At 30.2% G+C, this 115,343-nt stretch carries 126 protein-coding genes, 1 tRNA gene and 3 pseudogenes (2 of these 130 running past the window's edge); 28 read left to right on the plus strand and 102 right to left on the minus strand.

All coding sequences use genetic code 11. The features are described 5' to 3' along the window. Positions 1-3,091 carry the 5' portion of a S8 family serine peptidase gene (locus ACZ5VL_RS02900; protein ID WP_464199733.1) on the minus strand. Its footprint begins 218 nt before the window's first position, so 3,091 of the gene's 3,309 nt are visible here — the first part of the coding sequence; it begins with the start codon at positions 3,089-3,091; its stop codon lies off the left edge, out of view. 184 nt (positions 3,092-3,275) lie between these two features. Here ACZ5VL_RS02900 and ACZ5VL_RS02905 point away from each other — a divergent pair, with 184 nt between their 5' ends. The 3 genes from ACZ5VL_RS02905 to ACZ5VL_RS02915 all read left to right on the plus strand — a co-directional run bounded on the left by ACZ5VL_RS02905 (position 3,276) and on the right by ACZ5VL_RS02915 (position 6,089). Then, positions 3,276-3,665: a hypothetical protein gene (locus ACZ5VL_RS02905; RefSeq protein WP_464199735.1), complete on the plus strand. Its 390-nt coding sequence runs from the start codon at positions 3,276-3,278 to the stop codon at positions 3,663-3,665. A 181-nt stretch (positions 3,666-3,846) separates the two neighbouring features. Continuing rightward, complete coding sequence (locus tag ACZ5VL_RS02910) at positions 3,847-4,575, plus strand: ATP-binding cassette domain-containing protein (protein ID WP_464199737.1); 729 nt, start codon at positions 3,847-3,849, stop codon at positions 4,573-4,575. Then, on the plus strand, positions 4,572-6,089 hold the full coding sequence (locus ACZ5VL_RS02915) for an ABC transporter permease/substrate-binding protein (RefSeq protein WP_464199738.1): 1,518 nt from the start codon (positions 4,572-4,574) through the stop codon (positions 6,087-6,089). Before ACZ5VL_RS02910 ends, ACZ5VL_RS02915 begins: the two co-directional genes overlap by 4 nt. Positions 6,090-6,685: 596 nt before the next feature. On the opposite strand, the gene ACZ5VL_RS02920 is transcribed toward ACZ5VL_RS02915, so the two are convergent. The 11 genes from ACZ5VL_RS02920 to ACZ5VL_RS02970 are packed head-to-tail and all read right to left on the minus strand — an operon-like array spanning position 6,686 to position 17,584. Next, positions 6,686-7,168 (minus strand): flavodoxin family protein, encoded by a 483-nt coding sequence (locus ACZ5VL_RS02920; protein ID WP_464199740.1) that lies wholly within the window; start codon positions 7,166-7,168, stop codon positions 6,686-6,688. Further along, positions 7,165-8,391 (minus strand): radical SAM protein, encoded by a 1,227-nt coding sequence (locus tag ACZ5VL_RS02925; protein ID WP_464199741.1) that lies wholly within the window; start codon positions 8,389-8,391, stop codon positions 7,165-7,167. Before ACZ5VL_RS02925 ends, ACZ5VL_RS02920 begins: the two co-directional genes overlap by 4 nt. A gap of 8 nt (positions 8,392-8,399) precedes the next feature. After that, entirely contained in the window at positions 8,400-9,194 is a 795-nt protein-coding gene (locus tag ACZ5VL_RS02930) for an ABC transporter substrate-binding protein (protein WP_464199742.1), read from the minus strand. A gap of 6 nt (positions 9,195-9,200) precedes the next feature. Next, positions 9,201-9,968 carry an ABC transporter ATP-binding protein gene (locus ACZ5VL_RS02935; protein ID WP_464199744.1) on the minus strand — a complete coding sequence of 256 codons (768 nt, stop codon included), beginning with the start codon at positions 9,966-9,968 and terminating at the stop codon, positions 9,201-9,203. Between the two features lie 3 nt (positions 9,969-9,971). After that, on the minus strand, positions 9,972-10,934 hold the full coding sequence (locus ACZ5VL_RS02940; protein WP_464199746.1) for a FecCD family ABC transporter permease: 963 nt from the start codon (positions 10,932-10,934) through the stop codon (positions 9,972-9,974). Further along, on the minus strand, positions 10,931-12,475 hold the full coding sequence (locus ACZ5VL_RS02945) for an ATP-binding cassette domain-containing protein (RefSeq protein ID WP_464199748.1): 1,545 nt from the start codon (positions 12,473-12,475) through the stop codon (positions 10,931-10,933). The genes ACZ5VL_RS02940 and ACZ5VL_RS02945 overlap by 4 nt, the downstream gene beginning before the upstream one ends. Further along, a complete protein-coding gene (locus ACZ5VL_RS02950; protein ID WP_464199750.1) occupies positions 12,472-13,311 on the minus strand; it encodes an energy transducer TonB family protein in 840 nt (279 codons plus the stop codon). Before ACZ5VL_RS02950 ends, ACZ5VL_RS02945 begins: the two co-directional genes overlap by 4 nt. Further along, entirely contained in the window at positions 13,298-13,708 is a 411-nt protein-coding gene (locus ACZ5VL_RS02955) for an ExbD/TolR family protein (protein WP_464199752.1), read from the minus strand. The genes ACZ5VL_RS02950 and ACZ5VL_RS02955 overlap by 14 nt, the downstream gene beginning before the upstream one ends. Beyond that, positions 13,702-14,457 carry a MotA/TolQ/ExbB proton channel family protein gene (locus ACZ5VL_RS02960; RefSeq protein WP_464199754.1) on the minus strand — a complete coding sequence of 252 codons (756 nt, stop codon included), beginning with the start codon at positions 14,455-14,457 and terminating at the stop codon, positions 13,702-13,704. Before ACZ5VL_RS02960 ends, ACZ5VL_RS02955 begins: the two co-directional genes overlap by 7 nt. Positions 14,458-14,465: 8 nt before the next feature. Beyond that, complete coding sequence (locus ACZ5VL_RS02965) at positions 14,466-16,760, minus strand: TonB-dependent receptor domain-containing protein (protein ID WP_464199756.1); 2,295 nt, start codon at positions 16,758-16,760, stop codon at positions 14,466-14,468. Then, positions 16,754-17,584: a ChaN family lipoprotein gene (locus tag ACZ5VL_RS02970; RefSeq protein ID WP_464199758.1), complete on the minus strand. Its 831-nt coding sequence runs from the start codon at positions 17,582-17,584 to the stop codon at positions 16,754-16,756. Before ACZ5VL_RS02970 ends, ACZ5VL_RS02965 begins: the two co-directional genes overlap by 7 nt. 183 nt (positions 17,585-17,767) lie before the next feature. On the opposite strand from ACZ5VL_RS02970, the gene ACZ5VL_RS02975 reads away from it, so the two are divergent. The 9 genes from ACZ5VL_RS02975 to ACZ5VL_RS03015 all read left to right on the plus strand — a co-directional run bounded on the left by ACZ5VL_RS02975 (position 17,768) and on the right by ACZ5VL_RS03015 (position 27,510). Continuing rightward, positions 17,768-18,499: a HugZ family heme oxygenase gene (locus ACZ5VL_RS02975; protein ID WP_464199760.1), complete on the plus strand. Its 732-nt coding sequence runs from the start codon at positions 17,768-17,770 to the stop codon at positions 18,497-18,499. A 956-nt stretch (positions 18,500-19,455) separates the two neighbouring features. Next, positions 19,456-21,555, plus strand: a complete 2,100-nt coding sequence (locus tag ACZ5VL_RS02980) for an FTR1 family iron permease (RefSeq protein ID WP_464200240.1) — start codon at positions 19,456-19,458, stop codon at positions 21,553-21,555. Beyond that, positions 21,552-22,070, plus strand: coding sequence for an iron transporter (locus tag ACZ5VL_RS02985; RefSeq protein WP_464199762.1), 519 nt, complete (start codon positions 21,552-21,554; stop codon positions 22,068-22,070). Before ACZ5VL_RS02980 ends, ACZ5VL_RS02985 begins: the two co-directional genes overlap by 4 nt. A gap of 37 nt (positions 22,071-22,107) precedes the next feature. After that, positions 22,108-23,529: a Fe-S-containing protein gene (locus tag ACZ5VL_RS02990; RefSeq protein WP_464199764.1), complete on the plus strand. Its 1,422-nt coding sequence runs from the start codon at positions 22,108-22,110 to the stop codon at positions 23,527-23,529. After that, positions 23,526-24,794 (plus strand): ABC transporter permease, encoded by a 1,269-nt coding sequence (locus ACZ5VL_RS02995; protein ID WP_464199766.1) that lies wholly within the window; start codon positions 23,526-23,528, stop codon positions 24,792-24,794. The genes ACZ5VL_RS02990 and ACZ5VL_RS02995 overlap by 4 nt, the downstream gene beginning before the upstream one ends. Then, positions 24,781-25,914: an ABC transporter permease gene (locus ACZ5VL_RS03000; RefSeq protein ID WP_464199767.1), complete on the plus strand. Its 1,134-nt coding sequence runs from the start codon at positions 24,781-24,783 to the stop codon at positions 25,912-25,914. The genes ACZ5VL_RS02995 and ACZ5VL_RS03000 overlap by 14 nt, the downstream gene beginning before the upstream one ends. Continuing rightward, the gene (locus tag ACZ5VL_RS03005; protein ID WP_464199768.1) at positions 25,915-26,577 is read left to right on the plus strand and encodes an ABC transporter ATP-binding protein; all 663 of its coding nucleotides are present in this window, start codon (positions 25,915-25,917) and stop codon (positions 26,575-26,577) included. It begins immediately after the preceding gene. Continuing rightward, a complete protein-coding gene (locus ACZ5VL_RS03010; protein ID WP_464199770.1) occupies positions 26,564-27,055 on the plus strand; it encodes a TlpA family protein disulfide reductase in 492 nt (163 codons plus the stop codon). Before ACZ5VL_RS03005 ends, ACZ5VL_RS03010 begins: the two co-directional genes overlap by 14 nt. A gap of 212 nt (positions 27,056-27,267) precedes the next feature. After that, positions 27,268-27,510 carry a TlpA family protein disulfide reductase gene (locus ACZ5VL_RS03015; protein WP_464199772.1) on the plus strand — a complete coding sequence of 81 codons (243 nt, stop codon included), beginning with the start codon at positions 27,268-27,270 and terminating at the stop codon, positions 27,508-27,510. A 99-nt stretch (positions 27,511-27,609) separates the two neighbouring features. Here ACZ5VL_RS03015 and ACZ5VL_RS03020 read toward each other — a convergent pair whose 3' ends face one another. The 25 genes and pseudogenes from ACZ5VL_RS03020 to selA form a co-directional block, all read right to left on the minus strand. Then, positions 27,610-27,993, minus strand: coding sequence for a thioredoxin domain-containing protein (locus tag ACZ5VL_RS03020; protein ID WP_464199774.1), 384 nt, complete (start codon positions 27,991-27,993; stop codon positions 27,610-27,612). Between the two features lie 140 nt (positions 27,994-28,133). Then, complete coding sequence (locus ACZ5VL_RS03025; RefSeq protein ID WP_464199776.1) at positions 28,134-29,066, minus strand: tetratricopeptide repeat protein; 933 nt, start codon at positions 29,064-29,066, stop codon at positions 28,134-28,136. Between the two features lie 3 nt (positions 29,067-29,069). Then, complete coding sequence (locus tag ACZ5VL_RS03030) at positions 29,070-29,591, minus strand: OmpA family protein (RefSeq protein ID WP_464199778.1); 522 nt, start codon at positions 29,589-29,591, stop codon at positions 29,070-29,072. 55 nt (positions 29,592-29,646) lie between these two features. Beyond that, a complete protein-coding gene (gene tolB / locus ACZ5VL_RS03035; protein ID WP_464199780.1) occupies positions 29,647-30,918 on the minus strand; it encodes a Tol-Pal system protein TolB in 1,272 nt (423 codons plus the stop codon). 2 nt (positions 30,919-30,920) lie between these two features. Beyond that, on the minus strand, positions 30,921-31,832 hold the full coding sequence (locus ACZ5VL_RS03040) for a TonB C-terminal domain-containing protein (protein WP_464199782.1): 912 nt from the start codon (positions 31,830-31,832) through the stop codon (positions 30,921-30,923). Continuing rightward, positions 31,825-32,220: a biopolymer transporter ExbD gene (locus ACZ5VL_RS03045; protein WP_464199784.1), complete on the minus strand. Its 396-nt coding sequence runs from the start codon at positions 32,218-32,220 to the stop codon at positions 31,825-31,827. Before ACZ5VL_RS03045 ends, ACZ5VL_RS03040 begins: the two co-directional genes overlap by 8 nt. Further along, positions 32,220-32,792 (minus strand): MotA/TolQ/ExbB proton channel family protein, encoded by a 573-nt coding sequence (locus ACZ5VL_RS03050; RefSeq protein ID WP_464199786.1) that lies wholly within the window; start codon positions 32,790-32,792, stop codon positions 32,220-32,222. Before ACZ5VL_RS03050 ends, ACZ5VL_RS03045 begins: the two co-directional genes overlap by 1 nt. Beyond that, positions 32,792-33,181: an ATP synthase F1 subunit epsilon gene (atpC, locus tag ACZ5VL_RS03055; protein ID WP_464199788.1), complete on the minus strand. Its 390-nt coding sequence runs from the start codon at positions 33,179-33,181 to the stop codon at positions 32,792-32,794. The genes ACZ5VL_RS03050 and atpC overlap by 1 nt, the downstream gene beginning before the upstream one ends. 14 nt (positions 33,182-33,195) lie before the next feature. Then, positions 33,196-34,596 carry a F0F1 ATP synthase subunit beta gene (gene atpD, locus ACZ5VL_RS03060; RefSeq protein WP_464199790.1) on the minus strand — a complete coding sequence of 467 codons (1,401 nt, stop codon included), beginning with the start codon at positions 34,594-34,596 and terminating at the stop codon, positions 33,196-33,198. Positions 34,597-34,615: 19 nt separating this feature from the next. Further along, complete coding sequence (gene atpG / locus ACZ5VL_RS03065; RefSeq protein ID WP_464199792.1) at positions 34,616-35,509, minus strand: ATP synthase F1 subunit gamma; 894 nt, start codon at positions 35,507-35,509, stop codon at positions 34,616-34,618. An 8-nt stretch (positions 35,510-35,517) separates the two neighbouring features. Next, positions 35,518-37,035: a F0F1 ATP synthase subunit alpha gene (atpA, locus tag ACZ5VL_RS03070; RefSeq protein WP_464199793.1), complete on the minus strand. Its 1,518-nt coding sequence runs from the start codon at positions 37,033-37,035 to the stop codon at positions 35,518-35,520. A 13-nt stretch (positions 37,036-37,048) separates the two neighbouring features. Further along, a complete protein-coding gene (locus ACZ5VL_RS03075) occupies positions 37,049-37,579 on the minus strand; it encodes a F0F1 ATP synthase subunit delta (protein ID WP_464199795.1) in 531 nt (176 codons plus the stop codon). Then, positions 37,579-38,094, minus strand: coding sequence for a F0F1 ATP synthase subunit B (locus ACZ5VL_RS03080; RefSeq protein WP_464199797.1), 516 nt, complete (start codon positions 38,092-38,094; stop codon positions 37,579-37,581). Before ACZ5VL_RS03080 ends, ACZ5VL_RS03075 begins: the two co-directional genes overlap by 1 nt. 11 nt (positions 38,095-38,105) lie before the next feature. After that, positions 38,106-38,528, minus strand: a complete 423-nt coding sequence (locus ACZ5VL_RS03085; protein WP_464199799.1) for a F0F1 ATP synthase subunit B family protein — start codon at positions 38,526-38,528, stop codon at positions 38,106-38,108. A 53-nt stretch (positions 38,529-38,581) separates the two neighbouring features. Next, positions 38,582-39,445: a ParB/RepB/Spo0J family partition protein gene (locus tag ACZ5VL_RS03090; RefSeq protein ID WP_464199800.1), complete on the minus strand. Its 864-nt coding sequence runs from the start codon at positions 39,443-39,445 to the stop codon at positions 38,582-38,584. 1 nt (position 39,446) lies between these two features. After that, entirely contained in the window at positions 39,447-40,217 is a 771-nt protein-coding gene (locus tag ACZ5VL_RS03095) for a ParA family protein (RefSeq protein ID WP_464199802.1), read from the minus strand. After that, on the minus strand, positions 40,214-40,870 hold the full coding sequence (locus tag ACZ5VL_RS03100) for a biotin--[acetyl-CoA-carboxylase] ligase (protein WP_464199803.1): 657 nt from the start codon (positions 40,868-40,870) through the stop codon (positions 40,214-40,216). Before ACZ5VL_RS03100 ends, ACZ5VL_RS03095 begins: the two co-directional genes overlap by 4 nt. Further along, on the minus strand, positions 40,833-41,744 hold the full coding sequence (locus tag ACZ5VL_RS03105; RefSeq protein WP_464199804.1) for a methionyl-tRNA formyltransferase: 912 nt from the start codon (positions 41,742-41,744) through the stop codon (positions 40,833-40,835). Before ACZ5VL_RS03105 ends, ACZ5VL_RS03100 begins: the two co-directional genes overlap by 38 nt. 133 nt (positions 41,745-41,877) lie before the next feature. Then, a pseudogene (locus ACZ5VL_RS03110) lies at positions 41,878-42,279 on the minus strand (methyl-accepting chemotaxis protein); the annotation flags it as partial. Positions 42,280-43,095: 816 nt separating this feature from the next. Beyond that, a pseudogene (locus ACZ5VL_RS03115) lies at positions 43,096-43,869 on the minus strand (PDC sensor domain-containing protein); the annotation flags it as partial. 186 nt (positions 43,870-44,055) lie between these two features. After that, a complete protein-coding gene (gene fdh3B / locus ACZ5VL_RS03120) occupies positions 44,056-44,628 on the minus strand; it encodes a formate dehydrogenase FDH3 subunit beta (protein WP_464199806.1) in 573 nt (190 codons plus the stop codon). A gap of 14 nt (positions 44,629-44,642) precedes the next feature. Continuing rightward, positions 44,643-47,564 carry a formate dehydrogenase subunit alpha gene (locus tag ACZ5VL_RS03125; RefSeq protein WP_464199808.1) on the minus strand — a complete coding sequence of 974 codons (2,922 nt, stop codon included), beginning with the start codon at positions 47,562-47,564 and terminating at the stop codon, positions 44,643-44,645. A gap of 9 nt (positions 47,565-47,573) precedes the next feature. Continuing rightward, positions 47,574-47,765, minus strand: a complete 192-nt coding sequence (locus ACZ5VL_RS03130) for a Tat pathway signal protein (RefSeq protein WP_464199810.1) — start codon at positions 47,763-47,765, stop codon at positions 47,574-47,576. A gap of 111 nt (positions 47,766-47,876) precedes the next feature. Further along, positions 47,877-49,697, minus strand: coding sequence for a selenocysteine-specific translation elongation factor (gene selB, locus ACZ5VL_RS03135; RefSeq protein ID WP_464199812.1), 1,821 nt, complete (start codon positions 49,695-49,697; stop codon positions 47,877-47,879). Next, on the minus strand, positions 49,690-51,027 hold the full coding sequence (gene selA, locus ACZ5VL_RS03140) for an L-seryl-tRNA(Sec) selenium transferase (RefSeq protein WP_464199814.1): 1,338 nt from the start codon (positions 51,025-51,027) through the stop codon (positions 49,690-49,692). Before selA ends, selB begins: the two co-directional genes overlap by 8 nt. A 119-nt stretch (positions 51,028-51,146) precedes the next feature. Here selA and ACZ5VL_RS03145 point away from each other — a divergent pair, with 119 nt between their 5' ends. Together ACZ5VL_RS03145 and ACZ5VL_RS03150 are read left to right on the plus strand one after the other, a co-directional pair. Further along, positions 51,147-52,814: a 4Fe-4S binding protein gene (locus tag ACZ5VL_RS03145; RefSeq protein ID WP_464199816.1), complete on the plus strand. Its 1,668-nt coding sequence runs from the start codon at positions 51,147-51,149 to the stop codon at positions 52,812-52,814. Beyond that, on the plus strand, positions 52,811-53,491 hold the full coding sequence (locus ACZ5VL_RS03150; protein ID WP_464199818.1) for a TorD/DmsD family molecular chaperone: 681 nt from the start codon (positions 52,811-52,813) through the stop codon (positions 53,489-53,491). The genes ACZ5VL_RS03145 and ACZ5VL_RS03150 overlap by 4 nt, the downstream gene beginning before the upstream one ends. Before the next feature lies 1 nt (position 53,492). On the opposite strand, the gene ACZ5VL_RS03155 is transcribed toward ACZ5VL_RS03150, so the two are convergent. The 37 genes and pseudogenes from ACZ5VL_RS03155 to rpsJ all read right to left on the minus strand — a co-directional run bounded on the left by ACZ5VL_RS03155 (position 53,493) and on the right by rpsJ (position 79,984). After that, positions 53,493-55,871 (minus strand): DUF7494 domain-containing protein, encoded by a 2,379-nt coding sequence (locus ACZ5VL_RS03155; RefSeq protein WP_464199820.1) that lies wholly within the window; start codon positions 55,869-55,871, stop codon positions 53,493-53,495. 26 nt (positions 55,872-55,897) lie between these two features. Then, positions 55,898-57,370 (minus strand): NADH-quinone oxidoreductase subunit NuoN, encoded by a 1,473-nt coding sequence (nuoN, locus tag ACZ5VL_RS03160; protein ID WP_464199822.1) that lies wholly within the window; start codon positions 57,368-57,370, stop codon positions 55,898-55,900. Beyond that, positions 57,357-58,895 carry a complex I subunit 4 family protein gene (locus tag ACZ5VL_RS03165; RefSeq protein ID WP_464199824.1) on the minus strand — a complete coding sequence of 513 codons (1,539 nt, stop codon included), beginning with the start codon at positions 58,893-58,895 and terminating at the stop codon, positions 57,357-57,359. The genes nuoN and ACZ5VL_RS03165 overlap by 14 nt, the downstream gene beginning before the upstream one ends. 9 nt (positions 58,896-58,904) lie before the next feature. Continuing rightward, entirely contained in the window at positions 58,905-60,734 is a 1,830-nt protein-coding gene (nuoL, locus tag ACZ5VL_RS03170; RefSeq protein ID WP_464199826.1) for an NADH-quinone oxidoreductase subunit L, read from the minus strand. Between the two features lie 2 nt (positions 60,735-60,736). Next, entirely contained in the window at positions 60,737-61,039 is a 303-nt protein-coding gene (gene nuoK, locus ACZ5VL_RS03175; RefSeq protein ID WP_464199828.1) for an NADH-quinone oxidoreductase subunit NuoK, read from the minus strand. Next, positions 61,036-61,569: an NADH-quinone oxidoreductase subunit J gene (locus ACZ5VL_RS03180; protein ID WP_464200242.1), complete on the minus strand. Its 534-nt coding sequence runs from the start codon at positions 61,567-61,569 to the stop codon at positions 61,036-61,038. Before ACZ5VL_RS03180 ends, nuoK begins: the two co-directional genes overlap by 4 nt. A gap of 8 nt (positions 61,570-61,577) precedes the next feature. Continuing rightward, entirely contained in the window at positions 61,578-62,147 is a 570-nt protein-coding gene (nuoI, locus tag ACZ5VL_RS03185; protein ID WP_464199830.1) for an NADH-quinone oxidoreductase subunit NuoI, read from the minus strand. A gap of 8 nt (positions 62,148-62,155) precedes the next feature. Then, positions 62,156-63,151 (minus strand): NADH-quinone oxidoreductase subunit NuoH, encoded by a 996-nt coding sequence (gene nuoH, locus ACZ5VL_RS03190; RefSeq protein WP_464199832.1) that lies wholly within the window; start codon positions 63,149-63,151, stop codon positions 62,156-62,158. Continuing rightward, the gene (locus ACZ5VL_RS03195) at positions 63,144-65,498 is read right to left on the minus strand and encodes an NADH-quinone oxidoreductase subunit G (protein ID WP_464200244.1); all 2,355 of its coding nucleotides are present in this window, start codon (positions 65,496-65,498) and stop codon (positions 63,144-63,146) included. The genes nuoH and ACZ5VL_RS03195 overlap by 8 nt, the downstream gene beginning before the upstream one ends. Before the next feature lie 4 nt (positions 65,499-65,502). Beyond that, positions 65,503-66,204, minus strand: coding sequence for a hypothetical protein (locus ACZ5VL_RS03200; protein ID WP_464199834.1), 702 nt, complete (start codon positions 66,202-66,204; stop codon positions 65,503-65,505). Position 66,205: 1 nt separating this feature from the next. Beyond that, positions 66,206-66,430: an NADH-ubiquinone oxidoreductase subunit E family protein gene (locus ACZ5VL_RS03205; RefSeq protein WP_464199835.1), complete on the minus strand. Its 225-nt coding sequence runs from the start codon at positions 66,428-66,430 to the stop codon at positions 66,206-66,208. Beyond that, entirely contained in the window at positions 66,427-67,653 is a 1,227-nt protein-coding gene (gene nuoD / locus ACZ5VL_RS03210) for an NADH dehydrogenase (quinone) subunit D (RefSeq protein WP_464199836.1), read from the minus strand. Before nuoD ends, ACZ5VL_RS03205 begins: the two co-directional genes overlap by 4 nt. Before the next feature lie 2 nt (positions 67,654-67,655). Beyond that, positions 67,656-68,444 (minus strand): NADH-quinone oxidoreductase subunit C, encoded by a 789-nt coding sequence (locus tag ACZ5VL_RS03215; protein WP_464199838.1) that lies wholly within the window; start codon positions 68,442-68,444, stop codon positions 67,656-67,658. Further along, entirely contained in the window at positions 68,444-68,953 is a 510-nt protein-coding gene (locus tag ACZ5VL_RS03220; RefSeq protein WP_464199840.1) for a NuoB/complex I 20 kDa subunit family protein, read from the minus strand. The genes ACZ5VL_RS03215 and ACZ5VL_RS03220 overlap by 1 nt, the downstream gene beginning before the upstream one ends. Continuing rightward, positions 68,935-69,324, minus strand: coding sequence for an NAD(P)H-quinone oxidoreductase subunit 3 (locus ACZ5VL_RS03225; protein ID WP_464199842.1), 390 nt, complete (start codon positions 69,322-69,324; stop codon positions 68,935-68,937). Before ACZ5VL_RS03225 ends, ACZ5VL_RS03220 begins: the two co-directional genes overlap by 19 nt. A 168-nt stretch (positions 69,325-69,492) precedes the next feature. Continuing rightward, on the minus strand, positions 69,493-70,251 hold the full coding sequence (map, locus tag ACZ5VL_RS03230; RefSeq protein WP_464199844.1) for a type I methionyl aminopeptidase: 759 nt from the start codon (positions 70,249-70,251) through the stop codon (positions 69,493-69,495). Beyond that, positions 70,251-71,516: a preprotein translocase subunit SecY gene (gene secY, locus ACZ5VL_RS03235; RefSeq protein WP_464199846.1), complete on the minus strand. Its 1,266-nt coding sequence runs from the start codon at positions 71,514-71,516 to the stop codon at positions 70,251-70,253. Before secY ends, map begins: the two co-directional genes overlap by 1 nt. Beyond that, positions 71,516-71,917, minus strand: a complete 402-nt coding sequence (gene rplO / locus ACZ5VL_RS03240) for a 50S ribosomal protein L15 (RefSeq protein WP_464199848.1) — start codon at positions 71,915-71,917, stop codon at positions 71,516-71,518. The genes secY and rplO overlap by 1 nt, the downstream gene beginning before the upstream one ends. Before the next feature lie 11 nt (positions 71,918-71,928). Further along, entirely contained in the window at positions 71,929-72,372 is a 444-nt protein-coding gene (gene rpsE / locus ACZ5VL_RS03245) for a 30S ribosomal protein S5 (RefSeq protein ID WP_464199850.1), read from the minus strand. Positions 72,373-72,383: 11 nt separating this feature from the next. After that, complete coding sequence (gene rplR, locus ACZ5VL_RS03250; protein WP_464199852.1) at positions 72,384-72,740, minus strand: 50S ribosomal protein L18; 357 nt, start codon at positions 72,738-72,740, stop codon at positions 72,384-72,386. A 9-nt stretch (positions 72,741-72,749) separates the two neighbouring features. Then, positions 72,750-73,286, minus strand: a complete 537-nt coding sequence (gene rplF, locus ACZ5VL_RS03255; RefSeq protein WP_464199854.1) for a 50S ribosomal protein L6 — start codon at positions 73,284-73,286, stop codon at positions 72,750-72,752. A 99-nt stretch (positions 73,287-73,385) separates the two neighbouring features. Continuing rightward, positions 73,386-73,781, minus strand: a complete 396-nt coding sequence (gene rpsH / locus ACZ5VL_RS03260) for a 30S ribosomal protein S8 (RefSeq protein ID WP_464199856.1) — start codon at positions 73,779-73,781, stop codon at positions 73,386-73,388. 9 nt (positions 73,782-73,790) lie between these two features. Beyond that, positions 73,791-73,976, minus strand: coding sequence for a type Z 30S ribosomal protein S14 (locus tag ACZ5VL_RS03265; protein WP_464199858.1), 186 nt, complete (start codon positions 73,974-73,976; stop codon positions 73,791-73,793). Between the two features lies 1 nt (position 73,977). Continuing rightward, positions 73,978-74,523, minus strand: a complete 546-nt coding sequence (gene rplE / locus ACZ5VL_RS03270) for a 50S ribosomal protein L5 (protein ID WP_464199860.1) — start codon at positions 74,521-74,523, stop codon at positions 73,978-73,980. 5 nt (positions 74,524-74,528) lie between these two features. Continuing rightward, positions 74,529-74,762 (minus strand): 50S ribosomal protein L24, encoded by a 234-nt coding sequence (gene rplX / locus ACZ5VL_RS03275; protein WP_464200246.1) that lies wholly within the window; start codon positions 74,760-74,762, stop codon positions 74,529-74,531. Further along, positions 74,759-75,127 (minus strand): 50S ribosomal protein L14, encoded by a 369-nt coding sequence (gene rplN, locus ACZ5VL_RS03280; RefSeq protein WP_464199861.1) that lies wholly within the window; start codon positions 75,125-75,127, stop codon positions 74,759-74,761. The genes rplX and rplN overlap by 4 nt, the downstream gene beginning before the upstream one ends. Further along, the gene (gene rpsQ / locus ACZ5VL_RS03285; RefSeq protein ID WP_464199863.1) at positions 75,127-75,378 is read right to left on the minus strand and encodes a 30S ribosomal protein S17; all 252 of its coding nucleotides are present in this window, start codon (positions 75,376-75,378) and stop codon (positions 75,127-75,129) included. Before rpsQ ends, rplN begins: the two co-directional genes overlap by 1 nt. A 10-nt stretch (positions 75,379-75,388) precedes the next feature. Then, positions 75,389-75,574 (minus strand): 50S ribosomal protein L29, encoded by a 186-nt coding sequence (gene rpmC, locus ACZ5VL_RS03290; RefSeq protein ID WP_464199865.1) that lies wholly within the window; start codon positions 75,572-75,574, stop codon positions 75,389-75,391. Further along, positions 75,561-75,986, minus strand: coding sequence for a 50S ribosomal protein L16 (rplP, locus tag ACZ5VL_RS03295; protein ID WP_464199867.1), 426 nt, complete (start codon positions 75,984-75,986; stop codon positions 75,561-75,563). Before rplP ends, rpmC begins: the two co-directional genes overlap by 14 nt. Before the next feature lie 2 nt (positions 75,987-75,988). After that, positions 75,989-76,687 carry a 30S ribosomal protein S3 gene (gene rpsC / locus ACZ5VL_RS03300; RefSeq protein WP_464199869.1) on the minus strand — a complete coding sequence of 233 codons (699 nt, stop codon included), beginning with the start codon at positions 76,685-76,687 and terminating at the stop codon, positions 75,989-75,991. 4 nt (positions 76,688-76,691) lie between these two features. Beyond that, a pseudogene (gene rplV, locus ACZ5VL_RS03305) lies at positions 76,692-77,021 on the minus strand (50S ribosomal protein L22); the annotation flags it as partial. A gap of 9 nt (positions 77,022-77,030) precedes the next feature. Beyond that, complete coding sequence (rpsS, locus tag ACZ5VL_RS03310) at positions 77,031-77,312, minus strand: 30S ribosomal protein S19 (protein WP_464199871.1); 282 nt, start codon at positions 77,310-77,312, stop codon at positions 77,031-77,033. A 1-nt stretch (position 77,313) separates the two neighbouring features. Then, positions 77,314-78,144, minus strand: a complete 831-nt coding sequence (gene rplB / locus ACZ5VL_RS03315) for a 50S ribosomal protein L2 (protein ID WP_464199873.1) — start codon at positions 78,142-78,144, stop codon at positions 77,314-77,316. Positions 78,145-78,146: 2 nt separating this feature from the next. Beyond that, positions 78,147-78,428, minus strand: a complete 282-nt coding sequence (locus ACZ5VL_RS03320; protein ID WP_089183234.1) for a 50S ribosomal protein L23 — start codon at positions 78,426-78,428, stop codon at positions 78,147-78,149. Position 78,429: 1 nt separating this feature from the next. Continuing rightward, positions 78,430-79,080 (minus strand): 50S ribosomal protein L4, encoded by a 651-nt coding sequence (gene rplD / locus ACZ5VL_RS03325; protein ID WP_464199877.1) that lies wholly within the window; start codon positions 79,078-79,080, stop codon positions 78,430-78,432. Beyond that, complete coding sequence (gene rplC, locus ACZ5VL_RS03330) at positions 79,077-79,655, minus strand: 50S ribosomal protein L3 (protein WP_464199879.1); 579 nt, start codon at positions 79,653-79,655, stop codon at positions 79,077-79,079. Before rplC ends, rplD begins: the two co-directional genes overlap by 4 nt. A 17-nt stretch (positions 79,656-79,672) precedes the next feature. Then, a complete protein-coding gene (gene rpsJ / locus ACZ5VL_RS03335; protein ID WP_033917195.1) occupies positions 79,673-79,984 on the minus strand; it encodes a 30S ribosomal protein S10 in 312 nt (103 codons plus the stop codon). A 294-nt stretch (positions 79,985-80,278) separates the two neighbouring features. On the opposite strand from rpsJ, the gene ACZ5VL_RS03340 reads away from it, so the two are divergent. From ACZ5VL_RS03340 to ACZ5VL_RS03380, 9 genes are all read left to right on the plus strand, one after another. Further along, on the plus strand, positions 80,279-80,545 hold the full coding sequence (locus ACZ5VL_RS03340) for a NifU family protein (RefSeq protein ID WP_464199883.1): 267 nt from the start codon (positions 80,279-80,281) through the stop codon (positions 80,543-80,545). Next, positions 80,535-81,083, plus strand: coding sequence for a histidine kinase (locus tag ACZ5VL_RS03345; RefSeq protein ID WP_464199885.1), 549 nt, complete (start codon positions 80,535-80,537; stop codon positions 81,081-81,083). The genes ACZ5VL_RS03340 and ACZ5VL_RS03345 overlap by 11 nt, the downstream gene beginning before the upstream one ends. Then, positions 81,067-82,350 carry a UDP-N-acetylmuramoyl-L-alanyl-D-glutamate--2,6-diaminopimelate ligase gene (locus ACZ5VL_RS03350; protein WP_464199887.1) on the plus strand — a complete coding sequence of 428 codons (1,284 nt, stop codon included), beginning with the start codon at positions 81,067-81,069 and terminating at the stop codon, positions 82,348-82,350. The genes ACZ5VL_RS03345 and ACZ5VL_RS03350 overlap by 17 nt, the downstream gene beginning before the upstream one ends. Positions 82,351-82,368: 18 nt before the next feature. Then, positions 82,369-82,701: an aspartate 1-decarboxylase gene (gene panD, locus ACZ5VL_RS03355; RefSeq protein ID WP_464200248.1), complete on the plus strand. Its 333-nt coding sequence runs from the start codon at positions 82,369-82,371 to the stop codon at positions 82,699-82,701. Between the two features lie 3 nt (positions 82,702-82,704). Further along, on the plus strand, positions 82,705-83,016 hold the full coding sequence (locus ACZ5VL_RS03360; protein ID WP_464199889.1) for a YbaB/EbfC family nucleoid-associated protein: 312 nt from the start codon (positions 82,705-82,707) through the stop codon (positions 83,014-83,016). Then, positions 83,017-84,144 (plus strand): DUF7488 domain-containing protein, encoded by a 1,128-nt coding sequence (locus ACZ5VL_RS03365; RefSeq protein WP_464199891.1) that lies wholly within the window; start codon positions 83,017-83,019, stop codon positions 84,142-84,144. Continuing rightward, positions 84,141-84,986: a polyprenyl synthetase family protein gene (locus ACZ5VL_RS03370; RefSeq protein WP_464199893.1), complete on the plus strand. Its 846-nt coding sequence runs from the start codon at positions 84,141-84,143 to the stop codon at positions 84,984-84,986. The genes ACZ5VL_RS03365 and ACZ5VL_RS03370 overlap by 4 nt, the downstream gene beginning before the upstream one ends. Positions 84,987-84,989: 3 nt before the next feature. Next, positions 84,990-86,903: a transketolase gene (gene tkt / locus ACZ5VL_RS03375; protein ID WP_464199895.1), complete on the plus strand. Its 1,914-nt coding sequence runs from the start codon at positions 84,990-84,992 to the stop codon at positions 86,901-86,903. A 51-nt stretch (positions 86,904-86,954) separates the two neighbouring features. Then, positions 86,955-87,042: transfer RNA gene (locus tag ACZ5VL_RS03380), tRNA-Ser, on the plus strand. 3 nt (positions 87,043-87,045) lie between these two features. Here the strand turns inward: ACZ5VL_RS03380 and ACZ5VL_RS03385 are convergent. From ACZ5VL_RS03385 to ACZ5VL_RS03475, 19 genes are all read right to left on the minus strand, one after another. After that, positions 87,046-89,145 carry an MMPL family transporter gene (locus ACZ5VL_RS03385; protein ID WP_464199896.1) on the minus strand — a complete coding sequence of 700 codons (2,100 nt, stop codon included), beginning with the start codon at positions 89,143-89,145 and terminating at the stop codon, positions 87,046-87,048. Continuing rightward, positions 89,138-89,635 carry a LolA family protein gene (locus tag ACZ5VL_RS03390; RefSeq protein ID WP_464199897.1) on the minus strand — a complete coding sequence of 166 codons (498 nt, stop codon included), beginning with the start codon at positions 89,633-89,635 and terminating at the stop codon, positions 89,138-89,140. The genes ACZ5VL_RS03385 and ACZ5VL_RS03390 overlap by 8 nt, the downstream gene beginning before the upstream one ends. Then, complete coding sequence (locus ACZ5VL_RS03395) at positions 89,632-90,039, minus strand: acyl-CoA thioesterase (RefSeq protein ID WP_464199899.1); 408 nt, start codon at positions 90,037-90,039, stop codon at positions 89,632-89,634. Before ACZ5VL_RS03395 ends, ACZ5VL_RS03390 begins: the two co-directional genes overlap by 4 nt. After that, entirely contained in the window at positions 90,029-90,907 is an 879-nt protein-coding gene (locus ACZ5VL_RS03400) for a hypothetical protein (RefSeq protein ID WP_464199901.1), read from the minus strand. Before ACZ5VL_RS03400 ends, ACZ5VL_RS03395 begins: the two co-directional genes overlap by 11 nt. After that, a complete protein-coding gene (locus tag ACZ5VL_RS03405; protein ID WP_464199903.1) occupies positions 90,904-91,584 on the minus strand; it encodes a glycosyltransferase family 2 protein in 681 nt (226 codons plus the stop codon). Before ACZ5VL_RS03405 ends, ACZ5VL_RS03400 begins: the two co-directional genes overlap by 4 nt. Beyond that, complete coding sequence (locus ACZ5VL_RS03410; protein ID WP_464199905.1) at positions 91,577-93,085, minus strand: ApeI family dehydratase; 1,509 nt, start codon at positions 93,083-93,085, stop codon at positions 91,577-91,579. The genes ACZ5VL_RS03405 and ACZ5VL_RS03410 overlap by 8 nt, the downstream gene beginning before the upstream one ends. Further along, complete coding sequence (locus tag ACZ5VL_RS03415) at positions 93,082-93,588, minus strand: COG4648 family protein (RefSeq protein WP_464199907.1); 507 nt, start codon at positions 93,586-93,588, stop codon at positions 93,082-93,084. Before ACZ5VL_RS03415 ends, ACZ5VL_RS03410 begins: the two co-directional genes overlap by 4 nt. Beyond that, a complete protein-coding gene (locus ACZ5VL_RS03420; protein ID WP_464199909.1) occupies positions 93,581-93,823 on the minus strand; it encodes an acyl carrier protein in 243 nt (80 codons plus the stop codon). Before ACZ5VL_RS03420 ends, ACZ5VL_RS03415 begins: the two co-directional genes overlap by 8 nt. Before the next feature lie 3 nt (positions 93,824-93,826). Further along, positions 93,827-94,075: a phosphopantetheine-binding protein gene (locus ACZ5VL_RS03425; protein WP_464199911.1), complete on the minus strand. Its 249-nt coding sequence runs from the start codon at positions 94,073-94,075 to the stop codon at positions 93,827-93,829. Next, entirely contained in the window at positions 94,068-94,658 is a 591-nt protein-coding gene (locus ACZ5VL_RS03430) for a lysophospholipid acyltransferase family protein (protein WP_464199913.1), read from the minus strand. The genes ACZ5VL_RS03425 and ACZ5VL_RS03430 overlap by 8 nt, the downstream gene beginning before the upstream one ends. A 141-nt stretch (positions 94,659-94,799) precedes the next feature. Then, positions 94,800-95,372, minus strand: a complete 573-nt coding sequence (locus ACZ5VL_RS03435) for a beta-ketoacyl synthase chain length factor (protein WP_464199914.1) — start codon at positions 95,370-95,372, stop codon at positions 94,800-94,802. A 2-nt stretch (positions 95,373-95,374) separates the two neighbouring features. Next, positions 95,375-95,794, minus strand: coding sequence for an excinuclease ABC subunit A (locus ACZ5VL_RS03440; RefSeq protein WP_464199916.1), 420 nt, complete (start codon positions 95,792-95,794; stop codon positions 95,375-95,377). Between the two features lie 3 nt (positions 95,795-95,797). Next, a complete protein-coding gene (locus ACZ5VL_RS03445; protein WP_464199918.1) occupies positions 95,798-97,018 on the minus strand; it encodes a beta-ketoacyl-ACP synthase in 1,221 nt (406 codons plus the stop codon). Continuing rightward, positions 97,015-97,707: a 3-oxoacyl-ACP reductase FabG gene (gene fabG, locus ACZ5VL_RS03450; RefSeq protein WP_464199920.1), complete on the minus strand. Its 693-nt coding sequence runs from the start codon at positions 97,705-97,707 to the stop codon at positions 97,015-97,017. The genes ACZ5VL_RS03445 and fabG overlap by 4 nt, the downstream gene beginning before the upstream one ends. Next, positions 97,700-98,134: a hotdog family protein gene (locus ACZ5VL_RS03455; protein ID WP_464199922.1), complete on the minus strand. Its 435-nt coding sequence runs from the start codon at positions 98,132-98,134 to the stop codon at positions 97,700-97,702. The genes fabG and ACZ5VL_RS03455 overlap by 8 nt, the downstream gene beginning before the upstream one ends. Next, positions 98,131-99,261: a beta-ketoacyl synthase N-terminal-like domain-containing protein gene (locus tag ACZ5VL_RS03460; protein ID WP_464199924.1), complete on the minus strand. Its 1,131-nt coding sequence runs from the start codon at positions 99,259-99,261 to the stop codon at positions 98,131-98,133. Before ACZ5VL_RS03460 ends, ACZ5VL_RS03455 begins: the two co-directional genes overlap by 4 nt. Further along, positions 99,258-99,602 (minus strand): hypothetical protein, encoded by a 345-nt coding sequence (locus tag ACZ5VL_RS03465; RefSeq protein WP_464199926.1) that lies wholly within the window; start codon positions 99,600-99,602, stop codon positions 99,258-99,260. Before ACZ5VL_RS03465 ends, ACZ5VL_RS03460 begins: the two co-directional genes overlap by 4 nt. After that, positions 99,586-100,791 carry an NAD(P)/FAD-dependent oxidoreductase gene (locus ACZ5VL_RS03470; protein WP_464199928.1) on the minus strand — a complete coding sequence of 402 codons (1,206 nt, stop codon included), beginning with the start codon at positions 100,789-100,791 and terminating at the stop codon, positions 99,586-99,588. The genes ACZ5VL_RS03465 and ACZ5VL_RS03470 overlap by 17 nt, the downstream gene beginning before the upstream one ends. A 75-nt stretch (positions 100,792-100,866) precedes the next feature. After that, entirely contained in the window at positions 100,867-101,373 is a 507-nt protein-coding gene (locus ACZ5VL_RS03475; RefSeq protein ID WP_464199930.1) for a 4'-phosphopantetheinyl transferase family protein, read from the minus strand. Between the two features lie 91 nt (positions 101,374-101,464). Between ACZ5VL_RS03475 and ACZ5VL_RS03480 the strand changes: the two genes are divergently transcribed. After that, entirely contained in the window at positions 101,465-102,703 is a 1,239-nt protein-coding gene (locus tag ACZ5VL_RS03480) for an MFS transporter (RefSeq protein ID WP_464199932.1), read from the plus strand. Here the strand turns inward: ACZ5VL_RS03480 and ACZ5VL_RS03485 are convergent. From ACZ5VL_RS03485 to pyrG, 8 genes are all read right to left on the minus strand, one after another. Then, positions 102,680-103,132 carry a nucleotidyltransferase family protein gene (locus ACZ5VL_RS03485; RefSeq protein WP_464199934.1) on the minus strand — a complete coding sequence of 151 codons (453 nt, stop codon included), beginning with the start codon at positions 103,130-103,132 and terminating at the stop codon, positions 102,680-102,682. The genes ACZ5VL_RS03480 and ACZ5VL_RS03485 overlap by 24 nt on opposite strands. A gap of 2 nt (positions 103,133-103,134) precedes the next feature. After that, complete coding sequence (locus ACZ5VL_RS03490) at positions 103,135-103,716, minus strand: NAD(P)H-dependent oxidoreductase (RefSeq protein ID WP_464199936.1); 582 nt, start codon at positions 103,714-103,716, stop codon at positions 103,135-103,137. Positions 103,717-103,780: 64 nt separating this feature from the next. Beyond that, complete coding sequence (pstB, locus tag ACZ5VL_RS03495; protein WP_464199937.1) at positions 103,781-104,566, minus strand: phosphate ABC transporter ATP-binding protein PstB; 786 nt, start codon at positions 104,564-104,566, stop codon at positions 103,781-103,783. 3 nt (positions 104,567-104,569) lie between these two features. Further along, positions 104,570-105,427 (minus strand): phosphate ABC transporter permease PstA, encoded by an 858-nt coding sequence (gene pstA, locus ACZ5VL_RS03500; protein WP_464199939.1) that lies wholly within the window; start codon positions 105,425-105,427, stop codon positions 104,570-104,572. After that, entirely contained in the window at positions 105,424-106,305 is an 882-nt protein-coding gene (gene pstC / locus ACZ5VL_RS03505) for a phosphate ABC transporter permease subunit PstC (protein WP_464199941.1), read from the minus strand. The genes pstA and pstC overlap by 4 nt, the downstream gene beginning before the upstream one ends. Positions 106,306-106,386: 81 nt before the next feature. Further along, positions 106,387-107,409, minus strand: coding sequence for a phosphate ABC transporter substrate-binding protein PstS (gene pstS / locus ACZ5VL_RS03510; protein ID WP_464199943.1), 1,023 nt, complete (start codon positions 107,407-107,409; stop codon positions 106,387-106,389). Positions 107,410-107,591: 182 nt separating this feature from the next. Beyond that, a complete protein-coding gene (gene recJ / locus ACZ5VL_RS03515; protein ID WP_464199945.1) occupies positions 107,592-109,163 on the minus strand; it encodes a single-stranded-DNA-specific exonuclease RecJ in 1,572 nt (523 codons plus the stop codon). Next, positions 109,153-110,796: a glutamine hydrolyzing CTP synthase gene (pyrG, locus tag ACZ5VL_RS03520; protein ID WP_464199947.1), complete on the minus strand. Its 1,644-nt coding sequence runs from the start codon at positions 110,794-110,796 to the stop codon at positions 109,153-109,155. The genes recJ and pyrG overlap by 11 nt, the downstream gene beginning before the upstream one ends. 125 nt (positions 110,797-110,921) lie before the next feature. Here pyrG and hisF point away from each other — a divergent pair, with 125 nt between their 5' ends. The 4 genes from hisF to ACZ5VL_RS03540 all read left to right on the plus strand — a co-directional run bounded on the left by hisF (position 110,922) and on the right by ACZ5VL_RS03540 (position 114,610). Continuing rightward, on the plus strand, positions 110,922-111,683 hold the full coding sequence (gene hisF / locus ACZ5VL_RS03525) for an imidazole glycerol phosphate synthase subunit HisF (RefSeq protein WP_464199949.1): 762 nt from the start codon (positions 110,922-110,924) through the stop codon (positions 111,681-111,683). Then, positions 111,680-112,222: a purine-nucleoside phosphorylase gene (locus tag ACZ5VL_RS03530; RefSeq protein ID WP_464199951.1), complete on the plus strand. Its 543-nt coding sequence runs from the start codon at positions 111,680-111,682 to the stop codon at positions 112,220-112,222. The genes hisF and ACZ5VL_RS03530 overlap by 4 nt, the downstream gene beginning before the upstream one ends. Beyond that, positions 112,219-113,286, plus strand: coding sequence for a dual-specificity RNA methyltransferase RlmN (gene rlmN, locus ACZ5VL_RS03535; protein ID WP_464199953.1), 1,068 nt, complete (start codon positions 112,219-112,221; stop codon positions 113,284-113,286). The genes ACZ5VL_RS03530 and rlmN overlap by 4 nt, the downstream gene beginning before the upstream one ends. Positions 113,287-113,599: 313 nt before the next feature. After that, positions 113,600-114,610, plus strand: coding sequence for a hypothetical protein (locus tag ACZ5VL_RS03540; RefSeq protein WP_464199955.1), 1,011 nt, complete (start codon positions 113,600-113,602; stop codon positions 114,608-114,610). A 409-nt stretch (positions 114,611-115,019) separates the two neighbouring features. On the opposite strand, the gene ACZ5VL_RS03545 is transcribed toward ACZ5VL_RS03540, so the two are convergent. Further along, positions 115,020-115,343 carry the final stretch of an RluA family pseudouridine synthase gene (locus ACZ5VL_RS03545; RefSeq protein ID WP_464199957.1) on the minus strand. Its footprint extends 576 nt past the window's final position, so only the last 324 of its 900 coding nucleotides appear in the window; the start codon falls outside the window, past its right edge; it ends in the stop codon at positions 115,020-115,022.

Raw genomic sequence — 115,343 nt, forward strand, 5'->3', positions numbered from 1 at the left:
TATTGTATGCCAAATCCAGTTTTGCCTTTGTGTCTATACCATCTAATTTAAACATCATACTTGGCTTTACGCCTATTGTAGCATAAGTAAGATCTCTATTTTCATTATCTATAGATATCAAATCACTTTTAGCGCTATCGGCACTTGCATGTATATAACCACCACCAACATATGGTTCTATAACAAAATTATCATATTTAATGCCTGTATATCCAGCTTCTATAAATACATTTGTTATTGCCTCATCAGCGTTTGTATAGTTATTTTGCAATGACTTAGAAAACACGTTTTGTTCTCTATCACTCTTAGTATAAAAAGCACCAGCGTTTACTTTAAACAAATCAAAGTTGCTTTCACCATAAACACCCACATGATAATCATCACTTTTAGCCTCTTTGATACCATTTGACTTATGATTTGTTTTACCCAAACCAACGAATGCGCCAACTTTTGAGTTATCTCCTATCAAAAAATCAAGTCCAACTAATTGACTATATCCATTTGAAGATAGTTTAGAACTACTGCTTGTTTTATCATTAATCCTATTTAAATACGATGATAGCCATAGATTAACACCAGTATCAACTTCTGCTATTATCGCATCTGGTCTATTCATAACATTATTTTTTAGCAAAAATGAATTTATAACTGAGTTATTTTTAGCCTTAAAAGCTTTATCTTGCGATAATTCTTCAAAATATCTATTTGCATCATTTCTCTTTAGCATCAACATTGAATTATGCAACTGACTATTTTTAGAATCATCTATTAAATTTGCAATGATATTTTCATTGTTTGTTCGAGCAATGTTGCTCATAGCTTGTCTTTTTATTCCAAGTTGTATATTTTGGTTATCAGCTAAAATTTTTGATACATCAAAAAATGCAAGATCATTTATAACACTAGCATTTTCTGGAGTTACGAAATTACCGCTTGCACTATATATTTTGCTTTGATTTATACCAAGGTTTTGGAAATCTACTAAATTTCTTTTTGATACACCAAGTAAAGAACCTTGATCAAAAGTTAAATTTATATTGCTAACCCCATCATTTACTATAAATTCTCCACCATTTTTGATGCGTGCAGTAACTGTTTTTGGCTCACTTGTCAATCTTTTATACGCTAAAGCATTTATTAAATTTGTTGATGGATCTTTTACTGGAGCCAAAACATCTATTTCTCTTAAGATTTCTAATCTGCCTTGATTTTCAACGCTAACATTAGTATTAGTTAAAGACTGATTTAAAGCAGAAATTTGACCACCATATATTATAGTATCGCCACTAAAACTGTTGTTTCCAGTTAAAGTAAGTGTTCCGCTTCCTCTTTTAACTAAAGAGCCAGCGTAACCATCTTGCGCTCTTAGATCTCTAGCTTTTTGTCTTGCTGTTTGAAATGTAATTTCAGCTTTTTCTTGCGCACTTAAACTTGCTTTTGCATCAAGTTCTGCTTTTCTAACTTGCCAAATAGCTGCTTCATTCGTATCTTCTTGTTGTCTAAATTTGATAGCTTTATCAGAAATGTCATTTTGCCAAATATCATCTTGATTCATTGTAACATCAAATTTGCCTAAAAACTGTCCAGGACCAAACATAGCTGCACCAAGATCTAATATACCCCAACCCCATACTTCACTAGGTACACCTAAACCTTGAGATCCCCATCTTGCTAAAGGCTGACCAAAAGAAGAATCTGGCCTTGAAGATGTTTGCCTAGCAGTTGTTAGCATGACATCTCTACCTTGAGATGTACTCATATATGGATATCTCCCAAATATTACACCCAAAGCCCCAGATACATGCGGAGCTGCCATTGAAGTTCCGTTATAATATGCATATCCAGCTTCCCCACTAGCTAAATCAACTATGGAAGAGTAAATATTTCTAGCAGGTGATGCGATCGTCCACCATTTCGAATGTCCGGCCTCATTAAATATCTGAACATCAGATGTGTTTACCAGGCTTCCTTTCACATTATACGGATATCCATCGCCTCCTGTTTGACCAGTTACATTAATCCAGTATTTTTCAGCATCTGGACGAAAATAAGGTAACATTGCACGAGTAAATGATTCTGCCATATAGCTTCTATTTCCAGCTGTAAAAACTTGAATAATTTGATGATTAACTGCTACTTCATATGCCGCATCTATAAAACTTTTTTCACCACTAGTTACAAATTGATAATAAGCTTTTTTAGCCTCATCCAAATTTTTAAGATACATGTGATCTTTTGGATTATTTGTTTCTGTGATTTTTGTTACATCTCGCATTACTATGTTATATTCTGGCACTGATAAATTACCGCTTGTAGTTTTGTATCCAATAGCTCCTTCAAAAGCAGAATTAACTTTTCTATTTGACCCCCAACTATTATTGATAACCTTTACACCACTATTTGCTAGATTAGTATACCCTTGCAAAAAATAGTTATAGTCTTGGTTTGGACCATAAGTCATTCCATCTGTTCCACCTGTATTTGCTGCGTATAAATTAGACCCAAATGCAACACCATGCATTTCACTGCCGTTTCTTGAAGCGGCCATACTTCCAGCAACATGTGTGCCGTGTGAATCATTTATAAATTGTCTCCAAGCACCATCTATATCAAATTTATCACCTTTTTTAAACTCGCCTTTATTTGTTTCGTCATAATCTAGTATATATATTTGATTTCCGTTACTATCTTTAGCAAGCGTACCATCTTCATTTATTTTAGGTTCTAAAATATTTTTTAAAGGTGAATTGCCATATATGGTATCAGGATATCTCATACCATTTTTACTATATTCCCCAATAGATTTCACAACATTAAATCTACCGTCTTGAAATTCTGGATGTGTTACTAGTATTCCTGAATCCATAACACCTATTTTCACGTTACTACCATTAAATCCAAGCGCGTAAGCTGTAGAAGCATTCATTGATTTAAGAGCCCAGTCTTTATTATATTCACTTGTCTCCCAACTACCTGTGTTACCGTAAATTCCAGTTTCATCGTAAGCAAAAATGCTAGATGATACACACATGCAAACTACAGCTGATAATATAAATTTACCACTTAGCTTGCCACTAGAATCATACTTCATACTTTCTCCTTCTTAAAAAAAATTTAAATTATTTTATTATAATAGAACTTAAAGTATTTTAAAAGAATATTACAAAAAAGTATTTGTATGAAAATATAAATATTGCTAAAAGTTAAGTAAAATTTAATAATACTTTAACCTTATAAAATATAAAATATATTATTTTAAATTAAAAGGAGAAGAAATGTTTAAGATATTTTGGGCCATGGTTGTACTTTGTGCGTATGCTTTTGCGGGTTGTGATAGTGATGTGATACAAAAAACACTAAAAAAATTACAAAAAGAACTTCCTATGAAAATTGATGCATATACAACTGCGTACAACATAACTTGCAAAAACAGTTATCTTATATATGATTTCAAAGTAACAGACACTGAAGATATCAAATTTAACGAACTAACTAAAGAGCAAAAAGATACAGTTTTAAATGCTATGGGCTCACAAATCAAAAATATGTGTCCAAACCTAAAAGGAGGCTTTGCTGGTCAAATATCAGGCATACAATACAACTATTTTCTTGAAAACAAAAAGCCTTTTGGCGAGGTTAAACTAGACGTTAGCGAATGTAAATAAACATAAAAAATAAATTAATAATATAGTGGGTTTTTAGCCCACTATATTTCGTATACTTTCTACAAAATATCAGTAGCTATTAAAAATTATAATATCTTGACACGTTATTTATATACAGCTAAACTTAAACATATAAAAACTCAAAAAGGCTTATCATCAAACAATTACAAAATGGCAAACTATGATAAAATTTCAAAACATTAGCAAATATTATGGCAAAACTGCTGTTTTACATGACATTACTTTTTGCGTTAATCAAGGTGAGTTTTTTGTCATAGTTGGTTTATCAGGATCAGGAAAAACAACTTTACTAAAAATGATAAACAACCTAGTAAGTGCAGATAGCGGAAAGATAACCATAAACTCAAAAGACATCAATGAGTGGGATCTTAGAGATCTACGTTTAGAAACTGGATATGTACTTCAACAAGACGCACTATTTCCAAATCTTAGCATATATGAAAACATAGCACTAATACCAAAAATGAAAAAATGGGATCAAGAAAAAATAAGAGGCGAAATTCATAGACTAATGCCAATTGTAGGTCTAGATCCAAATTTACATCTAAACAAATATCCTGAGCAGCTCTCAGGTGGCGAGCGCCAAAGGGTTGGTATTTTACGAGCCATCATTACAAAACCAAAAGTTTTATTGATGGACGAGCCATTTTCTGCACTAGATCCACTTATAAAAAGAGATTTGCAAATTCTCATAAAAAAGCTTCACACAAATCTTGGTATAACTATATTTTTTGTAACACACGATATGAGAGAATCAGTTTTACTAGCTGATAGAATAGTAGTTCTGCAAAGCGGAAAATTACTTCAAGTTGATACTCCAAAAAATATAATCTCGCATCCTAAAGATAACTTTGTAAAAAAACTCTTTGAAAGCGCGGATTTGATATGAGCAATATTTTTAATACATTTGAAAATCGCTTTTTTCAGTGGCTAATAGCTCTACTTGAACACATCCAAATCTCTGCCATAGCCATACTTATAGCAATTTTTATAGCCATACCTTTAGCTATAATTGTAAAAAAACAAACCAAGATAAAAGAGATATTTTTACACTCAACTGCTATTTTTCAAACCATACCATCACTTGCCCTGCTTGGTCTTTTCATACCATTTTTAGGAATTGGCAAAGTTCCAGCTGTTGTGGCTTTAGTTATTTATGCCATTTTTCCTATCTTTCAAAATACAATAACAGGTTTTGAACAAATAGAACCTAGTTTAGAAGAAGCCGGCGAAGCTTTTGGTATGAGCGAGAAAGAAAAACTATTAACATACCAAATACCCCTAGCTATGCCAGTTATAATATCTGGCATAAGAACAACCACAGTTATGGTTATAGGTACTGCTACACTAGCGGCTTTGATAGGTGCTGGTGGACTTGGATCATTTATCTTGCTTGGTATAGATAGAAATAACTCATCTTTGATACTAATAGGTGCAATTAGCTCAGGACTCCTTGCTATAGCTTTCAATGTGTTTTTAAAACTTGTTTCTAAATTACATCTTAAAAAAATGTTTTTAGTTTTTATATCTACATATTTCCTTGTAGCCTTGAGCTTTTTTGATATGCCTTTTTCCAAATCAAGTCAAAACAAACTAATTGTAGCAGGAAAACTAGGCTCTGAGCCAGAAATTCTTATGAATATGTACAAACTTCTCATAGAAGATAACAGCGATATAAAAGTCGAGATAAAACCAAATTTTGGTAAAACTGCCTTTCTTTATGAGGCATTAAAAAGTGGTGAAATAGATATTTATCCAGAATTTAGCGGTACAATAGTATCAGCCCTTTTAAAACAAAAAATTGAAGTAAATAATGATGCTAAACAAGTTTATACTATAGCAAAAGATGAAATTTACAAACAAGATAAGCTTATCTTACTAGAACCAATGTTATTCCAAAACACATATGCAATCGCTCTTAAAGAAAACTTTGCAAAAAAATACAACATAGAAAATATAAGTGATTTAAAAAATATCCAAAACTTTATAAAAGCTGGTTTTACATTAGAATTTGCAGATAGAAAAGATGGTGCAAAGGGTTTAAAAGAAATTTATGATCTAAATTTGCAAGTTTTAACAATGGAGCCATCATTAAGGTATACAGCTATATCAAAAGATGAAGTACAAATCATCGATGCCTATTCTACAGATAGCGAGATAAAAGAGTATAAGCTTAAAATCCTAAAAGATGATAAAAAATTGTTTCCTCCATATCAAGGCGCACCTTTGATGAGAGAAGAAACACTAAATAAATACCCAGAGTTAAAAGATATCCTAAACAAGCTCTCAGGCAAGATCAGCGAAGATGAAATGTCAAACATGAACTACGAAGTAAAAGTAAATAAAAAGTCAGCTAAAAGTGTAGCAAAAGAGTATTTACAAAAACAAAATTTAATAAAATAGCATTAGCACAAATTTACTTTACTCACACTAAATATATTAGTATAATTTTTTGAAATTTCGCAAAAAGATTTTTAGATTCTAAATAATTTGAAATGAAATTTCTAAAATTATAATTACTAAAAAACATGATTAGTACTCTTATTATCAGGCTTTTTATAATAGATATTATTTTTATGACTCACTACCATAAAAACATAAACTAAAACCAAGTTTTGCTGAATTTTTGGAGATCATACTTCATTAATGGCAATTATTAAACTTTGATGAAATTTATGGAATTTTACGAATATATATCTATATTTGGCCTGATAAGTTTGTTTGTATAAAAGATAACACGTGACTAACACTCAAATAATATTAATAAATACAAATAACGTAGAATAATAAAATTATACTACTATTTAATAATCACACAAGCTATATCAGCGAAGTTGTTGAAAACAAAAGAACAAAATTATTATAAATGACAAGATAGTAAAAGCTCATCATCGCAACTGTCTATAAAATCAATAGATTTAAATAAATTCAAAAGTATTGTATAAACGACTATTTATCTTGGCAGCTAAATTAACATATAAATACTATTTTATATTATATTAAAATTCCATAAAGGCTAAAACTGCTTGCTTTATATCGTTTTCATCTGGATGCGAACTCGCTTTTTGCCATTTTTCTTCTTTTTGTGGAGTTATCATTTGTGGTGCATTTTTTCGCATAGTTTCTATTAAATTTTTATCTATTGCGCCTTGACACCAAAATTCGCACACAACCTCACAACCATTTTGCTCAAAAAACATTTTTTCATTTTCAAAACACTCCTTTGCATGATCGCTTGTAGGATCTGCGCCAAGCGTCATAAAAAGTCCTATTTTCCTATTTTTTATAAGATTTGCTATCATTCTAGCATTATTTGTCATTCCACCTTTATCAACATAAAATCCAAAAATGATTTTTCCCACTCCATCTAAATTTTTGACATTTTCAACTGACAAAATTTCATAATTTAAGCTACTCGCAATAGCTTGGGCAATTTTTTTTGTATTTCCTGTTTTTGATGAATATATAACTAAATTTTTCATTTTTCACCTTTTTTTAAAAAATACTCTTTTGAGATATTTATAACATTCAAGGCAATTGTATTTCCCCAAAATATTCCGCTTTTATTAAAAATAATCTCATCTTTTGTTATTTCTACATATCCTAAATTTTCACATTTTTTAAAAAAATCCATTTCTTTTTTAAAAAACTCTTCGTCTAGAAATTTGCTAATATCGCTTAAATTTATTTTTGGATATTGAAAAAGTTTTGCAAAATTACTAAATTCGATAGAATTTTGACTATTTTTAAAAATCATATTTTTTCCACTATCAGTCATTATGGAATATTTCCCAATCCTTCCAGCTGCACCGTTTCCAATAGGCAATATATCCACACCTTGGTTTGATAGCTTTATATAGAGGTATCTATCACGATTTTTACGGTTTAACTTAGTGTATTCTAATATCTCATAATTTTCATCAAGCATTTCATCTATGAATGCATCATGTAAAGCAAGATCATATGACAAGTCATAATAATCGCTATTAAATTTTTTAAAAAACTTGCTTCCTTTGTGAAACTGTAACGAGTAAAAGCTTACACTGTCTATTTTTAGTTCTTTTAAAATTTTAGCATCATTTTTAACTTCATAGATAGTCTGATTTGGGTAATTATAGATTATATCAGCACAAACTAATCCATCAAAATTTTCTCTAATATTTTCTAATTTTTTTATAGCAGATTCACAGCTTCCTTTTCGATTTAAAATTTTTCTGCCATTATCACTAAAAGTCTGCACACCAAAACTATAGCGATTCACACCAAGACTTTTCATAAGATTTAGCTTCGAGATACTAAGATTATGTAATGTACTCTCACTACTAAACTCAACATCTTTTGCAATTCTAAAATTCTCATTTATGGCCTTAAAAAGCTGCTCTATTTGAACATTTTTTAATATAGTTGGAGTTCCACCTCCAAAATATATGCTTTTAAAGATTTTATTTTGTATGTACTCAAATTTGGAGTAATATTTAATACTTTGAATTAAAAAATTTGTATAAGCTTGAATTTCATCATTAATTTTTACACGATTTAGATTGCAAAACGAGCAAATATTGTCACAAAAAGGGATATGAAAATACAAAACCCCATTTTCATCATTTGGTTTTTGATTTAAATACTTCTCAAATTGATCACTTAAAACCATTTGTGGTTCAGTTAATCTTGGTATATGATGACCTTTTTGGCGAGTTTTAAACATAATTTTTCCTATTTTATTAACTGTTTATAAAGATTTTCTATCTCAAATACGATACGAGGTGTTCCTCGAAGCAATGATGCTGAATTTACTGGTATAATTTTATTATTTTTATAAGCAGTTGTATGTTTTAAAAGAGGATTTTGTTTTATTAAATTATCAACATTCTTACCTACAAAAAGTATATAATCAGGATTTTGTTCTACTAAAAACTCACCAGAAACTATTGGTGTTTTTCCTTCTAAATTTCTAGCTAAATTCTTAATTTTCATCAAATTAAAAATATCATCAACCATACTATCTTTACCAAAAGAGATTAAATTTGCACCAGTATAAAAAAATATTGCTTTTTTACCCTTTGTTTTCTCAAAATTTAGCCTTTCAAGCTTCTGCTTTAACTCATTTATCAACTTTTCACCATCGCTTTTTTTATCAATTAGCTCAGAAATGGTTCTAATATTTTCATAAATATCATCTAGCCTCTTTGCCTCAATTTCTGTATATTTTATATTAAACCTTTTTAGATCATCAATGATTTCAGTTGAATGAAAACTTGTAATAACATGCTCTGGTTCAAGCTCAATTATTTTTTCTAAATTTGGTTTCACATAATTACCCACACTAGGAAGTTTAGCAACATCTTCTTTAGGCCAAATATCGCTACTTGCAGTTGTTGCAATGGCTGAAATTTTATCCCCAGCATTTAACATATAAAAAATCTCAACACAAGATGGATTTAAGACTATAAAACCCTTAGCAAAACAAAAACTAACAAACACAAATAAAACTAAAATTTTCTTCACCATTCCTCCTTAATTTGCTACTACAACTGCGCGATTTTCATGATTTAAAATCTCGCAATCAAGGGAGTAGATATCTTTTAAAATCTCTTTTGTAAAAAGTTTTCTTGGAGTGCCACTATAAGCAATTTCTCCATCTTTTAGCATAAAAACATTATCGCAAATAAATGAAGCTAAATTTAGATCATGTATGACAATCAAAGCTATCATTTTTAGATCTCTTATAAGTTCTTTACAAATTTTAAGCATAGCGATACTGAAATTTAAATCAAGTGCAGAAGTTGGCTCATCAAGTAGTAAAATTTTGGGCTCAGACACCAATGCTCTAGCTAAAATTACTTTTTGAAATTCTCCACCACTAAGCGAAAAGATAGATCTATGTTTAAATTTCAAAATTCCAAGTTTTTGTAAAATTTCATCCACTGCTTTAAAATCAGCTTTTTCGTAGCCACTAAAGCTATTTTTTAAATGCGGATATCTTCCCATTAATACTATATCTTTTACACTTAATGGCATAGAAATCGCGCTTTTTTGTGGCACAAAACCGATGATTTTAGCAAGTTCTTTGCGTGAATAATCGTTGATTTTTTTATCTTCTAAAAGTATTTCACCTTTATTTGGTTCATAAATTTTGAGTATATTTTTTAGAAGTGTACTTTTCCCGCAACCATTTGGCCCTAAAATTCCTATAAAATCGCCACTTTCAGCACTAAAATTTATGTCTTTTAAAATTTCTGCATTGCCATATGAAAATGATAAATTTCTAACTTCAAGTTTCATTTTTTACCTTTTTAAAGCTAAAAATAAAAAAAATGGCGCACCAAAAAATGCTGTTATGACACCTATTGGAATTTCTGTTGGCATTAAAATTGTCTTACCAGCACCATCACAAATCATCAAAAAAAGTCCTCCAATAATGCCACTAAATGGGATTAAAATGGCGTTATTTGAAGTTTTAAATAAAATCCTTAAAGTATGCGGAATTATAAGCCCAACAAATCCTATCATTCCAGCAAAAGCAACGCTAAAACTTACAGCAAGTGCAGAAACTATCAAAAGTCTTTTTTTGATACTCTCGACATCTATACCAAGTGCTTTTGCCTCTTCATCGCCACTTAGCATTACATTTAACTCGAATCTTTTAGTGTAAAAATACAAAAATGTCAAAATCAAAGGAGGCATTATCATTGCAATTTTGCTCCACGATGCTGAACCCAAATACCCCATCATCCAAGCAACTATCTTAAAGCTATCCTCACCAATAAGATATGTAGCAAATGAAGTAAATGCCCCTAAAAAGGATGAAAATGATATGCCAATGATTAATAAAGTGGCTAAATTTCCAGCTTTTTTGTAAAGATTAAATATCACAAACGATAAAATTGCCGAACAAATAAAGGCAAAAACAGCATAATAAATATCTGGCAAATTTAAAAAATATGCTACAACTGCACCAAATGTTGCTGCTGAGGCTATACCGATGATGTAGGGATCTGCTAAGGGATTTAAAAAAACACTTTGTGTTACAACACCACTACTTGCTAAAAGCATTCCTATCAAAAATGCCATAATTACACGTGGAATACGAATTTCAAGCAAAATTATCTTTTTGCTATTGCTAATTTCTCCACTAAATAGTCCAAAAATATCATTTAAAGTAATCTCAGCACTTCCCAGACAAAGCAAAAAAAGTCCAACTATCAAACTTAAAATACAAAGTAGTAAAAATGAGTTTTTTTGGCTCATTTTTTTCCTTTTTCTAAAATTCCATTTTTCATTACATAAATTTTATCTGCTACACTAAAATATCTATCATCGTGGCTTATAGCAAAAACTCCTATATTGTGACTTTTTAGTAGAGACAAAATATTAGTATAAAAGTATTTTCTAAACTCAGGATCAAGTTCAGCTGTAAATTCATCAAGCATAATAAAATCCCTATTTTGAAGTAAAATTTGTAACAAAGCAGCTCTTTTTTTCTGACCAGATGAGAGATTTGTATTTTGAATTTTTTGATCTTTTATTTCTAGGTCTAACTTTAAGACATCACACCAAAAATTTAGTTGGTTTTCATCTGAATTTAAAATTTGTCTAAAAAGATAAAAATCACTAAAAATTACACTTATAGTGTTTTGAAAATTTTGCAAATCTTCATCTTTTAGAATTTTATCATCAATAAAAATCTCTCCACTTTTAGGTTTTAAAAGTCCGCATAAGAGTAAAAAAAGCGTAGATTTTCCAGAACCATTTTCGCCAACTAAAAATGTAATTTCACTTTTTTTTATCTCTAAATTTATATTTTTTAAAATTTCATTATTTTTATAACTAAAATTTATATTTTTTAGAGTGATTTTTTGCCATTTTAATGCACTATTTTGGTTATTGTACTTTATATTTTCAAATTTGATAAGCTCTAAATCTTTTATTTTTTTTAATGAGATAAAAGCAAGCAAAATTGATGGTATAGAAGATATACTTATTATCAAAGGAGTTCTTAAAAACATAATTGCTATAGAAAATGTAACCGCTGTTTTAAAGTCTGAAAAACCCAATGCACTACTAAGATACATTAAAATTCCGATTGCAAAAAATAGTGCAACATTTAGAAAATTGCCGCTGATTGCACCAAAAATTTCAGCCTTTATATTTTCATTTTTTTGTAAATTCGCACTTCCTAAAAATTTCTCTTTAAAGCTTTCTGATCTTTTTGTATCTATACGAAGTTCTTTAAAACCATAAAGCAACTCCTCGTAATTCAAGTAAAGTTCATCATCGTATTGACGAGAATTTATATAATATATTCTCGTACGATTTATAAAATAATATAACACAAAAGCTAAAAAAATCATCCACAATATAGTAAAAATAGCAAGTTCAAAACTAAGATATAAAAAATAAAAAAATGATAAAAATAAGAATAAAAAGCCTAAAATTGCATCGCTTAAACGCATAAAACCATTTGAAATATTATTTATATCCTTTGAAAGAGATGCTAGAATTTTGGCCTTTTTGTCATTAAAAATTATTTTAGTATTCAAAATCCTAACAACAAACTTAACCCTAAGTTCATAAATCATCTCATTATTTATTCGAGATACCACTAGTTTTAAAGTGTATGAAAAGACAAAAAATAAAAGCAAAAGCGTAAATAAAACAACTAAAATTTTAAAATTTGTACCACTTTGGATTAAAACATACTCATTTATAAAGGCTAAAATACCTACATTACACATACTATATATAAGGGATAAAACAAAAATATAGCTAATTTTATAACCGTATTTCATCTATTTTCCATGTATTTTTTTATATCGTATTCAATAGGAATACTAAATGCAATTTCACTACTTGCAATTTCTTTTGGTGGTTTTGGAAGAGGAGAAGCAACTTTAAACAATTTAAGCGCTTCGTCATTTAATCTAAAAAATTTACAACCTTGTTTAATAGATGATGAAAGGACATTTCCATCTTGATCTATCATTACTCTAACTACAATTCTACCCTCTTCTTTATTTGTCAAAGATGAACTTGGATATTTTTTAAATTTATTTAAATGCGCCATAACTTTACCTTGCCAACTTATGGTTTTTGATCTCCCATCCCCTTTGCTAGGCGATGAAACCTTGCTACCATTTTGTGATATGGGCGCACTTGCAAAATTATCTTTTTGCACCGAATTTGTTTCACCACTTACTTGTGAGATTGGCTTATTTTGATTATTTTCTTTTTTGATTTCTGGTTCTTTTTTTTGGTGTTTTACTCGCTTTTCTTCCTCTTTTTGTGAAATTTCTACTTCACTTTTTATGTTTTCTATGGCTTTTATTTCTTTAACCTTCTTTTCTATCTTCTTTTCTGTTTTCTTTTCTATCTTATTTTCTATTTTTTTTTCTGTCTTCTCATAGTTTTTCTCGGCTTTTACAGAGTCAATAGCTACTTCTTTGAGTTCTCCAAGCGGTAAATTTGAAACCAGCATAACAGACTCAAAATCCCCCATATCACCACCATAAGCACCAAAACTACTAATTTCTTTTGGTTTATAAATTACATAAAAAAATATCGCAAAATGCAATAAACAAGATAAAACAAAAGCTGTAAAAATTGTATTGTTATCATTTTTTACCATTTTTTACCTCTGCAGAAAGTGCGATTTTAGCATACCCTAGCTCTTTTATTTTACTCATTACTTGTATCAAAATGTCATAGCTCACACTTTTATCTACATAAAGATATATTACTTCATCAAAATTTCCTGCAGTTTTTTTTGCTAAAATTGAGCTTAAATTTATTTCGTTTACTACCTCATCATCAATGCTTAAATTTCCATTACTCTCAATGCTTAAAATTACGGATTTAACCTCATCTTTTATCGCATTTTCACTCACTTTTGGAAGTTCTATTTTAACAGAACTTGTCATGAGAGGAGTTACAACCATAAAAATGATAAGTAAAACAAGCATAATATCAATAAATGGCGTAACATTTATATCACTTAATTCCTGCTCTTGTGTTTTTTTTAACATTCTTTTTTCTTATTTAAAGTTCTATCTGCAATAACAAAAATCATTGTTGCAACTTCGTCTAGATTTTCGCTAAATTTTGTTATTTTACGAAGCGTGTAGTTGTAAAATAAAACCGCTGGAATAGCGGCCCCTAAGCCAAAAGCTGTTGCAAAAAGCGCTTCTGCTATGCCAGGTGCTACAACATCAAGACCAGTGTTATTTGAGTTTGCTATACCAATAAAACTATTCATAATTCCCCAAACTGTGCCAAAAAGTCCTATAAATGGAGCAGTTGAACCAACACTGGCCAAAAGTGAAAGAAAATTTTTAGATCTTGAAACAAACCCATTAAGCTTCATTTCAAGTCTTATTTTTATTCGGTTTTGCAAATTTAAACTATTTTGAGATTTTAAAATTTCATCTTCAACTTCATTTTTAAAAATACTTGCAAATGAGCCATATTTAAAATTTAATAAATCACTTAAATATTCTGCATTTATAATCTGTTTTTTATCTTTTTTAATACCTCTATTGTATAAGTAAATTTGCAAAATCTTACCTATAAAAATACTCCAAGATATGATTGAAGCAAAAATCAAAATATAAATCACATATTTGACGGTTATATCGGCATTTTCATATAATGAAAATAAAGAAAAATTAATCTTAGAAGAATTTAAAATTTGAGTTTGATTTATATCAATACTTACATTTGTTTCCGCAAAAATGCTAGTTTGAACAAAAAACAAAAATAAACGCAACTTTTTCATTAAAATCCTTAATATTTATAATTAAAGCTTACTATAAAAGTTCGCCCGCGAGATGAGTTGTTAAATAGAAAAATATCATCGCCATTTGCATTAAGTTGATGCTGATTTTCTGTACTATTAAATGCATTTAGTGCATCCATGTAGTTTTTATCAAATACATTTTGCACTTCAAATTTAAAAGTTAAGTTATCTTTTGGCTTGTAAGTTGCATAAGCATCGTAAATTGTTGGAATTTTTGGTAATTCTTCTGTAATAAACTCAGGAAAATAATCATTTGGATTATCTGGATCAACTCTTCCATCATCTGGTCGTATACGCCTTGCTTTTCCTGTATATTTTGCTATTCCTCCAATAGTTAATTTTTCTGCAAAAAGTCTTGTTCCAAGCTCGACAGTTGCATAATCTTTTGGAAGCTCTGTAATCTCTGAATATCCAAAAAATTGAGCACCAGCACCACTAGTTTCATTTATAGATTGGTTATCTTTTTGTCTGCTATAGCTTGTTTTAGCGAAAAATACCCCAGCATCATAACTTAACTCAACCTCAATTCCCTTAAAATCGGTTTCCTTTTCATGATTTAAATAAAGTGTAAATTGATCTGTCGTATAAAAGCTTTTATTATAAATAAAATCTTCTATCTTTGTTCTATAGTAAAGTGCTTTTAGTCCAAATACATCACTATCTGAAATAAATCCATGTTTATAAGAGTTAAAACCAACTTGCCAAGTTTTTGCTGTTTCTGGGCGTAAAAATGGATTTATACTGTTTCCACTATTTTCAGGAAAAAACATCTCTTGTACGTTTGGAGATCTTGTGTTTTTAGAATATGTAACAAATGGCATAAACAGATCATGTAATTTAGCTGAGCCAGTAAAGGAATAGTTAAACTCAGTTCCACTCTTATCTATATCAGAAGCTTCTTTTGGAAAACAAAAAGTGCTTATATCGCATTTTGGCTTATGACCTTGTATATTCCATCTTTGCAGATTAAAATTTGCATCAAGTGCAAAAATATCGTATTCAAACATATTATTTAGATAAAAAGTAGTTAACTTTTGCTCACCTCTTGGTTGAAATGGTACAGAATCCATTCCACCAGTTGAGTCTTTTTTCAATGAATTTGTATATTCATTATCCATAAAATTTATACCAAATTTTGAATGTGCGTCTATTTTTTCATCACTATAAATTTTAATTGTATTTCCAGCATCCAAGGTTAAAGCTCTATTTTTAGATTTTAAATTTCCATTTTTACCCAAAACAGAACTACCCCTACCAAATATTTCTGCATTATCGCGATATTTTTGTTCGCCATTATTTAATGCAGCCAAAAGTTCTAAATTTACAAAGTCATTTTCTGGATTAAAATTATGGTTAATCTGATAAGTATCATGCCTAATATCTCTACCAGCAAGAAAATTATCATATCTACGATATGTAAAAACGGATTTATTGTATATATCTGGATTTAATTCAAATTTAAAAAGATAGTTCTTTGGTTTTTGGGTTAACTCTTTTGGATTAAATGGATCTGTATCTAAATATCTTGAATTCGAATTGCTTTCAGGAAAAGAAGGATCAAAGTCTGGGTTTTCAATTTTTTGATCTCCCATGGTTTTACCACCACCTACTTTGTAGTTTTGATTTATTTTTTTACCACTATAACCAAAAAGTACTCCTACGCTACCACCATTTTCAAATTCATCTTTTCCTGCTACACTACCCATATAGCTTGGTCCAATACCATTACTTCCATAAGAATACTTTCCTAAAAAACCAAAATTCTCTCCTTTTTTAATTACATCTTCAACACCTATGGTTTTAAAATTTGCACTTCCCATAATTCCAGCGCCACTTCCATTAAATGTTCCTTTTTGAACATCGACAGAAGTTAAAAAATTTTGGTCTATCATAGCACCAAAAGCCGAAGTTCCTACATTTCCATTTCCAGTATGAAATTTTCCGTTATCAGCCGAAGTTCCAAAAAATGTCTGCTCAACACCATCAATAGAAGTATTTACTCTTCCAAGTCCAGTAAGACCACGCAAATTTACCTGTAAACTCCCTTGGGTTTGATCTGTATTCGTATAGCTTCCTGGCATACTTCTTACTATAGAATCTATACTTTGTGTGCTATCTTTTATATCTGTTTTTGAGCTTACAGCTCCAGCTTTTACAAACTGTTTTTCATCCTGTTTTATCTCATTTGCGGAAACTTCAAGAGTATCAAATTCAATCTCCTTAGCACCTAAAACACAAAACATTAAAGAAATGTAAAGTGAACTTTTACCTACATTTACCATTTTACTCCTTTATTAAATTCTATAAAATAATCATTTTCATATTTCATTTCATTATCAAATTTTTCATTTTCATATCCAAAAAATATAACTACAAATCTTTTATTTGTATCAAAATCATCAATGTGCAATGGCACACCAAAGCTTTTATCTGCATGAAAACGTCCCGCAATTAAGATACTTAAGTTTTTGCTTTTTACAAGCTTATCGGCCATTCTGCGATCTTTAAATTGCTGTATTTCAACCATTTTTTTAACCGTTTCATCATCTACCTTATGTGCTAATAATATTTTGTTTTTTATTTTTTCTTTTACATTATTTGTAGTAGACTTTATGCCATTTAATGGCATTGCACCCATATATATTTGGTTTATCTCATCTTTGCTTAAATTGCCGGCTAGTAAATTTGCATTTGAATAAAATAGATTTTTTACCAAATATCCATAATGACTAAATTTCCAAGATTTATCCCATTTTAGAACATTTTCTACATTTTCAGGTAAAGTAGACTCTTTTAACATTTTTGCATCATCCCATACCTTTTGTATATCGCTTGCCCCCATTTCTAAAACGACATCTACTTTTCTATATCGCATTAAATCTTTTATAATTTTATTTTCCAAAAACACATGATAAGGCATATAGTGACCTTCGCCAAGCAAAACTATATCACTTTGCAAAATGGAAGATATAAAACTCTGATAATTTATAACTTTACCGCTATTGCTATCATAAATTTTAAAACTTTCAAAATCTTGCGGAATTTGTTCAACCTTCGTAGCACAACCACTAAAAATTAAAAATAAAAATAGAATATAAAAACGCATAAAAACCTTAAACAATACTTTAACAATAATTAAATTATTTCTTTAAAAAATATAAATGAAATAGAATATTATTAAAATTTATCTTAAAATAATATAAATTTTAATAATCAATATCATTATACTTTTTTAAGTAGATTTATGTTATAAATTAAGTTTTAATTAACTTAAATATTAAGGAGAAAAATGGACACATTAAACCATCTAAATAACCACCATGGTGATGTAGTGGAAAAATTAGCATCTCATTTTGGAAAAATTAAAGAAACTAAAGGTGCAAAAGCTGTAAATATAGATGAATCTGGAATAGACATAAAAACCACTAGTGAGACCATTAGAGTACCATTTTTAAGAAAAGTTGATAAAGACAATGAAGGTTATCGTCTAGCTATACAAGAGCTTCTTGCAAGTCTAAATTTTGATGATGATTTTAGTCGCTTAAATACTGAAATTAATAATTTTATAAATAGTTTTAAAAGTGTTTTTATATCCAGTTTAAATAAAGATGCATGCTGTGTTGCCTCATATGCACCTTTTGTGCGAATTAAAGATGAAATTTTTATTATGGTTTCGGAAATGGCTGAGCACTTTATAAGCATAAAAACAAATCCTACTCAAGTTTCTTTAATGTTTTTACAAGATGAGAATGAGGCGAGAACAATTTTTGCAAGAAAACGCATTAGCTTTAAAGCAAATGCAACTTTTATTAATGAAAGAAGAGATGAAATTTTTTCTTTGTTTGGACAAAAATTTCAAGAAGAAAGTGCGCTTGGATTAATTGAGCGTTTTAAAGATTTTCATATAATCAAATTTAATCTTGGAAAAGGACGATTTGTAAAAGGTTTTGGCGCGGCATATGATACGCAAGGACTAAAAGTTACAAAAATGCCTCATGTAAAAAATCCCCATAAAATGTAAAAATTTATGCTCATAATAAATTAATAAAATTTTTATCTTGATTTACAAAACTATAAATCTTAATACATTAAATATAGCTAAACTTAAATGATATTTAATGCTTTTTAGATAGGATCTTGCTAATAATTTTATGATAAAGAGGATTAAAAAAGAAGAAAATAAAATACTTGGACTTTCATCACTGGATGAAAATGCTTAAGTCTCATGATTTCATCATTTTTGTATTTTTTACTCCTTATATTCAAAACTATTTTTTCCTTCACACCTTGATCCATTTGATAGCATTATAATGTCATTTTGGTGATAAATACGGCAAAAATGTTTATGTTATCAGTTATAGCGCAATTTTATTCTTGGCATTATTCTTCACAATGCCAAGAATTTTAATATGTAAAGAATCACTATGGATTTGTTTTCATGAGTGAACATACTAAAAGAGAGTCTATTTGTTAACCACTCGTGTTTTGAATTTTTAAACCACATATTTTTATTAAAACTTTTTTCATCAAATATAAATTTACAGGAATTTCGTTTTTTATAATATAGCCTATACTATTACGCCAATCCTCACAACATTTGCAAATGAGAAATTTCCTATGCTTTTGACATATTATATGAATATATTTATAATTGCAACTATTATTTTTTATAAATAAATAGAGTTAAGAAGTTTAAAAATAATTAATCAAATTTAATAAAAATATTAAAAAAGTTTATAAATTCTCTAATATAAAAGATATTAAATTATCAAAATAATTCTTAAAAAACTCTAGACAATATTTATATAATCGATATTTTATCTACTAGACGTGCTTTAAAAATATTCTTATAAATAGCTAATTGTATTTTAAGAATTATTACCTTATACTACACCTTTAAAATTATATATGATAAATATTATCATAATAATTATATAATTACACAAGGATTAAAAGTTGCGATTTTTATTTTTAATTATGTCTGTTTTCATGACAATTTCTCTAGCAAGGGTAGATGATTATTACGCAGAAGCTCAAGCAATAAAAGACATTATAAATCAAAGCATACATGAATATGAAAGCGGAGATAATTTAAAAGCAAAAAAATTAGCCGAAGATGCATATTTTCAACATTTTGAAAATATAGAAGGTTCTATTGGCAGAAATGTTGGCAAACGCGTTATCTCAATGGAAAGAAAATTTACAACACTTAGAAAATATTATAAAGATAAAGAAGACATCAAAAAAATCAAAGCTTTGGTAAGTGGACTGTATTTTGATTTAGATGAAGTAATACCAATAGTTCAAAATGGCTTTAGGCTCAAAGCAGAACCAAGTGATATAAACTACGATAAAAAAGCAGCTGAAGAATCCTCAATAAAAGAAAATGCAAAAAGAGAAGCTGCAGCTGATGATATATTTGCTAGATTACTTCAAGACGAAGATAATATTTCATCTTCAAATACTACAATAACCGCACAAAATCAAAATGATGCAAACCAAAATACAAATATAGTTTCAAAAGAGAATCAAGATATACAAACAGTACCTTCAAATGATGAAATAGTTGCTCAATTACAAAATGCTTCTTCCATAGATCCAAAACTTCAAATGCTTTTTGATAACTTCTCTTTAAAACTAGATGAAGCAGCTATGAGTTTTACACAAAACAATATCCAGGAAGCAAAAAATCTCATAAATTCTGCTCTCTTCGATGATTACAGAAACTCAAAATTGGAAATATTAATCAATAAAAATACAAAAGCTGGAATGGATCAAAAAATTCAACAATCCTTGCGCCAAATTTTAATGAAATTAGATGATGAAAACTTGACAGAAAAAGCTATTAGAGAGAGTTTTGAAAATGTAAAAGAAACACTATTTGATGCCATGTTATTAATACCTCAAAATTTAATATCTCAAATAAAAGTGGATGGATTTAGCCAAGAAGATATTAAAACAAAAGATTACACAAAAGTTGTTAGCGAAATTAAATCTTCTATAGATCTAATTTTATCAAAATATGAAACAAATAGCGCCCAAACAAGTATCAATGATCTTCAATCTGTTTATCTAGATATCTTTGAAGCAAGTGGAATGGAAAATAAAATTGGGGCTGTAGATAGCAATTTAAAACTAAATATTGAGAGCAAATTTACTAACGGTGTTGCTCTTATAAAAAGCCATGCACCAAAAGAAGAGTTAAAAAAATGCTTTGATGAATTAATAGAGTTAATAAACTCATCTCTTGATAAAATAGGCAATTCTTCACCAATATTTTTATTTTTAGCAGCATTTGGAATCTTGTTAAGAGAAGGTTTAGAAGCACTAATAATAGTTGTAGCTATAGTTTCATACTTGATACAAAGCGGTAACTCAAATAGGCTAAATATAGCATATTCTGCCATATTTACAGGAATTTTTCTAAGCTTTGTCACTGCTTTTGTAATTTATTATATGTTTAGAGAATATGCTGGTCAGTTTAGGGAGCTACTAGAAGGAATTACATTTTTAATAGCAGTAATGCTACTTTTATATGTAGGTTTTTGGCTACTACATAAAGCCGAAAGCAAAAAATGGAGTCAAAAATTACAAACTATGGCAAGCGATGCAATTAGCAAAAACTCTGCTAGAGCTTTATGGATAACTCTGTTTTTAGCTGTATATAGAGAAGGTGCAGAGACAGTTTTATTTTATCAAGCCCTACTTTTTGATGCAAATACAAATAGTGATTTTGCCTCTATTTTTGGTGGATTGATAGTCGCTAGCATAGTATTAATAGTATTATATTTCCTATTAAAAGCTGGGGCTATAAAAATACCTATTAAACTTTTTTTCAAACTAACATCTTATATAATTTTTTATATGTGCGTTGTATTTACAGGAAAAGGTATTGCCGAATTAATAGAAGGCAAAATCATAATACCTACATTTTTACCTATAAAATTTGAGCCAATTACTTGGCTTGGATTTTATCCATATTATGAGACATTAACGCCTCAAATCATAGTTCTAATTATATTAATAGTTGGTGTATTTATTACAAAAAAATTAAATCATAAAGGAGAAATAAAATGAAAAAAACATTGTTAAGCCTAGCTACTATGTTGATCATTAGTTCAGCTTATGCTGGTGAAGTTCCAATAGGTGATCCTATTGAAAAAAATGGCATGGAGATTGCAGCTGTTTATTTACAGCCAATAGAAATGGAACCAAGAGGTATTGATTTAGCCGCTAGCTTAGCTGATATACACCTAGAAGCCGATATACATGCTCTTAAAAATAATCCAAATGGTTTCCCAGAAGGGTTTTGGATGCCTTATTTGACAATAGCTTATAAACTAACAAATACAGATAATGGCAAAGTTAAAAAAGGTACTTTAATGCCTATGGTTGCCGATGATGGTCCACACTATGGTTCAAACATTAAAATGGATGGAGGTATCGGAAACTATGAACTAATTTTTGCTATTGAAAACCCAGAAAAACAAGGATTTGGTCGCCATGTTGATAAAGAAACTGGAGTTGGAAAATGGTTTGAGCCTTTTAGTGTTAAATATACATTTAAATACACAGGAAAGCCAGAAAAATAAATTTAGAGGGAAAATCCCTCTAAATAAAGGTTAATCAATGAGCATATATTTTATTCAGCTTCTTAACTCTTTTTTACCATTAGTAATTTTCTTAATGTTCTTTTATTTAAAAAATAATCCTTTTACTTTTTTTATAACTATTTTTACAGCTATCTGCTTTGGATATTTTGGATACTTTATATCAAGTGGTTATACAGGTGGGCTTAAAAACTTATATTTAACAGTAAATATTTTGCTTTTAATAATATTTTTATCTTCTATTTTTATATTTATTTTTGAAAATAAATTTTTAAATTTCATAAAATTAATAGTGATATTTTTAGTATCTTTTTGTTTTTGTGTAAAGTACTTTTATACAAGCAATGGTTTTCCCATATTCCCACAAACGCTTTTAGATAGTATTGGCATTAAAAACTTTGCTTTTATAATAAGTGGGATTTTTATCTTTATTTTACTTTTTTTTATCATAAGATTTACAAAAGATATTGTTAAAAACAAAGCTTTTTTTAGTATATCATTTGCGTTATTTTTGATTGCAAATAGTATTTATTTTTTAGCAGAAATTTTACTTATTTTTATGCAACGAGGTGTTGTTGATACTAGTAAATCCATACTTTCATTTGTAGCAAAATCGCTTCATTATGGCAACTTTTTTGTGTATTTTTATATAATATTTTTTATAATTTATGCTCTTTTATTGCTTTTTAGAAAGAAAAAACAGATTAAAAAAGAGAAAATTTTAGACATATCGTATAGAAAAAATATTGCCCATAATTCATTTATAAGTTCAAATTTTATTGGTATTTTAATCATATCCATATTTTGCCTCTCTATATTTTTGTACTATGATTTGTATGCCTCAAAACCACTTGAAATAGATGAGCCAACCATAATTGAGCCAAATGAAAACGATGAGTTTGTATTTGATACAGATATATTAAAAGACAATAAGCTTCACAGATATGCATACATAACAGATGATGGAAAAGTTATAAGATTTTTCTTAATAAATCGTTATGAGGATAAAAGCTCGCCTGTGGCTGTTTTTGATAGTTGTATGATTTGTGGAGATAAAGGATATGTAAAAAAAGCTGGTGAACTTATTTGCGTATCTTGTGGTGTAAGAATATTTTTACCATCTGTTGGAAAGATGGGTGGTTGCAACCCAATACCTTTTCCTTATATAGTAAATGAAAAAAAATTAATTATAAAACTTCATGATATAACAGGCGGTGCAAATTATTTTAGTGAAGTTAGAGAAAAGATAGTAAAAGACCCGGTTAGCAAAAATGATATTATCAACTTGGAATCAAAATATTATTATATATATGGCGATAGAACTTATTATTTTGAAAATGAAAATAATATGGATAAATTTAAACAAGATCCTCAAAAATTTATAAAACAATTTAGAAAAATAAACTATAGAATAGATGGTTATCAAGGGTCATTATTATGATAATAAAAATTTTAAAAGCTTCTATAAAAGGCAATAAATCTCATAAATTCCTTGCGTTTTTAACTATATTTTTAACATCTCTTCTAATTGCATCAATACTAAATATAACGCTAGGCATTGGTAATGAAATTTCAAAAGAACTAAGAAGTTATGGATCAAATATTTTAGTTTTACCACAAGGAAATTCTCTCAGTATAGATGTTGGCAATAAAAGATTTGAGCCACTAAAAAATGAGAACTACTTAGATGAATCCTCTCTTCATACTATAAAAGAGATCTTTTGGAGAAATAATATAGTAGGATTCGCACCTTTTTTAGATACCAATGTAAATTTAAATGGTAAAAAAACGATGCTAGTTGGAACATATTTTGATAAAAATGTCATTGTTAAAGATGAAGAAGATTTTACAACTGGTGTAAAAGCTATATTTACTTTTTGGAAAGTTGATGGCAGATATCCTAAAGAAGATAGTATGGATGAAATTTTAATTGGTAGAGAACTAGCTAATAAAAACAAAATTTCTTTAAATGATACTTTAGATTTAAATGCAAATAAAGTAAAAGTAGTTGGGATTTTAGATTTTGATACCAATTATGCAAATAAGATCATAACATCTTTAAAATTTGCTCAACATTTAACAAATTTAGATGGCAAAGTTCAAAAAGTACTTGTTTCTGCGATAACCGTTCCAGAAAATGACCTAGCAATGAGGGCTAGAAAAAATGTAGATGAACTTGATCAATTAGAATATGATTCTTGGTATTGCACAGCATATGTTAGCTCAATTGCTTTTCAAATAAGTGAGGATTTCAAAGGATCTAATGCAAAAGCACAAACTCAAATTAGCGATGCAGAAAGTGCAATAGTTGCTAAAATTCAATCTTTGATGGGTGTTGTAAGCATTATTTCATTTATAGTTGCAAGTATTTCTATAGCTTCATTAATGACATCTGATATTTATAGAAGAACAAAAGAAATTGGGCTTTTAAAAGCTCTTGGAGCAACCTCTTTTCAAATCTATCTAATATTTGCATTAGACAATATTTTACTATCTATTTTTTCATCACTAATTGGTATCTTTGCTGGTTTTGGAATTTCACAAATCATTGCTTATCAAATTTTTTCACACTACATAGAATTTTCAATTATAGTAATGCCAATAACAATGTTTTTTGCTATTTTTATATCATTAATAGGATCTCTATTCCCAATGAAAAACATAGTAAATCTTCTACCTGCGGAGGTTTTATATGGTAAAAAATAATAAATTTTTTATAAAATCTGTTTTTAAAAGCTTACACTTTGCATATCAAAGAGTTTTTGTGATATTTCTAGCTATTTTTATAGGAGCGTGTGTAAGTGCTGGATTTTTAGGGATTTATTTTGATATAGATACAAAAATGAGCAGTGAGCTAAAAGCATATGGCGCAAATTTTATCATAATACCCAATACAGATGAGAATTTTATACACCAAGAAGAATATGAAAATTTATTAAAAAAATTTAATAAACAAGATTTAATTGCATCTACACCTTTCTTATATGGATTTTATAATCTTGGCGTAAAAAATGGAATCGTTGCTGGCGTTGATTTCAACGGACTAAAAAAATGCAAACCTTTTTTAGAAATAAGACAAGGTAGTATGAGCTTATCTGATTTTACCAAAGATAGTGCGTTCTTAGGAATAAATTTGGCAAAAAGTTTAGAGGTAAAAATAGGCGACAGTATAACCATAACAAACCCTAAAAACTTAGAATCTCAAAATGTCATAGTAAAGGGTATATTTTATGGCGGTGACGAGAGCGATGAGCTTATGTATATTGATATCAAAAAATCACAAGCTTTAATAGAAAAAAATATAATAAATTATGCAAATGCGGTTGTAAAAGGAGATTTTAAAAAAATATCTAAAATAAGTCATGATTTAAGTGATGAAAATATAAGCGCAAAACCAATTGCCCAAATTTCATTATCAGAAGGAGCTATTTTAAACAAGATAAAGTCTTTAATGGCATTAATTAGCATAATTGTTTTGATAATAAGTTCAACAAGCGTAAATACAACACTAAGCTCTATAATATTATCTAGAAAAAAAGAGATTGCATTGCATGAAGCTCTAGGAGCAAAAAAAACCGATATTGTATATATTTTTGGATCTGAAATTCTACTTTTAAGTGTGTTTGCCTCTGTTTTAGGTGCACTTTGTGGATACTTTTTATCTCAAATTTTAGGATACTTGATATTTAAAACTGGTATTGATTTTAGAGTAATGTCCGTTGTTTTAGCTATTGTTATTTCTATGATTTGTTCAGTACTAGCAGCATATTATCCATTAAAACAAGCGCTAAAAATTAAAATTATTGATAACTTAAGGGGAGAATAAGTGGAAAATACAATTTATATAAAAAATATAACCAAACAATTTGGCGATGTTTATGCACTAAATAATATAAGTTTTGATGTAAAAAAAGGTGAATGGTTAAGCATAATGGGACCAAGTGGAAGCGGTAAAACAACGCTTATAAATATACTCTCTCTTATGGATGAGCCAACCTTGGGAACTTATGAACTTCTTAATCAAGATGTAACAAAAATTTCACCAAAAGATAAGATAAAGATACGTCGCGAAACTATAGGTTTAGTATTTCAACAATTTCACTTAATACCATATCTAACGGCACTAGAAAATGTTATGTTAGCTCAATATTATCACTCATCAACAAATGAAGAAGATGCTAAAGCAATGTTAGATATTGTTGGTTTAAGCCATAGATTTACACATCTTCCAAATGAACTAAGTGGCGGTGAGCAACAAAGAGTTTGTATAGCAAGAGCACTTATAAATGATCCAAATATCTTGCTAGCAGATGAGCCTACTGGGAATTTAGATGAAAAAAATGAGGAAATAGTTCTAAATATCTTTAAAAAAATTCAAAAAGATGGAAAAACAATAGTTCTTATTACACATAATCCTACTCTTGGTAAACAAGCAGATAGGATGATAACACTATCACATGGAAAATTAATTAGTAATGAAAATCATTAAACTACTTTTTGCTATTTTTATAATCATTTTTGTTTTTGGATGTGATGATAAAATGAGTGCTAAAATAGGTAAAACTGCGCCAGAAATTTCAGCTATAAATTTAAATAATGAGAAAATTAAAATAAATGATAATAATTATAAAGATATGACAAAAGTTTTAGTTTTTTGGCAATATGGTTGTGCTGGATGTTTACAATATATTCCAAAATTCGATAAAATGATGCAAAACAATAAAAACCTTTTGGTGTTAGCAATCAATACTTTTAATGATGACAAAACTGTAAGAAAATATTATAAAGAAAGTAAGCTAGAAAATGTACAAATTTTAGAAGATGAACTTCAAATTACATTTAAAAGATATGATATAAAAAGTATACCAACAATAATTGTCATTGATAGAAATGGTATTTTTAGAGAAAAAATCAAAGGAGATGCTCCATGTGAATATATATTAGAAAAATTATCGCATTATCTTTAGTTTTTATATTCTTTGGCTGTGAAAATCAAAATGATATCAAAGCAATTAATCCAAAGCAAGTAATAACTTTTAGCTATAATCAGCAAGCAAAAGAGCTTAAACATATAGATGGTAAACCTTTTGGGCTTATATTTTTTTCAAAAACTTGCGGTGCCTGCACTGAACAAGTTAAAATTTTAAACAGTATTGAAAATATAAACTTTAACTTTTATGTGGTTGCTTCTGAACTTCAAAATAAAACACAGGCTGACGAGTTTATAAAAGAAAAAGATATTCGTTATCCTGTCATTTTTGGCAGTGATGAGATTCAGTTTTTATCAAATGTAGTTGGCGGTATAATAGGAGTACCTGCAACTTATTTTTATGATGAAAATGGCAAACTAGATAAAAAATTTTTAGGAATTACTCCAAAAAATCAAATTCTTGAAGAGATAAAAAATCTAAAAAGATACTAAAATGGAAAGGTTATAATGCTTCTCCATTGTATCTTTTTATTTGAAAGCTTTATTAAATCAATACTAAGTGCTCCATATTCGATACCATTGTCCATTCCTTTATCTAAGCTCTATCCCAACACCCCATCTCTCTTCTTTATCATGATAAGCTTTACATATATTAAATTTAGCTTTTTTGAAATTTGATTTATCATCAAGCAAATCAGTATTAGATGCTTGCTCTTTAACAATCATAGCTGCTAAAATTTCGCTAGCATATTTACCAAATTTACATTTTGTAGCTAGATGATATGGAACAAATTTCATTTCTGGAATTTTTTGCATAACAGGGTTGGTTACACTTTTATCATATTTATAGCAAAATGGACAATCATAACTAAAAACTTTTATAACTGTACTTTCTGTATTTTCAATAGGTTTTTCAAGTTTAACATAATCTCTCCCCTCTACAACCGCTGCACTTATACTGATAGCTGTTAGCATTGCTAAAACACTAAAGATTTTGTAAAAGTTTTTAAAAACATATATTCTACTTGTGTAAAATTATGTGTTAATGATAGCAATTTAATCTATCAATACACTAACACAAGACTTAATATAAAATTAATTTTATATTTTAATTATTAGCGGTTTGGTGAGACTTTAGCTTCTTCTGAATTTGGATATGAGCTTTTTAAAAATTTATAAAACTTATTCGCACTTGTTTTATCTCCTATTTTATCAAAGCTAATTGCAGTATGATATAAAAGTTTTGGAGTATAACTTGCTTTATCATATATAGATATACTTTTTTGGTATTGCTCTATAGCAGATGCATATGATTTATTAAAATACTCTATTTCACCAAGCATGAAAGTAGCCTCTGCTGGCCTATGATTTATACTTACAAGATGAGAGTATCTCTCTTTTGCCCCCGCATAATCTTTGCTTTTATACATATCAGATGCTTCTTTTAATATCTCGGAAGGTGATTTTTTAGTAAAATCGGAACTTGATTTTTGAGCAGTGGTATCTACTTTAGTTTCTGGTTCTTTTTTTTTTGGAGTTTCTTTTGTATCTTTTGAGACATCTTTTAAATTCATTTTTGCAAGATCGCTTTTTGATACATAATTTGAATTAATTGAATCTATAAGTGCGCTTAACTCAGCTAAAATCTTTTTTATTTCATTATTATTTTTTTCTTGTATGGCCCTACTTTGCTCAACATACTTTTTTAAATCGCTCTCACTAGCTCCAGTAGAATTACCTGCACCACCAGCTTCCAACATAGATAGTCTTTGTTCTATTCTACCCAGTTGGGCACTATTACCCTCTAGTATACTTTGAAGACCTTCTATGCGCTCTAAGGCGTTATTTACTTTTGCTTCTGTACTACCAAAGTTTTGATTTAATTTTTCTACTTTCTTTTTATTGTTTAATAAAACTTGTTCATTTTGTGTAAGACCATAAGGACTAGAGCTATCTAAATTTCCGGCATCAAACACCGAAACTTCTGTGGAAAATAATGAAGAGGTAGCTATAAACATAGCTACCAAAAAAAGATTTTTATTAATCATAAATTATGGAAGAAGTGTAAAATCTGCGCGTCTGTTTTGAGCATCGCAAGATTTTGATTTTTCTGTACAAACTGGATTACTTTTACCATTACTTACGATAGATATTCTATCTGCATTTACACCACGGCTAGAAAGCGCATCTTTTACAGCTTTTGCTCTTTTTAATCCTAGCGCATAGTTATACTCATCAGTTCCCCATTCATCGCAGTTTCCTTCTAATTTTATAGATATACTGCTAGCCTCTGAAGATGAAAGAAGGTTTGAATTTGTTGCGACAACTGGTTGCATATCGCTTTTGATATTAAATTTATCAAAATCAAAATATACTGATTTGATTTGTGAATTAAGTTGAGCCATAAGAGCATTTAATCTATCTGATTCACTCATTGTGTCTCTACTACCAGAACTATAGTCGTTGCTTACGCCTTGTGAGCTAGCGCTTGTGTCAACCTCTGGAGTCTTTTGACTACAACCACTGAATAAAATTGCAGCTGTTGCAACTGAAATTAAAAATACTTTTTTCATATTTCTTCCCTTTTTTGATTTGATTTATCGTATTATAACATAAATTTTAAAAATTTTACCAATCTACTGACTGAATTTTACCAATTTTTAACGGAAATTGAAAACTTTTGTTTTCGTTTACTCTAATTATACCTACAGCACTTTGACCACCCATATCTTTTATATATATTATACTTCCGCCATCATTTGAAAATCTAGGGAAGTTATTTTTACCGCCAGATGTGAGTTGTCTAACATAGTTTGTTTGGGTTGATATTAAATAGATGTTGAAATCTCTGGTTCCAAACTGTCCTACATTATCCTCTCTACTTGAATATACTATATAATTTTGATATGTGCTAACTGAATTATTATTTCTCCCTTGATAAACCATTTGTTCTACAGTTTTATCGTTAATACCTTGTGAATATATATTTGGATATCCCAATCTATCACTTACAAAAACTATCCTTGAGTCATTATCAACAAAGTTTCCATTAACATCTATACCTTTATAATCAGTTAGTTGTTTTAAATTTTTACTATTTAAGTCATATATATAAATATCTGGTTGATCATGTGGCGCCATCGTTAAAAGAAGTTTTGAGCCATCTTTGCTCACATCTGATGCCACAAGCATACCATCACCATCTATGATTTTTGTGCTTCTACCACTAGCCATGTCATATTTATATATAGATAAATTTGATTTATTGTATTTTGTATAATAAAAGGCACTTTGTTCATTATTAGCCCATTTTGGAAAAACATTCAGTCCATCTCTTAGAATTGTCTTTTGATAAGTAAGAGTATAATCAGCAACTATAATTTCACTTTTCATAGGAGAAATTTCTCTTGCAAAAATAATAGAATTTGCCATCCATTTTACAGGAGACATATTAAGATTATCTATCAAATCCATAACACTTTTATGTGCTAAATATGGAAATTTTTCACCATTTGATATGTTGTAAATTTTTTCATATCTAACTTGAGCTTTTTTAGGATCTAGTATTTTAACTTTTAATTTTAAATTAGAGCTTTTTGAACCTTCAAGTGCATATCTATATATAATTTGGGCACCCTTTTCGCTCATTACATTACTAACTGGGTCACCTTCATAACTTGTGGATATGTATTCGTCTAGAACTTCAAAAGTAGCACCAACTTTTAAATCACCTACCACAAGTTTAAAAAATTTTTGTTTTAAAGCCTCGTCGCTTACCATTGTTGTAGCATCTTGAACAACTATTTTTGGTAATACAACACCTTGATTAACTATTGACATAGTAGCATCTACTGCGAATATGTTAACCACCATAATCATTAATAAGAAAATTTTTTTCATGTCTACTCCGTTGTCGTTTTGTCTTCTAAAACTATTTTTATTACATTATCTTTGCCAGCAGGCGCTGGAGGAAATGTAACATTCACCATATCTGCTAAGAACTTTTTAACCTTTTGATTAAATTCATTATCAGGAGATAATCCTACTATATTATAACTGAATTTACCATATTTATCGATTTGTATTTCTACTTTAGCTGTATTATCTGTCTCTGCTCGGTATGCTCTCCAGTGTTGCTCTAATATCCTTGTAATGGCACCATAAAAAGGATCATATTTCCCTGTACTTTGTGCTTTAGGAGATTTTGCAACTTGATCAATTTCTAAGCCTTTTACAAGATCACTAGCAGATTTTTTAGTAGTTGTAGTTTCGTTGTCACTTTTTTTTCTACTTTGAATTTTTTGTTGCACAGCAATCTCTTCTTTTTTAGCTTCCTTTTTTTCTACTTTTTTTTCTACTTTTTCTTTAGTATATTTTATTTTAGATGTATCAACTGTTTTAAAAAGATCTTGAACACTTGGCTCTTCTTTAGGTTTAGGTGGGGGAGGAAGTTTTTCTTTAACTTCTTTAACTTCTTTAACTTCTTTAACTTCAGTAGGTTCTTTTGCTGGTTTAGGTTCTTTCATAGTAGTTTGCTCTTTTACAACCTCAGCTATTTTATTGGCTTCAACTGGTTTTTCTTCAACTGGTTTTTCTTCTTTGGGTTTAGGCGCTTTTGGAGTATTTGACTCTATTGGCGTATCTATAACAACTACATCCATAAAAGCATCTAGCGTGTCTGTATATTTTACAGCTTCTTCTTTATATTGAGTTACTTTAAAAAAAAGTACCACTAAAATAGCAAAATATATACAAAAAGAAAAGAAAAAAGACCCAAAAACTGGATATTTTACTGTATTATCGTTTCTAACCATTTGTTTGCAAAGCTACCTTTGTAAAACCAGCATTTTTAACACTTTTTAATACAAACATAACATCATCATATAATAAATTTTTATCTGCTTTAATATAAACAGGAGATTCTTTATTATATTTTGCAGATAAAAGCATTATATTATCAGGAAGTTCCGCAATACTCATACTATTTTGATCTATGTAAACCTTTTTATTTGCATCAATCCTAACTACCAAATCCTTAGATTTACTTTGATTTTGTGTACTTTTAGAGCCATCTGGCAAAGTAATTTGCTCTTCATAAACTAAAGTTGGCGCCGTTACCATAAGTATTGCTAGTAAAACTAGCATTATATCAACAAGTGGAGTGATATTTAATTCTGGTGAATCATTTTCTATTGATGTCATTAATCCTCTTTAGAACTGCTTACAATGATATCTGCTTCATTGTGTATAATATGCATTAGCTCATAAGATTTTCTCTTAAGTAAAAGATGAAAAGTATAAGCAGGAATTGCAACAAAAATACCGCATCCAGTCGCAATCAATGCCTCACTTATAGCTGGTGCTATTACACTTATTGAACCGCCGCTTTGGCCAAGTTTAGAAAATGTTTCTAATATCGAAACTACCGTTCCAAAAAGACCTATAAATGGAGATGTAGAGGCTATGATGCTAAGCCAAGTAAGTCCACTAGATGAGTTTTTTTGTGCTTTACTAATACAAATATTTAATTTCTCTTTTGTTATTTTACCAGATGTACATTTTTTTAAAATGGAATTTACAGGCACAATTTTTGTACCCATTATAAGAGATTCTAATGCATTTTGCTCATCGTTAATCCATTGTTTAAGACCAATCATTCTAGATATAAGTATAGTAAAACTAATTATAAAATATATAGACAGCCATGATAAAACAAAAATCGTTATAAAACTACTTCTTAAAAAGTAGTCAAAAAATATATCTAATCCACTCACTAATTTTTTCTCGCTACATGATCTATTTTTGACATAGTTGCAGCCATTGCAACACTATCACTGCTCATACTTTTTATAAGCTCTTTTGCATTTTCTAAAGATTTAGAAAGCTCACCATCGTTTTTACCAGAAATATACACAGCACCATCTGCCAATATACCAACATGATTTTCATCTATTTTAGCATATCCCCAATTAATAGCAACAACTTCATGAAAGCCACTTACATCTTCTATATCTATAGCGCCCGCTTTAAGAAGAGTTATTAAAGAGGCGTGTCTAGGTAGTACACCTAGTTCACCTTCCGCTCCTGGCATAACAACTGACTTTACATTATTCGAAAATATCATACCATCAGGAGTTACAATCTCTAATTTTAATGTATCCATAAAACTACCTAACCTTAAGCTTGTTTAATTTTTTCAGCCTTAGCTACCACTTCGTCTATATTTCCCACCATATAGAAAGCATTTTCAGGTAAATCATCGTATTTTCCTTCTAATATACCTTTAAAGCCTTCGATCGTCTCTTGTAATGTAATATATTTTCCAGGACTACCTGTAAAAACTTCAGCGACGAAGAATGGTTGAGATAGATATTTTTCTATTTTTCTAGCTCTATCAACTACAAGTTTATCTTCTTCGCTTAACTCATCCATACCAAGAATTGCTATTATATCTTGTAAATCTTTATATTTTTGCAATACTTGTTGAACGCCACGAGCAATATTATAATGTTCAGCACCTACAATTTGCGGATCTAGCATTCTTGATGTTGAATCAAGTGGATCAACTGCAGGGTAAATACCTTTTTCAGCTATGCTCCTGTTTAAAACTGTTGTTGCATCTAGGTGAGCAAAAACTGTAGCAGGAGCTGGGTCAGTTAAGTCATCCGCCGGAACATATACAGCTTGAACAGATGTAATAGAACCTTTTTTAGTTGATGTAATTCTTTCTTGAAGTTTTCCCATCTCACTTGCTAAGGTTGGTTGATAACCAACAGCTGATGGAATACGCCCAAGTAGTGCTGACATCTCAGAACCTGATTGTGAAAATCTAAAGATATTATCAATAAACATCAAAACATCTAATCCCATTTCATCACGGAAATACTCAGCCATTGTAAGACCTGTTAGAGCTATACGGTTTCTTGCCCCCGGTGGTTCATTCATTTGACCATAGCATAAGGCAACTTTATCCAAAACGCCAGATTCTTTCATCTCATTATAAAGGTCATTACCTTCTCTTGTTCTCTCACCAACACCTGCAAATATTGAATAACCGCTATGTTTAAAGGCGACATTGTGAATAAGTTCCATAATGATAACTGTTTTACCCACACCAGCACCACCAAATAATCCAACTTTACCACCCTTTGCATAAGGAGCAAGAAGATCGACTACCTTTATACCAGTTTCAAAAATTTCACTTTTTGTGCTTTGTTCTTCAAATGATGGCGGATCTCTATGAATAGCCCATTTTTTATCAAAATCACTAGATTCACCTTCATCTATTAAATCGCCTGTAACATTAAACATTCTTCCTAGAACTTTTTCTCCTACTGGAACTGTTATAGGGGTGCCAAGCGCTGTAACTTCTAAACCTCTTTGCAAACCGTCACTCATATCCATCGCAATAGTTCTTGCTCTGTTATCACCAAGGTGACCAGCTACTTCAAGAATAAGTCTCATTTTTTTGCCATCTAACTCGTAATTAACTTCTATAGCTTCGTTAATTTTCGGCAGGTAATCATTAAAATCGACATCTACAACAGGCCCCATAACCTGACTGATTATTCCTTTCATATAATTCATTCTCCTTTATTTATTTCATTGATTCAACGCCACTGATAATCTCAGTAAGCTCTGTAGTAATAGAACTTTGTCTAGCTTTGTTATATTCTAAATTTAGTTCAAAAACTCTTTGTTTTGCATTACTTGTCGCACTATCCATAGCTTGCATTCTAGCGCTGTGTTCAGCTGCTAGACTATCTATTAGTGAAAAATACATACTGTATTCAAAATACTTTTTGAAAAGTTCTGTCATAAGAGCATTTTTATCTTCTGCCTCTATTTCAAGCATAGAAGTTGTTTTATTTACCATATTATCAGTTGGTGTAATAGGCTTTATTGGAACAATATCGTTTATTCTAATTTGTTGAGCAATCATGCTCTTATAACCATTATGAACTAAAATAACTTTATCTGTTAAGCCTTTTTCAAAATCACTAATAGCGTCATTAATAATTTCAGTGGCTTTCTCATAATTAGGAGAAGAGCTTACTCCAACATAAGTTTCTAAAAGATCTACACCTTGAAATTTAAAATATTCTATACCTTTTTTTCCAACAGCCCTAAGTCTTACTTTTACTTGTTTAGCTTTATACTCATTTATAAGCTCTTTTACAGCTTTGATGGTATTCATATTGAAACCACCACAAAGTCCTTTATCAGATGTTACAAAAATAATATCTACTTTTGATACATCTTTATTCACATTAAAAAATTTATCTTCGCTAAGCACTATCGCATTCTGCTTTAACTCATACGATATCTCACTTAATATTTCATTTATTTTAATAGCGTAATTACTAGATTTTTTAGCTGCTTCTTTGGCTTTTTTGAGTTTAACATTAGAAACAAGTTTCATAGCTTTAGTTGTTTTTTCAGTATTTTTAACACTAACTATCTTGTTTTTAATCTCTTTTAAATTTGACATTTCTTACCTTATTCAACTACAAAAGTCGCCTTAAAATCATTTAATGCTTTTATAAGCAATTCCTCTATCTCTTTGTCTAGTGCTTTTTTATTTAAAATTTGCTCAAAAAGTTCAGGACATTTTGCTTCTATATATGGGTAAAGTTCATTTTCAAATTTTGATATAGCAGATACTGGAATATCATCCAAATACCCATGACTTCCAGCATATATTATAACAACTTGTTTTTCAACACCAAGTGGAGCATAAGGAGGTTGTTTTAGTATCTCAACCATTCTTTGTCCTCTTTCAAGTTGTTTTCTACTGCTTTCATCTAAGTCGCTAGCAAATTGAGCGAAAGCTTGAAGTTCACGGTATTGTGCAAGATCAAGTCTTAGAGTTCCTGAAACTTTTTTGATAGCTTTAATTTGCGCAGAACCGCCAACCCTTGAAACTGATAAACCAACATTTATAGCCGGTCTTACACCAGAGTTAAAAAGGCTTGTCTCAAGATAAATTTGACCATCTGTTATAGAAATAACGTTGGTTGGAATGTATGCTGAAACATCTCCTGCTTGTGTTTCTATGATAGGAAGTGCTGTTAATGAACCAGCTCCTAATTTATCGCTTAACTTGCTTGCTCTTTCAAGTAATCTTGAATGAATATAAAAAACATCTCCAGGATAAGCCTCTCTTCCTGGTGGTCTTCTTAAAATAAGTGACATTTCACGGTATGCAACAGCGTGTTTACTTAAATCATCATAGATAATAAGCGCATGTCTTGAGTTATCTCTAAAATACTCACCCATTGTACATCCTGCATAAGGAGCAATGTATTGAAGTGCAGCAGCTTCACTTGCGCTCGCACTTACTACTATTGTATAATCCATAGCGCCATATTCTTCAAGCTTTTTTACTACTTGAGCTACTGTTGATTGTTTTTGTCCAATTGCTACATAAATGCAAATAACATCTCCACCTTTTTGGTTTATAATAGTATCTGTTGCAACTGTAGTTTTACCTGTTTGTCTATCACCTATGATAAGCTCTCTTTGCCCCCTACCAATTGGAACAAGTGCATCAACGGCTTTAAGACCTGTTTGAAGTGGTTCATGAACTGATTTCCTTGCCATGATACCTTTTGCTTTTTCTTCAACAAATCTACTCTCAGTTGCTTCAATTGGGCCTTTGCCATCTATTGGCTCACCAAGAGCATTTACAACTCTTCCTATCAAAGCATCACCAACTGGAACTCTTAAAAGTTTTCCTAATCTTTTTACGCTTTGTCCTTCTTTTATACCAGCAGAACTACCTAAAACAACTATACCAACACTGTTTTCTTCTAGGTTTAAAGCAAGTCCTCTTGCTCCATTTTCAAACTCAACCATCTCATTTGCCATAACATTTTTTATGCCATAAACAGATGCAACACCGTCAGCTATAGATACTACTTTACCGGTTTCTTCAATATTCACACTAAAATCAAAATTTTCAATTCTTTCTTTGATTATAGAGCTAATTTCTTCAACTTTAACTTTTTCACTCACTATTTTACTCCTTTTATATTGCTTTTAGTATATGTTCGCTCATCATATTTTTGAGCCTATCGATAGAAAAATTAACTTCTGCACCAAGATCTGGTATGCTAATTTTAATACCATTAAAATCATTTGTGTAAAAATCAAATACAACTTTTGCATCAAATTTCTTTGAAAATCTCTCTTCTAATGATTTTTTTTGTGCATCTAGAAGTTGAAATTTTGTATAAACAACGCCTTTATATGTTTTTTTGGAAATAGCATTGGCATGATTGAGCTCTTGTGTAATACTAGGTATCATTGCCAATCTTTTATTTTCGGATAATAAATTTATGAAATTCACAAATTTTTTGTTTGGCTTATCAACCAAAGATAGTATAAAATCCGCTTTTTGCGAACTACTTAACATTGGTGAAGTTACTATGTTATTAAATTTATCTAGCAAGAAAGCAGAATTTATATCATTTAAAGCAGATATAACATTGTCTAGCTCTTCACTTTTAAATTCACTTAAAATAGCTTTTACATACTTTTTTGATACTTGATCACTCATTATCCAACCTTTTTAAGAACTAAATCAACCAAATCACTTTGGTCTAGTTTTAGATTTTTATCTTCAAACATCTCATCTAAAACTTTAGCAATAGCTTCTTTTGTCATTTTGCGTTTTTCAAATTCTTTTTGGCTGTCATAATTCTTGATCAAATTTGCAATATCTTGAGACAAGTCTTTCTCAACATCTCTTCTTAAATTTTCAGCTTCTTTATGAGCTGTATTTATCATATCTTTTGCGAGTACATTAGCATCATCTACTTTTTTTATAGCAGCTTCTTTTTTATTTCTCGAATCTCTTAATTTTTCTGAAATTGTCTCTAATCTTTTTGCAATACCATTTGTTCTATTTTGAAAAGCTTTTTTTAAAGGATTGGCAAGAAAATAGAATAAAATACCAGCAAATAATATAAAGTTTATGGCTCTTGGCACTATATCATAATCTTTTGGTCCATCATGGGTAGCACTAAAAATAAATACAGGCACACACAACAAAAACAGTATTGTTTTTTTCAAATCTATCCTCCTTAAATTTTTGCAAATTTATTATTCAAGCTATCTTTAAATTCAGGAAGCTTGGATAATAAACTATCTTTAAATTCATCTTTTTGCTTATTTAATTCTGCTATAAAATTATTATAATCTTCTTCTAAATTTGATTTCTTAGCACTTAGTTCCTTAAATGCTTTATCTTTAGCATCGTTTAGAACATCTTGTTTTATTTTATTTGCCTCTATTTTAGCAATACTAATTATCTCATTTGATTTAACAAGATATGAATTTATATCTTCATCATTTTTATTTGCATTTATCTCATCTTGTCTTATGGAAATTTCTCTCTTATCCATAAAAGCTATGACAGGCCTATACAAAATTTTATTTAATATAGCTATTAATAATATAAATAAAATAGCCGTAAATACCATTAAACGAATGTCAAATTCTAACACAAAATCCCCTTTTTAAGAAATTTATAAATTGCAAAATGGTAATTTTACCATATTTACTGTATTTTTTCAATTAAACTTTTTATATTTTCAACACTATTAAATTTTAGTGTTATATTTCTACCCTTAAAAGAACTATTTATACCAATTTTTTTAAGAATATTTTTTAAAATATCGAGTTCATCTAAATATTCGGATTCTTTAGATGTAGTAGAGTTATTTTTTTTTGTTTTTTTGTTTTTTATATTTTTTACTAAATTTTCAGTATCTCTTACGCTGAGCTTTTGACCTATTATAGTATCCAAAACTGCCATTTCATCATTCTTATCAAGACCAGCCATTATCTTAGCATGACCTTGAGAAATCTCGCCCAAACTTAAAAAATGTTTTGTTTTTTCATCTAATGTTAAAAGTCTAAGAGTATTTGTTATTTGAGCACGAGATTTTTTAATTATATCAGAAAGTGCATCTTGGGTTATTCTATACTCATCTATCAACTCTTTGTAGGAATTTGCAAGCTCTATTGGATTTAAATCTTCTCTTTGAATGTTTTCTATCAAAGCAAGTTCTCTTAAATTTTGAGATTTCATATCAGCAACTATGGCTTTTATGTTTTGACTACCTAAAAGTTTTGTAGCTCTAAATCTCCTCTCGCCAGCAATTATTACATAATTTTCGCCATCTTGCTTAACAACAATTGGTTGCAATAATCCATGTTTTTTTATGGATTCAGCAAGTTCTTCAAGTGCAGTTTTATCAAATTTTTTTCTTGGCTGAAATGGGTTTGGTAGTATTTTATCAATTTGCAACTCCAAAACCATATCTTTTTTTGAACCACTTTCAAGCTCTCTTACATATGCCTCTTCAACATCCCCTAGTATGGCTTCTAATCCTCTTCCTAAACTTAGTCTTTTTGCCATTTTAACTCATTATAGAATATGCTAAACTTTGATAAGCTTGCGAACCAGGAGACTTAATATCATAAAGTATCACGGGCTTTCCAAAACTCGGACTTTCAGCCAACTTAACATTTCTAGGAATTACAACCAAACTATCATTATCGTCTTTAAAAAGTTTATTGTTAAAATGTTGCTTTAAATTCGCAATAGTTTCTTTTGCAAGATTGTTTTGTGTACTAAACATAGTTGGCAAAAATCCCTTTATACTTAGTTTTGAATTTATAGTTTTTTTAATAATTTTTACAGTATTTAATATAAGAGCAAGTCCTTCAAGTGCATAAAACTCACATTGTATTGGTATTATAACACTATCACTGGCACTAAGTGCATTTATTGTTATACTGCCAAGCGCTGGCGGGCAATCTATAATAATATAATCATAATCATCTAAAACTTCAGCTATTTTATTTTTTAATATTAATTTGTTATCTTTTTCATTTATTTCTTGTTCTATACCTACTAAGCCAATATTTGATGGTGCTAAAAAAAGAGCAGGGATATCAGTTTTTAAGATAATTTGCGAAAGTTTTTTTCTTCCTGTTAAAACATGATAAATGTTATACTCGTAATCGCTTCTACTAAAACCCATTCCTGTGGTTGCATTTGCTTGCGGATCTACATCTATAAGAAGAACCTTTTTTTCTGCAACAGCTAAAGATGCCGCTAAATTTACAGCCGTTGTAGTTTTCCCAACGCCACCTTTTTGATTTGCAATAGCTATAACTTCACTCATCTTAATGAATACATCCTTTTTTTATTTATCAAGATTGAACCATCCTCGCACAAAATAGTATCTTTTAAACTTACTATCTCATTATTTTCATTGTGGGATGTGAATTCTCTTGACTTCTCGAATTCTATCAAAAACTTACTAAAAATTTGCTTCCATGAAATTCTTTTTTTTAATTTCTCCATGAATGCATAAACTATGGTATCTCTGCTTATATTTATATCCAAAATCGTTGCATTTTCTGGACAATTTATTAAATTTAATCCTATGCCACAAATAAAAAAATTATCTATTTTTGATGTTATTGTGCCGCCAATTTTTTTATCATTTAGATAAAAATCATTAGGCCATTTTACCCAAATTTTTGACCCAAACTCACTTAAAATTTCTTTTAATATACAAGAAAAATATATAGATATAGAAACATCTTTTACATCCTCTGGTAAATCTTTTTTACCAACACAAAATGACATATATAAATTTCCAATCTCACTGACCCACTCATTTTCCCTACTTCCAACGCCACCAGTTTGAGAATTTGCAACTATGCAAAATGGCTCTTTTACAATGCCATATCTTACTCTTTGGCATAATTCTTTTTGAGTAGAGTTAATCTCATCAACAAATTCTATCACCAACTTTAAGCCTTTTGCCATTTATATAATCTTTTGCTAACACTGGCTTTTTGGTTGGCTCCTGAAGAGATAAAATTTCTAACTCTCCGCCATTAAAAGCCAAACTAAACCCTTCTTTAGTTAACTCAGTTATAACTCCAAGCTTTTGATTTTGAGAATTTGAGAATTTTTTTATATCTATAAGTTTTATGCCGTTTTTAAAATAAATTCCAGGCCAACCAAAATAGGCTTTAAATTTAGACACCACTTCATCTGCGCTTTCATCAAAACTGATTAAGCCATCGCTTTTTTGAATTTTTACACAATGATTTGAAAGAGCATCAAATTGCCTTAAAGGCATTATATTTTCAAAGTTTTTTAATACCTTTACACATAATTTTGCTGCCATTTGTGAAAGCTCATCAAAAAGTACACTGGAATTTTGTCCATTATTTTTTAATATGCTAAAGCCAAGCATATCACCATTATCAAGACCTTCATCCATTTTCATAGCAGTTACGCCAAATACATTGTCATTATTTAAAACCATGGACTGTATAGGGCTTGCACCACGATACTTAGGAAGTATAGAACCATGTAAATTTATACAAGGTGCTATATCTAAAACACTTTTTGGCAAGATTTTACCATAAGCAGCGACAATAATAAAATCTGGCTTTAAGCTTTTTAAATGATTCACAACACTTTCATCTCTTAACGTTTTGGGTTGTAAAATTTGAGTATCAGGATAGTTTTGTAAAACAAATTTTTTAGTATCAGGAGGAGCTAAAACAAGCTTTCTACCAACAGCTTTATCCTCAGCACAAACCAAAGCTTTTATACAAAAATCATTTAAAAAAAGTTCTTTTAAAATAGTGGTAGCAAAATCAGGAGTCCCTATAAAAACTATATTCATACTATCTCTTTTTATAAATTTAATTATATGATAATAGCTTACTTTTACTTTACATCTAGTAAATTTAAAATATAAGAAGTGTAAATTTAATTATTGCGAGAAAGCAACCTAGCCTCTCGCAATAAATTTAATGTTAGAATTTACTCTTTCTAACATCATTAACCATATCTTTAGACATAGTATCTAGTTCTTTTGTTATAGCGTTTGTATTATTAGCAATACTTACATTTTCTTTTGTTAAAGCATCAACATCTGCAACAGAGTTATTTATCATAGATATTGCTTCAGTTTGTTCTCTTATGCTTTCACTCATCTCATTAATGCTTTGAGTTAATACATTTACATTAGCTTCTATTTCAGTAAGTGACTTACCTGTTTTTTCAGCTAGTTTTCTAACTTCATCTGCAACAACTGCAAAGCCACGTCCTGCTTCTCCAGCTCTAGCTGCTTCTATTGCAGCATTAAGTGCTAGTAGGTTTGTTTGTTCTGATATATCTTTTATTATAGTAATAACATTTTTAATCTCTTCAGATTGAGCTATAACTTCTGTTGTTTTTTGATTGATTGAGTTCATAGAACTACTCATCTCTTCAACTGCAGCCGCACTTTCTTCTAGAGCATTTGCTTGTTTGTTGGCTGAAGTGGTTATTTGATCTACTGCTTTAGATAAAGAATCTGCTTTTTGTTGTAAATTTTCTGCTTTTTCTAAATTTGATTTTAACATGTTTGATACAACATCACCAAGAGAGTTAATACCTTGAGCTATAGTTCCTTTATCTTCTATTCTAGAAGTAAAATTACTTCCTTTGTATTCATCTAAAAGTTTAAATATACGATTGCTATCATCTGCAATCCTACTACTTAAAACTTCTTGGAGCTCTTTAAATGTTCCTTTTAGTTTATTTAAAGATGGATTTGAAGTATTTGCATCCATAGTAGCTAGGAAATCACCTTGTTTTATCTCATCTACAAATTTATTAGACTTAGCTATAAACTCATTTTCTTCTTGTAAATTTATTTTTGTTTTTTCTATATTTTCATTGATGGCTTTTGCCATATTTCCAAATTCGTCTTTAGAAGATATTTTTATATTCTCAGCACTGCTTTTTTCGTGATTAATAAATTTAAAGAAATCGTTAAGTCCGTTTTGGATGATTGAGATTGGTTTTAAGAAAAATGTTACAACAAATGTTAATATTAAAATTATAATAATTGTAAAAACAGTAGATGTCAAGCTTTGTGAAACAAATATATTAGATAACGCATCATCATAATCGCTTACAGAATTTGCAGAACATACAAGCCAATTTGTAGCCTCATATTTACTACAAGCCGCAACTCTATGTACTCCATTTAATTCATATTCAAATGGATCTGTTCCGCTTTTTTCAAACCCATCTTTAAAATTTTTTACTATAGATACAACTTCTGGTTTATCTGACATAATCATATCTTTATTTGGATGATATATCATTTGATTTGTATTTGAATCAATAACAGTAACTAAACTTGTTGAAGAATCCTTAATAGTACTTAATTTTGAGTTCATTGTATTTAAAAATATATCGCCACCAAATACTCCAACTAGTTTACCATTTATTATGATAGGTATAGACATAGATATGCAAGGAAGGCCCGTAGAACTTAAATATGGTGGAGAAAAAGTTAATTTACCATTTTTTACAGCATCTTTATACCATCCTCTTGCCCTAGCATCATAGTCAGTACTTACAGGATCTTTATAGACAAACTCTGGCTTTTTACCAGCTTCAAAAATAACATCATGAATTGACCCATCGCTTTCAAACCCAAGATAAAATTCATTTAATCCAGCCGTTAATGCAGCTGTCATTAGCTTTTCTTTAAGAGCCTGTCTATCATTCAAAAGCCATGGATTTTCTAGTAAATAGTTATGAAATACAACAACGGAATCCACTTTTTCGCTCATAAAATTTTCAACTAAAGCTGTTGTTATAGCATTAGATACTGATTTTTGATCTTCAGCAAGATTAATTGTCATCTTTTTGGTTGAATTATAATTTACAACAGATAAAGCAACAAATGTAACTACAAGTAATACAAGAACTATTATAGCTATCTTGCTAGCAACTTTTCTAAATATCATGTCTATTACTCCCTGGTACTAAAATAAATTTTAAACTATTGATGCTATCATTAAAAGATAACATATTGGCAACAATTACTTAATATAAGGATTATAAGAGATTTAATATTAAACAATAATTAAATATAATAAATTTTTAAGAATATTTTATAGTCTTAGAAATTTTTCTAAGACTATAATTTTTAATTATAAAGAAAAGTTTGGAGCAACATTTGGTTGTTTTGTCATGATACGTTTTCTATACATATTTGAAACTTCAGTCGCATCTCCAACAAGTAAAGCATTTGTAGAACAAATTGCTGCACACATTGGTACTTTACCCTCTGCTATACGGTTTTGACCATACAGCTCTCTTTCTTCTAGTGAGTTCGTCTCTTCTGGACCACCTGCACACATTGTACATTTATCCATCTCGCCTTTTATACCAAAGGCACCATCTCTTGGGAATTGTGGTGCACCAAATGGACACGCATACAAGCAATATCCGCATCCTATACAAGTTTTTTTATCATGCAATACAACTCCGTCTTCTCTTATATAAAAACAGTTTACAGGACAAACTTGGGCACAAGGTGCGTCAGTACAGTGCTGGCACGCTATAGTGCTTGCAAACTCTTTACCAGGTACACCCTCATTTATTATAAGAACTTTACGCCTATTGATACCAACTGGAACTTCATGAGCTGAAGAGCAAGCAACTTGGCAACCATAACAAGCTATACATCTTTGAACATCTACATAAAATTTCATTCTTGCCATAACTTACTCCTTTCTTATGCTTTTTCTAGTCTACAAAGACCGGCGTTAAACTCTGAAATTTGGGTATTTATATCAAATCCATAGTTTGTGATAGTATTTGAGCTCTCACCTATTATATAAGGTTTAGTTCCCTCTGGATAACGATCACTTAAATCAACACCTTGCATAATACCAGCAAAGTTATAAGGTAAACAAATTCTATCTGGAGTAACAGAATGTGAATATATACATTTTACCTTTATCTTTGTTCCTTGTGGAGCATGTATCCACATCATAGAACCATCTGTGATACCATATTTTGCCGCTAAATCTGGATTAACATGAGCAAACATTTCAGGTGTAATAGCCGCTAGATATTTACTTGTTCTTTCTATCATACCAGCGCCACTTAAGTTTACAACCCTAAGTGAGCTTATAATAGTTGGGAAATCTTTTGACCAATCTTTTTCTTGTTGTTCACTTATGAATTTAGTAGAAACACGAAAGTTTCTTTTTTGATCTTCAAAAGTAGGGTATTTTTTAACTAAATCCCAATCTGGTGAGTGGATAGGCTCTCTGTGTTTTGGTATCTGATCTGCAAATTCCCAAACTTTAACCCTTGCTCTTGCGTTTCCACATGGACAAACTCCAGCCTCACGACATTTCTTAGCTATGATTCCACTATAATCCATGCTCCAATTTGAACCCATTTTGGATTTTTCATCTGCACTTAGGGTGATGCCTAGAACTTTTTCGATATTTTCTTTAGTAATTTGAGCATGACCGCCTTTTACTTTTGAACCAGGTAAAGTAATGCTCTCATCAGCAAGTTGGCTAACACCATTATGTTCTAAGCCAAATCTATTTCTAAAGCCCATACCACCTTCAATATAAGGTTTTGTTATATCATAAAGTATTGGTGTTCCTGGATGTTTTTCATCCCAACATGGCCATGGAAGACCATAATATTCACCCTCAACCGGACCCCTACCTTTTAAAGTAGCTGGATCAAAAAATTGCCAATTTTCTTGATGTTTTTTAAGTCTTGCTGCAGTTCTGCCGTTATTACCTATACTTTGAGTATTTCTAGCTATCTCATCTGTTGCATCTTCTGGCCATTTAAAATTATCTTTAACTTGTTTTATTTCGCCATCAACAATGCCCATTTTCATGCCTTTTACATACTCATCGTAAAAGCCAAATTTTTTAGCAAACATAAACATTATTTCTTGATCTTCTTTACTTTCATAAAGTGGTTTTATAACTTGTGTTCTCCATTGTGCTGAGCGGTTTGTAGCACTTACATAACCCTCACTCTCAAATTGAGTACAAGCAGGCAACACATAAATCCCATCTTTTCTATCACTAAGTATAGCAACTTCATTTAAAAAAGGTTCTGCAACTACAAGCATATCAAGTTTATCTATAGCTTCTTTTATCTTAACTTGATGAGCCATGGATGTTATACCTGTTCCTTGAACCCAAAGAACTCTTAAATTTCCACTTGAAAATGTCTCTTCTTCTTTTAGGACACCTTGCCACCATTTTGAAAGAGACCAGCCTTTTTCATTACGCCAATTTCTATCTTCAGGATTTTTCTCATCATGATAAAAATACTCTTTAAAGTTAGTTCCTGAAACTTTTTCACCAAGTTTATCTCTTTTTTCTTTTGTTGAAACCGCAAAGCGTTTTACAAAATCATCAAAATTTACTCCCCAGCCTTTACAATGATGTTCAAAAGCAGAATCACTAAGACCATAGTAACCAGATAAACTATCGGCAAGACAGTTCATATCTGTTGCACCTTGAACATTATCATGTCCTCTTAAGATATTAGTTCCACCACCTGCTTTACCCATATTTCCTAAAACTAGTTGCAATATAGCTAATATTCTAGTATTTGAGCTACCAACAGAGTGTTGAGTGATACCTAATGCCCAGCATAAAGTAGAAGGTTTAGATGTAGCAAAAAGTTTTGTAAATGTCTGTAGTTCTTCAACACTGCATCCAGTAACTCTTGCAGTTTCTTCTGGTGTCCAGTGCTGCGCTTCTGCTCTAATCTCATCAACTGCATAACTTTGTTTTGCAATAACTTCTTTATCTTCCCAACCATTTTTGAAAATTAAATGAAGCATGCCATAAATGAAAGCTATGTCAGTTCCTGGTCTAATTCTTATAAACATATCAGCTTTTGCGGCAGTTCTTGTAAATATTGGATCTACTACAACAATTTTTGCATTGTTTCTATCTCTTGCTCTTAAAGCTTGTTTCATAGCACCAACTGGGTTTGCAACAGCTGAGTTCGCACCAATAAATAATATAACTTTTGAGTTAATCATATCAGCAACATGATTTGTCATCGCGCCATAACCCCAAGTATTCGCCACACCGGCGACTGTTGCGCTATGTCAAATTCTAGCTACGTGATCTATATTATTTGTACCCCAAAAAGCTGCAAATTTCCTAAAATAAAATGCCTGTTCATTTGAGAATTTAGCCGAACCTAAAAATTCAACGCTATCTGGCCCGTCTTCTTCACGAATTTTAAGCATTTTATCGCCAATCTCATTAACAGCACTCTCCCACGAAATTCTCTCCCATTTTCCATTTACTTTTTTTAATGGGTATTTAAGCCTCATTTTTGACTTTGTTAAATCAATTTGATCAATTCCTTTACAACAATGACTTCCTTGTGAAATGGGATGATCAACTGCCATATCTTGACGAATCCAAACATTTGATCCCTCATCAACCTCAGCCTCAATTCCGCAACCAACAGAACAAATCGAACATATTGTTCTTTTCATCACAGAACCAGGAAAAGGATTTTTAATCTCTTCTTTAGTAGCGCTTCTTAATGTTTCGTTGGAACCAAACGCACCGCTTGCACCAACTCCAGCACCAAGGGCAGCTAACTTTATAAAAGAACGCCTTCCTATATGTGTTGTTTTACTCATAAAATATCCTTAGTAAGCTACTTTATAATATTTTTCCCAAGCTTCACTTTGCCAGTAAAGCACCTCTTTGTGTTTGCCTTTTGAGCTTTTTATTTTTGAAACAGGCACAGCATTTGCAGCAGTTGCACTAGCTACTACAACTCCAGCACCAACGCTAGCTTTAGCAGCTTTTTTCAAAAATTCTCTACGAGTTTCTTTCATAAACCCTCCTTAAATTTGTCAAACATAATGACATCATTTATAAATATGCAATTCTAGCATATTTATAAATGATATAGCTTTCTTTCATATATTAATTTATAATTTTAAGTTTTATTTAAATTTTCTATTTATACCGTCTTTTATTATATCGTCAAATTTATCCATATATTCTAAATATGCAATGGCATATTTTCTACTTAAGTTTAACTTATTTTTTATAGAAATAACATTTATAAAACCATCAATTTTTATCATTTCTCGCATTAAATTTAAAATATTGCTTAAGGAAATTTGAGTTATAAAAAGATTGTGGGCAAGTCTTATGATTTTCTTGCTTGCGGTTAGTTTTTTCATAGCATTATCGCCATTTACTCTATCTATCTCAAGTTCATCATAGATATTATAAGGAGCAGATGGGGTGAAATTTTCAGATAATAAAATCTCATAAATTCTATCGTCTAAACTTTGCACAATTTCGTCTAAATTTGCGTTTTTAGCTATGAAAAATGAGCCATTTTTTGAGATTTTGCCATTTTCAAAAAGTCTATCTAGCACAAAAAGACACAAGCTTTCGCTTGCCCATGAAATTTTATTTGAGATACTAAATGCAGATATAATTGCATTCTTATTTTTTGCAAAGATATTTAAGATTATTGTAGAAATCTCTCCAAATACAGATTTATCATATACATTTAACTCTTTTTTATCTATAAAAGAATCTTGTAAGTTTAAAGCTATATCTAGTGCCTCTTCGTGAGTTAATGCGAAACGTTGATATGATGATATAAGTCCAAAACCATGTTTATGAAATACCTTAAGCAAAGTAAATGCGCTTAAAAAATCTCTTTCGTAAAGAGCTTTTAAGATAGGCATTTTTTGCTGTTTTTTCATGGGTTCGCTTATTGAATTTAATACTTTTCCACCACCTATAACACGATTATTTGATATAAGAACAAAACTTTCTTGAAATTTAAGACATACTGGTTTATCAAATTTAAATGTTACAAACTGACTTTCGCTCATCTGTCCACAAATTGTTGCTTTTGCGCTTAACTGTTTGGTGCCTACACAAAATATAACGCGCTCATTTTGGGCTACTTCACCATTTGTCATAGCACAATCAACATCGCTAAAAGTCCTAAAAAATCCTTTTTTGCTTAACATTTGCCCTTTTGCGATACCTTTTGTATCAGGAGCACTTAAATTTAATGCAACTCTATTTGGAGCACTTGCACTATCTACATCGCTATCATGAATTTGAACGCTTCTTACGGTGTATTCTTTTTTGGTATCGTAGTTATAAATTTTCTCACCTTTTTTTATCTCGCCACCTATTAAACTACCAGTAACTACTTGTCCTATACCCTTTAGGCTAAAGGATCTATCTATATAGTAATGGAAAACAAGATCCTTAAAATGCTCTTTTGGTTTTATCATAAAAAGATAATCTCTAAGATCTTTTATGGTGTTTTTATCTTTTATGGTTGTTGTAAAAATCTCTAAAATTTGTAAATTTGAAAAGCTTTTTATATACGCTTTTATCTCTTCTTGCCTAGTAGTTATGACATCTGGCGAAACTAAATCACATTTTGTTATTACAATTATCAAGGATTTCACATCTAAAATGCTTAAAATTTGAATATGTTCTTTGGTTTGAGGCATTATGCCATCATCTGCTGCAACTACAACCATAGCAGCATCTAGCGCATAAGCACCACTTATCATTGTTTTTATAAGTCCTTCATGCCCAGGAACATCAATAAAAGCTATATTTGTTTTATTATTTTTTAGATTTGAAAAACTAAGATCTATCGTGATCCCACGCTTTTTTTCTTCTTCTAATCTGTCGCCCTCAAAGCCATTTAACTCTTTTATAAGCGCAGTTTTACCATGATCTATATGGCCTGCTGTGCCTATTATTATACTATTCATCGCCAAAAACCTCTTTTATAACATCTATAAGCTCGTTTATATCGCTATCTAAAACGCTTCTTATATCAAGCATAAATTTGCCATCTTCTATCCTGCCTATTACATTTTTTTCTCTAAATTTACACTCTAAATTTATAGCATTTCCGCCAAACGATATAGCTATGCTTGGTATTTTTTTGTTTGGCATAGTTCCACCACCCATATAAGTGATAGTTTTTTCTACTTTAAGTAAGTTTGTATTAACTTTAGAGATAATGTATTGGGCTTTTTTTATAAGTTCATCTTCACTTTTATATAGCAAATTTAGGGTTGGAATTTGCTCATAAGAGCGGTTTAAATAAGCAAGCATGCTTAAATTTAGTATGCTAAGCGTCATTTTATCAACCCTTAACATCCTTAAAAGCTGATTTTTCTTTAACTCTTGTATATATTTTTTCTTACCTAAAATAATTCCACACTGCGCACTTCCAAAAATTTTATCACCACTAAAGCTAACTATATCCGCGCTATTTGCAATTTTTTGCAAATCTGGCTCATCTTTACCAAGATTATAGGGAAGTTCTCCAAGATATCCACTTCCTAAGTCATAATAACTTGGAATTTCATTTTCTTTCCCAAGAGAAGAAATTTCATCTATTGATGTGCTTTTTGTAAAGCCAACTATATCAAAATTTGATCTATGAACTTTTAGTATTAAACCCGTATTTTCATTTATCACCTCTTTATAGTCACTAAGCTTAGTTCTATTTGTAGTGCCAATTTCTTTTAAAATCGCTCCAGAATTTGACATAACCTCAGGCACCCTAAAACTTCCACCTATTTCTACAAGCTCACCCCTACTAATTATAACTTCTTTATTTTTTGCAAGTGTGTTTAATACCAAAAATACAGCACTTGCATTATTGTTTACAACCAAAGCATCTTCACATCCAAATAAAATAGAGGCTAAATTTGATATAAAAGTATATCTTTCACCTCTTTTCCCGCTTTGCAAATCATATTCGAGGTTACTTGCATGGCAGATTGTATCTTTTGCAATCTCAAACATCTCTTCAGATATTACACTTCTGCCCAAATTTGTATGTATTATAACTCCAGTTGCGTTTATAACTTTTTGTAGCTTTTGTCTGTTAAATAAAATGTATTTTTGCGATATATTTTCAATTATATCATCATACGAAAGCTCCAAACTTTTACCATTTTGAAGATCTTGTCTGATTTGTTCTATCTCAAGTTTTGCAAGAAAAGTTAAAACTAGCCTTGAATGGTTTTTAAACTTATTGTCATTTATAATCTTATCAATCTGAGGAATATCTCTGTAAGTCATCATCTCTCCTTAGCCTTTATTTATATTTAGCTAATTTAGTCATTATATCAAAATTCCTGTTATAAACTTTTAAGTTTAATTTTATTACTTTATAATAAAATAGTTTATAAAATCTCAAAGGAATGCAAGTGATAGAATTTGGATACTATGATGAAAAGGGAGAAATACCAGTTCTTAAAGACGATATTAAACTTATATCAAATCAAGATGAAGAGATATTTGTCTCAAATAAAAATCTAAAAAATACCAAGGTTTATGCTCCAGAAATTAACTTTTATATAAACAATACTTTAGATGATACCCTAAATAAAGCCGAGAATATAAGCTTACTTTATGAAGCAAGAGCTACCTGTTTTGATTTAGCAAAAGATGTAATGCACTCAAAAGAAATAGGAAATAATATCGTTATAATAACTAATAGCGATAAAAATGATTTAAAAGAAGTTCTAACAAAAGATGGTTTTAAGGTTGTAATTTTATCACATGATGAGGTTAAGTTTCTTTATGGACAAATAGGAGAAATTTATATAGATGTATTAACAAATAATGATGAATTTGAAATAACTTGCGATATCTTGCTTATAGAAAATGCAAAAGATTATATGCTAAAACAAAGTGGATGCTATGAAATTTTTGGCTTAAAAAGCGATCAAATTTTAGAGATTGTAAATGCGGTTTCACCAATTATGGAGTATAGAAACTTTATAACTTATGATGAAAAAATCTGTCAATATCATGGTAGAAGACATGAAATTTGTGGCAAATGCGCAGATGTTTGCCCAACTGTAGCTATACTAAAAGAAGATGAAACAAAACATCTTATATTTTCACATATTGATTGTATTGGTTGTGGAAAATGTGTTGGCATTTGCCCAACCTCAGCGCTTGATTTTAGTATAATGCCAAGAACTACTTTTAATGAAATTAGCAAATTTTACAAAAATAAAATCGCTCTTATCATAAATAAAAACACAAATTTTAATATGCAAATACCTCTAAAACCAAATGTTGTACCATTTTATGTAGACAATATAGAGTTTTTAGATCATGTACATTTTATGACACTCCTTAGCGAAACTGGCTCAAGTTTAGTGATTTACAATGATAGCTTTAGTGAACTAACGATGGATAATATTAGCTTGATAAATCAAATTTATGGATTAAAATTTAAAACAAAAGGTATATTTACTGCTACAAACGAGAAAGAATTAAAAATAGCTCTAAATAACGCAAATTTTATACATGGTAGTTACTTTTCTTATCCGTATTTAGAAGGCAATAAAAGAGCAGATTTTGCCAAAAGAGCTAAGTTTTTAATAGATCAAGAGGACTTGGGCATTGTAAAAACTACACAAAAATTAAGATATGCAAAAATAAGAATAAATGAAGATACTTGTACACTCTGTTTAAGTTGTGTAGGGGCATGTAATGTTGATGCTTTGATTGCTGACACGAAAGATAATTCTATTAAATTTAATCCATCTCTTTGTACAGCTTGTGGATACTGCACGATGAGCTGTGCAGAAAAAGATACTATTTTCATAGATAGAGGTGAAATAGATTTAAATCCAAGCTTTTATAACTACACAACGCTTGCCAAAGATGAGCTATTTAAATGTATAGAGTGCGGTAAGGAATTTGCAACAACAAAATCGGTTCAAAAAGTGGCAAACATGATGACTCCTCTTTTTAAAGGCGATGAGTTTAAAATTAAGATGCTTTATTGTTGTGCTGATTGTAAAGCAAAACTTACGGTAATGAAACAATTTGAAGAAAGTAGGAAAATATGAAAGATGTTTTAAAAGCTAGATCGTATTACTATGAATTTGCCTCATCTGCACTGACTTTTTATGAAGATGAAACTAAATTTACAAATATGAAAGAACAGATAAAAGAGCTTGCAAAATTTCCAATAACTGATGAAAACAAAGCAGATTTTGAATCTATGAATGAATTTACTTTTAAGCAATTTAAAGATGAGCAAAATGCTCTATTTTTTAATCTTTCATATTCAAATACACCAACAACAGCTAGTTTTTATGACGAAGGCAGAGATAATGGTAAAGCCAGGCTAGATGTAATAAATATCATCAAAAAAAGTAAGTACCGAAGAGACGAAAAAACATGCAAAGAAGGTGAGGATTTTATAGGTTTTATATTTGGTCTGATGGCTACATTTCTACAAGATGAAGCAAATAACGGCATCCAAAATGATTTGAGCGCAGAACTGTTTAAAACATCTATAAATAACTTTATAGATGAATTTTTAGATATGATTACTAGCTCAAAATATGCTGTTTTTTATAAATCCTATGCAAATATAATGAGAAACTTTATAACATTAGAAAGATCTCTTTTAGATGTTGTAGCACCTATAAAAACTAGATCCGAAGCAAAAATAGCTATAGATAAAAAGTCCTACATAGCAGAGCTTAGAGATAGCGGCGAGGATTTGACGGATTATTAATCTACTTATTTAAACTCTTTAGAAGATTATTTTGCATAATGCAAAGATCTTTCCAAGAGTTGTTAAATGTACTACCCACACACTCATCAACATATTTTCTAGCCTCATCATAATTTTGCATTTTGATTAAAATCTCAGCTGTTTGATAAAGAGCTCTTAATCTATCGGCTGGCTCAAGCCTCATATTAAGTATATCTTTCACAGCATTTAAAGCTGCTTCATAGTCAGCTATTTTATTTAGCGAATTTATATACGTGAAATTTACACTAGGACTAAACAAAGTTATATTAAGATTTTTTTGCATATCTATAGCTTTTTTAGAATACATTAAAGCTATACTATCACTACTATTTTTTGTGGCATATTTTGCTATCTTATCATACATCTCAACAAGCTTTATATCATCTTTTTTAAATTCTTCCAATGCTTTTATTGTTGATACTGCCTCATCAAAACGGTTTAATTCCAAAAGCGATAAAAATCTATAGTAATAACTTGGAGTTGGATTACTATACTCTAAACTAGATGCAATTGCTATAGCATCATTGCTTGCATTTATTGCCTCAGAATATCTACCAAGCTTATACAAAGAGTAACTGACTCTTATAAGCCACTCTACTTTGTCTTCTAAATTTTTTGTATTAATATGAGCATTTGCAAACTCATAAGCTTTGTCATATCTTGCCATTTGCATAGTGCAATCAAAAAGCCTAAATTGATTGTTTATAGCAGAAGTAATTTCATAATTTTCACTAAGATATATGGCATCTTTGCAACTATTATTTACTAGATGTATATTTGCCAACATTAAAGCAGAATTATTTAACAAATTTGTTAAATTTGCATCGTTTGCATCTAAAACTTTTTGTTTGTATGATAAAATTTCATCATATTTTTTATCTGCATAAAGTAATTTCAATTGCTCATATAATGCCTTTTTTCCGATGTCATTGTTGCCATATCTTTCTATTAAAATTTTATAATAACTATTTAGCTTAGTTGTATTTGTTTCGTTTATTTCAAAAAATAATTCATCTAAAGCTTCCTCAACTTCTTTTGAATAAGCACCTTCCTTAAATTCTTTTTGATAGCGCGTTAAATACTCATTTGCTTTATTTATCTCACCTAATCTCATTAAAGAGATACCCAAATTTTTAAGCACAATTTCGTAGTAATCGTCGTTTCGTTTTGAGTTTGAGATATAAAGTTCATATAAAATCGCGGATATATCATATATTTTCTTTTCAAAAAATGCCAAAGCAACTGATGCCAAAGTATTTTTATCTTTTAAGAGATAGTCTTTGTTTGCATTAATTATCTTTAAAATATATTCTTTTGCATCATTAAATTTTGCTCTTTCTATACTTATATCCGTAAGTTTAAATGCTGCTTCGCTTGCTATTTGTATATCATCTGAACTATATAAAACACTCTCTAGCATTTTTATAGCATCATTACTTTTTCCATCTTTATAGAGCGCTCCAGCATAATCAATTATTGCTAATTTTGTCCATTTTGAATTAGGATGTTCTTTTGTTAAAATATCTAAATTATAACTAGCATCACTAGGCATATCTTGAGCCAAATATGTTCTTAACATCATGCGCAAAACTTCAGGATAGTTATCATCAGATGGAAAATTTCTTACCCAATTTTTACTCATTTTTATGATGTCTGCTGGAGTAAAATTATCGTATATTTTTTGAGATGATAAAATTTTATCTAATGATCTTATTTTATAGAGCTCAAATTCGCTTATAAATATAGAATTTGGATGTATTTTTACGGTATTTAATGTCTCATCAAAAACTCTATCATATAGTCCCATATCATAAAGTTTTTTTATGTTTAGATATATTTCTATATCGTCACCATTTGCATACTGAATAGGCATTTTATTTATGTCTAGTGCACCAATTGATGGATAAAGCATATCCGGATAAGTTACAGGAAAATTTATGCTATCATTTGATTTTTTATACATTTTTACAGTTTGATCAATGATGATAGAGTAATGCGTCGATAAACCAGCGTCTTTTTTCTTTATCTCATCACTTCCAAAAAGATTTTGATTGACATTTATAAGTTTTGAATTTCGTTTAGGATTTATAGTAAGTTCGTAACCATTTTTTGTTTTATTAAATTTAATGTCCACTAATGAAGTTAATTTATCTTCTATTTTTAAGTTTTCTTCGGTATTAATAACGCATGTATAGTTTTTTTTATCCAATTCTAGAAAATTAGTCTGACAAGAAAAGGGTGTATCATTTTGAATGTGCAAAACACCATAAGCACTACCCTGCTCTTCTCCTACATTTAAAATAACACTAAATGAAAATGCATAAACTGCCGTTAAAAATAGTAATATTATATGTTTCATTTGATAATTATAGCAAAATTTTTAAGCTAAAACCCACTTGAGATAAGCAAAGATTTTATGCATTCGCTCAATGGATTAATTAGCACGGATGATAAAATCACACAAAGAATTAAAGTTCCAAGTATAACTTTGAGTGAATTTGATAGGTTTTTTAGACATAAACTATCTTTAGATACATCTTGCATAAACATAACAACTATAAGTTTTAAATAATAATAAATAGCTATAGCACTATTTACAGCCATTATAAAAGCTAGATAAAACCGCTCTTCATGTACTACTACACTTATAAGATAAATCTTACCCCAAAATACACTAAATGGAGGAATTCCAGCAAGTGTGAGCATAAATATAGTCATTAAAATAGCAAAAATCGGCCTAGTTTTTATAGCACCTTTAAATTTTTCATAAGGATGATCAAACCTATAGTGATAAGTTTTACTACTTGAACTTGTAACAAAAAGCATTCCAAATGCCCCCAAATTTGCTAGTAAAAACATTATCCAGTATACAAAAAGTCCAACATTTGCCTCATTTGTTCCTACCAAGATAGCACACAATACAAAACCACAATGAGATACAGAACTGTAAGCCAACATTCGTTTTACATCTTTTTGTACTAGTGCCATAACATTTCCAAGACTCATACTAAGTACAGCTACAAGCCACAGAGTGCTATTTATAAACTCTATATAATTAAGTGGCTCAAAAAATCTTATCATTATAACAAAAGCTACTATCTTTGGAACAATTGATATATAGCCAGCTAAAGGCGAACTTGAAGCTTCATAAACATCAACTATCCATGTATGAAACGGTATCAAAGATAGTTTAAATGCCATAGATACAAATAAAAATGCACTTGCGCCTAAAAGTAAAATACTATGCTGCAAATTCTGATCTAATATAAATTTTACAATCTTATCTATTTCTAGATATCCTGTTAAAAGATACAGTAAACTTGCCCCCATCACATAAAATCCAGTAGATAAAGCCCCCATACTAAAATATTTTATAGCAGCTTCTATGGAGTTTGTTTTATTTCTAAGTGCAACTAGCGTATACAAAGCAAGTGAAGAAGTCTCTAGTCCTACTAAAATTAAAATAATGTTGTTTGTACTAACCATAAAACTAAAACCAGCTACAACAAATAAAAATAGTCCAAAATATTCTTTTATTTCGTGATCTTTGAATTTCTCTTTACAAAGATGAAAAGTTATAAAAATCAAACTCGATATAAGTATGATAAGTTGTGATAAAACCGTTATACCATCAATATATATAACCCCAAAAAATCCTTTTTGATTTAACTCAAAACTAGTTAAAATTACTATATCTATAAGAATTGCCAAAATACAAATAGAAACATAAAATGCCTTTGATAAGTTTTTTGCAAACATGCTTAAAAAAATTAAGCTAATTGCAAAAATAACTATAATTCCAGGGACACTAATAGATGCTATGTTCAGAGATTGTAAGCTTATATCAATCGTTTGCAACTTTATTCCCTTCTAGTAAATTTGATTTATTTAGATAATCCTTTGTGTCTTTATGCGCGGATTTATCATACATTACTTTTAAAACTTTTTGCGCACTCTCATCTATGATATTTAATACTGGCTTCGGATAAATTCCCATTATGATTACAACTAAGCATATTGGTATCAAAGAAATATACTCTTTTATAGATATATTTTGAGATGCAAAGATCAAATCGTTTTTTGATTTTTTAAAAAATACATTTCTATAAAAATTTAACATGTAAATAGCGCTTAAAATGATACCTATTCCACCTAAACTTGCAAGCAACATATTTGCTTTAAACATACCAAGTAAACTTAAAAACTCGCCAACAAAACCTATAGTAAGTGGCAAACCAATAGTCCCAAGCATTATGATGCCAAAAACAATAGCAAAACTTGGCATTATCTTAGCAATACTTCCGAGTTTGTCTATATTGCAAGTTCCAACTTTATTTTGTAAAACTCCAGCCATCATGAAAAGCCCAGCACTTAATACCCCATGACTTACCATAAAAAAAACTGCGCCACTCATACCTTCTAAATTTATAGCAAATATACCAAGCATTATAATACCCATATGCGAAATAGAACTATATGCTATAACTTCTTTTATGTCATGTTTTGCAAATGCTATCATCCCAGCGTAAATAATCATTATAATAGCTAAAATACCAAACATATCTGAAAAATACACACTGGCATCAGGAAATATAGGCAAAAGTATACGAATAAAACCATAAATTCCCATCTTTGCAAGAAGAGATGATATAAGAACAGAGCCTATTATAGGAGCTTGTGTATAAGCATAAGGAAGCCAAGTATGAAAAGGAAAAATTGCTGTTTTTATAGCAAATGCGATAGCAAAAGATAAAAACAACCAAAGACTAGTTTTAAAAGGAAGTGAAAGATTGTACCAATCAAGCAAACTAAAACTAATTTTTCCAAAAGATTTATAGTAAAAATACGACATTGCAATAATGCCAACTAGCATAATAATAGAGCCTGCAAATGTATATATGAAAAACTTAAGGCAAGCATAAATTCTATTTTGTCCACCATATACACCTATTATCACAAACATGGGAACCAAAGCAAGTTCCCAAAATATATAAAAAAGCATAACATCTAAACTAGAAAAAAAGCCAACCATGCTGGTCTCAAGAATTAAAACCGATATTATTATGTTTTTTGCGCCGTCTTTTACATTTAAACTAATTAAAGCAAGAAGTGTTATAAAAGTACTTAAAACTACTAAAAATAGCGAAATTCCATCAATTCCAACAAAATAATTTATCTCAAGAGAACTTAAAATAGAAAATTTTTCAACAAATTCTAGTGGTTCTGTGCTGGGATCATAAAAACTATACATCAAAATAGACAAAACAAACTCTATTAAAGCTACAAAAATACCATATATTTTTATTCTTTTATGGTCTATTATAAATCCTACAATAGCACCAAATGCTGGAAAAAATATCAATATACTTAAAATATGATCCATCAAATCCCCTTAAATCACAAACGCGAGACACAAGATAATAAAAAGACCAAAAACCATTAGTCTTAACATTAAAGAGAGATTCCCTGTTTGCATTTTACTTGCAAAACTACCAAAATTATATATCCCGCTAGCCGCAAAGTCTATACCAAAATCAATAACTTTTTTATCAAATTTTGCAAGAAGATTGCAAATATATCCATAAAATCTAACCAACTTTTCATATAAATTTGGTATAAAATACTCATTTATCAAAATTTTATATATGATATTATTTGTAAATAAAGTATTTATTTTACCGCTTTTATAGATGTAAATAGTTACTATTATAACAGTTACAGTCATAATAAGCGTACAACCAATAAGTAGTATAGAAACTTCACTTGAGAGATTTAGAATATATTCTGGCAATGCTCTTAAACTAAAGTCTTCAAAGCTATGTTCTAAAAATCCAGCCATCATAGATAAAAATGCCAGTGGAGTAAGTGCAAATAGCATAAATTTTTTTGTCTCGCTAGTTTCATGTTCATGTCTTTTTTGTGTAAAAAATACCATCATTATAAGTCTAAAGCTATAAAATGCCGTCATAGCAGCTCCTATAAAAAGAGCTATAAAAATGCCGTAATTCGTCTCATTAAATGCAGCTTCTAAAATTTTATCTTTTGAGAAAAATCCAGCAAATGGATAAACTCCACTAAGTGCAACAGAGGCTATTATCATCAAAATGGCTGTAAATTTCATACTTTTATACAAATATCCCATATTTCTTATATCCAAATCATCTCTCATAGCATGCATTACATTTCCTGCACAAAGAAAAAGAAGTGACTTAAAAAACGCATGTGTTACAAGATGAAAAAGCGCTACCCAGTACGCTCCAAATCCAGTTGCAACAAACATATATCCTAGTTGAGAAAGCGTTGAGTATGCTATGATACGCTTTAAATCATTTTGAACCATAGCCATAGAAGCAGCAAAAATAGCCACAAAAGTTCCAAGATAAACTATAAATAAACTTAATTCATACACCACGCTAAATATATCATTTGCTCTAATTACTAAATAAACACCAGCTGTAACCATTGTCGCAGCGTGAATGAGTGCTGAAACTGGTGTTGGCCCTGCCATAGCATCAGCAAGCCAAGTATGAAAAGGGAATTGCGCACTTTTTCCCATAGAGCCAATAAATAAAAACGAACCAATAAAAATTAAAATTTTATAATCTACATCTGAAATCATATTAAAAACATCTGCGTATATTAGTGTTCCACACTCTTTATATATAAGAAAAATTCCTAAAAGCATTCCAAGATCTGCGATTCTATTCATTATAAACGCTTCATTTGCAGCGTAAGAAAACTTAAAATTTTCATACCAAAAGCCTATAAGTAACCAAGAGCTTAGACCAACTCCTTCCCAGCCTATAAAAAGTCCTAAGAAATTATCACTCATAACCAAAAACATCATAGAAAAAATAAAAAATCCAAGATACGCAAAATATTTGTTAAATCCATCATCATGTTCCATATATCCTATAGAATATATATGAACTATACTACCAACTAGCGTTATAACACTCATCATTATAACACTAACTTCATCTATCATAAATCCATATGGTATATTAAGGGAAGCTAAATTTATAAAATCATCCAAATACACATTTATAGTTCCATTATGCGCAACATAAAAAAGTAAAATAAAAGTTGATACCATACTTATTATAATAAAACTTGAACTTATAATGCCTACAAGAATATGTTTTTTTTGAAGACAAAAAATAGCTGCAAACAAAAAAGATAACAAAGGTGCAAAAAGAGATATAAGAGCATAGTTTTGCATGTTTAACCCTTCATATTTTGCAGACTTGATAGCTCTATAGAGCCTGTTTTTTTGTACCATAAAATCATAAGTCCAAGCCCAACTGCTATCTCAGAGGCCGCTATTGCAACGATAAAAAGTGCAAAAATCTGCCCATTCATATCATTATAATGAGCTCCAATCGCAACTAGTGCTACATTTACTGCATTTAGCATAATTTCTGTTGAAAAAAATAGCATTATTAAATTTTGCCTTTTCATTACTCCGATTATTCCGATACCAAACATTAATATAGCAACTACTAAGTAATGACTTAAACTTATCATAAAATCTCCTTTTTAGTTACTATACTATCATCCATATCTTTATGAACTAGCAAAATTCCACATATCATTGCAACAAGCAACATCACAGCTGCTAGCTCAAAAATTACAAGGTATTTTGTAAACAAAATTATACCAACTGTTTTTACATTGCTTAAATTTGAAACTATATCATAGCCTGTATTAACCGCACCCTTGTAAGAAACTGGAAGCAAAACCATGATAATACTAATAAGTGATATTAAGATACCAAGCGTACAAACAAACTTGCTATTTTTTTTCTCTTTTAGAGTTTTAGATACATCAAAAAACATCATAGAAAATGCATAAAGAACGAGCACAGCTCCAACATAAACGATAATTTGTACAACACCTAAAAACTCGGCTCCAAGTAGAAAAAATAGACCCGAAACAAATATCATCCCACCTGCAAGTGAGGTCATTGAGTATAAAATATTTTTAGAAAAAACACTTATTGCAAACATTCCAAGAGAACATATAGCAAAAAAATAAAATCCTAATATTTCCATAATCACTTCTCCTAATACAAAAGCGGTGTTTTTTTAACAAGCTTATCAGCATTTTCTGATAATGAACCATAGCCTTGAAATTCTCTAATCTCACTATCTTTATTTATCAAAAAATCATCTTTAAAACCAAAATATGCTCTTTGCTCGCTTGCATTTTCATACTCTCCACCAAAAACTATGGCGATTTCTGGGCAAACATCTGCGCAAAGTCCGCAGTAAACACAACGACCTAAATTTATAGAGTAGTTTTGAACTTTTTTTCTGCCATCTATATCTAAAACAGTATCCATCCTTATGCAGTGACTAACACAAATTTTCTCACAAAGCCCACATCCAATGCATCGTTCATTTTCACTTTCAAGTAGTCTCATTAACTTATGAACACCTCTGTATCTTGGCGACATTTGTAACTTTTCTAATGGGTATTTAACTGTATGTGTGTCTCTTTTTAGCATCACTTTAAAAACTGTCCAAAGTCCAACAAAAAGCTCACCCTTAAGGGTATTTTTCCAAAAACTAACAAATTTTTGAAAAGAAGTCGTAAACTCTTGTCTTTGATCTATTAATTTATACTTTATCATTATTACTCCTAAATAACCACAAGAGCTGTTATAAAGATATTTAAAAGCGCAAGTGGAAGACAAACTTTCCAGCAAAGTCCCATAACTTGATCTGGCCTAAGATGTGGAAAAGTTGCTCTTGCCCACAAAAATACAAAGAAAAACATTCCTGTTTTAAAAAACATCATAATCCAGCCAGGAATTATCCAAAGAGAATTAAATCCACCCATAAAAACAAGAGACAAAAGTATGGAAGATGTTATCATGTTTGCATATTCTCCTATGAAAAATATCCCAAATCTCATACCACTATACTCAGTTGAGTTTCCAGCAATAAGCTCTGTTTCATTTTCCGTAAGACAAAATGGGGTTCTATTTGATTCAACGAATGTGGCTATATAATATAAAACAAAGGCAAGTGGTTGCTTGAAGATAAACCATTTAAATATAGAGCCACTTTGGGCATTGTTAATATCCACTAAAGAAAGTGAACCAACTAGCATAATAACAGCAAGAAGTGCAAGTGAGTTTATGGCTTCAAATGAAAGAAGTTGCACCACAGCTCTAGCTGAAGATATGAGAGCAAATTTGTTATAGCTTGCAAGTCCGGCAAGCAAAGTTCCATAAACACAAATCCCCATGCACCCAACAACATATAAAACTCCAACTCCAACATCTGCTAAAATTGGCCTTATTGTGTAGCCAAAAAGCGTAAACTCTGGTAAAAAAGGTATAGCAGCAAGTGCAGAAAATGCAGCAGTTACTGTGATAAGTGGTGCTAGCTTAAAGATGAGCCTATTTGAATTTCTAGGGATTATATCTTCTTTGCAAAAAAGCTTTATCATATCAGCAACTATTTGCAAAATCCCGCCAGGTCCGACCATTGTTGGCCCTATTCTTCTTTGCATATATGCTAAAACTTTTCTCTCTGCGTATGTAGCAAGTCCGCCAAGCGAAGCGATAATAGCTAAAATAACCAAAGATTTCACAACTACTTCAAGTATCATAAAAGCGGTATCACTCATCGCTATCACCTTTATTTAGTTTTATGGATGTAAATCTTTGGGTAAAAATTTGCTCAACTGGTATTTTTGTATCAAAAGTAGGAAGATAAGCTATTTCTCCAGTTAAATTTCTATCTAAACTAACTTTTATAGCAAGTTTTATATCATCTTTTTGTATGATGACAACACTTTTTTCATCTAAATTATGCTTAGCCAAAAACTCACTACTTACATACAAACTTGCACTTTCATTAAGTAAAGTAGCTCGGTTTGTAAATTTACTAAACTGATGGATAGGATTTGCCCTATAAATTACCGTTTCATCAAGTTTTTCATCACATATTTGGCCTAAATCCACCTCATCATCACACTCGATCTCTTGTGCTTTAAGTTTGTAACCACGGTGTGATTTGCCAGCATTATCATAAAAATTTTCTAAATCATCAAATTTTATATCTTGAAAATGCTTATTTTGATTAAGCTTTGGTGTGAAGTCTATAACAAAATCTAGCCCAAAGCCAAGCTCTTTTGCAAAATCATTTAGTTCATATCCATTATATGGTAAAGCAGCATTTGTAGGAACAACTCTTTTTTCTATATTGCAAAATGTGCCTTCTTGTTCATTTAACGCAGGTGCATCTAAATCTCCACCAAACACACTAAATGAAAAATCACCCTTTTCATTATATCCAAGCACCAATCCATCTTGTTTTACATCCAAATCACAAAGCAGTGATACTCCAAGAGAATTTGTGCATGGCGGTATCAAAATAATTTTAAATGGTGTATATTTTTGGATTAGTCCTATTAGTATTGCTAGAGTTTTTGAGTTTTTGCTATAGTAAAAATCTTCGCCAATAACCAAAAAAAGCTTTTCTTTTTTATTACTTATATCTAAAACTTTTTGTTCGTCAAATCCTAAAATATTAGCATATTTTGAAACTTTTATAAAGCTATCATCGCAATCTTCATTTGTAACTTTTATATCTAAAAACTCATCACTTATCTTATCTTGCAAGTTTTTTGGCAAATTTGTAGAAAAACGCTGGAGCAACCAAAGCAAAATTTCACTATCTTTCTCGCAAGAGTGCTTACAAGTTATAAAATTTTTAGAGTAATTTTCTACAATCTTATCACCAAGCGGATGAAAGTATATTCCGCCTGCTTTATTTATCTTTAGCGAATTATTTATCTTATAACTTGTATTTGGGCTATCACTTCTTAAAAAACTACCTGCAACTACTATAAAATCGGCTTCTCTAAGTTCTTCGTAATCTCCATTATAAAGTGTAGTTCCACTAGTCTTAGAAAAATTTCGTAAAAAACTTTGATAAATTCTAGCTTCTTCATTTATAAGTTTTATACCAAATTTCTCTTTAAATTTACTTAGCAAGAAAGCTTCTTCATTTGTTATAAAACTATTAAATTTAATAGTTTTTATCTCGCCAATTTTTATTTTATCTATAATGCGTTCAAAATTTATCTTATCTTTACGGTTTACGCCGTTTTCAAAATCATAACCAAATCTAGCACCCCCATTTATCTCTGCAAATTCATAATCATTACTAACTCTGTAAATTTTAGGTTTATTGTTTTGGATATTGGTTTGTTTAACTTCATAGTATATCAATTCACAATCACTTGAATGTGGATTTGATGCTGGAATTTTACTAAGCTCCCAAGCATTTGAAGTATATTTGAAATGAGTTTGCACAAGTGCGCCTACAGGACAAACAGCTGCACATTCTCCACATGCGACGCAATTTTCATCAGTAGTTTTGTCTATAAGACTTTTTTGCATTTTACTCCAAACAAAATGAGCATCTTTTGGCATGCTTTCTTTTAACTCTTTTGGTACTTGATCTGCATTTCTTGCAACTGTTTTTAAAACAGTTTCGCCAATTTTATCTTTACAAACCGTAACGCATCTTTCACAAACTACACATAAACTTGGATCATAACTGATAAATCCCCAGTTTTGAACCTCTTTAAAACTATCTTGTATAGCGTAATTTTGAATGTTAACTTTCATATGATGAGTTAAATTTTGCAAATGACACTCGCCACTTTTATCACAAACGCCGCATTCCAAAGGATGATTTACACAGTATGTTTGCATGATGGCATTGCGCTCCTGAATAATTTCAGGAGTATTTGTATAAATAACCATACCGTCTTTTGCTTTTGCATTGCATGTATAAACTCTTTTTCCATCAATCTCACCCATACAAAGTCTGCAAGCTAAAGTTGGTGAACACTGGCTTAAGTAGCACATTGTTGGTATATAAATATCATTTGCTCTAGCAACTTGAAGTATGTATTCATTTTCCTCGCATGTGCAAATTTTATCATTTATATGAATTGTTATCATTTTACATCCTAGATATTTTTACAACTTCATAGCAGTAATCATCTATCTTATCAACACCTAAAAAACCAATAGTTCCTTTTATATTTGGATCTAGTTTAAATATTTTTTCATAAGTTTTATTTTTAGTTTGTATCTTTAGCATATCGCCATCTTGTATCTTAGCAGAAATTGCAAAATAACTCCCACCTCTAAACTCATCGCCAATACACTTAAATACAACACTTCCATTGAAATCATCTTGTTCTATAAGCTCTGTTAAGTCATGCTTTTGTGGATGTAAAATTTCTTGATGCAAATTTAGCATCTTTAGAGAGTATAGCTCTTGTAAAATAGCTAAAAATGTCTCTATATTTTTACTGTCTTTATGATATTTTAGCGAATCATCTATCATCACTATATCGCATGTATCTAAAAACTCTATTATATCTTCAATCTCTTCTTCGCCAACATTTGATTCACCGCTTATTAGCCCATCATCTAAATCGTTAAAATACTCATTTTGGATGTTTTTCTTTTCATAAGCAAACTTACAAACTAGCGCTAAAACATAATTTATAGCACCTATCTCGCACTTTATAAACTTAGCATTTACAAGCTTATCATCATAAAGCGGGCTTATAACTAATATTTCATCATTTTTAGATGAATTTATAATATCTTCATTTTGGATCTTAAGTAAATTTGCTAAACTTAAAATTTTCATCTTATACCTTTTTTACTACTATTTGCCAATCGACTTGATTAAATTTAAGTGAATTCATAAGCTCACAGCCAAACTCTTTTACCACTTGGGCTGAGTTTTTAACTATATTAAAATCCCCTATCTCAAACATAAATATCGCAACTTCACCACTTTTCATCATATCAAGTAGTTCTTTTAGTCTATTTAATGTATTTTGTTTTTGATTTCTTAAATCATATCTTTTCATCTATCAACCTCACCTAGGATGATATTTGTACTACTAACTATAGCAGAAACATCAGATAAATAACTACCCGGTAAAATCTCTTCATATATAGCGCAGTGCCAAAATGCAGGAGTGCGTATTTTTAACCTATAAGGCCTACTTTCACCTGTTGAATATATATAAAATGCTAGCTCACCCTTAGGAGATTCTGTTGGAAAATATATCTCGCCTATTGGCGGTTTCATTCCTTGAGTTACAAGGACAAAATGTTGCATCAAAGAGTAGTTTTGTGTCATAATCTGCTCTTTTGAAGCACTTACAAACTCTGGCGCATCAGCAAGTAGTTTTGGTTCACTTTGTTTATATAAAGTCGCACACTGCTTTAAGATGTTTACACACTGTTTCATCTCTTCAAGATAAAGCTTAAATCTAGCATAGCAATCCCCGCTTGTAGCATAAGGAACATCAAAATCTAGCTCATCATATATAAGATATGGTTCTTCTTTTCTTATGTCCCACTGCACACCACTTGCTCTTAACATCACGCCACTGCAACCACAACTAAGCGCAGTTTCTTTTGATATAACTCCAACTCCAACTGTTCTTAGTTTCCAAATTCTATTTTCTTCAAGTAAGTTTTCATAAGTTTTGATGTCATTTGGAAATTTATCACAAAATGCAAGCATTTTATCTATCCATTGCTCATTTATATCTACAAAAACACCACCAAGTTTTATGGAGTTGTGCGTAAGTCTTGCCCCGCAATAATCTTCAATAAGATCTAAAATATATTCTCTTTGTCTAAATGTATACAAAAATACAGTCATGGCACCTATATCAAGAGAGTGTGTTCCTAAAAAAAGCAAATGAGAGCTTATCCTACTTAATTCAAGCAAAATTGTACGAATTATTTGTGCACGCCTTGGAATTTCTATTCCGCAAAGTTTTTCAACAGCTCCAACAAATGCGTAGTTATTTGATGATGATGAAACATAATCAATTCTATCAGTTACTGGCAAAAACTCATTATAAATCATGTTTTCAGCCATTTTTTCTATACCTCTATGCATGTAGCCAACACATGGTATTGCTTTTGTAACTTTTTCTCCATCAAGCTCTAAAACAAGTTGAAGTTGACCATGAGCAGCAGGATGCTGTGGTCCAAAATTTAGTATCATTCTACCATTTTCTTTTTGGAACTCAAGATTTTCAAAATATGGTTTTAGTCTGTTGGTATCTTGCATTTTTATGGTCTTTTATCCAAAATTTTACTATCACTACGCTTAACTTTTTTTACAAAATTCACACCATCATCTTCTTGATACTCTTGTTTATAAGGTTTAGTTGGTCTAGGTTTGCCTTTTGGAGTTTCATGATAAAGTTTTGAGAAATTAATCGTATCTTTCTCATCTACAAAACCAGCATCTCTGTTTTCTTCACCTACAACATTTCTAAACTCTTTTCCATATATAGTATCTATCTCATACCATCTAGCTCTTTCATCACCTTGCAATGGGTAAGATTTACGCAAAGGATGATCAAACCAATCATCTGGCATAATTAAGCGTTTTAAATTTGGATGGTCTTTAAAAAGCACGCCCATCATATCATAAAGCTCTCTCTCAGCCCAATTTGCACTTTTATAAAGACTTGCGACACTTGTAAGCATCTCATCAACTTTAATAAAAGTCTTTACTCTTATTCTTCTTTTTTTAGATATACTAAGAAGTTCATAAAAAATTTCTACACCATTTTTTTGAGCTATAAAGTCAATCCCGCTGATTTCCATTAACATCTCGTAACCAAACTCTTTTAGCCTAGCAAGTACATCTAAAACATTAGCACTATTTATATAAATTAAAAGCGTATTAAACTCAACATAAGAATTTAATATATGAAAGTTTTTAAGAACATTTATTTCATCTTTAAATATACTTTCTTGTGGATCTATTTTTATAGTTTCGTTTGCTTTAAAAAATCTATCTTGATAGTAATTTTTTGTAGATCTATCTTTTTTATGTGTATATTGTCTCATCAAATAAGCCTTTTTGGTTTTTGGGCTCGTCTTGGAGTTTCTTTTCTAATCTTTTTTTGAAGTATCATGAGAGCAAATTGTAGTGTTTCTGGACGAGGGGCGCATCCTGGAACATATATATCAACAGGTATTATTCTATCACAACCTTGCACAACTGAATATGTATTAAACATACCGCCAGTGTTTGCACAACTTCCCATGCTTATAACCCATTTTGGCTCTGGCATCATATCGTAAATTCTTTTTGTAAATTTTGCATGTTTTTTGCAAAGTGTTCCAGCTATTATCATAACTTCACTTTGTCTAACAGAGCCCCTAAAGAAAGTTCCAAATCTATCAAAATCATATCTTGAGGCACCAGTTGCCATCATCTCTATAGCACAACATGCTAAGCCGTAACTCACAGCCCAAAGCGAGTTGCTTCTGCCCCACTGTATGAGCTTATCAACAGTAGTCAATACTATTGGTAAGCCACCATTTTTTGTGTAATCTACTTGATGGAATGCCATTTAAACACTCCCTTACTCCATGCATATGTAAAACCTAAAATGATAAATATCAAAAACATACTCATCTCTATAACCCCAAATACTCCTAAAGATCTAAAATTTACAGCCCATGGAAACATAAAAATGATTTCAACATCAAAAAGTATAAAAAGAAGTCCAAATATATAAAAAGCTATATTGATACGATTTGGTTGTTTTATAGGTTCAGGACCTGCTTCATAAATTGCTGTTTTTAATTTTTGACCATTTGAGTTTGAAAATTTTTTTCCAATCATAGAAGAGAAATATACCACAAGTCCAAATATACAAAAAGATAGCAACATTATGAAAAAAGCACCAAAATACGGATGTTCACTTACTATATGTTGCATTTTTCCCCCAAAACAACTTTTATCTTTATAATTTGGTTTGATTAGTTTTATTTATATAATATTTTTAATCAACATAAAACTTTACTATGTTTTGAGTTAAAACTTATTTAAAAAATAATTTTAAAGTATATATTTTGGATAAATATAATAGAAATTTTAAGTGAAATACTAAATTTTACTTAAAATTTCTACTTTATTGTTAACTATAGCCATGCAATGTTCATAATGACTAGTTCTAAGACCATCTTTACTTGTTACTTTCCACTTATCTTCCCCGATAACCGGCGTGCCATCCTTTTGACAAATCATAGGCTCTATGCAAAATACCATACCATTTTTTATCTTTGGTCCTGATTTTGGATTATGTCCTTCAAGATAGTTTGGAATTTCTGGTTCTTCATGCGGTCTTTTGCCTATTCCATGGCCACAAAAACCTTTTAGTGGAACAAAACCTCTTTTTAAAATAAACTGTTCTATTTTATAGCTTAGTTCTTTGAAATGCATTCCAACTTTAATATTATCAATAGCAAAATAAAGTGCATCTTTAGAACAGTTAATAAGCTCTTCATCTTCTTTTGAAATTTTACCTATAGGATAAGTTCTAGCACTATCACCATAATATCCGTTGATTTTGCTACCTATATCAACGCCTAAAATATCGCCTTCTTTTAAAACAGTTTTATCAGGAATACCATGAATTACAACTTCATTTAGAGAAAGGCATGCGGCGTTTGGAAAATTATAAAGTCCTTTAAATGCCGGATAAGCACCTTTTGAAGTTATAAAATCATCTATTAATTTATCAATTTCAAGCAAGGTCATGCCGGGTTGTAAAAACTCTCCGGCATAATCAAGCGTCTGTGCTACAATTTTATTTGCAACTCTTAAACCTTCTAAATCTTTAGCATTTTTTAAAGAAATTGCCATTACAGTCCTACCGCACTTAGAGTTTGATATTTATTCATATATCTTTGAGCTTCTATTTTTCTCATAGTATCAAGTGCTACTTGAACTACGATAAGAACTGAAGTTCCGCCAAAATAAAATGGAACACCCATAAACTTAACAAGTAACCAAGGCATAGTTGATATTAGTCCTAAATAAATAGAACCAGTTAAAGTAAGTCTACTAGCTACTTCATTAAGATAACCAGCAGTGCTCTCTCCTGGTCTAACCCCTGGTATAAATCCACCTTGTCTTTTTAAATTTTCACTGATATCTTTTGCATTAAATGTAATTGATGCATAAAAATAAGCAAAAAAGATGATAAAAAGAAATGTTAAAATATGAAAAGTGTAACCACTTGGACTTAAAAAGTCATTAATCTTTTGCAAGTAAGGATTTGTACTTGCTTGGAAAATAGTTCCAGGGAACATTAAAATTGCACTTGCAAAAATAGGTGGAATAACACCACTTAAATTTATTTTTATAGGAATATAGTTCATTATACGTTTATGTTGATTTTGCATAATAACTTTTCTTGAATAACTTATAGGAATACGTCTTTCTCCAAGTTCTACATAAAGTATAAAACCAACTGTAAGTACTATAATAAAAAGTATAGCAATAACAACAAGGAAATTTAATGCACCATTATTTACAAGATCTATAGTTCCTTTTATTGCTCTTGGGATACCACTAACAATACCTGCAAAGATAATTAAACTGATACCATTTCCTATACCACTTTGCGTAATTCTTTCACCTATCCACATTAAAAGCATTGTTCCAGCAAGCATAGAAATAGCAGATATTATTATAAACAAATTAAGATTGTCTATCATAATAGCACTAGCACCACTTTTGCTTGGCATACTATTTAAACCTATACTTACGCCAACTGCTTGTACAAGTGTTATAACAATAGTAACATAGCGAATAATTTGCATATATTTTTGCATACCGTCACGTTCTTTTTTCATTCTGCCCAAATTTGGGAAAGTTGCAGCTAGAAGTTCCATAACGATAGATGCTGTAATGTAAGGCATAATTCCAAGAGATATTACACTAAGTCTTTCAGCGGCTTTTCCGCTAAACATGTTAAACATACCTAGGGCATTATTAGCGTTTGAATCGAAAAATTCTTTGATAACATCAGCATTAACGCCAGGAACTGGCACATATGCCAGTATCCTATAAGCAAACAAAAATGCCAACGTGATCAAGATCTTGTTGGTCAATGACTTATTCATTATTTTTGTCCACTAACGCTAATATTGTCGTCTTTTATCTTAGATACTAAGTCTTTAGCAGTTGATCCTATTAGTTTTATTTTAGTAACACTCTTTGAAAGTTTATGAACGCTTTTTATACTTTCAATTGTGATCTCTTTTAAGTTTTTAATAGCTTCTATTCTTTCTACATTAATAACATAAGGTTTTTCAAATTTAGAAACAAATCCAACTTTTGGAAGTCTTCTTTGAAGTGGTTGTTGACCACCCTCAAAACCTCTTTTTTCGTTGTAACCTTTTCTAGCTGTTTGACCTTTGCCGCCTTTTGTAGCTGTTTTTCCCCAGCCGCTACCTTGTCCACGACCAATTCTTTTAGTCTTTTGAGTTGAACCTTGTGCTTTTTGTAAATTTTCTAATCCCATACCAGTTCTCCTTAGTTTTTAAGCATACTTAATGCTTTTATAGTAGCTCTTACAACATTAGCTGAGTTGTTTGAACCAAGTGATTTTGTAAGGATATCTTTAATACCAGCAAGCTCCATAATAGGACGAGCTGAACCACCAGCTATAACACCAGTACCCTCACTAGCAGGTTTAAGTAAAATTCTACTAGCATTATATTTTACTTCTATATCGTGCGCTATTGTTGTGCCTTTAATGTTTACTTTTACAATATTTTTAAAAGCATCATCAACGGCTTTTCTTATAGCATCTGGAACCTCTTTTGCTTTACCAAAACCAAAACCAACAAGACCGTTTTTGTTTCCTACAACAACAAGAGCTGTAAATCTAAATCTTCTACCGCCTTTAACAACTTTTGTAACACGACCTATATCAACTATTACTTCGCTAAATTCTTCTTTATTATACTTTTCCATCTTTAACCTCTTTATAGTTCTATGCCGTTTTCTCTAAGGCCGTCGCCAAAAGCAGCGATTACACCATGATACAAATAACCATTTCTATCAAAAACAATTTTGCTTACATTAGATTTTTTCAACTCACTAGCAAATTCTTTAGCGAGCGCTTTAGCACCTTCAATATTTGCTTTTATACCAAGTTTTTTACCACTACAACTAGCAACAGTTACGGCTTTAACATCGTCTATGGCTTGAACATAAACTGTTCTATTTGATTTAAAAATAGAAACTCTTGGGCATTCGTTTGTTCCTGAAATTTTAGATCTAATTCTTGTTTTTCTTTTAGCTCTTAAGCCTATTTTTCTTTTTAATACATTTGCTTCCATCACAAACCCCTACTTTTTAGATGTTTTGCCGGCTTTTCTTATAATACGCTCTTCAGCATATTTAACACCTTTGCCTTTGTATGGTTCTGGAGGTCTAAATCCTCTAACTTGTGCTGCTACTTGACCTACAACTTGTTTATCACTACCTTTGATAGTAATAACGTTTTTCTCAACACTAGCTTCAATACCTTCTGGTAAATTATAGTTTACTACATGAGAAAAACCTAAGTTTAATTCTAAAACTTTACCTTTAACAGCCGCTTTATATCCAACACCATTTATTTCTAATTTTTTCTCAAAACCGTTTGTAAGACCAATGATAACATTATTTGCAAGAGCTCTATAAGTTCCCCAATACGCTCTATCTTGTCTTTCATCACTTTTTGATGCAAAAATCAACTTACCATCTTCAACTTTGATATTTACATGACCTTTTGTGTCAAGTTCTTTTGTAGTGTTGCCTTTTTTAAATACCACTACACTATCTTTTATACTAACATCAACTCCACTTGGAATTGATACAGGTTGCTTACCTATACGAGACATTTTTTTCCTTTTTACTTGTCTAGGGTATGTCTACTTTTACGAATGGATACCACAATACCATAAAAAGCAGAATTAAAACCGGATAACCGGTTCAACTTCTTACCAAACAGTGCATAAAACTTCACCACCAACACCAGCTTCGTGTGCTTTTTTATTACTTAAAACACCTTTACTTGTGCTGATAATACTGATTCCATAACCGTTTTTAAATCTTTTTATATCATCTCTACCTTTATAAACTCTTCTGCCAGGTTTTGAAACTCTTTTGATTTCATTTATAGAAGGTTTGCCACTTTCATCATATTTTAAAACTACATTTATGAATTTCTTTTTATCTTCTTCAACTATATTGTAGTTCTCAACATAATTTTCTTCTGCTAGAATTGCCAAAACATTCTCAACAACATTTGAGTGAAGAAGTTTAGCAGTATCTAATTTTCTCATATATGCATTTCTAATGCGAGTTAGTCCGTCTGAAATTAAATCGTTTAACATTTTTTCTCCTTACCAACTTGCTTTTTTAAGACCAGGGATTAATCCCTCATTTGCCATTTTTCTTAAACAAACTCTGCATATGCCAAAATCTTTATAAACAGAGTGTGGTCTGCCACAAATTTGGCATCTTGTATAACCACGAACCTGAAATTTAGGTTTGCGAGCTGCTTTTGCTATCATAGATTTTTTAGCCATATTATTTTCCTTTTGCAAAAGGCAAACCAAAAAGCTCAAGCATTTTGAAAGCCTCTTTATCGTTTTTAGCTGTTGTAACTAAAGCTATGTTCATACCATGAGTTTTTAAAATTTTATCATACTCAACCTCTGGAAACATTAGTTGCTCATCCAAACCAAAGTTATAGTTTCCTCTTCCATCAAAACCATTTTTAGGAAGACCACGGAAATCTTTCACTCTTGGAAGAGCTATGCTAATTAATTTATCTAAAAAAGCATACATTCTATCTTTTCTAAGAGTTACTTTAATACCTACCGGAAAACCTTCTCTAACTTTAAAACCAGCAACTGATTTTTTAGCATTTGTCACAACTGATTTTTGACCAGCTATTAAAGATATTGTATCTGCCATATTTTGAAGCAATTTTTGATCTTTACTGCTATCGCCAACACCAACGCTTATAACAATTTTTTCAAGAGATGGGATTAGCATAGGATTTTTTATATCAAATTCTTTTGCTAACTCGCTTTTTATTGTTGAGCTATATTTTTCTTGTAATCTTGTCATAACTATTACCCTTCAACTTTCGCTACATTTGAAATATCCATAGGCATCTCTTTATTTATAAAACCGCCATTTTGGAATTTTTCACTTGGCTTAACAGCCTTTTTAGCTACTTTGCAGCCCTCAACTATAACTTGGCTTTTTTTAGGAAGAACAGATATAACTTTACCAGTTTTTCCTTTATCGTCACCAGCTATAATTTTAACTTCATCGCCTTTTTTAATTTTAAATTTAGCCATTATAGAACCTCCGGAGCTAGTGAAACTATTTTCATAAATCCACCATATCTTACTTCTCTACCAATAGGACCAAAAATACGAGTTCCAACTGGCTCTTTTTTTGCATCTAATATAACAGCAGCATTTTCATCAAATCTAATAAGAGAACCATTATCTCTTTGAATCTCTTTTTTAGTTCTAACAATAACCGCTTTTACAACTTGACCTCTTTTAATTTTACCATTTGGAAGAGCTTTCTTAACTGAGCATACTATTATATCGCCTACAGTTGCGTAGCGTCTTTTTGAACCGCCTAAAACTTTGATACACATAAGTTCTTTTGCACCACTATTGTCTGCAACTGCAAGTCTTGTAAAACTTTGAATCATTATTCTACTCCTTTTGCAACCACAGATTTAAGTCTAAATGATTTTGTTTTGCTAAGTGGCCTACACTCTATAGCAACAACTACATCACCAGCTTTTGTCTCATTTTTTTCATCATGAATTAGATATTTTTTAAATTTCTTAACAAATTTTCTATATCTAGGATGCATAACGCGTCTTTCAACAAGAACGCTAGCTGTTTTATCTCCAGATTTTTGAACTACAACGCCTTGAATTTCTCTTTTTAATGCCATCTTTTTCCCCTTATTTAGTCGCGTTGATTGCAGTATTGATTCTAGCGATCTCTTTTTTCAAAACACTAATTTCTTTAGGGTTATTTAACTGCATAGTTTTTAACTTTTGTCTTAAAACAAAAAGCAACTTTTTCTTTTCTACCAACATAGTGTTAAGTTCGCTAACACTTTTATCTTTTATCTCAGTATAATTCATTTTCACTTTCCCTGTTTACGAACTTAGTTTTAAAAGGTAATTTACTTTTTGAAAGCGCTAGAGCTTCTCTTGCTGTAGCTTCATCAACACCAGTCATCTCAAAAATGATTCTACCTGGTTTAATGTTCATTACCCACTCTTCAACTCCACCTTTACCTTTACCCATACGAGTTTCTAAAGGTTTTTTGGTTATTGGTTTATCAGGAAATACTCTTATCCAAATTTTTGCTTGTCTTTTAACAAAACGTGTCATCGCAATACGCGCAGCTTCAATTTGTCTTGAGTTGATTCTACCAGCTTCAACAGCTTTAAGAGCAAAATCACCTGTTGCAAGTTGAGTTCCACGAGTAGCATAGCCGCGGTTGCGACCTTTCATCATTTTACGAAATTTAGTTCTTTTTGGCATCAACATGACTATTTACTCCTTCTAGGTCTGCGTGTTTTTTTAGGAGCAGATTCTTCTCTTTTTTCAGCTTGAATGCCTTTTTGAAGAACTTCACCTTTAAATATCCACACTTTTATACCTATATTTCCATAAGTTGTGTGAGCTTCAGCAAATCCGTAATCAATTCTAGCTCTTAGAGTATGAAGCGGAACACGTCCTTCCAAATACCACTCTGTTCTTGCCATCTCTGCGCCACCTAAACGGCCAGATACTGAAATTTTTATACCTTTCGCACCTGATTTTTGTGCATTTTGTATAACTTTTTTCATTGCTCTTCTAAATGCAACACGGCGTTCAAGTTGCATAGCAACATTTTCTGCAGCAAGTTGAGCTGAGGCACCTGCTTTATGCTCTTCTTTGATGTTTATATTTACATCTTTATTTATAAGTTGTTTTACTCTATCTCCGAGTTTAACAACATCACTTCCTTTTTTACCAATTATAATTCCAGGTTTTGCTGCAACTATAGTAACACGAAGTTTTTTAGCTGTTCTTTCAATCAAAATTTGACTTATACCAGCGTAATAAAGCTCTTTTTTTAGGAATTTTCTGATTTGATAATCTTCTGAAATGTTCTCAGGTAGAGATGCTTTTACTGGAAACCATCTTGACTCCCAGTTTCTGTTAATTCCTAATCTTAGTCCTATTGGATTAACTTTTTGTCCCATCTTAGTCTTCCTTCTTTTCAGCTTTTGCTACTTCTACCATTATATGAGAAGTTGGTTTTCTAATGCGACTCGCACTTCCTCTTGCTCTTGGTCTAAATCTTTTAAGAACAGGGCCTGCATCGACACGACAACTTTTAACAACAACTTCTTCTGGTTCAAATCCACCATTTGCAACAGCTGAAGATATAGCATTTGCTATATATTTAGCGCCACGATTTGGTGTAAACTCTAAAGTAGCTAGTGCAAACTCAGCATTCATGCCTTGAATTTGTTTTGCTATAAGTCTAGCTTTAGTTGGAGAAAGTCTAATAAATTTTATAGTTGATTTACTCATGTTTCTCCCCTATTTGCCTATTTTCTTTTGAACAGAGCCTTTATGGCCTTTAAATGTTCTAGTTGGAGCAAACTCGCCTAATTTATATCCTATGTGATTTTCTGTTACATACACAGGAATAAAACTTTTACCATTATGGACATTAAATGTAAGTCCGATCATATCAGGAACAATCGTACTGCGTCTTGACCAAGTTTTTATAGGTTTGTTGTCATTTGCTTTTTTTGCTGTTGCAACTTTTTTCATTACATGATCATCTACGAAAGGACCTTTTTTAAGTGAACGTGCCATCTTATTTTCCTTTCTTTCTTGAAATTATAAGCTTATCACTCGCTTTTTTGCGTCTTGTCTTGTAACCTTTAGTTGGTTGACCCCATGGTGTAACAGGATTTCTACCAGAGTTTTTCTTACCTTCACCACCACCGTGTGGGTGATCTACTGGGTTCATAGCAGAACCACGAGTTTGAGGGCGAATTCCTCTATGACGGTTACGACCAGCTTTACCTATAGTTATGTTTGACCAATCCTCATTACCAACAACACCAATTGTTGCCATACATTCAGCTAAAACTTGTCTCATTTCACCGCTTGGTAGTCTTAGTATTACATATTTTTCTTCTTTACCCATAAGTTGAGCATATCCACCAGCACTTCTTGCCATTTGAGCGCCTTTACCAGGTTTTAGCTCTATATTGTGGATAATTGTACCAATTGGAATACTTTTTAATTTCATAGCATTACCTGGTTTTATATCAAGTCCAGACTCAGCAGAAGCTATAATATCTCCTACATTCAATCCATTTGGTTTAATGATATATCTTTTTTCACCATCTTTATAGCTAATAAGTGCTATTCTACAATTTCTATTTGGATCGTATTCTACAGCTTCAACTTTGCCTTCTATGCCAAATTTGCGACGTTTAAAATCTATAATACGATAAAGTTTTTTAGCACCTGCTTCTTTATGACGAGATGTTACTCTACCATTGTGATTTCTACCAGCTGTTGCAGGAATTTTAACAAGTAGCGAGCGAACGCTAGCTTTAGCTGTGATGTCTTCATTTGAAAGACTTGTCATAAATCTACGACTTGGAGTATAAGGTTTATATGATTTTATAGCCATAATTATGCCTCCATATTTTCAAGACTTACGCCCTCAGGCAACTTGACATAAAATTTCTTAATATCGTTTCTAACACCAGTTCTTCCTCTAAATTTCTTAACTTTTCCGTCAAGTCTTAGGGAATTTACTCTAAGTGGCGTAATCCCAAAATACTCTTTCAAAACAGCTTTTAGACCATTTTTAGTCATTTTTGGTGAAGTTTGAATAACAACAACACCATTTTCTTGAAGTGAGAGAGTTTTTTCTGTATAAATAATTGTTTTTATATCTGTTATATCTGCCATCTTAGCCCTCTTTTACTATTGATTCAAGTGCTGATTTCTCAAAAATCACTGTGCCAAAAACAGATATAAGATATGCATTTACTTCACTTTTATCAACTATATAGCAATTTTGTAAATTTCTATAAGCCAAAAATGTATTTTCTATCTCAACTGCTTTGCCTTCAGTAAAATTTTTCTCATTTGAAAAATCGCCTACTATAAGTGCATCACGAACATTTAATTTACTTAACATTTGAGTTGCATCTTTTGTTTTTCCAGATGGAACCAAAATGCTCTCAACTGCAAAAATACTGTTTGTATCAGCTTTTTGAGCTAAAGCACACTCTAATGCTAGTCTTTTTTGTTTTTTATTTATTTTTTGATTATAATTTCTATCGTTTGTTGGACCAAATGCAACAGCACCACCTACCCAAACATTTGTTCTAGTTGAACCAGCTCTAGCACCGCCACGACCTTTTTGTCTCCATGGTTTTTTACCGCCACCACTTACATCTGATCTACCTTTTGTATGTGCTGTGTTTGCACGAACAGCCGCTAGATAAGATTTTACATAAAGATATAGGTTGTGTGGGTTTACCTCAGCATATGATGCAGGAAGCTCTTGCTCAGCTGATTTTTGAAATTTATCATCTAAAATGGTTATTTTACTCATTTTACTATCCTTATTTTACCCATAGCACCATTAAATCCAGGAACAGATCCTTTTAATACAAGAATTCCATTTTCTTTATCAAAGCTCATTACTTCGTTTTTAACAGTTACTTTTTTATTACCCATATGTCCAGCCATTTTCATACCAGGTTGAACTCTACCAGGCCATTCACAGTTACCGATAGATCCGTGTCTTCTATGAAATCTACTACCATGAGTTTTAGGTCCGCCTGCAAATCCGTGTCTTTTTATAACACCTTGATAACCACGACCTTTATCATTGAAACTTACTTTTATAACTTTAGCCTCATCTAATGGCGAAACATCTAAATCACCAGTTTCATTATTTGCTACTTCAATAGTTGCAAATTTATTAAACTCTGCTGTTAAATTATATTTTTTTTGTTGGCCAGCTATAGCTTTGTTATTTGCCTTGCCTTGTGCATAAGCTACAAGTGCTTTTCCGCCCTCTGCTAACTCACAAACTTTAGTATTTACAAGTTTAAGCAATGTAACAGGAGTGCTAATAGTTCCTATTGTTCGGCTCATACCGATTTTTTCTACAATGTATTCCATAACCTATCCTTGCTTTCTTACTTGCCCATAGCACGAACTTCGACATTTACTTCCGGAGCAAGGTCAAGCTTTGTAAGTGAATCAACCGTATCCGGTGTAGCTGCGACAATATCAAGCATACGTGCATGAATTTTCATCTCAAACTGCTCGCGTGAATCTTTATTTACGTGTGGAGATTTTAAGACTGTGTAGCGTTTGATTTTTGTTGGCATTGGTACAGGACCTCTAACGTCTGCACCTGTTCTTTTGACAGCTTCTACAATGGCTGCAACTGTGCGATCTAGAACTCTATGGTCATAAGCTTTTAGCTTTAACCTAATTCTTTCCATGATTTTTCCTTTTACAAAGAACTTGTCGCGAACATGCGACCTTTTTTATTTAAAAAAAGATTGTTATATTACATAAATAAGAAAAAATTGTCAAGAAAATAGTACTTTTTAACTAAAATTATATATTTTATTTCCTTTTAAGAAGGAAATAAAATATAAAAATATAATATAACTTTGTACTATAAAAATATTTAGTTTTTATAATTTTTGCAAATAACAAAAGGTTTTGTTTATATAAATGTTAGAAAAATTTTGGTATTATATAGCTCTTTATTTATATAATAAGGAAAAATTATGATACCATTTAGTGATGAAGAACTTTTAGAGCCAGTAAAAACAAGCCTAGCTAAAATACTTCCTATGCTTCAAAATGATGGTGGAGGAATGGAACTCTTGGGTATAAAAGATGCTAAAGTTTATGTTAGATTAACTGGCACTTGTCATGGATGTGCATCTAGCGCTCAGACTCTAAAGTATGGAGTTGAAAGACAGTTAAAAATAGATATTCATCCAGAAATTCAAGTTATCAATGTACCAATAGGTGAAAAATTTGAAATATAAAAATATAGCAATAAAAGCTTTTCATGACGGCAATTACGAACTAGCAAAAGTATGTTTTTCTATACTTTATGAAAAAGAAAATTTCAAATTCATACTTACACTTATAAATATTTGTGAGCTAGCAAAAACTAATAAAAATGAAGCCCATACACTATTTGAAATAGTTTTAAATAAAATGAAAAACAGAGAAAATATTGATGACTTAGATAATGTTATAGAAATTTTGGAATCAAATTTTGATGGACTAGCTTCAAATTTAATGATGCAAAATGCTGTTTCATATAACGAATTTATTCAAATAGTAAAAGATAGTGGCGATTTTAGAAATACTTTTGAAAATATCATGTTTTCAAGCAAAGTTATGATAACCAATAAAGAGGATTTGCTTGAATTTTTAGATAGTCTTATACAACATGGCTTCATAGAACTTGGACTTACCTACCTTGAAAGTGCTGCGCAAATTTTTCCAGATGATGAAAGACTTCACACACTTATAAAACAAATTTCACAAAGGCATGATAGTGAAGATAGAATTTGATGATTTTTTTATAACAGATAACTCAAATGAGTGCGAAAAAGGGTGTAAATTTGTAAAAACACAAATGAATGCTAAATTTGAAAATGATGCCGTAAAAAATGGAGCTGAGATTATTTCACTTAACGAGGCTAAAAAGTTTCTAAATATCGATGAAAATATAAAAATCATAGGCATAACTGGCACAAATGGCAAAACCACAACAGCTGCCGCTGTTTATTCTGCTCTTCTTGACCTTGGTTATGGATGTGGGCTTTGTGGGACAAGAGGTGCTTTTGTAAATGATAAACGCATAGATGAAAAATCCCTTACTACAATGCCAATCCTTACAACATTGAGTTATTTAGCACAAGCAAGTAAAGAAAAATGTGAGTTTTTCGTGATGGAAGTTAGCTCTCATGCAATATCGCAAAACCGTATAGAGGGCATAAATTTCGCTCTTAAAATATTTACAAATTTATCACAAGACCATCTTGATTATCATAAAACAATGGAAGAGTATGCGAGAGTAAAAAGTAGCTTTTTTATGGATGAGACACTAAAACTCATTAACAGTGATGATGAGCATATAGCTTATAATCCAAAAAGCGCTTTAACTTATGCTATTAAAAAACCAGCTACTTTTAGCGTTGAAGCTTACTCGCTAAGAGGTGGGATAGAAGCTGTTTTAAAGCATGGAAGTGAGAAATTTGATCTAAGTAGCGATTTGCAAGGCGAGTTTAATCTCTACAACCTACTAGCAGCACTTGGGGCTATAAAAATGCTCACAAATCATTCTTGCGAAGAGATTTCAAAAGCTCTTTCAAATTTTGGCGGTGTTGAGGGAAGAGTACAAAAAATTTGCGATAATCCAACTGTGATAGTTGATTTTGCTCACACTCCAGATGGCATAGAAAAAGTTTTAGATGCACTAAAAGATAGCGAGCTTATCGTAGTTTTTGGAGCCGGTGGAAACAGAGACAAAACAAAAAGACCTTTAATGGGTAAAATCGTCCAACATTATGCAAAATATAGCATCGTAACTAGCGATAACCCACGATTTGAAGAGCCACTTGATATCATAAAAGATATTTGTGGTGGTATGGATATGAACAAAAATGTAACTTGCGAACAAGATAGACTAAAAGCTATAAAAATGGCTATGGATATGGCAACACATGGCGAACTTGTAGTTGTGCTTGGAAAAGGCGATGAAAACTATCAAGAAATAAAGGGTGTCAAACATCATTATAGCGATAAAGAAACTATTTTAAATTTGCTAAAAGGATAAGATTTGAAGATAGATGTAATGATAAGTAAAATTCACAGAGCAAAAGTTACAGATGCTGATTTAAACTATATTGGCTCTATATCTATAGATATAAATTTAATGAAAGAAGCAAATTTGCTTGAGTATCAAAAGGTTGATATTGTAAACATAAATAACGGTGAAAGATTTTCGACCTATGTAATCAAAAGTGAAAAAAAAGGCGAAATTTGTTTAAACGGCGCAGCTGCAAGGAAAGTTTGCAAGGATGATTTAGTTATAATTATAGCTTATGGAAGCATGGATTACGAAGATGCAAAGACATTTAAACCAAAAATAGTTCATGTAAACGAAAATAACGAGATAAAAGGCTAGATTATGTTTGAAGGTTTTGATTTTTCTAAAATGGGTGATATCATAAATGAAGCTCAAAAAAAAGCACAAGAATTTGAAAAAGAGAATGAAAATCTAACATTTGGAGCAAAAAGTGGTGGTGGCTTAGTAAGTGTTAGCGCAAATGGCAAGGGCGAGATAATAGATCTAAGCATAGATGATAGTCTACTTGAAGACAAAGAAAGTATGCAAATTCTCATCATCTCAGCGATAAATGATGTCATGAAAATGGTTGAAGATAACAAAAAACAACTTGCCAGTAAAATGCTTGGGGGACTTGGCGGGTTTGGAGGATAAATGAAAAAGCTTTTATTATTAGTTGTGTGTATTAGCTTATCATTTGGCGAGGCTAGACCTACGCAAGATGATTTTAATGTTTGCTATGAAAAGCTAAAAGATTCTGGTGTTTACATAGATGGAATGTTTGGTATAGTTCTTAAACCAAATCTCATTGCAGTTCCGCGTAGTCTAGAAAAAGCTCCAAAAGAGTATTTAAAATTTGATCCGTATTTACAGCTTTACTTAGTTGCAAGCGATACTGCGCTAAGCCCAGCCAAACTTGGTGACGAAAGACAGCTTGATAAAAGCAAATGGGTTGGAGTTTTAGAATATAACAATACGCAAATGGGTCATATAAAAGAACTTGGTGAAAATCTTGGAACATTAGACACACTTAGTTTTGATGCAAATAAAACTGGTATTTTATCAGCACCTTGTTGTCAAGTTGTAGGCATAACAGTTGGCAAAGATAAATTTATTGGCTCAAGATATTTGGAACATTTTGTTAAATCAAGTGAAGTTTTTTATGGCGACATAGGTGTTAAATTTGAAAAAATTGGCGAAGATAAATTTGTAGTTAGTGAAGTAAACCCTTTTGGCAAAGGCAAAATGCTCTTAAAAGGTGATGAAGTTTTAAGTGTAAATGATATAAAACCAAAATCACTTAGAGAACTAAACGAACTTATACTTTTTACAGACAAAGACTCTACAATTACAATTGAAGTTTTAAGAGATGGTGAAAAAATCAAATTTGATATCAAAATTTCTGGACAAAAAGAAGAATCAAAAGATAACGCAAAGCAAACTCTTATATCTATGTTTGATTTAAATCAAACAAAACCACAAGCTAAATCACTACGAAAGCAACAACCAGCGCCTAAACCAAAACCAGTAAATCTTGGTTTAGAGTTTTTGAAAAATTATGGCTTAACTTTAAATAATAATCTTAGCGTAAGGTCAGTTAGAGCTAATTCCAAGGCACAAAATGATGGATTTAAATCAGGAGATAAGATAGTTCAAATAGACCAGCAAAATTTTAAAAACCTAAATGCGGTTAATGATTTTTTATCAAAAGCTGATAGAAATGTATATTATTTCCTTGTTTCAAGGAATGATTTTCAATTTTTCATAAGAGTAAAAAGATGAGTTTATTAAAGCGTTTTACAATACATTTGGATAACAATCTACCAGATATAAAAAGCTTTCATCCTCATTTTAATGACTCTCTTAAAATTATGCTAAAGGCTGGTGGAAAGCATTTTAGAGCGCAACTTTTACTTGGCATGGTTGAAATTTATAAGCCAGAATTTTTAGAAAATGCTATGGATGTTGCTTTAGGCCTTGAGATGATTCATACTTACTCATTAATTCACGATGATTTGCCTGCTATGGATAATGCACCATTTAGAAGAGGCGTAGCGACTCTACATACAACCTATGATGAAACTACAGCTATTTTGGCAGGTGACGCATTAAATACTCATGCTTTTTTTGTGCTCTCAAATGCAAATTTAGATGATAAAATAAAAATACGTTGTATTCAAAGCTTATCAAAAAATGCCGGAATTTACGGTATGGTTTTAGGTCAAGCCATTGATTGTTTCTTTGAAGATAAGCATTTAAGCATAGATGAGCTTAAGTTTTTACACACTCATAAAACCGGTGCTTTAATAGCATCTTCTCTTGAAATGGGTGCAATTATAAGTGGTTTTAATGATACAAAAGAAATTTATGATATAGGATTAAAACTAGGGCTTGTATTTCAAATTCAAGATGATATTATAGATGCAACAAACTCAAGTGATGAAGCAGGAAAACCTACAAATAACGATATTCACAAAAACTCATTTACAAATCTGCTTGGCTTAGATGGTGCTATAAATACAAAGAATTCTCTCATAGATGAAATTTACACTCAAATTTCTAAATTTGATGATAAGTTTCAAGAGATGATAAAAAATTTAATAAACAAATATTTAAAAGGATAATGTATGTATCAAAAAATGGCTGATACCATAAGATTTTTAAGCGCCGATATGGTTCAAAAAGCAAACTCGGGACACCCAGGGGCTCCAATGGGACTTGCTGATATTATGGTAGTTCTTGCAAAACATCTAAAACACAATCCTAAAAATCCAAAATGGCTAAACCGCGATAGACTTGTTTTTTCGGGAGGTCACGCAAGCGCATTAGTCTATAGCTTTTTATATCTAAGTGGATATGATTTAGATATGGATGATCTTAAAAATTTTCGTCAACTAAACTCAAAAACACCAGGACATCCAGAAATTGAAACTAACGGCGTTGAGATTTCAACTGGACCTTTAGGGCAAGGCATTGCAAATGCTGTTGGTTTTGCAATGGCGGCAAAATATGCAGCAAATTTACTAAATGACGAGAAAAGCAAAATCATAGATCATAAAGTTTACTGTTTGTGTGGAGATGGAGATTTGCAAGAGGGTATTAGCTATGAAGCATGCTCAATAGCTGGTCGCCACTGCTTAGATAATCTTGTTATAATTTATGACTCAAACCGTATAACAATAGAAGGCTCAACCGATATAGCTTGGAATGAAGATGTAAAAGCTAGATTTGAAGCACAAGGATTTGAAGTTGCAAGAATAAATGGTCATAACTATGATGAGATAGAATTTGCCATAAATGAAGCTAAAAATAAGGAAAAACCTTACTTGATTATCGCAAATACAATAATTGCAAAGGGTGCAATGAATTTGGAAGGTTCTCATAAATCCCATGGAGCACCGCTCGGTGATGAAGTGATAAAAAAAGCCAAAACTGCTAGTGGATTTAATCCTGATGAGAACTTTTTTGTAAGCGATGATGTGCTTATAAGATTTAGAAGCGCAGTTGAAAAAGGTGATTTGGCAGAGACTTTATGGGAAAAAGAGGTAGCAAATTTAAGCAGTGAGAAAAAAGCTCTTTTAAATGAGCTTTTAAATCCTGATTTTTCTAAAATTAACTATCCAGACTTTAAAAATCAAAACATATCAACTAGAGATAGTAACGGCAAGATAATAAATGCTATAGCAAAAGCAGTGCCTGGATTTTTAGGTGGAAGTGCTGATTTAAATAGCTCAAACAAAACAGTTATAAATGATAGTCCAGATTTTCCATGCGGTAAAAATATGCACTTTGGTATAAGAGAGCACGCAATGGCAGCTATAAATAATGCAGTAGCAAGATACGGCTTGTTTTTGCCTTTTTCTGCTACATTTTTCATTTTTAGCGATTATCAAAAAAACTCTATAAGAATGTCTGCTTTGATGAGATTAAAACACTTCTTTATTTTTACTCACGATAGCATTGGTGTAGGCGAAGATGGACCAACTCATGAGCCAATAGAACAACTTTCTATGCTAAGAGCGATGCCAAATTTCTATGTTTTTAGACCAGCTGATGGTGTAGAAAATGTAAAATGCTGGCAAAAAGCCTTTAGCTTAGATGCGCCAAGTGCATTTGTCTGCTCTCGCCAAACTTTAGATTATGTAGGAGAACCAGTTTTTGGCGATATTAAAAATGGCGCCTATTTACTTAAAAAATCAAACAAGCCAAAACTAACATTAGTTGCTAGCGGAAGTGAAGTTAGTTTGTGCTTAAAAGCTGCGCAGCTTTTAGAGAGTGAAAATATCAGCGTAAATGTGATTAGCACACCTTGCTTTGACTTGCTTTGCGAACAAGAGGATAGCTACATAAAAGAAATTTTTGATGAAAACAGCTTTATCTTAGCAGTTGAAGCTGCAAACTCAAATGAGTGGTATAAATTTGCAGATGAACTTTACGGCATGAAAACATTTGGAAAAAGCGGAAAAGCCGAAGATTTGTTCGAGCATTTTGGCTTTACCCCTAAAAATATAGCAAACGTTGCAAAAAGTTATATAAAATAAATAATATTGGATTTTACCTAGATTTATGGTAAAATCCTATTTTTATTATTTGGGTAGATGTCCGAGCGGTTGAAGGAGCACGCCTGGAACGCGTGTGTAGGGCAACTTACCGTGAGTTCGAATCTCACTCTACCCGCCATATTTAATTTATTTTAAGCCTTAGAGAATAGATAAGTGCCATAAAAGAACTAACCAGTATTATTAAACTAACTCCAAATCCAAAACTAAAAACAGCATAAGTAGAGCTAAACATAAGAGTGAAAAAAGATATTATAGACGTAAAACTAGCTACAATTATCGCAAAGATTCTATTTCTAAGCTCAAATTTTCCATTTAATGCAAAAAGCATATAGTCTATACCAACAGCAGATCCTAAAATAACGCCAAATATCGCAAATATATCTATATTTAAACCAAAAATGGCATATATGGCAATAGAAAAAATAGAACATGCAAAAACATTTATTATTGTAAAAAATGCGGTTTTAAAATTAATAAGAGTCCACAAAATCATAAAAGCTACAATAAAGCCAACTATTTTTAGCTCTATTGCATTTTTCTTAATATCAGTAAAAGTCAAATTAATGTTTTTTACATAATCAATATAAGTCGCATCATATTTATTTAAAATTTCATAAAATTTACTATTTTCACTAGCACTATCTATAAAAATTTTCTCATTGTTTTGATTAAAAAATAAAGAGCATCTTTCATGAAATAACTTTTCGCAGATTTCACTACTTTTATATGTTTTTAGACTATAAATTTCAGTAAATTTTTGTTCTACATTGTTTATGCCAATATTTTTATATAAGATTAAAATATCGTTGTTTGATGCGAATTTTTTAAACATATTTTTTATATTTTCTTGTGTTTTTTCATCATTAAAAAACGATGAGATATAAAACGGATTTTTTATCAAATCATCAAGTTCTTTAACTAAATTTGAACTATTTTTTTCATTAACTTCTATAAATTTACTCTTAATGCCTTGAACCTCTTTGGCAAAAATTTCTCCATCATTTTTAACTATTTTTGGTATAGATACATAGCTTTTTATGTTATCAACAAATGGCAAATTTGAAATTTTGTAAAAACCAAATATAAGTAAAAAAATATATGCAAAAATAAAATATAACCTATATTTCACGCAAAATTTAGCTAAATTTATAAGCCAATTTATGAAACAGTCAAATATTTTATAAGATTTAAAGATTTTTCCTTCTAACATCTCTGGAAGTAAAAAATATGTTATTAAAAATGCACCAAGTAGTGAAAATACAGAAAATATAGCAATTTCATGTAAAAACTTCATAGGTGAAAATAAAAATATTAAATATCCACTTATAGTAACAACAAGAGCCGTTAAAAACAGACTAAGTATATTTCTAGGACTTTGTTTACTAATAGCAATGCCCATATTTAAACTCAAAAAACAGATCATATAATCTATCATCAGTCCAATTAGACTTGTTGATATAACTATAGTTAAATAATTTACACTTGAAAGTATAGTTAAACTAGCAGCAAGTCCGCTAGTTAAGCCAAAAATAATCACAAAAAATATCTTAAAAATATGCAAATTACTAAAAGCCAAAATAACAAAAACTATGCTAGCAAATAGTGATATAGAACCTAAAATGGTACTTTCAAATATTGCAGTATGTTTAGCATATGATGAGTAAAACATTGGCGAGTTTATATAAATTTGATCTATTTTTTTTAATGTATATACTAAATTTATAAGCTTATCATCAGTAAAATTTTGATTTAGCTTATAGTTTAATAGATAAAAGTTTTTAGTTTTCAGGCTTTTTGTATTTAAGTCATAAGTTAAAGCAAAATTCAAATTTTTTACCATAGAAAAAAAATCATTATTGAGAATTTTTACCGGACTCAAAAAGCTTTTTATGGAATTTTCAAAATATAATATTGGATTATTTTGCAGTAAACTTATATCATCTTTACTCATTATAGCCAATTTATACTTCTCAACGCTAGTTATATCAAAATCATTACTATGATCTAAAATTCCGCTTTTTTCTATTATATTTTTTACTGTATTTACATCGTCTGCATATTTTATGAGTATTGAAAAATTTCTATTATCAAAACTAGATATGATACTATCTTTATCTAAATTTAAAAAAGTCGTTATGTCTGAGTTTAGTTTACTATAATTTTGAGATATCAAAACAATAAAAATGACATAAATCAGAGTAAAAATTATTTTTTTATTCAAAATCATACCTTGTTACATCACCATTTATCTCATTTAGTATAAGTTGCCTTACTCTACTATCTCCACTTATATTTATACTATGAAATATTTTACTTAACACTCCTTTTGGTTTTAATTCAACATTCCATGATGATATATCACCATTAATAATATAGTCAAATTTATCTTTAAGATTTTGCAAATTTACATCTAAAATATCTAAAAAAAGTTCTTTATCAAAATAACTTGAAATGAGTTTGTATTTTCCGTCATTATACTCATAAACACCGCTTTTATCAACTTTAATAGCAAGCATTATTGGTTTTGTTGTATTTTGCTCAAAAACACCGTTATGAATGGAAAATTTACCACTTGTAGTAATATTATTTTCAAAATTTTTTATATATTTTGTCTGTTTAAATTTGCCTTCAACATTATCTGTGTGCAATTCTTGCAAAAAATTTCCAAAAGATAAACTAACAAGTGTTAGTAATAAAATAACTGTTTTCATAACTCATCCTTCACAATACTTTTTAAAATTTCAGGTGCATTAAATTGTGTTTGCAAATTGCTTATTTTAACACAAGCTTGAGATGTTGATGCTTTGCATATTTTTTCACCTTTTGCATTAAATATAGTATAGTTTAGCTTCAAAAAACTTTCTATATTAACTAACTCAACTAACACCTCTAAATTCTCATCAAACATTGCAGGTTTTATATATTTTAAATCAAGTTTAGCCACAGGATAGATATAGCCAGCATCTTTCATGTCATTATAACCAAAACCTATCTTGCTTAAAAATTCATTTCTTGCAACTTCCAAGAATCTAACATAATTTCCATGCCATACGACATTCATACTATCAATATCATAAAGTTGAACTTTTATAGACACTCTTAAACTATTTTTCATTTTTATCTTCCCAGAAATCAAAAAAGTTAAACCACATATTTGGATATTTTTTACACATATTTTCTAGCTTTTTAACGTAAATTTCCATATTTTTAGTTATATTTGTATCAAATTTGATTTCATCAACACTTATATTATATTTACCTTTATATTTAATACACCAAAGTGCCAATAAATCACATTTTAAAAGCCTTGAGAGTATAAAAGCACCCTGCGGAAATGGTGCAGTTTTACCCAAAAAATCACAATAATGAATTTTATTACCATGTATTGGAATTCTGTCAACCATTAAACATATAAAGCCACCAGAATCCAAAAAATTGCTCAATTTTAGCATTGTTTGTATATTTAAATCATTTACCTCAACTATTTTTATCTGTATTTTACTTATCTTATTAATCAAATTTGCGAATTTTGTACTATTTTGATTATACATTAAAATAGCCATATTAATGCCATTATGAAAACTGCTTAGGGCTCTTGCTATATCAACATTTCCAAAATGACTAGTAATTACAATCTTGCCTCTTTTTGAGCTACAAAAAGCTTTTTCCATGCTATTTTTATCTATAAATTTTAGATCTTCAAAGCTTATTTTGCCAATCCAAACTCTTATTTTATCTATAATCATATAACTAAAATTATAAAAATTTAAAAAAGAAGAAGTTTTTTTGATATTAAATTTAAGGCTTAAATTTCTTTTATACTCATCTATATTTGCTCTTTGTTTTGGACACATAACATAATAACAAAAAGATACAAGCAAGGCTATTGGAGCTAAAACAAAATTTGGCATATATGAAACCAATATAAATGTAATTTTTAAAAGAAAGGTTCCGGCTTTTTCATTTTGCTCATACCACTTCATTTTATTTTCTTATAAATAAATTTTGGCAAAGCAAAAAACACCCTTGCGTGCATTAAGCTTATTAAAAAATTATCTTTAAATTTCATAAAATGTGATACGGCCCCGTATGTTACACCTACTTCCATCCATATCAAGTTTATATCAAATTTATAATAATTTATAATAATTTCTATATCAAATTCCATTCTATTTGATGAAGTTTTTTCTAAAATTTCAAGATTGATTGGATAAATTCTAAATCCAGTCATGCAATCTTTGAATTTACCACCAAGAGTATTTATATAAACCCATAAATCAGTTATTTTTCTACCATAAAGTCTGCTTTTTGGGATCGTTTCGTCGTATTTTCCATACCCAATAATAAGCGAATTTTTATCTTTTTCATATACTTTTAGAAATTCATCTATCATATGTAAATCATGTTGCATATCTGCATCTATTTGAAAAATATGCGTAAAACATTGTTCTTTTGCATACTTCATACCGGTTTTTATAGCAGCACCTTTACCCAAATTCTTATCATGCTTTAAAATAATGGCATTTTTAATTTCTAGTTCACCATCACTTCCATCATTTACTATAATAATTGGCATGTTGTATGTTTTTAGTATATTACAAAGCTTTTTTATCGTTTGAGGATGGTTATAATATGGTATTAAAAAGCAAATTTTATACAAAATCTATACTCCCACTTGATACAATTTTTTCATTTGCAAGTATTTGAAACTTTACTCTATTATTTTGTAGTAAAATTTCTATAAAAGCCTCATCCGATGGACGCAAAAAAGATTTAAATTTAAGATTTTGCAAGCTCGTAACTCTATTTTTTATATCAATTCCTATCATGTTTAAACACTCAAAAATAAACTCTATTTGCATAAATCCTGGAGTAAGTGGAAATTTAGGAAAATGTCCATCATAAAAAAACAGAAATTCATCCATATAAGTTCTAAATTTCAAACTATTTTCATTTTTGTTCACAATAGAAAATATTGGTTTAGAAATTTGATTAAATTTAGCTTCAAAGTCGCTTTTTGAAAATTTATCTTTAGTATAAATTTGATCAACTATCTTAAATTTCCTCACATTAGTGCCAAGCTGAGACAAAATAAACTGTTTTATCTCACTTACTATACCATGTTTGCCAACTTTTCTAAATTGTTCTTTGCCTTTTTTACTTAGAGTAATTATAGCGCTCACCCTCTTTTCACCGTCTAAAATATCGCATCTAGCATCATGTATGAGTTCATTTTTTTTAAGGAGTTCCCCGCCAAAATCAAGATCAAAACGCCTATCACCTATTTTAATAATTCTATCGTATCTTCCTTGTAAAATCAATCTACCATTTTGCATTTTAGCTATATCATTGCTATGAAATTCTTTACACCATGGTGAGTTTACAATAAGCCTATTTTCACTATTAAAACTAATATCGACAACTGGTTTGAATCCATCTTCAATATTTAAAGCAATTACGCCAGTTTCTGTACTACCATAAATTTCCAAAATTTGAGTTTTAGTATATTGTCTTAAACTGCTATCTAGTTTTGCGCCAGATGTTATGATTAAATTTGCTTCATCTAAAATTTCTATACAATTATAATTTATTGCAGCCTTTATCATAATTGGAGAAGATATAAAAATAGCATCACTGAAATTTTCTAAAGATATCAATTTAGGATGATTTAATTGTCTAGATATAACCTTAAATCCACAAACTAACGGTAAAAATATTTTAAACGTAAGTCCGTACATATGCTGATGAGGAACACTTGAAAAAACTTTTTGTGTTTTTTTGGGAATTAAACTTTTCATATAATTTGCCTCATTAAACATATCATTTAATGTTTTTTCAATCTTTTTGCTAGCACCACTACTTCCAGATGTAAATATATTAAATTTAAAATCCAAATTTAAATCAAACTCATCACTGCAAATAGATCTCATACTATCAAAATTTTCATCATTAACATTGGAACTATCAACACTTGCAACTATATTTAAAATAGCATTGGCATGCATGGCTCCAAAAAAAGCTGACACAAAATTAAATGTATTTTCGCAATACAAACAAATATATGTAAGTTTATTTTCTTTTATATACTTTGCAAACTCTAAACTTCTTTTTTTTACACAATCAAAACTGTACTCATCAAAATAGACATTTTTATCTATCATACTTTTAAAATCAACTTTCTATATAAAATTTCCCCGCCAAACAAAGCCCCTATAAAAACATAACTTATAAAACCGGTATAAAATGCCCACATTTTTAAATTTATAAATACTAATAAAAATGATATTAAGGCATTCAATAAAAAAAATATAATCCAAATTTTTGTTAATTTTCTAGTATAAATCAGAGCAAATTCGCTTAAATTTTTATCTTTTAGTTTTGCGAGTTTTGTTATTAAACTTTCGCCTTTTAGACTAATAGCAAAGAAAACAAATAAACCCAAATTTACAACTACTGGATAAAAATATTTTAAATCTTTTACCGCAAAAATAGCTAAAAAAAATAGGCTCAATAAAATAAATATTTTATTTTCAAGCACTCCTCTTATAAACCAAAAAAAGGCAAGCAAAATAATAACTTCATAAGTAAATTCACTTTTAAAAACTATACAAAATGGATAAATTATGCTTAAAACTGTAAGTAAAAACAGTACAATTTTAATCAATTTTCTTTGAAATCGCCTCAACAATGTCACCAATTGTTCTTACACTTTTAAAATCATCTACTTCCAAGCGATGACCTGTTTTTCTTTTTATATGGTCTATTAAATCTATAGCATCTATACTATCAATATCTAAATCTTCATATATAAGCGCATCTTGTGTTATTTTATCTTCTTCTATTTCAAAAAGATTAACCAAGGCATCTTTTAATATCCCAAAAATTTCATCTTTATTCATTTTTTATTCCTTATTTTTCTCAACAAAATTAGCAAGCGTTTTGACACTATAAAAAATATCTTTTAAATTTTGACTTTTAGCGTCCAACACAATGCCATATTTTTTTTGTACCAAAAGACCTAGCTCAAGGGCATCGACACTATCTAACTCTAATCCATCTCCAAAAAGCGGTGCATCCTCATCAATATCTTCTGGCTTAATATCTTCTAAATTTAAACCTTTTATGATCATTTCTTTAATATCATTAATCATAATTAATTTCCTTTTTATATATTTGTTTTAGCTCTTCATGCAAAAGTCTAGCTCTTATAGGAATTGGTCTATTTGGGTTAAAACTTGCAATATCTAAACTTTTACCAATTTTAAATGTATATTTAATTTTAACCTTTGGTGTATTATACCATTTTTGATTTTTTTTTAAACTTTTTGGGGACATATTCATAAACACAGGAGTTAGTGTTTTTGCACCTTTTATGCTTATATAAGCAGCAGCTTTATGAAAAATTATCTCCTTTTCAGTCCTACTACCTTCTGGAAAAATAAGCACACTTTCACAATTTTTCAAAGCATTTATAGCTGCATATAAAAAATCTTCATTATTGTTATTTAAAATATACCCACTGGCCTTGATAGCTGGAGATAAAAAAATATTGCTTGATAATTTTCCTTTTACAACACAATTCAGATTTTTTATACTAGAGATAAAAAATACCACATCTAAAAGAGAAGGATGATTTGAAATTATAATTTCCCCTGGTCTTCCAATTGATTTTAAAATTTTAAAATCTAATGTTTGATAACCAAATATTTCAGAGCAATGCAAAAAAAATTCCAAGAATTTCTTACCAAAAATCTAGAAAAATTTTTAACACTTTTAAATCTTTGTAAATTTAAAATAATTATCGGAATAAAAAACAAATTTCCAACCAAGCATATAAATCCAAAAAGAATAAATAAAATGCCTGTTTTTACGATGTTAATTAAATTTCCATCCAAATTTACCATTTACAAAATTCTCTCTTAGAATAAATTTATCATAAATTTTAGATAATTCTAGAGAATTATTCTCGCTACTATCCAAAATACTTAAACTAATATCATCTCCTTTTTGAACTAAAAAAGATGAACCATAAGAAATTTCGTCTATTTGTTCTTCATAGATTAATATAAGGATTTTCTCATATTTATCAAATTTACAAAAAGCTGATAAAAATCCAGTCTCAGTTGGAAACTCTGAACTTATTGCAAAGATTTCACTATTATTTTGCTGTTGTATGCAGATATTTCCAATTGGTGCATTTAGCACGGATTTACAAAATGATGTCGGCGATACAAGATTGTCTTTGCTTAGTTCGCTCAAAAGTCCTATACAGCGATTAATTTCTCCATAATTGCTAGCAAAAATTATCGGACAATTTTGTATATTTATATCTTTTATACATGTGTATAAAATTTTATCAATCTTACTCATTCGTCTTTTTTGCAAAGCAGATAAATCACCGATATTATAATCTTTTGAACAAAAACTGTGTTTTAATACCTTAAACATGTTTATTTAGCAATATCGCCTTTTAATGTAACGCTAGCCATTATATTACCTACACCGCATTGAAACTGTGTTTTTGAATCAAAGCTATTTTTATAATAATAACCAGTTAAATTTATAACCTTAGTTCCGCCTTCTTGTATGGCTCTTTGTTGAAAAGTTTTTAAAGCGCTAAGCAAAGCCCAATTGCAAGCCTCTTGATCGCTTTTACCAACTGCATTTGTTTTTTTACTAGACTGAAGTTGCGCTTTTATAATATTACCTTTTGTTCCACTACCAAAACTGATTTGTATATTTGGATCCAATACTTCTTTGGCTTTTGGAGAGTTTAAAACATCACTAAGAGGAAATGTTACGATATCATTTTTTGCAAAAGCAACTGAGCTAACACTAACTAACAATAATGTTACTAACAATTTTTTCATTTTTTATCCTTTAAATTTTTTAAATATCAAAGATGTATTCACACCACCAAATGCAAAATTATTACTCATAACATAATCACAATCTAAATTTGTTATCTCTTTTAAATAATTTAATTTAGCACATCTACTATCAACTTCATTTAAATTTATAGTTGGATAAAAAACTCCATCTCTCATCATCTCTATACTAAATACAGCCTCTAAACCACCGCATGCACCAAGAGTATGACCTAAATAACTTTTAATACTACTCACATTTACGCTATCGCCAAAAAGTTCATTTGTAGCTATACTTTCAGCTATATCTCCTAAAGTCGTAGCTGTTGCATGAGCATTGATGTATCCAATGTCATCTGGCTTTAAATTTCCACTTTTCAAAGCTAAGCTCATTGCTATTTTCATAGTCTGAGCGTTTGGTTGTGTTATATGTGTACCATCGCAATTTGAACCAAAACCGACAATCTCAGCTATTGGAGTAACTCCTCTTTTTAAGACACTCTCTTCGCTTTCTAATATTAAGTATCCAGCACCTTCTCCCAAAACTAAACCATCTCTATTTGAATCAAACGGCCTTGGTGTTAAATTTGGAGTTAAATTTTTTGTGCTCGTTGCATATAATGTACCAAAAACATATGTCTGACTAGGACATAACTCTTCAGCACCACCTGCTATCATCATATCTATTTGACCAAATTTAATGGACTCATATGCATAACCTATAGCATGACTAGCAGAAGTACAAGCTGAGCTTGTTGGGATTATTCTGCCTTTTAATTTATAAAAAAGTGCTATATTTGCAGCAGTGGTATGTGGCATCATTTTGATATATGTATTTGCATTACAATCACTCTCGCCACTTAAAAGAAGTTTTGCCATAGATGCTATCGAATCAGTACTTCCAGAACTTGAACCAGCAGCAACTCCAAGCCTACCATCTTGTATGCCCTTATCATTCATCAAGCCTGACATTTTAAGAGCCATTCCAGCAGCATCAACACTTAGCATTGAAACTCTTCCCATACTTCTTAATTCTTTTCTAGTCCACTCTTTAGGATGTTCATAATTATCGCAAGGTGCTGCTATTTTAGTAGTTAAGTCTTTAAATTTACCCCACTCATGCATATACCTTACGGCATTTTTTTTAGCTTTAAAGCTAGTGCTAACTTTATTCCAAGAAGTTCCAAATGCTGAAATAATTCCATATCCAGTAACAAAAACTCTCAAGCTAATCCTCCATTTACACCAATAACTTGTTTAGTTATGTAACTTGCTTCACTGCTTAGCAAAAACTTAACTATACCAGAGACATCACTAGGTTTTCCAACTCGCCTTGCGGGTATGAGTTTTTTGATCTCATCAAGTGGTAAATTTTCATTTATCATATCTGTTTGTATAAGACCTGGGGCTACTACATTTACTGTGATATTTCTACTTGCTAGCTCTATTGCGAGGCTTTTTGCTGCTCCTATTAGCCCAGCCTTACTAGCAGAATAATTACTCTGCCCCCTATTGCCTATTATTCCACTTACAGAACTTATAACTACTATCCTTCCATCTTTTTTTCTAACCATAGGCATTATCAAAGGGTTTAAAACATTATAAAAGCTATATAAATTTGTTTGTAGCACATCATTCCATTCATTAAAATTAAGGGCAGCAAATGTACCATCTTTTGCAATTCCTGCATTTAAAATCACTCCGTAAAATTCCATATCTTGCAAGACTTCTTTGCACTCTTTTGTATTGCTAACATCAAAATATAAATATTCACATTTTAGCTCATCTGCTAAATTTAAAATATTTTCATTTTTAGTTTTTGCATGTAAAACAACTTCATATCCACTATTTACAAGACTTATCGCAATTGCCTTTCCAATACCCCTACTAGATCCAGTTATCAAAACTTTACTCATTTTTTAATTCCTCAAACATTTCATAACTAGGATTTAAAACACTTAAGCTAGCTTTTGCTATGATATTTCCATTTAATAAAATGGCGCTATCGTAAACCCCAAAGCCATTTTCATCTTGAAATGATAGCTCTGAGTTTATTTCTATCTCATCTCCTAGATTTAGATATGGTTTGTAAATTTCAAATTTTCTACAACCTATCAAAAATGCTATTTTAGTAGTATTTTTTTTATCATTATGAGCCCTATAAAGACCTAAACTTTGAGCCATTACTTCAATAAGTTGATATGAGTAAAATCTATCATTTTGCAAAAATGGAGACTTTTTTATGGTAGTTTTTACCCTAATGGATTTTTCATCAACATCTAAAATTTCATCTATGAGCACTATAGCCCCGCTATGCGGAAGTAAATTTTCTATATTTGTCATTTTCCAACTACCATTAATGCATTATCTCCACCAAATGCAAAAGATAAACTCATGGCATTTTTTATAGGTACTTTAAAATTAGAGTTTACAAAATTAATAGGTTTTAAACTATCATCATAATCTTTTATAACTTGTTTTGGTGCTAATTTTGTATCTAGTATAAGCGAACAAAGACCGATCTCTATGGCACCAGCAGCGCCTAAAGTATGACCAACTAAGTTTTTTACACCACTACATTTTGCTTTTGTTTTAGAGTTGTATATAGCTAAACTCTCCATGGCATCATTTGTTTGTGTTCCAGTTGCATGTAAATTTATATAATCAATATCGCCAATAACGTTTATGGTATCATTTATAAGTTTTGTTTGAAAAAATCCATCTTGCCTAGGTGTTGTCATATGATAAGCATCATTGTTTGAAATAGCAAATTTAACACTAATATCACTAATCTCATCCGCACTTACAATCATAAAAGATGCTCCTTCTCCTAAATTTGTACCGTCTCTATACTTACTAAATGGTAAACATTTTTTACTAGAAAGTATAGAAAGCGAATTAAAACCAAAAAGCGTAAGAGAATTTAAACTATCAACTCCACCTGTTATTACAGCTTTACAAATACCTGATTTAATCAAGTTACTAGCTTCTATAATAGACTTTATACCTGATGTACAAGCGGTTGATACACTATATGCTACATTTTCCAAACCAAAAAATTCTCTGATAAAAATAGCTGGATTTGCAAGTGAATTTTTTTCTAAATTAAAATTATTTATATCAAAAACTCCATTATTAAAAGAAGTTTTGAAATTTTCCTCAACGCCAGCTGTTGTTGTGCCAATTACAACACCTATACTATTTTTACCATATTTTTTTATAAGTTTTAAAACATCATCTTGTAAAGGAAGCAAAGCAGAGAGTGCAATTAAATTTGTTCTTGTCTTAAAACTATCTTTAAACTTAAATTTAGTGTCCAAAAGCTCATCTTTAACTTTTCCAACAATAAACTCTTTCTCGCAAAACTCTTCCTTGTTTAAACTATCTTTTGAGCTCAACATATCTTTTAAAAAATCTTTTGTAAAACCTGCAGATGCTACAATGGAAGGTTTTGAAATATATATTTTCAAATTTCATTTACCTCGCACACAAGGTTTTTACTCTTTATGGTTGAAAATTTAAAATCTTTTTGCATCATATTTATAATTCCTACAAAAATAGGATCAAATTTTGAATTTGGTGGCAAAAATTTATCATTTTTAAATTTATTATTTTCTAAACTTCTACTAACAATTGGCACAAACATAGAATCAAACAAAGAAAAGTTAATGCCGTTTGTTTTTAAAACATAACTAGAACCATCACATTCTAAAAGAAAACTACTCTCTTTAAATTTATTACTCTGTATATCCCACTTATTAGCACACCCACAAAACAAAATAAGTATCAAAAATTTACTTAATATACTCATATATACTCTCTAGGGCTTGCTTTGATTTAGTAACATATGGATTTGTTTTATCCCACGCATAACCAGCTAATATCGCCGATATTTTTCTTTTTATAGTATGATTTTTATCCACACTATAAATTATATCTTGAAATACCCCATCGTACCAACCATTTACATATGTTCTAAAAGCATTTATGCCAATCATCAACTCATCTTGATACTCTTTTTTAAAATCCACACTCTTACCCTTTAACGACTTTGCAACAAGTTTTGCCCCAAGACATGCGGAATGCAACGCTATAGTTACACCGCTACTAAAAACAGGGTCTAAAAATTCTCCAGCGTTTCCAAGTAAAATAAATCTGTCGCCATATAGTGACGATACGTTTTTTGAATATTCACAAATGGTTTTTACATCTTTTGTCCATTTTGCATTTTTTAACAATCTGCTTAACATTGGCGTATCATAAACATGCTTTATCAAAATATCTTTATCATTTAAATTTAAATCCAAAAATCTATCTTCACCAACAACGCCAACACTACAAGTTCCATCAATAAATGGTATTAGCCAAAACCATACCTGCTTGTTATCTGGGTGAGTTGTTATTAATATTTTATTTCTATCATATAATGGCTCATTTATATTATCTACTATGTGGGTAAAATAAGCTTTTTTAGCACTTAACTCACTTTTAATTTCCAAATTTAAAAGTCTTGGCAAAACCCTGCCATAACCGCTTGCATCAATAATAAATTTTGTCCTTATTTTTTCATTATTATTCAACAAAACATCCACATAATCTTGCTTAAATTCTACATCTATAACCGCAGTATTAAATCTAACATTTACACCTTGCTTTATAGCTTCATCTACTAGTAATTTATCAAAATCAGCTCTTTTTACTTGGAATGTAGTTCCAAATCCATTAGTACTTTTATCACAAAAATCAAAATATGTATATTTGTTTTTATAACTAAAAGCAGCTCCGTTTTTATACTGATAGCCACTACTTTCTACAGCTTCTAAAAATCCAGCTTCTTGCAGATATGTCATACAGTTTGGAAGCAAACTTTCGCCTATAACAAATCTTGGAAAATTATCTTTTTCTATACATAAAATGTCTAAATTTTCTTTATGCAGTATTGCACTCGCTATGCTACCACTAGGTCCAGCTCCGATTATCAAAACATCATATATTTTCAAAATTATATCTCCATATTTAATAAATTTATTATACTTAATAATTTGTAATAAATTTATTAAGTATTAATACTATTTTCAATAAACTAATGTTATTAAATAATTTCCATATTCTATATGATATTTATTTACTTCGAAATAATTTATTTTTTCAATATCACAAAAATTTAAATTACACCGTTTTAGTGCCGCTTCTTTCGTAGTATAAATTTTATAAAATGTTAATATTTTATTACTACTTTGTAAATACAGTTTTTTTTCATCCTCACAAAAACAAAATTTTACAATATTATCAAAATTTCTTATCTTTATCTCTTCTATATCAATTCCTGTTTTAAATTTACAAAGACTTATAGCGCTTATGTCATTTTTATGACAAAGACAATATTTTTTAGATTTTAGTTTTTTTCTTAATTTAAATTTTAAATTTCTAGAAACTATAAAACTTAAATTTTTAAGCAAATTTGGAATTTTTTTAACTCTTTTTTTATCTTTTTTGTCCAATCTTTTATACGAAATTGGTTTTAAGTTTTCACCAATAAAAATTTCTATATCAATAAATTTAAAAAATTGTGTAAAATTCATTTGACTAATCTATCAAAATATATCTTAAGTTTTATTATGTTATATAAAAATAAAATAAAAAAATTTAATATATTTAGATACTATCACAGCCATGAAAACAATTTTAAATAATCCATTTGCATCATTAAAATTTAAAAATTTTAAATTCTACTGGTTTGGTATGAATATTTCACTTATCGGCTCATGGATGCAAAGCATAGCTCAGCCTTGGTTAGCTCTTTTAATAACTAACGATCCATTTCTTGTTAGTCTTGTTGCTGTTGCTCAATTTCTACCCCCACTGTTTCTAACCCTATTTTCAGGTGTTTTGGTTGATAAATTTAATACAAAAACCATACTTATTATTTCACAAATTGGACTTATGTTACTTGCAGCTGTTTTTAGCATTGTTACAACTTTAGATATAGTTACATATCCAGTTATAGTAGTGTTAGCATTTTTAAATGGTATTTTTACTAGCATTGATGCTCCAGCTAGACAATCGTTTGTCTATGAGTTAGTAGATGATAACACTTACATTCAAAACGCTATTGCATTAAATTCAATGGCTTTTAATGTTGCTAGAATTTTAGGTCCAGCTCTAGCTGGTATCGTAATGGCAACGCTTGGTGTAAAATACTGTTTTATATTTAATACCATAAGTTTTGCAGCAATAATAACAAGTCTTATTTTTATCAAACCAAATCGTAAAATTTCAAAACATGAAAATAGTTTAAGTGTTTTTATGTCTATAAGAGATGGATTGCTATACATAAAAAGTAAAAAAATTTTGCTCCACAATCTTCTTATTATTTTAATAGTTGCAACATTTTTACCTCATTATAATGTAACCATATCTGCGCTTGCCAAATTTAACCTTGAAGGCGGAGAAAAAACATTTGGGTATCTAATGTCGTTTCTTGGAATTGGTTCGTTTTTGGGCGCATTTTTTATAGCAACACTTGGTAAGCTAAACCTAAGGCTTATAAATATCATTCCTTTTATGTCTGCTACAAGTCTATTTTGTATCGGTATATGGGAAAATTTTTGGACATGTGCTCTGTTTTTATCACTAACTGGATTTTGCTTTGTTGTAACAGCATCAAGTATTAACTCCACGATGCAACTACATACTAAAAATGAATTTCGCGGTCGTGTCATGAGTATGTATACTCTTTTTTTTCAAGGAAGTATACCATTTGGCGCTATTTTTGCAGGATATATTACTAACAAATTTGGAGCTAACATTGGGCTGTTTGTTTGCTCCACGTCTGCTATAGTTTTTTTATTATTTTTGATTTTTTATTCTAAATTTAAAACAAAAAAATCAAAAACTATTTTCCTTAAATAAATTTTGCTTTAGCCAAAGACCGATTTTATTCTTTTGTCTTGGTCTTTCATCAATATTTTGATTTTCGTCTTGATTTTTATTTTTTTTGCTATAAATTCTAGTAGCACCCTCAAAAACAGATTTATAAAAGCTATCACCACTTGCTAATTTTTCTTTGATAGATGACTTTGTATCCACAAATATATCTATATCTATGCCGTATTTGTCTTGAAATTTCTTTAAATCATTTCTTAAATTTACAAAATCATTATGAAATTCTTCTTTTAAATTTTTCTTTACTATAAAAAGATCAACATCACTACTAGGCTTTGGATTACCTTTTGCATAACTACCAAAAAGCCAAATTTCTTTTGGTTTTATTGCAAGAAGTTCCTCTACTAGTTCTTTTTGTATATCGTTTGGTAAGCTGCTTTTATTTTGATTATTCATTATTATGAAAACACTTTTCTAAGATGATTTTTATAATTTTTTATATACTCATTAACTTGAGGATTTTTAACAACATCATTGCAAATAAATGTAGGAAGTGCACTCATACCAATAAACTCATGAGCCTTATGAAGATGCAAATAAACCTGATCTACGCCTATGCCACCAAAAAATTCATTCTTATCAGTAAACGCTTGTATTGGTGCATTCCAAGTTAAACTAAACATATATTTTTTATTATGCAAAAGACCGCCATTTCCATAATTTTTAGTTGGGTTTAAATGAGTCCTACCATCATTTTTGAAAAATTTTCCATCGCTACCAGAGAAAACTTCATCGATGTATTTTTTTACGATCCATGGCTCTCCCATCCACCACCCTGGCATCTGATAAATAACTGCATCGGCATCTAAATATTTCTTAACCTCATCTTCTACTTTATAACCACTATCGATTATAGTTTCACTAACAGTTTTTCCAATTTCTGTTAGTATTTGTTTTGCTTCATCATGTAAAGTTTGATTTAATCTACCGCCAGAACCTGCAAATTTTTTTCCGCCATTTACAAGTAAAATATTTTTCAAAAATTATCCTTTTAGGTTAATAATAAAAGGATTATATAGTATATTTTTTAATGCATGTTTAGCATTAACCAAATTTACCACCAACATACTCTTGAAGTAGTTTTTCACGTGGATTTTCAAATATCTGCTTAGTCTCTCCAAACTCCACTAAATCTCCAAGATACATAAATGCCGTATAATCGCTTATTCTTGTAGCTTGTTGCATATTGTGAGTAACGATTACGATAGTGTATTTTTCTTTTAGCCTATTTATAAGTTCTTCAATGGCTATAGTTGATATAGGATCAAGCGCTGAAGTTGGTTCATCAAATAATAAAATTTCAGGACTTACTGCTATTGCCCTTGCTATACAAAGTCTTTGTCTTTGCCCACCACTAAGACCACCTGCATCATCATTTAGCCTATCTTTAACCTCATCCCAAATGTTTGCACCTTTAAGTGATTTTTCTGTTATCTCAGCTAAAACTTTTTTATCTTTTATACCTTGAAGCTTTAAACCATACTCGACATTATCTTTAATGCTCATTGGAAATGCAGTAGGCTGTTGAAAAATCATACCAATTTTTATCCTAAGGTCTATCAAATCCGTTTTTTGATCTAAAATATTTTTATTATGATATAAAATTTCACCTTCATATCTGTTTCCTGGATATAAATCATGTATTCTATTTATGGAGCGAAGAAGTGTCGATTTGCCACATCCGCTTGGTCCGATTAATGCGGTAACTTTATTTATAGCTACTGGCATATTTATCTTTTTTAAATTTGGATTTACACTACTTGCATACCAAAATGAAAAATCTCTTATATTTAAAATTTTTTGATCTTGAATTTCTGTAATAGTTGACATAACTTACCTTTTCTTTTGTTTTATTATAAATCTACAAACAATATTTATACCCAATACAAAAATAGCCAATAAAAATGCTGTAGCCCAAGCAACCGAATTTTGATACTCATCAGGGTATTGCGTAAATTCATAAATAGTATTTGTAAGGGATGGCATAGGTTCTAGTGGATTTGTTATAAAAAAGTCGCTATGAAATGATGTAAATAAAAGTGGTGCAGTTTCTCCTGCAACTCTTGCTATGGCTAATATTATACCAGTTACTAGACCATTTTTTGCTGCACGAAAAATGATATCAACTATGACTTTATATTTAGGTGCGCCAAGGGCAACTGCTGCTTCTCTTAGAGTTTGTGGCACAAGCGTTAACATATCATCAGTAGTTTTTAAAACAACTGGTATCATCATAATACAAAGTGCTATAGATCCTGCTAATCCACTATAAGTACTCATTGGATTTACAAGTATTGCATAGGCAAAAGCACCAATTACAATAGAAGGCGTACTCATCATTATATCGCTCATATTTCTAATAAAATTTGATTTTTTATCATTTGGGCCACCATATTCGCTTAAATAGGTTCCAGCAAGTAAACCTATTGGAATTCCTATTATTGATGCAATAGCTATTAATATAACATGGCCTACTAAAGCATTTCTGATACCACCATCTATAGTATCTGTTATAAACATTGAGCTACTAAATCCATCTATTCCTTTTACAACTAAAGTAAATATTATCCAAAAAAGAAATAAAAGACCAACTATAGCAAAAAAAATAGAGAAACCACTTACAACACTGTTTATAAATACCCTTTTTTTTGCAGATTGCAATCTTAGTTTTAAAAATTTATCTTCACTCATTTTATAACCCTTTTTTCTCTTAAAAATACAAACTTCGCAATAGCTATAGTAATAAAGCTAATAACAAAAAGTATGAGTGCTAGATAAAACAAACTACTTTCATAAATTTCATTACCCATTGCTTCACCAAATTGTGTCGCAAGTGTTACAGGAATGCTAGTAGCTGGATCAAATATACTATCTGGAATGATAGAAATTCCTCCAAGTAAAAATGCGACTGCCATTGTTTCGCCAAAAGCTCTTCCTAAAGCCAAAATCACAGAACCTATAATTCCAGATTTTGAGTAAGGAAAAATAATATCTTTTATAACATCAAACTGAGTTGCTCCAAGAGCATATGCTGATTCTTTTAAAATAGCTGGGGTTGCTTCCATGCTATCTCTTGTAACTGAAGCTATAAATGGCAAAATCATTATAGAAAGCACAAGTCCGCCAGTTAAAAGTCCCATTCCAGTCCCACCAAATATTTTTTGCACCATAGGGACAAAATATAAAAATCCCCACATGCCATACACAATTGATGGGATTGCGGCTAGTAATTCTATGTTTACACTAAAAAAATTTCTAATTTTAAAAGGTGCAATTTGAGTTAAAAATATGGCTATCCCAACAGCAACAGGAGTTGCTAATATCATTGCAATTATAGTTGATACAATAGAGCCAAATATAGCAGCACAGCCACCAAATTCGCCTTTATTGACATCCCAAGTAGAATTTATCAAAAAACTAATTCCAAACTTTTCTATAGCAGGTATAGAATAGTACACAAGCGAGATAAAAATGGCGAGTAATATAAGTAGTACTAAGATAGAAGATATTTTAGTTGCACTAGAGAATGTTAACTCTCTAAAATTTGCGCCTTTTTGTTTTTCTGTCATGGTTAATTTCTTTGTTATTAAATTTAAAAAAACCCTAAAATTAAATCTTAGGGTTTTAGAACTTTATAAATAATATAAAAATTATTTTGGTGAAATACCGTGTTTTGTCCAATACTCATTAATCATTTTAACAGTATCTTCTGGTAGAGGTAGATAGCCTAGTTCTTTTGCCATTTTTTGTGCTTCTTTATTTTCAAATGCCCATTTGAAAAATTTAGTTACTTTTTTTGCTGATTCTACATTATCTGCAGGAACAAGAACAAATGTTGCAGCTGTTATAGGATATGATTTTGCTCCTTTGCCATAAGCTAGTACATCATAAAAATGTTGATCAATACTAAAATTTGAATTTAAAGCAGCTTTTGCAAAATTCTCTTCAGTTGGAGTAGCCCAATCACCGTCTTTTGTTTGTAAAGTTGCTGCATCTAAGCTTTCTTTTACTTTATATGCATATTCTATATAGCCTATTGAGTTTTTAGTTTGTTTAATTGTTTTAGCAACAAGTGGATTACCTTGAGCAGGAGTAACTTTTGCACCCCAATTTATAGTTTTTTCAGCACCAAAATTTTTAGCCCAATCCTCGTTTGCTTTTGCTATGTAGCTTGTGAAATTAAAAGTTGTTCCACTTGATTCACTTCTAACAACTGGCACTATATCTGCATTAGGAAGTTTAAGATCTGGATTTAATTTTGTTAAAATAGGATCATTCCATTTTGTTATTTTTCCAGAAAATATACCAGCAACAGCTTCTCCATTTAATTTAAGGGCATGATCTTTAATCCCATCTATATTGTAAGCTAACACTATACTACCAATAACTGTTGGGAATTGAAGTAATTTTTTGTCTTTTAGTTCGTCTGCTTTTAAAGCTGAGTCAGTTCCACCAAAATCACCATTTCTATCTGAAATAGCACTTACTCCTTTACCACTTCCGCCGCCACTATATGTAACTTGGTTTTGAGTATCTGAATAATAACCCTTTGCCCAATCTTTATAAATTGGTAGTGGGAAAGTTGCTCCTTGACCCATTATTTTATCAGCAGCATTTGCGCCACTAACAGCAACAAATGAAGCTAATAACAAACCTGTTAGTTTTTTTAACATATCTAACCCTTTCGTAAGAATATTTGTAAAGCAATTTTATTATATATTTATTACAAATCGAAAACATTTTAGATGATTAAAAATATATTTTTTATAAATTTTTAATTATGATATTTTAACTATAAATACAAAAATTTATAAGTAGTGTTACTACACTAAATACTACAATGAATGTTTATTTATTAATTTATTCTAATATCCGTAGCTAAAAGTTGTGGCGTTACAGCGCCTCTAAATGTATTTTTTGATATAGAAAAAATTATGTCTATGCTCTGACCAACTTTTGGACAAAAAGTGTAGTTATAAAACAAAACTTCATAACTTTTGTTATCAAGCTGAACTATAATTTTTAAATGATTTTTTAATTTTCCTATTTTTTTAACATTTTTTACAAATGCATTATGAAGCTTAAAATATGGACGAGGATTTTTTTGACCATATGGTTCGAAATATTCTAAAATTTCCAAAAGTTCATAATCTATATTATTATGATCTAATATACCCAAAATATCATTACTATTGTAAAAACTATCCATATCATAATTTTTACAAACTTCATTTATGCGAACTTTAAAAGTTTCTAGATTATTACTTTCTAAAACAAGGCCAGCAGCGCCTTTATGTCCACCAAAAGTGCGTAATATATCTTTTTGTGATGATATAAGATCAAGTATATTAAATTTACCAACACTTCTTGCACTTCCTTTTGCCTTAGCTCCATCAATACTAAAAACTATAGCTGGTTTTTTATATTTTTTTGTAAGCCTACTTGCAACTATTCCTATAACCCCCTCATGCCAGTTTTGTCCCCAGACAACTATCACGCTATCATCTTCACCAATATCAACTAGCGAACTTTCTAATAGATTTTTTTCTTCTTCTTTTCTTGAATTATTAAAATTTACTATTTCATTAAGAAAATGCAAGGCCTCGTCAATATTTTTTGATCTCAAAAAATTATATGAAAACATAGCATCATCCATTCTGCCAGCACTATTTATTAATGGGTCTATAAGAAAGGATATATCATCAAATTTAAAGCTATCTTTATTAAAATGAATCTTTATCGCATTAAAACAAGCTCTTTTTGAGTTATTTAATTTATTTAAACCATTTTTAACTATAACTCTGTTTATGTCTAGAAGTTCCATCATATCTGCTATTACGGCTAAACAAAGTATATCTAAGAAACTCCCCATGTCATATTTAATGCCACAAACATCTTTTAATGCACCAATCAAATACCATGCAACCTCCGCACCACAAATTTCAGAATTCGGAAAAGTACAATCGCTTTGTTTTGGATTAACTATAGCATAAGCTTTTGGCAAAATAGTAGGAGGAACATGATGATCTGTTATAATAAGATCTATTCCTTTTTGCAAACAAATTTCAGCAGCTTCGTGTGCACTAACACCATTATCAACTGTTATTATAAGAGTCGCGTCAATATTTGTTAGTATGTCTGGATTTAAACCATAACCGTCTGTAAAACGGTTAGGAATTTTTGTTTCATAATTTACGCTTAAAAAGTCAAAAAACTCACTAACTATAACACTACTAACTATGCCATCAACATCATAATCTCCAACTATAGCTATTTTTTCACCATTTTCTATAGCCGTTTTTATGCGCATAGCAGCCTTATATATATCCTTTAACTCACAAGGTAAAGGAATGTCTGACATCTTTTTATGGATGTCAGAACTAAATCTTTGTGCTAATATTTTCTTTACATCATTTTTACTTAGCATGATGGTGATCACTTGCGGCTTTTATATAGCCAAGTATCGCCGGATTTGGTTTTGTTAATCTTGATGTAAACTCAGGGTGAAACTGTACACCTAAAAAGAATGGATGTTTTTTAAGTTCTACTGCTTCTATCAAGGAATTGCTCTCGCCACAAACTATAAATCCAAATTTTTCTAGCTGTTCTCTGTATTTTGGATTTGCTTCATACCTATGGCGATGTCTCTCCCTTATCTTTTTAGCTCCGTCATAAATTTTACTTAAAATTGATCCTGCTAAAACATTACAATCATACCCACCAAGTCTCATAGTTCCACCAAGTGGACTTTTATGTGTTCTAATCTGCTTTTTACCACATGTATCTATAAAATTATCTATAAGATAAATAACCGGCTCTTTTGTATTTTCATCAAATTCGCTTGAGTTTGCATCTTTTATATTTAACACATTTCTAGTAAATTCTATGATGCTAAGCTGCATTCCAAGACAAATTCCAAGAAATGGAATTTGATTTTTTCTTGCGTATTCGATGGAAAGAATTTTTCCTTCTATTCCCCTAGTTCCAAATCCACCAGGAATTAAAATACCATCTATATCTTTAAAGCATTCATCAATATTTTCTTTTTGGATTTTCTCACTATCAAACCACTTAATATTTACTTTTGTATCTAAATTTGCACCTGCATGAATTATAGCTTCTGTTAAACTCTTATAACTCTCTTTTAAGTCTATATATTTTCCTACTAAAGCTATATAAACTTCATCTTTTGGTGCAATAACTCTTTTTACTAACATATCCCAATTTGACATATCTGGTTTTAACTTACCAAGATCTAACATATCACTAATCGGCGTTAGTATATCTTGTTTTAAAAACAGAAGCGGTACTTGATATATACTTTGACTATCTGAACTTTCTATAACACAATTTCTTTCTACACCACAACTTGCTGCAATTTTATATTTTAGTTCATTTGTTAGCGGAATTTCACATCTGCAAATAATCATATCAGGTGTTATACCAATGCGTCTTAGCTCTCCAACGCTGTGCTGGGTTGGTTTTGTTTTTAATTCACCCGCAACTTTTATGTAAGGAACTAATGTGAGATGAATATTTATGGCATTTTTTCTACCTACTTCTATCCTTAGTGCACGTATAGCTTCTAAAAATGGAAGTCCTTCAATGTCTCCAACAGTTCCACCTATCTCAACTAGTAAAATGTCATTTCCCTCACCAGCTTTTTTTATTCTATTTACTATCTCGCCAACAATATGAGGTATAACTTGTATTGTTTGTCCTAGATAATCTCCACGGCGCTCTTTTTCTATAACAGAACTATAGACCTTCCCTGTCGTAAAGTTGTTATTTTGAGATAAGTTTTCATCTAAAAATCTTTCATAATGTCCCAGATCTAGATCAGTTTCTGCACCATCATCAGTTACAAAAACTTCTCCATGTTCAAGCGGACTCATAGTTCCTGGATCAACATTTATATATGGATCTGCTTTTAATATACTTACTTTAAAGCCTACATTTTTTAACAGCGTTGCAATGCTTGCTGATGCTATACCTTTTCCTAGCGAGCTTAAAACTCCACCTGTAACAAAAATATATTTTGTATCAGATTTCTTTGCCATCAAATTTCCCTTATCATTTTTTAATCTAGTATTATATCTTTTTAAATGTTATAAATATATGAATTTTTATTTATCTAAATTTACACTATTTTTTGATATCATAAAATAAAATTTTTGGAGCTTTCATGGATAAATTTGCAAAAAGGATCATTCCTTGTTTAGATGTAAACAATGGACGAGTTGTAAAAGGCATAAATTTTACAAATTTAATAGACGCAGGTGATCCAGTTGAAGTTGCAAAAATTTATAATGTCGCTGGAGCCGACGAGCTGTGTTTTCTTGATATATCAGCTAGTCATCAAGGAAGAGATACTATTGTCGATGTTGTAGCAAAAGTAGCAAAAGAGCTTTTTATCCCTCTAAGCGTCGGTGGTGGCATAAGAAAAACAGATGATATAAACAAACTTCTTAGTGTTGGTTGCGATAAAGTTAGTATAAATTCAGCCGCTATCAATAATCCAAATTTAATAGATGAAAGTGCTAAAAAATTTGGTTCACAATGTATCGTTGTGGCAATTGATGCAAAAGAAGTTAGCACTAACAAATATCATGTTTTTATAAATGGTGGTAGAGTTGATACAAGAATCGATGTTTTTAAATGGGCAAAAGAAGTTCAAAATCGTGGCGCTGGAGAAATTTTGCTAACATCAATGAATAAAGATGGAACTAAAAGTGGTTATGATCTAACGCTAACAAAAAATGTTAGTATCTCACTAAATATACCTGTTATCGCAAGTGGTGGTGCTGGAAATATGAAACATATCAAAGATGTTTTTGATGTTGGAGCTGACGCTGCGTTAGCTGCTTCGATATTTCATTTTGGAGAGATAAAAATACCTGAACTTAAAAAATACTTGCAAAAAAATGGCATAGGTGTTAGAAAATGATAATTTGCGCAGGAGAGATAGAGAATTTTGATTTTGCAATACCAATTGGTATTGGTTTAATTGATAGTGCTATAAATTTAACTAACATATTAAAAACAAAATTATTAGAAAAACAAAATATTTCTGAACTAATTTTTATAGGAACTGCGGGACTTTATAAAAATGGAAATATTTTAGATGTTTATGAAAGCTCAAAAGCCTCGAATTTAGAAATATCGAAAGTTTTAAATTTAAGTTATACACCAACTAAGTATGTAATTGAGACTAATGTTTCACGTGAAACATTACAAATTAACTCCTCAAATTTTATAACTCAAGATGAAATTATAGCTCATAAAATGTTTGATTTAGGGTGTTTTATGGAAAATATGGAGTTTTTTTCTGTTTTAAAAGTTGCAAATTTTTTTAAAATTCCTGCTTTTGGAATTTTCTGTGCTACAAATTTTTGTAACAAAAATGCTCATAATGATTTTTTAAGCAATCATGAAAAAGCTAAAAAAATTTTAAAAAACTATGTAAAAGAAAAAGGAATTATATGAAAAATTTGCTTGATTTTTCACAAACAGAGCTAAGCGAATTTATAGAACCAAAATTTAGAGCGAAACAAATTTTCGAATGGATATATAAGAAAAAAGCAAAGAGTTTTGACGATATGACAAATTTACCAAAAGATTTAAGAGAAAATTTAAAACAAAATTTCTACATAGATCCACTTAAAAAAGTTAAAAGCGAACATAGTAAAGATGGAAGTATAAAATATCTTTTTGAGCTAAAAGATGGCAAAACTATAGAAACGGTTTTGCTTCCAATGAAAGAAGAGCAAGTTGATGAAAATGGTAAAGTTGTGCGTCATGCCAGATATACAATTTGTGTAAGCTCTCAAGTCGGATGTAAGATAGGCTGTGTATTTTGCTTAACTGCAAAAGGTGGCTTTGTTAGAAATTTAAGTCCAGGAGAGATTTTAGCGCAAGTTTTATACCTAAAAAATGACAACGATATACCTTACGAAAGACGTGTAAATATCGTTTATATGGGAATGGGCGAACCGTTAAACAACCTTGAAAATGTCTCAAAAGCTGTGAAAATCTTTACAGATAATGACGGACTTGCCATATCCCCACGCCGCCAAACAATATCTACAAGTGGGTTAAGTAGCCAGATAAAAAAACTTGGAGAGATGGATTTAGGGGTGCTACTTGCTATCTCACTTCACGCCGTAAATGATGAACTTAGAGAAAAACTTATGCCTATAAACAGAGCTTATAACATAGCTTCTATCATGGATGCGGTGCGAAATTTTCCGATAGACATGAGAAAAAGAGTTATGTTTGAGTATCTTATGCTTGATGGTATAAATGATAGTGTAAATGATGCCAAAACTCTTGTCAAACTTTTACACGGTATAAAAGCAAAGGTTAATTTAATATATTTTAATCCACATTTTGGTGCCAAATTTCAAAGACCTAGCAAAGAAAATATGATAAAATTCCAAGATTATATGTCGGCTCACGGTGTAACTTGCACTATAAGGCAGAGCAAAGGTGTAGATATAAGTGCAGCTTGTGGGCAACTTAGAGAAAGAAGTAAAAATGAATCTGCTTGATATAGCTCAAATAGTTTTTATAGCTATTGTTGTAGGAATTTCGATGTATTTTTTTATAAAAGTTATAAAAAATGATAAATAAAAATATATAAATTTTATAAAATATTAATAAAAAAATATTATAATGTAAAGATAATCTACACAATAAAAGTTTCTTATTTAGTTGGCATTATTGATAATTTTATGTGTTTCATGGTTTTTATAAACTTGCAAACAAAATTTGTTTGGATTGATGAATCAGGTTGCTATACATATTCTAATGTAAGAGTAAATGGTCAGCCAGTTTGCGTAAGCGGGATATAAGGAGTTTACAATGTTTGTCATAGCTTCTAAAACTTTTTATGATACTGCAGATAGTGTAGTATTTCAAGCTAAGAGTGACAATAATACTATAAGGCAAAAAGATGATTTTGATTTAAATCAAAAAACCTTTGATCCTATCTCAAATGAAACAAAAGTAAAATTTTTTAGCGATGGCAAGCAAATTTCTATAAATTTAAACGATGAAACTCTAAATCTACTTCAACAGTATTTCTCAAAAGATGATTTTATAAATTTAAGTGATGGTAGCATAGGACTAAGTGGTAATGCAAATGCCTATGTAGATGGCTGGTTTAAAGATATCATGATTGATAGAAATTTCGCAAATGCTGATAAAAATAGCGACGGCAAAATTTCCAAAGATGAAACAAGTGAGTTAAAAAATTTTGTAAAAGACACATATAAAGTTCAAGACTTAAGAGATTTAGGGCAAATCGTATTACGAAAAGCTACAAATTCTATCGGTTATGAAACTTCCCAAGATACAAAACCTACAAGTTTACAAGAGATTTTAGAAAATACCATAAATAGTGATAAAAACTTCGATGGTAAACTTAGTAGACTTGAGTATGCTTCAAATGGTAAAGATTTAGAAAATGGATATAATAATATGGCCAAAGATGCCATAAAAAAGCTACTTAAAACTGATGATATAACTTCAATGAAAATGGTTATAGATCCAACTGGTAAAACAATGTCTAAAATGAATGGAAAATCTATGAGTGAGATTGAAAAACATTTTGGTGCTAGTAATGGAAGTGCTTTTAACATTGAAAATTTAAAGATAGGAAATTTAAACTATAGTAAAGAAGATGAGAAAGAAGAACTACTTAGAAAATTTCCCGAATTTAGAGCTATTATAGAAAATAATCCAAATATCTCACAAAAAGATATAGAAAGTTTAAAAAATAAATCCAAAAATATAGACATTTACAAAAAAGACGACAATAGTTTTGATAAAAAATTTATTCATTCACTTTTAAAGATAGATATGCAAGGCTAAATTTAAGTTTTATTATAAATGGTATTAATTTATATTTGCACGAAATAAATTATTGTTATCTACTCTTTAAAGTCTATATACTTTTTTGTTTATAAATTTATATTACCATAAAAACTGCATTTTTTACAATCATAATTTATTAGTAGTTTTCATGCATTATTATAAAGCCTCTTGGTTAAAATAATTCAAATTTAATATATCTGTATGTAAATAATCTTAGACATTATTGTAATTTATTATTAGCAAAGTAAAATAACTTTGTAATTTAAGCTCTTACCTTCCATTCAAAAAAGAAAATAAATATCTAAAAAATATATTTTACTTCACGCTATATATTTGTAATTACAAATAGATACTATGTCGTTATATACCTCTTAGAATTACACTCATTTTAAATTTTTAATTAAATTTATATAGAGTTTAAAAACTCAGTTTTTATATCTGTTTTAGATGTTATTTCATACTCTTTGCCATCGTAGATAAAATTTAATTTATTTGCGTGTAAACAAAGCCTATTAGCACCACAAAATTTTATCCTATCTTGTACGCAAAGTTTTTCATCCATTATATCTTCAACAACTTTTGTTTCAAGTCCATATAAAGGCTCACCAAAAATTTTATGTTTCACGTGAAACAAATGTAATCTAATCTGATGTTGTCTACCTGTAAACGGGATAGCTTTTATTAAAGTTGCATTAAATTTAGGATAAAACTCAAGTGGTATAAATTTAGT

It is taken from the genome of Campylobacter sp. GTC17093, assembly GCF_055397635.1.

Coding starts and splice junctions, on each gene's coding strand:
- ACZ5VL_RS02905 (WP_464199735.1), top strand. CDS start 3,276: ATGTTTAAGATATTTTGGGCCATGGTTGTACTTTGTGCGTATGCTTTT.
- ACZ5VL_RS02910 (WP_464199737.1), top strand. CDS start 3,847: ATGATAAAATTTCAAAACATTAGCAAATATTATGGCAAAACTGCTGTT.
- ACZ5VL_RS02915 (WP_464199738.1), top strand. CDS start 4,572: ATGAGCAATATTTTTAATACATTTGAAAATCGCTTTTTTCAGTGGCTA.
- ACZ5VL_RS02920 (WP_464199740.1), bottom strand. CDS start 7,168: ATGAAAAATTTAGTTATATATTCATCAAAAACAGGAAATACAAAAAAA.
- ACZ5VL_RS02925 (WP_464199741.1), bottom strand. CDS start 8,391: ATGTTTAAAACTCGCCAAAAAGGTCATCATATACCAAGATTAACTGAA.
- ACZ5VL_RS02930 (WP_464199742.1), bottom strand. CDS start 9,194: ATGGTGAAGAAAATTTTAGTTTTATTTGTGTTTGTTAGTTTTTGTTTT.
- ACZ5VL_RS02935 (WP_464199744.1), bottom strand. CDS start 9,968: ATGAAACTTGAAGTTAGAAATTTATCATTTTCATATGGCAATGCAGAA.
- ACZ5VL_RS02940 (WP_464199746.1), bottom strand. CDS start 10,934: ATGAGCCAAAAAAACTCATTTTTACTACTTTGTATTTTAAGTTTGATA.
- ACZ5VL_RS02945 (WP_464199748.1), bottom strand. CDS start 12,475: ATGAAATACGGTTATAAAATTAGCTATATTTTTGTTTTATCCCTTATA.
- ACZ5VL_RS02950 (WP_464199750.1), bottom strand. CDS start 13,311: ATGGTAAAAAATGATAACAATACAATTTTTACAGCTTTTGTTTTATCT.
- ACZ5VL_RS02955 (WP_464199752.1), bottom strand. CDS start 13,708: ATGTTAAAAAAAACACAAGAGCAGGAATTAAGTGATATAAATGTTACG.
- ACZ5VL_RS02960 (WP_464199754.1), bottom strand. CDS start 14,457: ATGAAAAAGTTGCGTTTATTTTTGTTTTTTGTTCAAACTAGCATTTTT.
- ACZ5VL_RS02965 (WP_464199756.1), bottom strand. CDS start 16,760: ATGGTAAATGTAGGTAAAAGTTCACTTTACATTTCTTTAATGTTTTGT.
- ACZ5VL_RS02970 (WP_464199758.1), bottom strand. CDS start 17,584: ATGCGTTTTTATATTCTATTTTTATTTTTAATTTTTAGTGGTTGTGCT.
- ACZ5VL_RS02975 (WP_464199760.1), top strand. CDS start 17,768: ATGGACACATTAAACCATCTAAATAACCACCATGGTGATGTAGTGGAA.
- ACZ5VL_RS02980 (WP_464200240.1), top strand. CDS start 19,456: ATGTCTGTTTTCATGACAATTTCTCTAGCAAGGGTAGATGATTATTAC.
- ACZ5VL_RS02985 (WP_464199762.1), top strand. CDS start 21,552: ATGAAAAAAACATTGTTAAGCCTAGCTACTATGTTGATCATTAGTTCA.
- ACZ5VL_RS02990 (WP_464199764.1), top strand. CDS start 22,108: ATGAGCATATATTTTATTCAGCTTCTTAACTCTTTTTTACCATTAGTA.
- ACZ5VL_RS02995 (WP_464199766.1), top strand. CDS start 23,526: ATGATAATAAAAATTTTAAAAGCTTCTATAAAAGGCAATAAATCTCAT.
- ACZ5VL_RS03000 (WP_464199767.1), top strand. CDS start 24,781: ATGGTAAAAAATAATAAATTTTTTATAAAATCTGTTTTTAAAAGCTTA.
- ACZ5VL_RS03010 (WP_464199770.1), top strand. CDS start 26,564: ATGAAAATCATTAAACTACTTTTTGCTATTTTTATAATCATTTTTGTT.
- ACZ5VL_RS03020 (WP_464199774.1), bottom strand. CDS start 27,993: ATGCTAACAGCTATCAGTATAAGTGCAGCGGTTGTAGAGGGGAGAGAT.
- ACZ5VL_RS03025 (WP_464199776.1), bottom strand. CDS start 29,066: ATGATTAATAAAAATCTTTTTTTGGTAGCTATGTTTATAGCTACCTCT.
- ACZ5VL_RS03030 (WP_464199778.1), bottom strand. CDS start 29,591: ATGAAAAAAGTATTTTTAATTTCAGTTGCAACAGCTGCAATTTTATTC.
- tolB (WP_464199780.1), bottom strand. CDS start 30,918: ATGAAAAAAATTTTCTTATTAATGATTATGGTGGTTAACATATTCGCA.
- ACZ5VL_RS03040 (WP_464199782.1), bottom strand. CDS start 31,832: ATGGTTAGAAACGATAATACAGTAAAATATCCAGTTTTTGGGTCTTTT.
- ACZ5VL_RS03045 (WP_464199784.1), bottom strand. CDS start 32,220: ATGACATCAATAGAAAATGATTCACCAGAATTAAATATCACTCCACTT.
- atpC (WP_464199788.1), bottom strand. CDS start 33,181: ATGGATACATTAAAATTAGAGATTGTAACTCCTGATGGTATGATATTT.
- atpD (WP_464199790.1), bottom strand. CDS start 34,596: ATGAAAGGAATAATCAGTCAGGTTATGGGGCCTGTTGTAGATGTCGAT.
- atpG (WP_464199792.1), bottom strand. CDS start 35,509: ATGTCAAATTTAAAAGAGATTAAAAACAAGATAGTTAGTGTTAAAAAT.
- ACZ5VL_RS03075 (WP_464199795.1), bottom strand. CDS start 37,579: ATGAGTGATCAAGTATCAAAAAAGTATGTAAAAGCTATTTTAAGTGAA.
- ACZ5VL_RS03090 (WP_464199800.1), bottom strand. CDS start 39,445: ATGGCAAAAAGACTAAGTTTAGGAAGAGGATTAGAAGCCATACTAGGG.
- ACZ5VL_RS03095 (WP_464199802.1), bottom strand. CDS start 40,217: ATGAGTGAAGTTATAGCTATTGCAAATCAAAAAGGTGGCGTTGGGAAA.
- ACZ5VL_RS03100 (WP_464199803.1), bottom strand. CDS start 40,870: ATGGCAAAAGGCTTAAAGTTGGTGATAGAATTTGTTGATGAGATTAAC.
- ACZ5VL_RS03105 (WP_464199804.1), bottom strand. CDS start 41,744: ATGAATATAGTTTTTATAGGGACTCCTGATTTTGCTACCACTATTTTA.
- fdh3B (WP_464199806.1), bottom strand. CDS start 44,628: ATGGCAAGAATGAAATTTTATGTAGATGTTCAAAGATGTATAGCTTGT.
- ACZ5VL_RS03130 (WP_464199810.1), bottom strand. CDS start 47,765: ATGAAAGAAACTCGTAGAGAATTTTTGAAAAAAGCTGCTAAAGCTAGC.
- selB (WP_464199812.1), bottom strand. CDS start 49,697: ATGAATAGTATAATAATAGGCACAGCAGGCCATATAGATCATGGTAAA.
- selA (WP_464199814.1), bottom strand. CDS start 51,027: ATGATGACTTACAGAGATATTCCTCAGATTGATAAGATTATAAATGAC.
- ACZ5VL_RS03145 (WP_464199816.1), top strand. CDS start 51,147: ATGCAAGTGATAGAATTTGGATACTATGATGAAAAGGGAGAAATACCA.
- ACZ5VL_RS03150 (WP_464199818.1), top strand. CDS start 52,811: ATGAAAGATGTTTTAAAAGCTAGATCGTATTACTATGAATTTGCCTCA.
- ACZ5VL_RS03155 (WP_464199820.1), bottom strand. CDS start 55,871: ATGAAACATATAATATTACTATTTTTAACGGCAGTTTATGCATTTTCA.
- ACZ5VL_RS03165 (WP_464199824.1), bottom strand. CDS start 58,895: ATGGATCATATTTTAAGTATATTGATATTTTTTCCAGCATTTGGTGCT.
- nuoL (WP_464199826.1), bottom strand. CDS start 60,734: ATGCAAAACTATGCTCTTATATCTCTTTTTGCACCTTTGTTATCTTTT.
- nuoK (WP_464199828.1), bottom strand. CDS start 61,039: ATGATAAGTTTAAGTCATTACTTAGTAGTTGCTATATTAATGTTTGGT.
- nuoI (WP_464199830.1), bottom strand. CDS start 62,147: ATGATAAAGTATAAATTAATAGATCAAAGACAAGAGTTTACGACTTCT.
- nuoH (WP_464199832.1), bottom strand. CDS start 63,151: ATGAGTGATACCGCTTTTATGATACTTGAAGTAGTTGTGAAATCTTTG.
- ACZ5VL_RS03200 (WP_464199834.1), bottom strand. CDS start 66,204: ATGAAAATTTTAAGTTTAGCAAATTTACTTAAGATCCAAAATGAAGAT.
- ACZ5VL_RS03205 (WP_464199835.1), bottom strand. CDS start 66,430: ATGAAAAGATATGATTTAAGAAATCAAAAACAAAATACATTAAATAGA.
- nuoD (WP_464199836.1), bottom strand. CDS start 67,653: ATGCAAGATACCAACAGACTAAAACCATATTTTGAAAATCTTGAGTTC.
- ACZ5VL_RS03215 (WP_464199838.1), bottom strand. CDS start 68,444: ATGAGACAATATACACATAAAAAAGATAGATCTACAAAAAATTACTAT.
- ACZ5VL_RS03220 (WP_464199840.1), bottom strand. CDS start 68,953: ATGGCATTCCATCAAGTAGATTACACAAAAAATGGTGGCTTACCAATA.
- ACZ5VL_RS03225 (WP_464199842.1), bottom strand. CDS start 69,324: ATGCAACATATAGTAAGTGAACATCCGTATTTTGGTGCTTTTTTCATA.
- map (WP_464199844.1), bottom strand. CDS start 70,251: ATGGCAATTTCTTTAAAAAATGCTAAAGATTTAGAAGGTTTAAGAGTT.
- secY (WP_464199846.1), bottom strand. CDS start 71,516: ATGAATAAGTCATTGACCAACAAGATCTTGATCACGTTGGCATTTTTG.
- rplO (WP_464199848.1), bottom strand. CDS start 71,917: ATGGGATTAGAAAATTTACAAAAAGCACAAGGTTCAACTCAAAAGACT.
- rpsE (WP_464199850.1), bottom strand. CDS start 72,372: ATGGAAAAGTATAATAAAGAAGAATTTAGCGAAGTAATAGTTGATATA.
- rplR (WP_464199852.1), bottom strand. CDS start 72,740: ATGGAAGCAAATGTATTAAAAAGAAAAATAGGCTTAAGAGCTAAAAGA.
- rplF (WP_464199854.1), bottom strand. CDS start 73,286: ATGTCTCGTATAGGTAAGCAACCTGTATCAATTCCAAGTGGAGTTGAT.
- rpsH (WP_464199856.1), bottom strand. CDS start 73,781: ATGTTAAACGATTTAATTTCAGACGGACTAACTCGCATTAGAAATGCA.
- ACZ5VL_RS03265 (WP_464199858.1), bottom strand. CDS start 73,976: ATGGCTAAAAAATCTATGATAGCAAAAGCAGCTCGCAAACCTAAATTT.
- rplE (WP_464199860.1), bottom strand. CDS start 74,523: ATGACAAGATTACAAGAAAAATATAGCTCAACAATAAAAAGCGAGTTA.
- rplN (WP_464199861.1), bottom strand. CDS start 75,127: ATGATTCAAAGTTTTACAAGACTTGCAGTTGCAGACAATAGTGGTGCA.
- rpsQ (WP_464199863.1), bottom strand. CDS start 75,378: ATGGCATTAAAAAGAGAAATTCAAGGCGTTGTAGTTCAAAAATCTGGA.
- rpmC (WP_464199865.1), bottom strand. CDS start 75,574: ATGAATTATACTGAGATAAAAGATAAAAGTGTTAGCGAACTTAACACT.
- rplP (WP_464199867.1), bottom strand. CDS start 75,986: ATGTTGATGCCAAAAAGAACTAAATTTCGTAAAATGATGAAAGGTCGC.
- rpsC (WP_464199869.1), bottom strand. CDS start 76,687: ATGGGACAAAAAGTTAATCCAATAGGACTAAGATTAGGAATTAACAGA.
- rpsS (WP_464199871.1), bottom strand. CDS start 77,312: ATGGCACGTTCACTTAAAAAAGGTCCTTTCGTAGATGATCATGTAATG.
- rplB (WP_464199873.1), bottom strand. CDS start 78,144: ATGGCTATAAAATCATATAAACCTTATACTCCAAGTCGTAGATTTATG.
- ACZ5VL_RS03320 (WP_089183234.1), bottom strand. CDS start 78,428: ATGGCAGATATAACAGATATAAAAACAATTATTTATACAGAAAAAACT.
- rplD (WP_464199877.1), bottom strand. CDS start 79,080: ATGAGTAAAATAACCATTTTAGATGATAAATTTCAAAAATCAGCTGAG.
- rplC (WP_464199879.1), bottom strand. CDS start 79,655: ATGGAATACATTGTAGAAAAAATCGGTATGAGCCGAACAATAGGAACT.
- rpsJ (WP_033917195.1), bottom strand. CDS start 79,984: ATGGAAAGAATTAGGTTAAAGCTAAAAGCTTATGACCATAGAGTTCTA.
- ACZ5VL_RS03340 (WP_464199883.1), top strand. CDS start 80,279: ATGATACCATTTAGTGATGAAGAACTTTTAGAGCCAGTAAAAACAAGC.
- panD (WP_464200248.1), top strand. CDS start 82,369: ATGATAAGTAAAATTCACAGAGCAAAAGTTACAGATGCTGATTTAAAC.
- ACZ5VL_RS03360 (WP_464199889.1), top strand. CDS start 82,705: ATGTTTGAAGGTTTTGATTTTTCTAAAATGGGTGATATCATAAATGAA.
- ACZ5VL_RS03365 (WP_464199891.1), top strand. CDS start 83,017: ATGAAAAAGCTTTTATTATTAGTTGTGTGTATTAGCTTATCATTTGGC.
- ACZ5VL_RS03370 (WP_464199893.1), top strand. CDS start 84,141: ATGAGTTTATTAAAGCGTTTTACAATACATTTGGATAACAATCTACCA.
- tkt (WP_464199895.1), top strand. CDS start 84,990: ATGTATCAAAAAATGGCTGATACCATAAGATTTTTAAGCGCCGATATG.
- ACZ5VL_RS03390 (WP_464199897.1), bottom strand. CDS start 89,635: ATGAAAACAGTTATTTTATTACTAACACTTGTTAGTTTATCTTTTGGA.
- ACZ5VL_RS03395 (WP_464199899.1), bottom strand. CDS start 90,039: ATGAAAAATAGTTTAAGAGTGTCTATAAAAGTTCAACTTTATGATATT.
- ACZ5VL_RS03400 (WP_464199901.1), bottom strand. CDS start 90,907: ATGAAGTGGTATGAGCAAAATGAAAAAGCCGGAACCTTTCTTTTAAAA.
- ACZ5VL_RS03410 (WP_464199905.1), bottom strand. CDS start 93,085: ATGATAGATAAAAATGTCTATTTTGATGAGTACAGTTTTGATTGTGTA.
- ACZ5VL_RS03420 (WP_464199909.1), bottom strand. CDS start 93,823: ATGAATAAAGATGAAATTTTTGGGATATTAAAAGATGCCTTGGTTAAT.
- ACZ5VL_RS03425 (WP_464199911.1), bottom strand. CDS start 94,075: ATGATTAATGATATTAAAGAAATGATCATAAAAGGTTTAAATTTAGAA.
- ACZ5VL_RS03435 (WP_464199914.1), bottom strand. CDS start 95,372: ATGTTTAAGGTATTAAAACACAGTTTTTGTTCAAAAGATTATAATATC.
- ACZ5VL_RS03440 (WP_464199916.1), bottom strand. CDS start 95,794: ATGAAAAAATTGTTAGTAACATTATTGTTAGTTAGTGTTAGCTCAGTT.
- fabG (WP_464199920.1), bottom strand. CDS start 97,707: ATGAGTAAAGTTTTGATAACTGGATCTAGTAGGGGTATTGGAAAGGCA.
- ACZ5VL_RS03455 (WP_464199922.1), bottom strand. CDS start 98,134: ATGACAAATATAGAAAATTTACTTCCGCATAGCGGGGCTATAGTGCTC.
- ACZ5VL_RS03465 (WP_464199926.1), bottom strand. CDS start 99,602: ATGAGTATATTAAGTAAATTTTTGATACTTATTTTGTTTTGTGGGTGT.
- ACZ5VL_RS03475 (WP_464199930.1), bottom strand. CDS start 101,373: ATGAATTTTACACAATTTTTTAAATTTATTGATATAGAAATTTTTATT.
- ACZ5VL_RS03480 (WP_464199932.1), top strand. CDS start 101,465: ATGAAAACAATTTTAAATAATCCATTTGCATCATTAAAATTTAAAAAT.
- ACZ5VL_RS03485 (WP_464199934.1), bottom strand. CDS start 103,132: ATGAATAATCAAAATAAAAGCAGCTTACCAAACGATATACAAAAAGAA.
- pstB (WP_464199937.1), bottom strand. CDS start 104,566: ATGTCAACTATTACAGAAATTCAAGATCAAAAAATTTTAAATATAAGA.
- pstA (WP_464199939.1), bottom strand. CDS start 105,427: ATGAGTGAAGATAAATTTTTAAAACTAAGATTGCAATCTGCAAAAAAA.
- pstC (WP_464199941.1), bottom strand. CDS start 106,305: ATGACAGAAAAACAAAAAGGCGCAAATTTTAGAGAGTTAACATTCTCT.
- pstS (WP_464199943.1), bottom strand. CDS start 107,409: ATGTTAAAAAAACTAACAGGTTTGTTATTAGCTTCATTTGTTGCTGTT.
- recJ (WP_464199945.1), bottom strand. CDS start 109,163: ATGCTAAGTAAAAATGATGTAAAGAAAATATTAGCACAAAGATTTAGT.
- pyrG (WP_464199947.1), bottom strand. CDS start 110,796: ATGGCAAAGAAATCTGATACAAAATATATTTTTGTTACAGGTGGAGTT.
- hisF (WP_464199949.1), top strand. CDS start 110,922: ATGGATAAATTTGCAAAAAGGATCATTCCTTGTTTAGATGTAAACAAT.
- ACZ5VL_RS03530 (WP_464199951.1), top strand. CDS start 111,680: ATGATAATTTGCGCAGGAGAGATAGAGAATTTTGATTTTGCAATACCA.
- rlmN (WP_464199953.1), top strand. CDS start 112,219: ATGAAAAATTTGCTTGATTTTTCACAAACAGAGCTAAGCGAATTTATA.
- ACZ5VL_RS03540 (WP_464199955.1), top strand. CDS start 113,600: ATGTTTGTCATAGCTTCTAAAACTTTTTATGATACTGCAGATAGTGTA.